We start from the raw sequence: 112,973 nt of genomic DNA, 5'->3' as shown, positions 1-112,973 counted from the left end.
GGAGCCGGCCGAGGAGGTGGACGCATGATGCAGCAGCTCGGTCAACTCGCCGCCGCCGGAAACACGCTGGCGCAGGAAGACCTGTCGATGTTCGGCCGCGACCCGTGGTGGCTGGTCGTCGTCAAGGCGGTCTTCTGCTTCGCGTTCCTGATGCTGACGGTGCTGTTCTCGATCGTCTGGGAACGCAAGGTCGTCGCCTGGATGCAGCTGCGTATCGGCCCCAACCGGCACGGCCCCTGGGGGATGCTGCAGTCCCTCGCCGACGGCATCAAGCTGATGCTGAAGGAGGACCTGGTCGTCAAGCGGGCCGACAAGGCGGTCTACATCCTCGCGCCGGTCGTGGCGGCCATCCCGGCCTTCATGGCGATCGCGGTGATCCCCTTCGGCCCGGCCGGCAACGAGATCTCGATCTTCGGGGTCCGCACCCCGATGCAACTGACCGACCTGCCGATCGGCATCCTCTACATCCTGGCCACGGCCTCGGTCGGCATCTACGGCATCGTGCTGGCCGGCTGGTCGTCCGGTTCGACCTATCCGCTGCTCGGCGGGCTGCGCTCGTGCGCGCAGATGATCTCGTACGAGATCGCGATGGGGATGTCGTTCGCGGCGGTGTTCCTCTACTCCGGGTCGATGTCGACGTCGACCATCGTGGAGTCGCAGCAGAACAGGTGGTACGTCCTGCTGCTGCCGGTGTCCTTCATCATCTACATCGTCGCGATGGTGGGCGAGACCAACCGTGCGCCCTTCGACATGCCGGAGTCCGAAGGCGACCTCGTCGGCGGCTTCAACACCGAGTACTCGTCCATCAAGTTCGCGATGTTCATGCTCGCCGAGTACATCAACATGGTCACCGTCTCGGCGGTCGCGATCACGCTCTTCCTGGGCGGCTGGCGGGCCCCCTGGCCGATCTCCACGTTCTGGGAGGGCGCGAACCACGGCTGGTGGCCGCTGCTCTGGTTCACGGTCAAGGTGCAGCTGCTGCTGTTCTTCTTCATCTGGCTGCGCGGCACCCTTCCCCGGGTGCGCTACGACCAGTTCATGAAGCTGGGCTGGAAGGTCCTCATCCCGGTCTCGCTGGTCTGGCTGATGCTGGTCGCCACCGTCCGGGCGCTGAAGAACGAGGGCTACAACTTCTCCCAGATCGTGCTCTATGTCGCCGGCGGCGCCGTCGTGCTGCTGCTGCTCTCCCTCCTCGTGGACTTCTTCCGGCGCGCCGAGAAGGAGGAGACGGACGGCGACGGGGCCTTCGACCCGATGGCCGGCGGTTTCCCCGTGCCGCCGCTGCCCGGACAGAGCCTGCCGCCCGTGCCGCGACGCCGGCCGCGCCGTGAGCGTGAGCTGATTGTCAGTGGCGGGACGGACACTGTCAGTGACGGAATCGGAAACGATGGAAAGGGGGGCGACGGTGCCTGAGTTCCAGAACCCCGTGGCCGGCTTCGGCGTGACCTTCAAGGCCATGTTCAAGAAGCGGCTGACCGAGCAGTACCCGGAGGAGAAGAAGCCGACGGCGCCGCGTTTCCACGGTCGGCACCAGCTCAACCGCCATCCCGACGGGCTGGAGAAGTGCATCGGCTGCGAGCTGTGCGCATGGGCCTGCCCGGCGGACGCGATCTACGTCGAGGGCGCGGACAACACCGAGGAGGAGCGCTACTCCCCGGGCGAGCGCTACGGCCGCGTCTACCAGATCAACTACCTGCGCTGCATCCTGTGCGGCCTGTGTGTGGAGGCCTGCCCGACCCGCGCCCTGACCATGACCAACGAGTACGAACTCGCCGACCGGTCCCGCGAATCGCTCATCTACACCAAGGAGGAGCTGCTCGCGGGCCTGTCGGAAACCATGGTCGACTCGCCGCACGCGATCTACCCCGGGATGACGGAGAAGGACTACTACCAGGGCCTGGTGACCGAGGCCGCCCCGGGGACCGTCCGTCAGGTCGCGGTCTCCAAGGGCGAGACGGCCGACGGGAACGCCCAGGAGAAGGAGGCGAACGCATGACCGGTCTCGCCGCCGCGGCCTCCACGACCTCCACCGGAGAGGCCGTGCAGTTCTGGATCCTGGGCATCGTCGCCGTCAGCGGCGCGCTGTGCACGATCCTGATGAAGCGGGCCGTGCACAGCGCCCTGTCGCTCGCCGGGACCATGATCGTCCTGGCGGTCTTCTACCTCGCCAACGGCGCGTACTTCCTCGGCGTCGTCCAGATCGTCGTCTATACGGGCGCGATCATGATGCTGTTCCTGTTCGTCGTGATGCTGGTCGGTGTCACCGCCGCGGACTCCCTCAAGGAGACGCTCAAGGGGCAGCGCTGGCTCGCCGCCGGACTGGGCATCGGCTTCGGCGTCCTGCTGATCGCCGGGATCGGCAACGCCTCGCTCAAGGGGTTCAACGGCCTGGGCGAGGCCAACGCCGGCGGCAATGTGCAGGGCCTGGCCGCGCTCATCTTCACCAAGTACGTCTTCGCCTTCGAAATCACCGGCGCGCTGCTGATCACGGCGGCCGTCGGCGCGATGGTGCTCACCCACCGGGAGCGTACGGAGCGCGCCAAGACACAACGCGAGCAGTCCGAGGCGCGCATCCGCGAGGGCAAGCAGGTGCCGCCGCTGCCCGCCCCGGGCGTCTACGCCCGGCACAACGCCGTCGACATCCCGGGCCTGCTGCCCGACGGCACCACGTCCGAGCTCAGCGTCAGCCCGACGCTGCGGGAGCGCGGCCAGATCCGCGATGTCTCCGGTGAGTCGCTCGCCGAGCTGAAGGCGCTGGAGGAGCGCTCCGAGAACTGGCTGGGCCGGGGTTCCGAGGAGCCCCGGCCCTCGTCGTCCGGTGGCGTGGCGCCGAAGGAGCACAAGGAGGGGGCCAAGAAATGAACCCGGTCTACTACCTCTATCTCGCCGCCCTGTTGTTCACCATCGGTGCGGCCGGGGTGCTGATCAGGCGGAACGCCATCGTGGTGTTCATGTGCATCGAGCTGATGCTCAACGCCTGCAATCTCGCCTTCGTCACCTTCTCGCGGATGCACGGGAATCTGGACGGCCAGATCATCGCCTTCTTCACGATGGTCGTCGCCGCGGCCGAGGTCGTGGTCGGCCTGGCGATCATCGTGTCGATCTTCCGCACCCGTCATACGGCCTCGGTCGACGACGCCAGCCTGATGAAGCTGTAAGGGGTCGCACAAAGTGGAGAACTTGATCGCGCTGCTCGTCGCGGCACCGCTGGTCGGTGCGGCCCTGCTGTTGTGCGGCGGCACCCGACTCGACCGCACCGGCCACCTGATCGGCACGCTGTTCTCGGTGGCGTCGTTCGCCGTCGGGGTGGTGCTCTTCGCCGACATGCTCGGCAAGGGCGCCGAGGACCGTGCCCTGCACCAGCACCTGTTCAGCTGGATTCCGGTCGGCGGCTTCCGGGCCGATATCGCCTTCCAGCTCGACCAGCTGTCGATGACCTTCGTCCTGCTGATCACCGGTGTCGGATCGCTGATCCACATCTACTCGATCGGCTATATGGAGCACGACGAGCGGCGCCGCCGCTTCTTCGGCTACCTCAATCTCTTCCTCGCGGCGATGCTGCTGCTCGTCCTCGCCGACAACTACCTTCTGCTGTACGTCGGCTGGGAGGGCGTCGGCCTCGCCTCGTACCTCCTCATCGGCTTCTGGCAGCACAAGCCGAGCGCGGCCACCGCCGCCAAGAAGGCGTTCCTGGTCAACCGGGTCGGCGATATGGGCCTGTCCATCGCGATCATGCTGATGTTCACGACGTTCGGGACCTTCGCCTTCGGCCCGGTGCTCGCCGCCACCGGTGACACGTCCGAGGGCAAGCTGACCGCCATCGGGCTGATGCTGCTGCTGGCCGCCTGCGGCAAGTCGGCGCAGGTACCGCTGCAGTCCTGGCTCGGTGACGCGATGGAGGGCCCGACCCCGGTCTCGGCCCTGATCCACGCCGCCACCATGGTCACCGCCGGGGTGTATCTGATCACCCGCTCCGGAGCGGTCTTCAATGCCGCACCGACCGCCCAGCTGGCGGTCGTCGTGGTCGGTGCGGTCACCCTTCTCTTCGGTGCGATCGTCGGTTGCGCCAAGGACGACATCAAGAAGGCGCTGGCCGGCTCGACGATGTCGCAGATCGGCTACATGATCCTGGCCGCCGGCCTCGGCCCGATCGGCTACGCCTTCGCGATCATGCATCTGGTCACCCACGGCTTCTTCAAGGCGGGCCTCTTCCTCGGCGCCGGCTCCGTGATGCACGGCATGAACGATGAGGTGGACATGCGCCGTTACGGCGGCCTGCGGAAGTACATGCCGGTCACCTTCGTCACCTTCGGCCTCGGCTATCTGGCCATCATCGGCTTCCCCGGCCTCTCCGGCTTCTTCTCCAAGGACAAGATCATCGAAGCGGCGTTCGCGAAGGGCGGCACCGAGGGCTGGATCCTCGGCGGCGCGGCCCTGCTGGGCGCGGCGATCACCGCGTTCTATATGACCCGGGTGATGCTGATGACGTTCTTCGGCGAGAAGCGCTGGGCCGAGACCGCAGCCGATGCCGCGCCGGGGCAGCAGGTGCAGCATCCGCACGAGTCGCCGAAGGTCATGACGTTCCCGATGATCGTGCTGGCCTTCGGATCGGTCTTCGCGGGCGGGCTGTTCAGCATCAACGAGGCCTTTGTGAAGTGGCTGGAGCCGGTCACCTCGTTCGCGCACGGCAACTCCCCGGTCAGTGCCACCACCGTCACCGCCGCGACGATCGTGGTGCTGCTCATCGGCGTCGGCATCGCCTGGCTGATGTACGGCCGCAAGCCCGTTCCGGCGCTCGCCCCGCGTGGCTCGCTGCTGACCCGGGCCGCCCGCCGCGATCTGCTCCAGGACGACTTCAACCACGTCGTGTTCGTGCGCGGTGGCGAAGAACTCACCGGCACGCTCGTCCAACTCGACCGCTCCCTGGTGGACGGCGCGGTCAACGGCACGGCGGCCTCGATGGGCGGACTCTCCGGCCTGCTGCGCCGGTTGCAGACCGGATTCGTCCGTTCGTACGCGGTCCAGATGCTGGGCGGGGCCGCCGTTCTCGTCGCCGCGACCCTGCTGATGAGGGGTGTCTGAGCCATGTCGTTTCCCCTGCTGACGGCGGTGGCCGTGGTGCCGGCGATCGGTGCGATCGCCACCGCCGCGCTGCCCGCCACCAAGCGCACCGCGGCCAAATGGCTCGCGCTGCTGTTCTCGCTGGCCACCTTCGCGCTGGCGCTGGTGGTCGCGTTCCGCTTCGACCCCGGCGCCAAGGGCCCCTTCCAGCTCACCGAATCGCACGCCTGGATCAGCGACTTCGGCGTCCGCTACGAACTCGGCGTGGACGGCATCGCGGTCGCCCTGATCGCGCTGACCACCCTGCTGATCCCCTTCGTCATCCTGGCCGGCTGGCATGACGCCGACCCCTTGGAAGAGGCCGTGCCCAACCGGCGCTGGCGGCCCACCCAGGGCTTCTTCGCGCTGATCCTGGCCGTCGAGGCGATGGTGGTCCTCTCCTTCGAGGCCACCGACGTCTTCCTCTTCTACCTCTTCTTCGAAGCCATGCTGATCCCGATGTACTTCCTCATCGGCGGCTTCGGGGACCGGGCGGGCGGGGACGGCGAGGAGCAGGACGCGGGCCGGCGGTCGTCCGCCGCGGTGAAGTTCCTGCTCTACAACCTCGCCGGCGGGCTGATCATGCTGGCCGCGGTGATCGGGCTGTATGCGGTCACCGCCGACCAGCTCGGCACCGGCACGTTCTCGCTGCAGCAGATCGTCGAGGCACGGGCGGCCGGCAAGCTGGAGATCTCCACCGGCACCGAACGGCTGCTCTTCCTCGGGTTCTTCTTCGCCTTCGCGGTGAAGGCGCCGCTGTGGCCGCTGCATACCTGGCTGCCCGGTGCCATGGGCGAGTCGACGTCGCCGGTCGCGGTGCTGATCACCGCGGTCGTCGACAAGGTCGGCACCTTCGCGATGCTCCGCTTCTGCCTCCAGCTCTTCCCCGGGGCCAGCAGCTGGGCCACCCCGGTCATCCTCGTCCTCGCGCTGATCAGCGTGCTGTACGGCGCGCTGCTGGCGGTCGCCCAGCGGGACATCAAGCGTCTGATCGCCTACGCCTCGATCTCCCACTTCGGGTTCATCATCATGGGCATCTTCGCGATGACGTCCCAGGGCCAGAGCGGCGCGACGCTCTACATGGTCAACCACGGCATCTCGACCGCCGCGCTGATGCTGGTGGCCGGCTTCCTGATCGGCCGCCGCGGCTCCCGGCTGATCGCGGACTTCGGGGGTGTCCAGAAGGTCGCCCCGGTCCTCGCCGGTACGTTCCTCATCGGCGGCCTGGCCACCCTGTCGCTGCCGGGCCTGGCCCCGTTCGTCAGCGAATTCCTGGTCCTGGTCGGCACGTTCAGCCGCTATCCGGTGATCGGCATCATCGCCACCCTCGGCATCGTCCTCGCCGCGCTGTACGTCCTCGTCCTCTACCAGCGGACGATGACCGGGCCGGTGAAGGCCGAGGTGAAGACCATGCCGGACCTGCGGGTGCGGGAGCTGGTGGTGGTGGCGCCGCTGATCGCGCTGCTGCTCTTCCTCGGGGTGTATCCCAAGCCGCTCACCGACCTCGTCGATCCGGCGGTCGGCCACACCCTGTCCGTCGTGGACAAGAAGGACCCCAAGCCCCCTGTGCAGGTGGACGCCGTGCCCGGTGGAGGCCGGGCCGGCCATACCGTGCGCCCTCAAGACGTGGAGGCCGCGAAGTGAGTTCCGTGGCAAGCGTCCACAGCCTGTGGACAGTGGCGGCCGGTGCACCGGGCAAGATCCCGGCGCCGCATATCGAGTACGCCCAGCTGTCGCCGACGCTGATCGTCCTCGGCGCGGCCGTGCTCGGCATCCTCGTCGAGGGGTTCGTACCGCGCCGTAACCGCTACTTCTCCCAACTGCTGCTGACGGTGGTGGCGCTGGCCGCCGCGTTCGCCGCGGTGATCGGGTTGGCGGCCGGCGGCTTCGGCTCGTCCAAGGCGCACATCGCGGCCATGGGTGCCCTCGCCGTCGACGGGCCGGCCCTGTTCCTGCAGGGCACGATCCTGCTGGTGTCGCTGGTTGCGGTCTTCACCTTCGCCGAGCGCCGGCTCGATCCGGCGGCGCATGGCAAGCGCGTGGACTCCTTCGCCGCGCAGGCCGCGGCCGTTCCCGGCGGCGCTGCCGAACAGGCCGCGGTGAAGGCCGGGTTCACCACCACCGAGGTCTTCCCGATCCTGCTCTTCGCGGTCGGCGGCATGCTGGTCTTCCCGGCGGCCAACGACCTGCTGACGCTCTTCATCGCGCTGGAGGTCTTCTCCCTCCCGCTGTACATCCTGTGCGCGCTGGCCCGCCGCCAGCGGCTGCTGTCGCAGGAGGCCGCGGTGAAGTACTTCCTCCTCGGCGCCTTCTCGTCGGCCTTCCTGCTGTTCGGCGTGGCCCTGCTGTACGGCTATGCGGGCACGGTCACCTACGCGGGGATCGCCGAGGTGGTGTCGGACGGCGCCAAGCAGATCGATCCGGCGCTGGCCGGCACGATGGGAAATGACGCCCTGCTCCTGATCGGTGCGGCGCTGGTGCTGATGGGGCTGCTGTTCAAGGTCGGCGCGGTCCCCTTCCATATGTGGACCCCGGACGTCTACCAGGGCGCCCCGACCCCGGTCACCGGCTTCATGGCGGCCGCCACCAAGGTCGCGGCGTTCGGTGCGCTGCTGCGGCTGCTGTATGTCGCCCTGCCGGGTCTGCGCTGGGACTGGCAGCCGGTGATGTGGGGCGTCGCGATCCTCACGATGCTGGGCGGAGCGATCGTCGCCATCACCCAGACCGACATCAAGCGGCTGCTGGCCTACTCCTCCATCGCCCACGCCGGCTTCATCCTCGCCGGTGTCATTGCCACCAGCAAGGACGGCATCTCCTCGGTGCTCTTCTACCTCGGCGCCTACTCCTTTGTGACGCTCGGCGCCTTCGCCGTGGTCACCCTGGTGCGGGACGCGGGCGGTGAGGCCACCGCGCTGTCCAAGTGGGCCGGGCTGGGCCGGCGTTCACCGCTGGTGGCCGCGGTCTTCGCGGTCTTTCTGCTGGCCTTCGCCGGTATCCCGCTGACCTCCGGCTTCGCCGGAAAGTTCGCGGTGTTCAAGGCGGCGGCGCAAAGCGGCGCGGGCTGGCTGGTGGTCGTCGGCGTGATCTCGTCGGCCATCGCGGCGTTCTTCTACATCCGCGTCATCGTGCTGATGTTCTTCAACGAGCCCAAGGCGGACGGCCCGACCGTCGCGGTGCCCAGCCCGCTGACGACCACGGCCATCGCGGTCGGCGTCACGGCCACACTGGTGCTCGGCCTGGCGCCGCAGTACTTCCTCGACCTGGCCGGCCAGGCCGGGGTCTTCGTGCGCTGAGCCCCGGCGGCGCGCCACGGCGACGGCCGCCGCCCGGAGCCCTCGGGGGGTTCCGGGCGGCGGCCGTCGGCCGTGCGGCGGGTGGTCCGTCGTGCGGCGGAGCGGTCAGCTCTTGGGCATACCGCTCGGCAGCTGCGGCATGTCGGGGACCTTCACGCTGCCGTCGCCGGACTTGGTGTACTTCTCGGTGGGCCCGTTCTTCCAGTCGACGGTCAGGGTCTTGCCGTCGGCGGCGGGCTTGAGGGTGCCCATGGTGCGGGTGGTGTCCTTGTCGGTGCACTTGACCGCGGCCATGGTCATCCCGGCCATCTCCTGGACCTTGCCCAGGCAGGCGGCCTTGTGCCCGTTGCTGAAGGCGACGGTGCCCTTGCTGATCACCAGGACCAGCGGGCTGCTCTTCGAGCCGGCCTTCCAGGCACCCTCGACCGAGCCCGCGCCCGCGGGCTTGTCGGCGCCTCCCGGAGTCGACGGCGCGGCCTGCGGCGTCTTGTCCGGCTTGCTGTCGCTGCCGTTGTCGCCGCTGCTTCCGCAACCGCTGAGCAGCGTCGCGGCGATGGCTGCCGCCCCGGCGATCTGCGCTGCCTTGCGCACGTACGTCTCCTCCGTTGTGGGTCAGGGACACGTGAGGCTAGCAGCGGTCCGGGACGCCGCCCGGACCGCAGCAACGCCGGTACGGACTTGGTGTGGGGCTGTGACGCGGCAGCCGGCGCACCGGACGGGACGGGGGCCGGTGCATTCACCCCATACCGACTGGTCTCCGTCGGTCTCGGCCGGTTTCACCCGGAGGCCGCATTGGACGTCGTCTCCTTGTCCTGCCGTACCGCGCGCTCCACCGCATGCACCGTCCAGCTCTCCCGCGCCCAGCGCTTCATCTCGCGGCGCACCGTGCGGTGCTCGCGGCCCGGCAGGAGCCTGCGGTCGAGGTCGGTCGCCGAGGCCAGCGCGGCGAGCAGCCGGCTGCGGTGGTCCGGGAACCCGGCGCCGAGCGCCGCGGCGAAGCGTTCCCGGGCCGGTCCGCCCAGATCCACCGCCCCGGCCGGGAAGCGTTCGTGAGGGAAGAGGCCCAGGGCACGCCGGGTCTCCCTGCGCAGCGCGCCGCGCTCCTCCAGCCGGCGCAGACACAGCTCCTGAACGGGCCGTCCGGCACTGCGCACCCAGCGCCGCGCCGTGCCGCCCCGGCGCTGCTTGGCCGGGCCGGGCAGCGCGGCCAGCGCACCGTCCAGCACCGGATCGCCCAGCGGCAGCGGGTTGGTCACCACGATCCGGTCCCGGCCCTCGACGGTGATCCGCCCGGCCCCCTCCAGGTCGGCCAGCGCCGCGCCGGCCAGCCCGTACCGCAGGTACGTGCGGTGGTTCAGCGACCGGCCGCGGACCGGGTCGAGGGCGAGCAGCAGCAGCTCCTCCGGGAGGGTGAGCGGCGCGCCGGTCATCCCGCGGGCAGGATGCGGCCGGTGACCTCGCCCAGGCCGATCCGGGCGCCCCCGGGACCGGGTGCCCAGGCGGTGAGGGTGACCTCGTCACCGTCCTGGAGGTAGGGGCCCTTGCCCTGGGTGAGCTCCAGCAGGCAGCCGAGCTGGTCGGGCTCGGGCCCGGAGACGGTGCCGGAGGCGAACAGATCGCCGGTACGCAGCGAGGCGCCGTTGACGGTCATATGGGCGAGCTGCTGGGCGGCCGTCCAGTACATGGCGGAGAACGGCGGCCGGGAGACGGTCTCACCGTTGATGCGCACCTCGATGCGCAGATCGATGCCGCCCGGCTCCGCGCCCGCGTCGTCGAGGTAGGGCAGCAGCGGGACGTCCCGGGCGGGCGGCGGCGTACGGGCCTCGTCGAGGGCGTCGAGCGGGGTGATCCAGGCGGAGACGGAGGTGGCGAAGGACTTGCCCAGGAAGGGGCCGAGCGGCACGTACTCCCAGGCCTGGATGTCGCGCGCGGACCAGTCGTTGAGGAGGCAGACGCCGAAGACGTGGTCGCGGAAGGCTTCCTGCGGGACGGGTTCGTGCAGCGTCGAGGGCCTGCCGACGACGAAGCCGACCTCGGCCTCGATGTCGAGGCGGAGGGAGGGGCCGAAGGTGGGCGCCTCGTCCGCGGTGGCCTTGCGCTGGCCGTGCGGCCGGACGACCGGAGTGCCACTGACGACGACGGTGCCCGCCCGGCCGTGGTAACCGATCGGCAGATGCTTCCAGTTGGGGGTCAGCGCCGCACCGTCCGGGCGGAAGATCCGGCCGACGTTGGTGGCGTGGTGCTCGCTGGCGTAGAAGTCGACGTAGTCGGCGACCTCGAAGGGGAGGTGCAGCGTGACCCCGGTGAGCGGATGGAACAGCGGTGCCACTTCGTCGCGGTGCGCCGGGTCGGTCACGGCGCTGCGGACGGCCGCCCGGATCTGCTGCCAGACGGGACGGCCGGCCGCCAGCAGCGGGTTGAGGGTCGGGGCCGCGAGCAGCTCGGCGTGCGGATGGATGGCGGCGGGCAGTGCGCTCGGCAGTGCACTGAGATCGAGGACCCGGTCGCCGTAGCGGACGCCGATGCGCCGCTGACCGGGCGCGTCGGCGGTGCTGAACACGCCGTAGGGCAGGTTGTGCGGGCCGAAGGGGTCGCCTTCCGCCAGGTCGAACGGGCTCTGCTCGGGCATGGACAGCTCCTCGCGTTCGTCGTCGCCGGTGGGCGGCCGGGCCGGGCCTGGTGGCCCGCGGGCCGGCGGTGCCGACGATCAGCGTACGGCCGGGCGGTGGCCGACGGGACGGTCATGGGGCGCGAGGGCGTGGAGGCGTACGAATTTGGACGGCTGGTGCGCCGTGTGATGCGCCCCCAAGCATCGGTAATGTCCGGAAAAGCCTTGCTGCACTGCGCAATTCGGGCCTAGCTTCCTTTCCTGGCGCGGGCCGGGGAGGGACCGCGCCGTTGGGGGGACACGTGGCTCGAAGTGGCGCACGGCTCGCGGTCGACCGGAGCGTTCCGGGCCTGATCGTGAAGATCGGGGCTTACCCCCTGCACCACGGAGGTGTGGGGGCGATCCGCAGCCTGGGGCGGCTCGGTGTGCCCATGTACGCCGTGACGGAGGACCGCTTCACACCGGCGGCCCTCTCCCGCTATCTCCGTGGCCGCTTCGTCTGGCCGACCACCGGGCGGGAGGAGCCGGACCGGCTGGTGACGGGGCTGCTGCGGATCGGCCGGCGGATCGGCCGGCCGACGCTGCTGCTCCCCACCGACGAAGAGGCGGCCGTGCTGATAGCCGAGCACGCCGAGGCGCTCGCCGGAGCGTTCCTCTTCCCCCGGGTCGCTCCCGGACTGCCGCGGCGGCTGGCCAGCAAACAGGGCCTGCACGAGCTGTGCGTGGCCCACCACGTGCCCTCGCCGGCCGCCGTCTTCCCCGGTTCGTACGCGGACATCGAGGCGTACGCCGGGCGGGCGCGCTTCCCGGTGGTGGCCAAGAACCGCGAGGCGTTCGTCCGGCGCAAACGGCCCGCCGTCGCGGGGACGACCCGGATAGGGGGGCCGGAGCAGTTGCTGGACCTGGCCCGTGACTGGGGCCCGCGGCCGGGCGTGATCCTGCAGGAGTACCTGCCGCGGGAGCAGGCCGAGGACTGGATCGTGCACGCCTGCTTCGGTGCGGACCGTGCACCGCTGGCGCTGTTCACCGGGGTCAAGGTGCGCTCCTGGCCGCCGCACGCCGGCATGACGGCCTGCGCGTATGTCGTCGACAACCCGGAACTCGCCACCATGACGGCGGAGTTCATCCGCCGCATCGGGTTCACCGGCATCGCCGATCTGGACTGGCGGTTCGACCGCCGCGACGGCCGGTACAAACTGCTGGACTTCAATCCGCGGCTGGGCGCGCAGTTCCGGCTCTTCGAGAACGCGGCCGGGGTGGATGTCGTGCGCGCCCAGCATCTGGAGCTCACCGGGCGCACCGTCCCCGAGGGGGCGCAGCGGGCCGGGCGCCGTTTCGTCGTCGAGAACGTCGACCTGCCCGCCCTGCTCGCGTACCGGCGCAGCGGCTCCCGCCCACCGCACGCTCCGGCGCGCGCCTCGGGCACCGAGCTGGCGTGGTTCGCGGGCGACGACCCGCTGCCGTTCTTCACGATGCTGGCGCGGTCCGTCGGGCCGGGCGCCCGGCATCTGATGCAGCTGCGGCGGGCGGGCCGCCGGGCGGGTACCGAGGCACCACTCAGGCAAGGGGAGGGACCGAAGTGAGCACTCCGGTAGCGGTCATCGGGGCCGGCCCGTACGGCGTGTCGACGGCCGCGCATCTACGGGCGCGCGGCCTGCCGGTGCGGGTCTTCGGGCAGCCGATGGCGAGCTGGCGCACGCAGATGCCCGCGGGCATGCTGCTCAAGTCGACGCCGGCGGCGTCCACCATCGATGTCCCGCAGCCCGGCCACACCCTTGCTGACTTCTGTGCACAGACGGGGGAGGGGCCCTACGCCTCGGACTGGGACATCGTCCCCATCGAGGTGTTCATCCGGTACGGGCAGTGGGTGCAGCAGCGGTCGGTGCCCGATCCGGAGCAGGTCAGGGTGGTCTCGGTCGACCGGCGGGGCGACGGCTTCGAGCTGAAGCTGGACAGCGGGGAGCAGGTCGGCGCGCGGGCGGTGGTCGTGGCCACCGGCCTGAGCGGGCTGGCGCAGCTGCCGCCGGAGCTGGCCGCCGCGATCCCGGACGGGCCGTCCGCCACGGGTCCGGTCTCGCACAGTTCCCAGCACCACGACCTGTCCGCGTTGGCCGGCCGCGAGGTGGTGGTGATCGGGGCCGGGCAGTCGGCGCTGGAGAGCGCGGTGCTGCTGGCCGAGGCGGGCGCGGCGTCCGTACGGGTGGTGGCGCGCGGCCAGGCCGCGGTGGGCTTCGGCGCGCCGCCGGACCGCCAGCCCCGCCTGCGGCCGCCCTCGCCGTTCGGCAACGCCTGGTCGCTGCATGCGCTGACGTACTACGCCGGCGGCTTTCGCCGGCTGCCGGTGCCCGCCCGGCGGTATCTGGTGCGGCGGGTGCTCGGCCCGCTGGGGGCGTGGTGGCTGCGGGACCGTTTCGCCGGCCGGGTGCAGGTGACACAGGGGCGGCGGATCGTACGGGCCACGGTCCGCGACGGCCGTCCCGTGCTGGCGCTGCGCGGGGCCGACGGGCAGGGCGGGGAACTCGCCGCCGACCATGTGCTGGCCGCGACGGGCTACCGGATGGACCTGGCGGCACTGGATTTCCTGGGCCAGGGGCTGCGCACCGGGATCGTGACGCGGGCCGGCGGGCCGCTGCTGGACGCCGGCTTCGGCTCGTCCGTACCGGGGTTGTATTTCACGGGGTTGCCGGCGGCCGCCTCGTTCGGGCCGGTGATGCGCTTCGTGTGCGGCACGGAGTTCGCCTCGCCGCGGCTGGCACGGGCGGTGGCGCAGGCCCACGGGTGAGGTGAGGCGGTACCGCTGCTTCCGGTGGGGCCCGCGGTTGCTTCCGGTGGGGCCCGCGGTCCCTCTCCCGCGGGGGAAGTCATCCTGCGCTGCGGCGCTTTCGCGGGAGGCTGCGGTGATTTCGGAGGGGGCGGCGGACGGTACGTCTCCAGCGGAGGGGGCGGCGGACGGTACGTCTCCTGCGGAGGGCTGCTGCCCGTGGCGAGCGGGGCCGCCGTGCCCGGGCCGGGCGGGAGGCGGCCTTGACGGACAGGAACGGGGGGCCTTGACGGACAGGAACGGGGGCCTTGCCGGACAAGAAGCAGGCCGGAAATACTCCTCTCGTTGCCGGACCCCGTGCTCCCGCGTCACACTCGCGTCAACAGGTGATCCAGAACCTGTCGGCCGGGTCGCCCTGCTTCCCGGGCGGTTCGGGGGGCGGGCGCTCACGGTGATCGAACTGCGACCGGATACGCTGGCCAATGGTGGAGACAGCGACAGATCGACATTCAGTTTGATCGTCAGCAGACAGGAGTACCCCTCGTGACCGTCGTCGGGCCCTTCGGGCTGAGCGTGCGGGACCAGGCTCTTGAGGCCGATGTCCAGGCCGGGTTGGCGGCTGTCGAGGAGGGCCTGCTGGAGGCCACCAAGAGCGACGTGCCGTTCATCACCGACGCCGCGCAGCACCTCGTGCGCGCGGGCGGTAAGCGGTTCCGGCCGCTGCTGGTGACGCTGGCCGCCCAATTCGGTGACCCCTACAGCCCGGGTGTGGTGCCCTCCGCGGTCGTCGTGGAGCTGACGCATCTCGCGACGCTGTATCACGACGACGTGATGGACGAGGCGGATGTGCGCCGCGGCGTGGCCAGCGCCAACGCCCGCTGGGGCAACTCCGTCGCGGTGCTGACCGGCGACTTCCTGTTCGCCCGCGCCTCCCACATCCTCGCCGACCTCGGGCCGGAGGCGGTCCGGATCCAGGCCGAGGCGTTCGAACGCCTGGTGACCGGCCAGATCCTGGAGACCGCGGGCCCGCGCGACGGCCGCGACCCCATCAGCCACTATCTGGACGTCCTCGCCGGCAAGACCGGCTCGCTGGTCGCCGTCGCGTGCCGGTTCGGCGCGATGATGTCGGGCGCCGAGGAGTCGACGGTCAACATCCTCACCCAGTACGGCGAGCGGCTGGGCACCGCCTTCCAGCTGGCCGACGACGTGCTGGACATCGCCAGCGATTCGCATGAATCGGGCAAGACGCCCGGCACGGACCTGCGGGAGGGCATCCCGACGCTGCCCGTGCTGCACCTGCGGGCACGCGCCGAGAGCGACTCCGGTACACCCGAGGACCGCGCTCTTGCCGAGCTGCTGTCCGGTGACCTCACGGACGACGCCCGGCACGCCGAGGCACTGGCCGGCCTGCGCGCCCACCCGGCGCTCGAAGAGGCCCGCCGCGACACCGTGCGCTATGCACAGGAGGCCCGAGCGATGCTGGCGCCGCTGCGGTCCTGCATGGCCAAGTCGGCCCTGGAAGGGCTCTGCGACGCGGTGGTGCACCGGGCGGGCTGAGGTCTTCCTGCGGGGCCGGTGTTCCGCATCCCTCCGCTGCCTGTGGCCTGTACGTTTCCGGTGCCTTTGCCCTGCGCCTCTCCGGTGCCCGTGCCCCGCATCCCTTAGAGCCTGACCCCGCATCCCCTAGGGAACGGTCAGACTCCTGTGGTACGGAGTCCGACCTCGGGTGACCATGCGTCATACCTCAGCAGTAGGACGAGTTGCTCCCGCCGGGTGACGTTATCCGCCAGGCGATTTGGTGAGATGGAAAGCACCAGAGCGCGGCGGACGGCCACAATGAGCCCCAGGGGTGACGAGTGGACAGCGCAGCAACCGCCGCACATGACGGAGGTAGGGCAGATGCCACGGAACGAACCGACACAGGTCACCGACGGATGGGACGAGGGGCGCTCCCCGAGGCGCCGTAAGGCGGTGCGGTACGGCGTGCCGGTCGCCGTGGCGGGAGTGGCGGCGGCCACGATCGGGCTGGTCCCGGCGTTCGCCGGCTCCGGTTCTCCGGACCTGCCGAAGATCTCCGCACAGGATCTGATAGCCAAGGTCGCCAAGTCGGACGTCCAGCAGCTCTCCGGGACGGTCCGGGTCTCCACGGACCTCGGTCTGCCGTCCCTGCCGGGCGCCGGTGGCGGAGCGGGCGGCTTCGGTGGTGGCCAGGGCGGCGGGAAGGGCGAGGGCGGCGCCTCCGCCGCGCCCCAGAACAAGCTGATGGAGCTGGCGTCCGGCGCGCACACGCTGCGTGTCGCGGCCGACGGCCCCGAAAAGCAGCGGGTGTCGATCGTCGACAAGGCCGCCGAGTACAGCCTGGTCCACAACGGCAACGAGGTCTGGGCCTACGACAGCGGCAGCAACACCGCCGTGCACAGCACCGCACCCGACGCCGGCCGGCACGGCAAGCAGCACCGGGCGCCCGAGGACCTCCCCGGGGGCCTGAAGAATGCCACCCCGCAGGACCTCGCGAAGCAGGCCCTGAAGGCGGCCGGCGACACGACCTCGGTCACCGTCGACGGCACCGCCACGGTTGCCGGGCGGGACGCCTACCAGCTGCTGATCAAGCCCAAGCAGGCCGCCTCGACGGTCGGCTCGATCCGGGTCGCGGTGGACGCCGCCAACGGCGTGCCGCTGAAGTTCACCCTGACCCCCAAGAGCGGTGGCGCGGCCGCCATCGACGTCGGCTACACGAACGTCGACTTCGCCAAGCCCGCCGCGGGCACGTTCTCCTTCACCCCGCCCAAGGGCGCCAAGGTCGTCGACGGCGACAAGGCGCGGGCGAAGGGGCAGCGCGAGCACGGCAAGAACCTCCCGTCCCACAAGGACGCGAAGGACTTCCAGAAGGACATGGGCGGGCTGAACGTCATCGGCAAGGGCTGGACGTCCATCGCCACGATCAAGGGCGCCGGCTCCGGCCTGCCCTCGGGCAAGGAGCAGGGCCCCGGCGGTGACGCCGGCAAGTTCCTGGACAGCCTCGGCGAGAAGGTGCACGGCTCCTTCGGTTCCGGCCGGGTCTTCAGCACCCGCCTGGTCAACGCCCTGATCACGGACCACGGCACGGTCTATGCCGGCGCCGTCGACAAGCAGGCCCTGATCGACGCGGCCAACGCCGCCAAGTAACGGGCCACGCAGCAGCGCGGGACGCCGCGCCACCCCTCCGCGGGTGGCGCGGCGCAGCCCGTGAGCCATCCGTACGACGTTGGGGGAGCCGATGCCACAGCCGCCCGCCGCAGGGCACGACGGCCCCCGCCCGACCGCGGACGGGCCCGGCCCCCGGCCGGCCGACGACGGGTCCGCCCCCCGGCCGGCCGACGACGGGTCCGCCCGCCGCCCGGCCGCGGACCTGGCGATCGAGACGCGCGGGCTGACCAAGGCCTACCGTGGCGGCCAGCTCGCCGTCGACGGCCTTGATCTGGCCGTACCGCGGGGCAGTGTCTTCGGCTTCCTCGGACCCAACGGCTCCGGCAAGACCACCACCATCCGCATGCTGATGGGCCTGATCGAACCGAGCGCCGGCAGCGTCCGGGTGCTCGGGCAGCCGATGCCCGCCGCGGTCCGCCGGGTGCTCCCCGAGGTCGGCGCGCTCATCGAGGGCCCGGCGCACTACGGCTTCCTCAGCGGGCGGGACAATCTCCGCCGGTTCGACGCCGCCGACCCGCTCGCCGATCCCCGTACCCGTGCCGAGCGGGTCGGGCATGCACTGGAGCGGGTGGGCCTGGCCGCCGCGGCCGGCAAGAAGGCGCGCGCCTACTCCCTCGGCATGAAGCAGCGCCTCGGCCTGGCCGCGGCCCTGCTCCAGCCCCGTGAGCTGCTGGTCCTCGACGAACCGACCAACGGCCTGGACCCCCAGGGCATGCGGGAGATCCGCGCCCTGATCCGCGAACTTGCGGCGGACGGCACCACCGTCTTCCTCTCCTCCCATCTCCTCGACGAGATCGAGCAGGTCTGCACCCATGCCGCGGTGATGGCCCGCGGCCGGCTGATCACCCAGGGCACGGTGGCCGACCTCTCCGCGACGGTCCTCGACTCGCACGGCGACGGCCGGCTGACGGTGACCACCCCCGACCCGGCCGACGCGGCCCGGGTCCTGAAGGAGCACGGTCTGACCGGCCTGGAGGTCACCGGCGACCGGGTGACCGGCGAACTCCCGGACACACACGCGCCCATGGGAACCCCGGACGGCGGGGCGCCGCCGGACCTGGCGGAGCTCAACGCCGCGCTGGTGCACGCCGGTGTACGGGTCCGTGGCTTCGGCAGGGAGCGGGCGTCGCTGGAGGATGTCTTCGTACAGCTGACCGGGGAGGGCTTCGATGTCGCAGGCTGAGGCCGCGGTGCGCACGCCCCGACCGCTCTGGTCGCTGGGTCTGCTGCGCAGCGAGATCGCTACGACGTTCCGGCGCTGGCGCACCCTCGCGCTGCTGGCGGTGCTCGCGGGCGTACCGGTCCTGGTCGGTATCGCCGTCAAAATCGAGACGGGCGACGGCGGGCCGGGCGGTGGCGGTGGCCCGGGCGGCCCCGCGTTCCTCTCGCAGGTCACCCACAACGGCCTCTTCCTGGTCTTCACCTCGCTCGCGGTGACGCTGCCGTTCTTCCTGCCGATGTCCATCGGAGTGATAGCGGGCGACTCCCTCGCCGGTGAGGCCCACGGCGGGACGCTGCGCTATCTCCTGGTGGCTCCCGCGGGCCGCACCCGCCTGCTGCTGGTCAAATACGCCACGATCCTGACGTTCTGCCTGGTGGGCACCCTGGTCGTGGCGCTCTCCGCTTTGGCGACCGGCGCACTGCTCTTCCCCCTGGGCGAGGTCACCCTGCTCTCGGGTACGTCCGTGTCCTTCGGCGAGGGACTGCTGCGGGCGCTGGCCATCGCGGTCGCGGTGGCGCTGTCCCTCATCGGAGTGGCGGCCGTCGGCCTGTTCATCTCGGCACTCACCACCAGCGGTATCGCCGCCATGGCGACCACGGTCGGCCTGCTGATCACCGTGCAGATCCTGGACACCCTCCCGCAGCTGCACGCCATCCAGCCCTATCTCTTCCCGCACTACTGGCTGTCGTTCGCGGATCTGCTCCGCGACCCCGTCTACTGGGACCCGTTGCAGAAGAACCTCGGCCTGCAGGCGCTGTACGCCCTGGTGTTCGGCTCGGCCGCCTGGGCGCGCTTCACCACCCGGGACATCACCGGGTGAGGCCGTCGGACCGCGGTGTCGCGGTCGGTCCTCCGGCGTGCCGTGCCGCCGCTGCTGCCGCTGCTCGCTCCGCTTCCGCTGCCTTATCTTTTTCCGCCGCCGCTGCCCGGTCCGCTTCCACCGCCTGCACGGCTCCGGCCGCGGCCGCCCCGCCCGCACGGGCCGCGGCGTCGGCCAGTGCCGTCCGCGCCCGCCGTGCGGTCCGCAGCGCGTCCCAGGTCAGTACCGTCAGGGCCGCCCACACCAGAGCGAACCCGGCCCAGCGCTCCGGCGGCATCCGCTCGTGGAAAACGGTGAGCCCCAGCACGAACTGAAAGCTCGGCGCCAGATACTGCATCATCCCGATCGTCGTCAGCGGCAGCCGCACGGCCGAGGCGCCGAAGCAGATCAGCGGTACCGCCGTCGCGATACCGCAACCCGAGAGCAGCAGTGCCCGGCCCACCCCGCCGGTGGTGAAGCTCGACTCGCCGTGGAGTGCGAGGAAGACCAGGAACCCCAGCGCGGGCAGCAGCTGGAGGGCCGTCTCGGCGCTGAAGCCCTCGATCCCGTCGAGCTTGATGCCCTTCTTGACCAGCCCGTATGTCGCGAACGAGAAGGCCAGCCCGAGCGCGATCCAGGGCACCTTGCCGTAGGCGGCGGTCATCACGACGACGGCGAGGAAGCCGACTCCCACCGCCGTCCACTGCAGCGGCCGCAGCCGCTCGCGCAGCACCAGTACGCCGAAGGCGATGCTGACCAGCGGGTTGATGAAATAGCCGAGCGAGGCCTCCAGGACGTGCCCGGCGTTGACCGACCAGATGTAGAGGAACCAGTTCGCCGAGATGACCAGGGCGCAGACCAGGATCAGTCCGAGCCTCCTGGGCTGCCGCAGCAACGGGCCGATCCAGGACCAGCGGCGCAGCACGGCCAGGAGGAGGACGGCGACGGGCAGCGACCACACCATGCGATGGGCCAGGATCTCGGACGGCGAGGCGGCGCCCAGCAGATGCCAGTAGAGCGGCAGCAGGCCCCACATGGTGTAGGCGGCGAAACCGTAGGCGAGTCCGACCCGCTGATCGCTTCGAGGCTGCAAGGGGGACCTCCGCAGGGTGCTTCGCCGCCTCTGCGAACGTAGCGCCGCCCTGTCCGGCTGTCATACCCGTCTTGCCATCCGGTCGTGGCAGGCCGGCGGCCCACGGGGCCGGGGCCGGGGAGCGCACACGGGTACCCGGACGCGCACACGGGTGCCTGGGAAGCGCACACGAGTGTCGGGGAGCGCACTCGGGTGCCCGTGGAACGCAACGGTGCCCGTGCAGGACGCCGTAAGACGTTCCCGTACGGGCACCCGTTGGACCGGCCGTCAGCCGACGACGGTCCAGGTGTCGTTGCCGGTCAGCAGAGTGGCGAGGTCGCCCTTGCCCTTCTGCTCGATGGCGTCGTCGAGCTGGTCGGACATCAGGGTGTCGTAGACCGGCCGGTTGACGTTGCGCAGGACCCCGATGGGCGTGTGGTGGAGCGTGTCCGGGTCGGCGAGCCGGGAGAGGGCGAACGCCGTGGTGGGCGAGGGGTTGTGCGCGTCGTGCACCAGCACGCCTCCGGTGCCCTCCTCCCGTACGTCGATGACCCTGAGGTCGCCGGTGGCCGGGTCGCGGATCACGCCCTTGGAGCCGAAGCCGTCGGGGGCCAGGGCACCGAAGCGGATCGGCTGCCCGTGCTCCAGGCGGATGACGGCCTCCTCGGCCTGCTCCTTGTCCTTGAGGACCTCGAAGGCGCCGTCGTTGAAGATGTTGCAGTTCTGGTAGATCTCCACCAGCGCCGTGCCGGGGTGGGCGGCGGCCTCGCGCAGCACCGAGGTGAGGTGCTTGCGGTCGGAGTCGACGGTGCGTGCGACGAAGGACGCCTCGGCGCCGAGCGCCAGCGAGACCGGGTTGAACGGTGCGTCCAGCGACCCCATCGGCGTCGACTTGGTGATCTTGCCGACCTCGGAGGTGGGGCTGTACTGCCCCTTGGTCAGACCGTAGATCCGGTTGTTGAACAGCAGGATCTTGAGGTTGACGTTGCGGCGCAGGGCGTGGATGAGGTGGTTGCCGCCGATGGAGAGGGCGTCGCCGTCGCCGGTGACGACCCACACGGACAGGTCGCGCCGGGAGGAGGCGAGGCCGGTGGCGATGGCGGGGGCGCGGCCGTGGATGGAGTGCATCCCGTAGGTGTTCATGTAGTACGGGAAGCGGGAGGAGCAGCCGATGCCGGAGACGAAGACGATGTTCTCCTTGGCCAGGCCGAGCTCGGGCATAAAGCCCTGCACGGCGGCAAGGACGGCGTAGTCACCGCAGCCGGGGCACCAGCGCACTTCCTGATCGGACTTGAAGTCCTTCATGGACTGCTTGGCGTCGGCCTTGGGCACCAGGGAGAGCGCCTCGATCTGCGAGGAACCCTCCGCGATCGTCTCAGTCATTGATGGCCTCCTTAAAGACCTCCGCGAGTTGCTCGGCCTTGAACGGCATTCCGCTGACCTGGGTGTGCGACTGCGCATCGACGAGGTATTTGGCGCGCAGGAGAGTGGCGAGCTGTCCGAGGTTCATCTCCGGCACGATCACCTTGTCGTAACGTGCCAGGACCTCGCCGAGATTCCCCGGGAAGGGGTTGAGGTGGCGCAGATGGGCCTGCGCGATGCGCTCGCCGGCGCGCCGCACGCGCCGTACCGCCGCGGTGATCGGTCCGTAGGTCGACCCCCAGCCCAGTACGAGGGTCGTGGCGCCCCGGCCGCTGTCGTCGGTGGGGTCGTCGACCTCGACATCGGGGACGTCGACGCCGTCGACCTTCGCCTGGCGGGTGCGCACCATGAAGTCGTGGTTGGCCGGGTCGTAGGAGATGTTGCCCGTGCCGTCCTGCTTCTCGATACCGCCGATACGGTGCTCCAGGCCCGGTGTGCCCGGCACCGCCCAGGGCCGGGCCAGCGTCTGCTCATCCCGCTTGTACGGCCAGAACACCTCGGTGCCGTCCGCCTGCTGATGGTTGGGTCCCGAGGCGAACTGGACCCGGAGGTCCGGCAGTTCGTCGACGTCGGGGATCCGCCACGGCTCCGAACCGTTGGCCAGATAGCCGTCGGAGAGGAGGAAGACCGGCGTGCGGTAGGCCAGTGCGATCCGGGCCGCTTCCAGGGCGGCGTCGAAGCAGTCCGCGGGCGTCTTCGGCGCCACGATCGGCACCGGCGCCTCACCGTTGCGCCCGTACATCGCCTGCAGCAGGTCGGCCTGCTCGGTCTTCGTCGGCAGACCCGTCGACGGTCCGCCGCGCTGGATGTCCACGATCAGCAGCGGCAGTTCCAGACTGACCGCCAGGCCGATCGTCTCGGACTTCAGCGCCACACCGGGACCCGACGTGGTCGTCACCGCCAGCGCACCACCGAACGCGGCGCCCAGCGCCGCGCCGATACCGGCGATCTCATCCTCCGCCTGGAAGGTGCGCACGCCGAAGTTCTTGTGCTTGGACAGCTCGTGCAGGATGTCGGAGGCCGGGGTGATCGGGTACGAGCCCAGATACAGCGGCAGATCCGCCTGCCGGCCGGCCGCAATCAGCCCGTAGGACAGCGCGAGGTTCCCGGAGATGTTGCGGTAGGTGCCGGTAGGGAAGGCCGTGGTCGCCGGCGCGACCTCGTAGGAGACGGCGAAATCCTCCGTCGTCTCACCGAAGTTCCAGCCCGCCCGGAACGCCGCGACGTTCGCCTCCGCGATCTCCGGCTTCTTCGCGAACTTCGCCCGCAGGAACTTCTCGGTGCTCTCGGTCGGCCGGTGGTACATCCACGACAGCAGCCCCAGCGCGAACATGTTCTTGCTGCGCTCGGCCTCCTTGCGGGAGAGCCCGAACTCCTTGAGCGCCTCGACCGTCAGGGTCGTCAGCGGCACCGGGTGGACGTTGTAGGCCTCCAGCGACCCGTCCTCCAGCGGGTTGGTCGCGTATCCGACCTTCGCCATCGGGCGCTTGGTGAACTCATCGGTGTTGACGATGATGTCCGCGCCCCGCGGCACATCCGCGAGGTTCGCCTTCAACGCCGCGGGGTTCATCGCCACCAGCACATTCGGCGCGTCACCGGGCGTGAGGATGTCATGGTCGGCGAAGTGCAGCTGGAAGCTGGAGACACCCGGCAGGGTCCCGGCAGGGGCACGGATCTCGGCGGGGAAATTCGGCAGCGTCGACAGGTCGTTTCCGAACGACGCGGTCTCGGAGGTGAACCGGTCGCCGGTGAGCTGCATACCGTCACCGGAGTCACCGGCAAACCGGATGATCACCCGGTCGAGGCGTCGGACTTCTTTGCCTTCGCCGCCGTTACCGGAAGCGCGCTCTTCCCCGACAAGCGCTGCGTCGGTCTGCTCGGCTGTGCTACTGACCTGGCTGGTCACTGCTTCGGACCTCCCTCGAGGGGTGCGGCGTCCCCGCCGGAGGCAGGGGCTCGGGACGTGTCATATCGACCGGTTGTCCCATAACCATCGTACGTGGGTAAGGGTGGCCTTCCCTGGGGCGCTCGCATGTTGGACGTCAACATGAGACACCGATCTGGTGTGTTTAGTCATGAAATCACCACCCCCGTGACCCCTTACTCATGACGCTCCGGGCTCCTCCATTGGTTCTACGACCAAAGTCCTGGACCTCGGCGGATACGCCTCGGGGCGCCTGCCTGACAGATTGTCAGACGGCTAGGAATTGAGGTAGGTGAGCACCGCGAGCACCCGGCGGTGATCCCCGTCACTCGGCGACAGGCCCAGTTTCAGGAAGATATTGCTGACGTGCTTCTCGACCGCGCCGTCGCTGACCACCAGCTGCCGGGCGACCGCGGAGTTCGTCCGGCCCTCGGCCATCAGCCCCAGGACCTCCCGTTCCCGGGGTGTCAGCTGTGCCAGCACGTCCTGCTTCCGGCTGCGGCCCAGCAGCTGCGCCACCACCTCCGGGTCCAGGGCGGTCCCGCCCCCGGCGACCCGCACCACCGCGTCGACGAACTCCCGCACCTCGGCCACCCGGTCCTTGAGCAGATAGCCGATGCCCCGGCTCGATCCGGCCAGCAGCTCCGTCGCGTACTGCTCCTCGACGTACTGCGAGAGCACCAGCACCCCGAGGCCGGGGTGGTCCCGGCGCAGCCGGATGGCGGCCCGGACCCCTTCGTCGGTGTGCGTGGGCGGCATCCGTACGTCCGCCACGACCACGTCCGGCAGCGCCCGCTCGTCCGCCAGCTCCCCGATCGTCTTGATCAGTGCTTCGGCGTCCCCCACACCTGCCACGACCTCGTGCCCCCGGTCGGTGAGCAGCCGGGTCAGGCCCTCACGGAGCAGCACCGAGTCCTCGGCGATGACCACCCGCACCTTGTCCTCCACGGCTCAGATTCCCCCATGCCTCATCGCATCCCACCCCCGCCGGCCTCCAGCATCCCAGCATTCGGACGGCGGCGAGGCGGATGAGGGGGATCAGGGGCGGAGAAGGGGGCGAGAGCAGCCGATACGGGGCCGATACGGGGCCGGGACGGGCGGGACGGGGGCGGGGCAGGGCCGGTACGGGGGCGGGGCGGGCTGGGCACCTGGCGACCGCGGCGTATCGGGAGAGACCGGCCTGGCCGGACCCCCGTCCCGGCCCGGCGGTGACCGGGCGCCCACGGGCCGGAGGCCCCTCCGCGCACCGGTGGCCTGGTGCCCTGGCGGTCGGCCTGCGCCCCGGAGGGCGGCCGCACTGCGGCAGCTCGACGGTCACCCGCACGGCAGCTCCGCCGTCACCCGCGCCACGGCAGCTCCGCGGTGATGCAGGTCGGGCCGCCGACCGGGGAGTCCACGATCAGCAGGCCGTCGACGGCCTCCAGCCGCTCGGCGAGGCCGGCCAGGCCCGTGCCCGACCCGGTGTGCGCCCCGCCGCGGCCGTTGTCCGCGACCAGCACCATGATCCGGTCCGCGGTGTGCCAGACGTCCAGCGTCGCGCTGTGGGCCCCGGAGTGCCGGGAGACGTTCTGCAGCAGCTCGGAGGCGGTGAAGTAGGCGATGCCCTCGATCGCCGCGGCCGGCCGCTGATCCAGGTCCACGGTCACCGTCACCGGAACCGTGCACCGCGCGGACAGCGCCGACAGCGCCGGGCCGAGACCCCGGTCGGTGAGGATCGCCGGGTGGATCCCGCGGGCCAGGTTCCGCAGCTCCTGGAGCGCGATCTTCACCTCGCCGTGCGCCTCGTCCACCATCTTCGCGGCGGCCTCCGGATCCTCGGCCAGCTTCTCCTTGGCCAGGCCCAGGTCCAGGGCGAGCGAGGCCAGCCGGGCCTGTGCGCCGTCGTGCAGGTCACGCTCGATGCGCCGCAGATCCGCCGCCGCGGTGTCCACCACCACCCCGCGGTCCGACTCCAGCCGGGAGACCCGGGTGGCGAGGGAGGAGGGTCCCAGCAGGCCGTGGACCATGACCCGGTCCACCTGCGTCAGCCCGTGGATCACCCACGGTCCGGCCAGCACCAACAGCAGCCCTGCCCCGCTGGTGACCGCGGTCTCGGTCGGGGTGTCGAGATAGGCGCCGTGGCCGCTGCCGTCGCCCCACAACTGGATGCCCGACTGGCCGAGGTAGGCGGGGAACGTCCACCGCCACAGCGGGTAGGCCAGCAGCCCCCAGCCGAGGGTCCAGAAGGTCACCGAGAAGATGAAGGAGAAGAGCGCCCACGGGAAGTGCAGCAGGGAGTAGAGAAGGTGCCGCCAGGACACCCCGCTCTTCAGTACGGCCCCGACCCATCCCATCAGGCTCGGTTTGGAGGGCCGGACGGGCTCGGGATCGGCGACGTCCAGCCCCAGCAGCCCGCGGGCCCGCGCACGCTCCAGGCCGCCCAGCGCACGGGCGCCGGCCAGGCCGCCCGCCAGCAGCGGGATGCCGAGGAACGTGACCAGCAGACCGGCGCCCGTGGTGATCACCACCATGGCGTAGACGAACATCACGATGGACAGGGGGAGGCTGAGGAAGAGGTACAGGAACTCCCGCCAGGCGCGCCCGGAGAACGGGGCGCGCAGCCCCTCGGGCACCCGGGAGCCGTGGGGCTGCGGTGCGTATGCGGTTTCCATCGTCTCGTCGTCCGTTCTGCCGGATGCGGCCCTTGCCCGGTCGGATCCGCCGCCTGAACTGCAGGCCGTGCGGCTCTCTCCGCTATGACAAGGGTCCGCGGCCGGCGTCCCGCGCACCATGAGGCTCTTTGCAGTCTTCGCCTGGGGTTTTCCCCACCCCTGGAACTGCGGCCGCCACCACCCGCCCCGGCCGGCCGGCCGGGGCGGGTGGGCGGGTGGCCGACCGGCTCCGTCTGACGGGGACGTCAGACGGCACGCCAGGCGGCCCGTCAGCGGGCCCGTCAGGCGGGGCCGGTCAGGGCCCCTTCGCCCCGTCAGCGCCCCTTCGCCCCCGCTTCCGCAGCCTTCGTCCCCGCCTTCGACGGCTTCGACGCCTTCGACGCCGCCCGCGGCTCCGTCCGCGCCCGCCACGGCAGCTCCGCCGTCACCCGCGTGGGCCCGCCCACCGGCGAATCCAGCACGAACAGCCCGTCCACCGACCCCAGCCGCTCGGCGAGCCCGGCCATCCCGCTGCCGCCGTCCAGCCGCGCCCCGCCCTTCCCGTCGTCCGTCACCTGGATCAGCAGCCGGTCGTCCGTCCGTCGCCCACCACCGCCCCTGTCCGAGGGCCCGGCGCTGCCACGCTCCTTGGCTCGCCACACCTCGACGGACGCCGTTCGCGCCGCGCTGTGCTTGGAGACGTTCTGCAGCAGCTCCGAGACCGTGAAATAGACGATGCCCTCGATGGCGGGCGCGGGCCGCTCGTCCAGGTCCACGGCCGTGGTGGCGGGCACCGTGCAGCGCCCGGCCAACGAGGCCAGGGCGGGCCCCAGCCCGCGGTCGGTGAGGATCGCCGGGTGGATGCCCCGGGCCAGATCCCGCAGCTCCTGCAGCGCCAGCTTCACCTCGCCGTGCGCCTCGTCCACCATCGCCGCCACGCTGTCGTCGGCCCGGCCCTCCAGCAGCTTCTCCTTCGCCAGGCCGAGCCCCATGGCGAGCGCCACCAGCCGGGCCTGTGCGCCGTCGTGCAGATCCCGTTCGATGCGCCGCAGATCGGCGGCCGCGGTGTCGGTGACCGTCACCCGGTCCGTCTCCAGCTCGGCGATCCGCCGCTCCAGTTCGTCGGAGGGCGAGAGCAGGCCGCGCACCATGGCCCGGTCCACGTTGGTCAGCCAGCGCGCCAGCCACGGGAGCGCCGGCCACGCCACGACGAGCGAGAGCAGGGCGACCACGAAGGTGAGCACGGCCCAGGGCAGCCGGAGGAACGCGAACAGCGCATGCCGCCAGGCGACCGGGTCCTTCAAGCACGTCCACAGCCAGGGCAGGAACCCCCGCTCCCGGGACCGCAGCGGACTCGGCTCCGGCACCCGCAGCCCGAGCAGCGCCCGCGCCCGCGCCCGTTCCAGCTTCCCGTACTTCCGGCAGGTCACCAGGCCGCCGGCCAGCAGGGGCAGCCCGATCACGGTGACGGACAGCCCGATCCCGAGGGTCAGCCAGACCAACAGCACCATGAACGCGACGAGATCCAGCGGGAAATTGGACAGCAGGTACGCGACCTCCCGCCACGTCACGCCGCTGAGCGGCCCCGCGGGCGGCGGCAATGACACACCGTCAGGGGTGGTCTCGCCAACATCAGCAGCACTGGGCCGGGATCTCTCCGTCATGCGCCCAGCCTGCCCGGTCGCCGATCCGTGTGCCATGGGGTGGCTGGGGTGGCGGGGGTGGGGTTTTCCCCACCCGCCGCTGCCGACCGTGCTGGACACCGTGTTGGAGGGGGGCCGTATCGTGTCGCGGTACGGAACGGGAGGGGGAGCGGGCGATGGCGCGGCAGTTGGTGACGGCGGACGGGTCGGCGCTTTCGCAGGACGATGCGCTCGCTTCGGCGCGGGTGCCCGACGGCTCGGTGCCGCGGCTCGTAGGGGAGCAAGGGGCGCCGCCGGCGGCGACGGTGGTGCCGTCGGCGCAGGACGCCACGAAAGAGGCCTCCGACGAGGCAGCCGATGAGGCCACCGGTGAGGCCACCGACGGTCTGGCGGTGAGCGGCCGAGGCTGGGACGAGCGGAGCCGGACGTGGACGGCCGGTGCGGCGAGCGTGCTGTTGGCGCTGGTCGCCGGGGTTGCGGCGGCGAGTTGGTACGGGCCGGGCCCGGCCGCGCGCTGGCTCGGTGTCGCCGCTGTGCTCGCCGCGGTCGGCGGAGCTGCCGCCGGCTGGCTCGGTCGGCGTCCGCTGGGCACCGCACTGCTGGTGTGGGGCGGCGCGCTCGGCGCGCTCGCCTCCTGGCAGGCCGCCCCGGCCGGCGCGGTGCGACTGGCCGCCGTCGGACTGACCGTTGCGGTCGCGCTCGCGCTGCTCGGCGTCTGTACGGAGCTGGGGCGCGGCGGACTCGTCGGTGCGGCGGCGGTCGCGCTCGCGGTGGGAGCGTGGGAGGCCGCGCTGGCGCTGACCGGTGTGGCGCGTACGGGAGTCGTACTGGGTGTGGTCTCGGTGCTCGTGCTGGGGTACCTGCCCCGACTGGCCTTGACGGCGGCCGGGTTGACCCGGCTCGATGACCGGCGTTCCGGTGGCGCGCCGGTGAGCCGGCACCAGGTGGCGACCGCCCTCGGCGCGACCCATCGCGGTCTCGCGCCGGCCACCGCTGCCATGGCGGTCTCCGCGGGTGCGGGGGGAGTACTTGCCGCCGGTTCGGGGGACGGCTGGTCGGTCGCTGCCGCGGCCCTTCTGTGCGTGGTGACGCTTTCGCGTGCGCGTGCCTATCCCCTGGTGGTCGAGGTCGTCGCCCTGTTGGCCGCCGGGACGGCAGTGGGGGTCGGCCTGGTGTGGCAGGGGGCGGCGGACGGGGCCGGGCCATCGGGCGCGCTCGCCGCGCTGGGTGTGCTGGCGGTGCTGCCGTTGGTGGTGCTCGCGGTGCGGGTGCCGGAACACGTTCAGCTCCGGCTGCGCCGGCTGATGAACCTCGTCGAGTCGGTCAGCGTGGTGGCGCTGATCCCGGTGGCCCTCGGGGCGCTCGGGGTCTACAGCCGGCTGCTGCACACGTTCTGAACCGGAAAGGCGGCCGCGGGACCATGTCAGCAGAGGGAACCAAGGGATCGAGCGGGCCGGGTGGACCTGTGCCACCAGGCGGACCCGTGCAACCAGGCGGGCTTGTACAACCCGCTGGACCCGTGCCACCAGGCGGACCTGTGCAAGGAGACCGGCAGCACGATCTGCCGCGGGACCTTGGCGGGACGGCGATGACGCCGGGGACGCCCGCGGGAACGGGCGGCACAGGAGCCGGCACGGGGGGTGACCCGGGGGGTGACCCGGGTGCGCCCATCCTCGGGAAGCGCGGCCCCGGCGCGGTCACCCTTGAGAAGACGGCTGAGGCGGCCACGCCCGTCCCCGGGGAAGCGCCCGAGGCGGTCACCACGTCCGCACCCTCGGCGGCGACCGTATGGGACACACCGGTGACGGTGCGAGCGGAGCCGAGCGCGCCGGACGCCGGTGCGGCCGCGCCCGGCGTCATGCCTCCTGCCATGCCTCCTGCCGCGCCTCCTGCCATGCCCTCCGTCATGCCTCCTGCCATGCCTCCTGCCGCGCCTCCTGCCATGCCCTCCGTCATGCCTCCTGCCATGCCCTCCACCGGCCCGCTGCCGGCTGCCGCTCCGCCGCCGCAGCCCGTACCGGAACCAGCACCAGCGCAGGCCACCTACGGCGCACCGGCCACCTACGGCGCACCGGCCACCTACGGCGCATCAGCCCCTTATGCCGCCGTGGACCCTCATGCCGCGCCGCCCCCGTCCATCACGCCGCCCCCGTCCATCACGCCGCCCCTGCCCATCACGCCGGCCCCGTCCACCACGCCGGCCCCGTACGCCCCTGTTCACACGCCCACCCCCGTGCGCAGGTCCCAGCCCACACCCGTCTCCCTACCGCTGCTGCCGCCCGAGCTGGACGCCGTGCGGTCCAAGCCGCGGCACGGAGAGTCCGTCGCGCAGCGTGCGGGGCGGGCCGTACGGCGGGCGATCGCCTCGTCGCCCGCCGCGGAGACCGCCGCCGTCACCCAGACCGCGTACGCCATCCAGCAGCCGGTGGCCACCGGCCGGCAGATCTCCGTGACGAGCATCCGGGGCGGTGCGGGCAAGTCCACCGTCGCCGCCCTGCTGGCCCTCACCTATGCGCACTACCGCGCCGATCCGGTGCTGGCGATGGAGGCCGATCCGGCGCTCGGCACGCTGCCGCACCGGCTGGGCGCGCGGGAAGTGCGCTGGTCGGGCACCGACCTGGCGCAGATAGTGGATCCGTCGATGCTGATCACGGACCTGACCGGCTATCTGATTCCGTTCCCCGGCGGCGGCTGGCTGCTGCCGGGCAGCCAGGGCGCCATCGGGACGAGGCTGGACATCGACACCTACCGGGTGGTGATGACATCCCTGCGCCGGTACTTCGCGACCACCGTCGTGGACTGCGAGACGCTGCCCGCCGAGGTGGCGCGTACCGCGCTGGTGACGACGCAGGCGCGGGTGCTGGTATCCCCGGCGACCCCGGAGGGAGTGGCGGCCACCCGCTCGGTACTGGACTGGGTCGGAGGGCTCCACCCCGGCATGCTGCCGACGACGGTGGTGGTGCTCAGCCATGTATCCCCCGATTCCGGGCTGGAGCTGCGCAGGGCCACCGAGCATCTGAGCGTCGGCGGCGCGACGGTGCTCCCGCTTCCCTACGACCGCCATCTCGCGGCCGGCGGCGCGATCCGTACGGAGCTGCTCGGCGAGCGGACGCTGCAGGCGGCGGCGCGGATCGCGGCCGAGGCGATGGACCGGGCCGTCTCGCGCGGACCGGGCCGGCAGCGTACGGGCCCGAGCGCACCGGCGGCCCCCGATGGAGGCCACTCCGGTCCCGCCCACTCCGGCCCTGCTTACCCCCACGCCGGGCCGCCCCGGTGACGTGGGACAAGGCGCTCCGCCCCGCCCCCGACCCCCCGTCCCCGACCCCCCGTCCCCGACCCCCCGCGCCCGTCCGCTCCGTGAGACACCTTCTGGGACAACCGTCCGCGCCGTCTACGCTGCCGGCCGCCCAGGTAGGGCGAAGTAGGGATAACCCCACAGTCCGCGACGATCCGGCTGCTCACTGCGGCCGGGGCAGGGCCTAGACTCCCGTCCGTACAGATCGTCGAAGTCGTTGAACAAGCGCAGTCAGGGAGCGAGGGGCGGACGTGCCGGACGCGACCGTGGGCACCACCGTCGCCGCGGACTATTTCCAGGGCTATTCGGTCGTCGGCATCATCGCCGTGATCGGGGTGCTCTTCGTGGCCGTGGCCTTCGGTGCCGGGCGGCTGCTGCGGCCCGTGGTGCCGACGCCCGAGAAGCTGTTGACGTACGAGTGCGGGGTGGACCCCGTCGGCGAGGGCTGGGCACACACCCAGGTCCGCTACTACGTGTACGCCTTCCTCTACGTCATCTTCGCCGTCGACTCGATCTTCCTTTTCCCTTGGGCGACGATCTTCGCCGCCCCCGGTTTCGGTGGTGTGACGCTGGTGGAGATGTTTATCTTCCTCGGCTTCCTCACCATCGGCCTGCTCTACGCATGGAAGAAGGGCGTCCTGGAATGGACGTGACCCCCGCCTCCCACAGCTCCGCAGCCGCGTCCGAGGGCGCCGCCCCGCAGTTCCTGCCGGAGCCGCGGCGCCTGGGCACCCTGGCCCGGCTCGCGCCCGAACCGATGAAGGTGGTCCTCAACTGGGGCCGCCGCTACAGCCTCTGGGTCTTCAACTTCGGCCTCGCCTGCTGCGCCATCGAGTTCATCGCCGCGTCCATGGCACGGCACGACTTCATCCGGCTCGGCGTGATCCCGTTCGCCCCCGGCCCGCGCCAGGCCGACCTGATGGTCGTCTCCGGCACGGTCACCGACAAGATGGCGCCCGCGGTCAAGCGGCTCTACGAGCAGATGCCCGAGCCGAAGTACGTCATCTCCTTCGGGGCCTGCTCCAACTGCGGCGGCCCCTACTGGGATTCGTACTCGGTCACCAAGGGCGTCGACCAGATCATTCCGGTGGATGTGTACGTACCGGGCTGCCCGCCGCGTCCGGAGGCGCTGCTCCAAGGCATCCTCAAGCTCCAGGAGAAGATCGCCCGCGAGTCGCTGGGGGAGCGGTACGCGAAGGGCGGCGCGGCGCGGCCCTCCGCCGCCGCGCTGCGCAGCGGGCTGGTCACGCCGCCCGCGCCGAAGCCGGATGGGCCGACGGGAACGGCGACGGCGACGGATGCGGCGAAGGCACCGGGGGATGAGCCGAAGGCGGCGGGGGAGGAGCCCCGATGAGCGAGCAGCCGGAGCAGCAGCCGGAGACCAGCGCGTCGGCCGAGCAGCCCGAGCAGCCCGAGCAGCCTGTCGCCGAGCCCGTTGTCGGCTGGCTGTCGCGGCCCGCGAGCGAGATCTTCGGTACGGGGGCCACGGCGGAGCTGGCGTACGACGTGCTGACCATCGACGTTCCCGTGGACGGCTGGCTCACCGCGCTGACGGCTGCCCGCGACGACCTGGGCTGCAGCTACTTCGACTGGCTGAGCGCCGTCGACGAGCCCGGCACCGGCTTCCGGATCTGTGCGCACCTCGTCGATGTGGCGCGGCCCGGTACCGTCCACCGGCTGATCGTGCGCACGACCGTGCCGCACGAGGCGGCCGCGCTGCCCACCGCCGTCGGTGTCTACGCGGGCGCGGGCTGGCACGAGCGGGAGACCCACGAGATGTTCGGCGTGGACTTCACCGGCCATCCGCACCTCGTACCGCTGCTGCTCCCGGACAACTTCGAGGGGCACCCGCTGCGCAAGGACTTCGTGCTGGCGGCGCGGGTCGCCAAGGCATGGCCGGGGGCCAAGGAACCGGGGGAGTCCGAGCACGGCGGGCCCAAGCGCCGCCAGATGCTGCCCCCTGGCGTTCCGGACCCGAACGAGTGGGGCCCGTTGAAGGGCCAGCTGCCGCCTGCCCCCGCGCGTCCGGCACGGGGTGCGCGGGCGGCCGGTGGTGCCGCGGGTGAGCGGCCGGCGCGGCGTACGCGGACCGCGGGCGAGGGCTCGGCCGGTCAGCAGCAGGCGGCGGGGGAGGCGACCGGGACCCCAGCGGCCGAAGCACGTCCCGAGCGGCCTGAGCGCCCGGCGCGGCGTACCCGGTCGGCGAGCGAGGGTTCGGCCGCCCAGCGACGGGCGGCGGAGACCCCCGCGACCGAGGCCGCCGCGACCGAGGCCGCCGCGACCGAGGAGACCTCTGAGGCGACCTCGCCCAAGGGGACCTCTGAGGCGACCTCGCCCAAGGAGGCCGCGTCGGCCGAGACCCCGCCGACGGAGACCTCGGCCCGGGAGGCCGCGGCACCTCCCTCGAAGGAGGCGGCTCCCTTGAAGGAGGTGGCCCCCTCCAAGGAGGCGGCCCCGCGCTCCTCGGACGCGCCCTGGCACCACGCCCGTCCGGCCTTCGACGAGCCGGAGAAGAAGGCGGAGCCGGAGCCGGAGAAGAAGCCGGACCCGGAGTCGGAGAAGAAGCCGGACCCGGAGCCGGAGAAGAAGCCGGAGCCGGAGCAAAAGGCGGAAGCCGGTCCGGCCGTGGAGCCCGCGCCCGAGCCGGAGCCCGCGCCCGAGCCGAAGCCGGACCCGGACCCTGCCCCCGACCCGGACCCCGCCCCCCGCCCCCCACAGGGCACCCCCCCAGACCCGGCAGGAGGCGACACCCCATGAGCGACGCCCTCGACATCGCGCTGCGCCTCGCCGCCGTCTTCGTCGTCTTTCTGGTCTTCCCCCTGGTCATCGGGCAGACCGAGCACAAGGTCATGGCCCATATGCAGGGCCGGCTGGGCCCCATGTACGCAGGTGGGTTCCACGGCTGGGCGCAGCTCGTGGCCGACGGTGTGAAGTTCGCGCAGAAGGAGGACATCGTTCCGGCCGGCGCCGACCGGCGGATCTTCCAGCTCGCACCCGCCGTCGCCCTGCTGCCGTACCTCCTGGTTCTGGTCGCCATCCCGATAGGCCCGCACAACGCCGTGGGACAGGACCTGGACGCGGGCATCTTCTTCGTGCTCGCCGTCATGGGCGTCGGTGTGCTCGGCTCGCTGATGGCGGGCTGGGCGTCGGCGAACAAGTTCTCGCTGCTCGGCGGTCTGCGGACGGCCGCGCAGCTGCTCGCGTACGAGCTGCCGATGCTGCTCGCCGCGGCCTCCGTCGCGATGGCGGCCGGCACGCTCTCGCTGCCCGGCATCATCGAGGCCTTCCACTGGTGGTGGGTGCCGTGGCAGATCGTCGGCGGGGTGGTCTTCTTCACCGCGGGGCTCGCCGAGCTGCAGCGGCCGCCGTTCGATATGCCGGTTGCCGACTCGGAGATCATCTTCGGTGCCTACACCGAGTACACGGGACTGCGCTTCGCGCTCTTCCTGCTCGCCGAGTACGCCGGCATCGTCGTCCTCTGCGCCCTGACCTCCGTCCTCTTCCTCGGCGGCTGGCACGGCCCGTTCGGCGCCGACGGCCTGGGCTGGCTGTGGACGCTGCTGAAGACCGTGATCCTCGCCTTCGGCGTCATCTGGCTGCGGGTCACCTATCCGCGGCTGCGCGAGGACCAGCTGCAAAAGCTCGCCTGGACGGTCCTCATCCCGCTCTCGCTCGCCCAGATCGCCCTCACCGGCGTCGTCAAGGTGGTGATCTCGTCATGAGCTTCCCCGGTTCCGGCCTCGCCAAGGGGCTGGCCGTCACCCTGCGGACGATGACGAAACGATCGGTCACCGCGCAGTACCCGGACGTCCAGCCCGACCTCGCGCCCCGTACGCGTGGCGTCATCGGGCTGTTCGAGGAGAACTGCACGGTCTGCATGCTGTGCGCCCGGGAGTGCCCGGACTGGTGCATCTACATCGACTCCCACAAGGAGACGGTGCCGCCGGCCGCCCCCGGAGGCCGGGAGCGCAGCCGCAATGTGCTGGACCGCTTCGCGATCGACTTCGCGCTGTGCATGTACTGCGGTATCTGCATCGAGGTCTGCCCCTTCGACGCGCTCTTCTGGTCACCGGAGTTCGAGTACGCCGAGACGGACATCCGTGATCTGACCCATGAGCGCGACAAGCTCCGCGAGTGGATGTGGACGGTGCCCGAACCGCCGGCGCTCGACCCGGCGGCCGAGGAGCCCAAGGAGCTCGCCGCCGCCCGCAAGGCCGCGGACAAGCTCGCCGCCCAGCAGCAGGCCGAAGCCGAAGCCGAAGCCGAGGCCGCCCAGGCCCAGGCCCAGGCCCCGACCACGGATCAGGCCACGGACCGGACCGCGGACCAGGCCGCCGACCGGACAGCGGACCAGAACCGACCGGACACCCCAGGGGAGGGACAGTGACGCTCGCCGCCGCCACCGCAGCCGGCCACGGCTTCCTCTCGACCACCGGTGTCGAGATCGCTTTCCTCCTCGTGGGGATCGCCACCCTCGGCGCGGCCGTCATCACCGTCACCACCCGGCAGCTGGTGCACGCCGCCCTCTGGCTGGTCGTCGCCCTGGGCGGGATCGCCGTCGAGTACCTGCTGCTGACGGCCGAGTTCATCGCCTGGGTGCAGGTGCTGATCTATGTCGGTTCCGTCGTCGTCCTCCTGCTCTTCGGGCTGATGCTCACCAAGGCGCCCATCGGCCGCTCCCCGGACGCCGATTCGGGCAACCGCTGGGCCGCGCTCGCGGTGGCCCTCGCCTCGGCCGCCGCTCTGGTCTGGGTCGTCGTGGATGCCTTCCGCACCACCTGGATCAGCTTCGAGGGCGCCGCCCAGGGCTCCACCGAGGCCTCCGGGCGCAGCCTCTTCCAGTACTGGGTGCTGCCCTTCGAGGCGCTGTCCGTGCTGCTGCTGGCCGCGCTCGTCGGGGCGATCGTGCTCTCCCGCAGGACGGGGGAGGAACGGTCCGCCGTGGCGGGCCTCGAGAACACCGCCTCCCGGGCCCCCGCCGCCCCCGCCCCGCGAGAGGAGCAGCGCTGATGCATCTCGTCTACCCGGCCGTCCTCGCCGTCCTCCTCTTCTGCACCGGGCTGTACGGCGTGCTCGCGCGCCGCAACGCGATCCTGGTGCTGATGTCCGTCGAGCTGATGCTCAACGCCGTCAACCTCAACCTCGTCGCCTTCGACGTCTGGCTGCGCGACACCCTGCACACCGGCCAGGCGCTCACCCTCTTCACCATCGCGATCGCCGCCGCCGAGATCGGCATCGGCCTGGCGATCGTGCTGCTCGTCTACCGCAACCGCGGCAGCTCCGACATCGACCGGCTCCGTGACCTCGCCGAGGAGACGGGCGCCGCGGACGGGGACCCGCAGCCGGACACCACGGCGGAGGCCGCCGCGTGACGCTCACGACCACCGCCGTTCTCGTTCCCCTCCTGCCCTTCCTCGGGGCCGTCGCCGGCCTTCTCCTGGGACGCCGTGCGCCCGGCTTCGTCCGGCCGCTGGCCGTGCTGCCGACGCTGGCCGCGGCCGCGCTCACCGTGACCGTCGCCATCGGACAGGGCACCGGCCCGGCCACCGACGTCGCCACCGAACTCACCCCGACCGGCTCGATCCCCATCGATCTGGCCCTGCACATCGACGGCTTCGCCGCGCTGATCGCCGTCCTGGTCGGTGTCGTGGCGACCTGTGTGCAGCTCTACTCCACCGGCTATCTGCGCGACGACCCGCGCTACCCCTCCTACGCCGCGCTGGTCTCGCTCTTCACCGCCGCGATGCTGCTGGTCGTCTACACCGGCGACCTGATGCTGCTGCTGGTCGGCTGGGAAGTCATGGGCATCTGCTCCTACTTCCTCGTCGGCCACTACTGGGAGACCGAGGCCGCCCGCGCCGCCTCCCTCAAGGCCTTCCTCGTCACCAAGCTCGGTGACGTCCCCTTCCTCTTCGGCATCTTCGCGCTGGCCGCGGATGCCGGAACCTTCCGCATCACCGGCATCCTCGGTTCCGTCGCCGCCGGCGGCCTGGACCATCCGACGCTGATCGCGCTGCTGCTGCTGGCCGGTGTCGCGGGCAAGTCGGCGCAGTTCCCGCTGCACACCTGGCTGCCGGACGCGATGGCCGGCCCGACGCCCGTCTCGGCACTGATCCACGCCGCGACGATGGTGGCGGCCGGTGTCTATCTCGTGGCCCGCCTCCTCCCGGTCTTCGCCGCCTCCGCGGCCGCGCTGGTCGTGCTCGCCGTCATGGCCGCGATCACCATGGTCGGCTCGGGGCTGGCCGCGCTGGCCCAGGACGACATCAAGCGCGTCCTGGCCTATTCGACGGTCGGTCAGCTCGGCTACATGCTCGGCGCCCTGGCCGTCGGTGACCGCGGTGCCGCCGTCTTCCACCTCATCTCGCACGGTGCGTTCAAGGCCCTCCTCTTCCTCGGCGCCGGCGTGATCATCCACGCCGCCGGCACCAACTCGCTGGCCGCCATGTCCCGGATGAGCGGCCTGGCCCGGCGCATCCCGGACGCCTACTGGACGGTCACCGTGGCGCTGCTCGCGCTCGCCGCGATCCCGCCGTTCGCCGGCTTCTTCTCCAAGGAAGCCGTCCTGGGCGCCGCCGAACACGCGGCCACCGGCGACGCGCACGGCATCCCCGGCGCGGCCGGCTGGACCGTGCTGGTCTCCGGACTGCTGACCGCCCTCCTCACCGCGGCCTACGCCACCCGCCTGTGGCTGCTCGCCTTCAAGGGCAAGGGCGCCGAAGCCCCCGACCACGGCCCGCAGCCGGTCGCCATGAACGCCGTCCTGTGGGTGCTCTTCATCCCGACCGTCGCACTCGGCCTCGCCGCCCCCTTCCTGCCCGGCTGGTTCGACGGGCGTTCGCTCGCGCCGACCCTGACCACCTCCGTCCTGGGCACCGGTATCGCCCTCGTCGGCGGCCTGGTCACCTATGCGGCCTGGCGGCACACCACCGCGCTCGCCGCCCGCATCCCCCTCGGCGCGGTCGTCGCCGCTCCGGACGCCACCCCCGCGCTCGCCGAGGAGGTGGCCATCGACACCCACGCCCCGGCCTACGGCGACAACGCCGGCGCCCCGGACCCGGCCGACCCCGGCCGTCTCCTCCTGGGCCCGCTGCAGCGTCATGCGGCGGTCGGCTTCCACCTCGACGCCGTCTACTCCGCCCTCTTCGTCCGGCCCGTACGCGCCGCCGCCACGCTCGTGCGCTTCCTCGACCGCGAGGTCGTCGACACCTACGTCCGCGGCGCGGGCGCCGCTCCCCGCCTGCTGGGCGCCGCGGTCCGCCGCGCCCAGACCGGAAACGTGCAGACCTACCTCGCTGCGCTGCTCGCGGGCTCGCTCGTCCTGGCCGTCGCCGCCGTCCTCGTCGCCATGGGCACGGGAGCCTGACCGATGCCGATGCCGATGCCGATGCCGATGCCGATCCCGACCCCGATGCCGCACACCCCTGGTGCACGTACGCCTGACGGCCGCACCCCTGGTGCACGCACCCCGCACCCCCAGCCGACGCCCCTCGTGGCCGGGCTCGCCGGAGCCGAAACCCTGAGGAGGGCCTGACCCGTGAACCCCACCGCTCTGCAGTACCTCCTCGCGGCGGTCGTCGTCCTCCCCCTGCTGGGTGCGGTCGGCGCCCTGCTCCCGGCGCCCCCCGGCCTCAAGGGCCGCAACCCCGACCAGGCCGTACTGCGCCACGGCGTGACCGCCACCGGCGTCGTGCTCGCCGCCGCCCTCGCGCTGGCCGCCGGCTTCGACCACGACCACCCGGCCCGTATGCAGGCCACCACCGACATCAGCTGGATCCCGGCGCTGGACATCCGCATCCACCTCGGCATCGACGGCATCTCGCTCCCCCTTGTCGTACTGACCGCGCTGCTGACCTTCCTCTGCGCGCTCTACAGCTACTTCCACATGCCAACGGGCCCGTCTCCCAAGGCATTCGTGGCCCTGCTGCTCACTCTCGAAGCCGGCACCCTCGCCAGCTTCGCCGTCCTCGACTTGATGCTGTTCTTCCTCGCTTTCGAGATGGTCCTCATCCCGATGTACTTCCTCATCGCCCGCTGGGGCGGTGCGGAAAAGCAGGCGGCGGCGTGGAAGTTCATCCTCTACACACTGCTCGGCTCCGTCGTGATGCTGCTCGGCCTCCTTCTGATCGGCGTGAAATCCGGCACCTTCGACATGGTGGCACTCGCCACTGACAACGGCCCGAAAGCCCAGCTCAGCCACACCGTTCAGCTCCTCGCGGTGCTCGCGATCGGCATCGGACTGGCCGTCAAGTCCCCGCTGTGGCCGCTGCACAGCTGGCTGCCGGACGCCCACACCGCCGCCCCCACCGTCGGCTCGGTGCTGCTGGCCGGCGTCCTGCTGAAGATGGGCACCTACGGCTTCGTACGGATCGCGCTGCCCATCACGCCCGAGGGCATGCACACCGTCGCGCCGTACCTCGGCGCGCTGGCCGCCATCGGCATCATCTACGGCTCGCTCGCCTGCCTCGCCCTCGTCCGCAAGGGCGCGGGGGGCGACCTCAAACGCCTGATCGCCTACAGCTCCGTCGGCCACATGGGCTTCGTGCTGCTCGGCATCGCCAGCATGACCCCCACCGGCGTCAACGGCGCGCTGTTCGCCAACATCGCCCACGGCCTGATCACCGGCCTGCTCTTCTTCCTCGTCGGCGCGCTCAAGGACCGCTACGGCAGCACCGACCTCGACACCCTGTCGGGGAGCACCGGCGCCGCCCTCTACGGCAAGGCCCCCCGTTTCGGCGGCCTGCTCGCCTTCGGGGCGGTCGCCTCGCTGGGCATCCCCGGGCTGGCAGGCTTCTGGGGCGAGATGCTGGCGATGTTCGGTGCCTTCCGGCCCGCTGCCGGCCTCAGCCGCCCCGCCTTCCTGACGTTCATGGCGCTGGCCGGCCTGGGCACCCTGCTGACCGCCGCCTACCTGCTGCTCGTCGTCCGCCGTGTCTGCATGGGCGGCACCCCGGCGGCCGTGGAAGCCGTCCCGGCCGTCGAGGAGGGCACCGCGACAGCGGCCGAAGCGGCGACCGTGGCCCCGGCCGCGCCGGCCCCCGTCATCCCCGACCTCGCGCGCTACGAGTACGCGGCCTGGACCCCCCTCGCCGTCCTCACCGTCCTCGCCGGACTGTGGCCCGCGGCCCTCCTCGGCCTCACCGACCCGGCCGTCCAGCAGCTCCTCGGAGGCGGTAAGTGATGAGCACGGTGACCTCTCTGGTCCAGTCAGTCGACTGGCTCGCCCTCGCGCCGCCCACGATCGCCGCGGCCGTCGCCCTGGTGATCCTCGTCGCCGACCTCTTCCTCCCGGCGGCCCGCAAGCCACTGCTGGGGTGGATCGCCACGGCGGGCCTCGCGCTCGCCGCGCTGTCCCTGCTGCCCCTCCTGAACGGCGACCGCCGCACCTTCTGCCTGCCCGCCCACCCGGACGTGTGCAGCTATGCGGCCGACCCGTTCGCCCTGGTCATCCAGTTCCTGGTGCTCGGCGGGGCGCTGCTGACCGCCCTGCTGTCCATCGACGTGATCAAGGACCAGGATCTGCCCGCGGGCGAGTACTGGTTCCTGCTGCTCTCCTCGGCGGCCGGTGCCGCCCTGCTGCCCGCCTCCCGGGATCTCGCCACCCTGGTCATCGCCCTCGAAGTCGCCTCGCTGCCCGCCTTCGCGCTGGTCGGACTGCGGCGCGGCGACCGGCTCTCCTCCGAGGCCGCGCTCAAATTCTTCCTGTCCTCGGTGGCCGCCACCGCCGTGATGCTGCTCGGCGTGAGCTTCCTGTACGCGGCCACCGGCAGCCTGCACCTCTCCCGGGTGGCACACACCCTCACCGCCCTCCCCGACCCGCGGCTGGCCACTCTGGCCAGCGCCGGCGTCGCCCTCACCCTGGTCGGCTTCGCCTTCAAGACCGCCGCCGCCCCGTTCCACTTCTGGGTGCCGGACACCTACGTCGGCGCGCCGCTCCCCATCGCCGGCTACCTCTCCGTGGTGGGCAAGGCCGTCGGCTTCTCCGGCCTGATCCTCGTCACCGTCCAGGGCTTCCCCTCCTACGCGAACGTCTGGGGCCCGGCACTGGCCGTCCTCGCCGCGCTCACCATGACCGTCGGCAATGTCGCGGCCCTGCGCCAGGACCCCCGCCGCGCGCACAGCGCCGTACGCCTGCTCGCCTGGTCCTCGGTGGGCCAGGCCGGCTACCTCCTGGTCCCGATCGCGTCGGCGGGCTACGCCCACGACCCGGCGCACGCCATCGGCTCCACCGTGGCCTACGCCCTGATGTACGCGGCCGTGAACCTCGGCGCCTTCGCCGTCGCCGCCCTGGTGGCCCGTACGCGCCCCGCCAACCGCATCACCGACTACCGGGGCCTGTACCACCAGCGGCCCGTCGTGGCGCTCGCCCTCGGCTTCTTCCTGCTCTGCCTCGCCGGACTGCCGCCCGGCATCATCGGCCTGTTCGCCAAGGTCACGGTCTTCTCCGCGGCCGTCGACGCGGGGCTGGCCTGGCTCGCCGTGATCATGGCCGTCAATGTCGTGATCGCGCTCTACTACTACCTGCAGTGGACCACGGTCCTCTTCCGGGGAGCCGGGGAAACGGAGGGCGCCGAGGCCCCCGAGGCCCCCGAGGCCGCGCCCGCCGGCCACCCGGCCCGCACCGCGATCCCGGCCCCCCTGGCCACCGCCATCGCGCTCGCCGCCGTCCTCGGCATCGCCCTCTCCGGCGCTCCGCAGCTCGTCCTGCGCTTCGCCTCCGGGACGCTGCTCTAAGAGACTCCAGGAGAGCTCCAGGAGAGCTCCAGGCGGGCTCTGGGCAGATCCCCCCTAACGGCCGACCCGCCCGCAGGAGTCCCCATCGGGCGCGCCCCGCCGGGGCCCACACCGGCCTCCACCCCACCCGTACGGCGCTGCGCCCCGGCGGGCGCGCCCGCGTGCCCCGCCCGGTGCGCCGCCGGTGCACAAGGGAACCTGGCTCGTTCATCTCGCGTTGACCAGTGAGTAAGGATCCACTGGTCAGTGGAGAAACGCAGCACAGGGTTCCCCTGCCGCACCGCTTGGAGGGCGTACCGTGCACCGCCGGCACAACGGGCTCAGGACCGCCGTACTCCTCGGGGGACTGTCCGCCCTCATCATCGTCATCGGCAGCCTCTTCGGCCGTACGGGCCTGATCATCGCCGTCGTCGTGGCCCTGGGCACCAACGCCTACGCCTACTGGAACAGCGACAAACTGGCCCTGCGGGCGATGCGCGCCCGCCCGGTCAGCGAGTTCGAGGCGCCACAGCTCTACCGCATGGTCCGTGACCTCTCCACCGCGGCCCGCCAGCCCATGCCGCGCCTGTACATCTCCCCGACCCAGGCGCCCAACGCCTTCGCCACCGGCCGCAACCCCCGCAACGCCGCGGTCTGCTGCACCGACGGCATCCTCCAGCTGCTCGACGAGCGCGAGCTGCGCGGCGTGCTCGGCCATGAGCTCAGCCATGTCTACAACCGCGACATCCTGATCTCCTCCGTCGCCGGCGCGCTGGCCTCCGTCGTGATGTTCCTCGTCAACTTCGCCTGGCTGATTCCGATAGGCCGCTCCGACGACGACGAGGGCCCCGGACTCCTCGGCATGCTGCTGATCATGATTCTCGGACCGGTCGCGGCCTCGCTGATCCAGCTCGCCGTCAGCCGCTCCCGCGAGTACGAAGCCGATGCCGCGGGCGCCCAGCTCACCGGCGACCCGCTGGCCCTGGCCTCCGCGCTGCGCAAGCTGGAGGCCGGAACCCGGCAGCTCCCGCTCCCGCCCGAGCCGCGCCTGGAAACCGCCGGCCACATGATGATCGCCAACCCGTTCCGGGGCGGCGGCCTGTCCCGGCTGTTCTCCACCCACCCCCCGATGGACGAACGGATCGCCCGCCTCGAACAAATGGCGGGCCACCGCCCCTGACGTCCCTGGTGCCCCTGGCGTCCCTGACATCCCCGAGGCCGCCGGGACCGGTGGCCGTCACCAGGCACCCGGCGCATCATGAACGCAACGATTCACCGGGCTCAGCGCGTCTAGCACGGCAGATACATTCTCCGCCGTGCCCGTGGAAGGCTGCTGATCATGAAGTTCATCCTCAACGTCCTCTGGCTGGTCCTCAGCGGCTTCTGGCTGGCGCTCGGCTACGTCTTCGCGGGCATCATCTGCTGCATCCTGATCATCACCATTCCGTTCGGCATCGCGTCCTTCCGGATCGCGGGCTACGCCCTGTGGCCCTTCGGCCGGACGACCGTCGTACGCGACGACGCCGGCGCCGGCTCGGCGATCGGCAATGTCATCTGGATCATCTTCGCGGGCTGGTGGCTGGCCCTGGGCCACATCATCACCGGCCTCGCCCTGTGCGTGACGATCATCGGGATCCCCTTCGGCATCGCCAACTTCAAGATGATCCCGGTCTCCCTGATGCCCCTGGGCCGCGACATCGTCCCCACCGACGAGCCGTTCGCCGCCCGCTGACCGCCCGCTGACCGCCCGCCCGGGGCCCGCCGGGGCCCTGCCGCACCTCGTGGTGCCGCCCCGACACACCGGTGGGGCGGCACGCCGAAGCGCGCCGCCCCATCCCGTGGCACCCGAAAGCCGGGCTGCTACCGGTAGTTCACGAACTGCAGGGCGAAGTCCAGGTCCTTGCCCTTGAGCAGCTGCTGTACGGCCTGCAGGTCGTCCCGGCTCTTCGAGCTGACCCGCAACTCGTCGCCCTGCACCTGCGCCTTGACGCCCTTCGGGCCCTCATCGCGGATGATCTTGGCGACCTTCTTGGCGTTGTCCTGCGAGATCCCCTCCTCGATCGAGGCGAAGATCTTGTACTCCTTGCCCGAGGCCTGCGGCTCACCGGCGTCCAGCGCCTTCAGCGAGATCCCGCGCTTGACCAGCTTGGACTGGAAGATATCGAGCACGGCCTTCACCCGCTCCTCGGCGTTGGCCCGCATCTCGATCTTCTCGCCCGACCACTCGATCGACGCGCCCACGCCCTTGAAGTCGTAGCGCTGCGAGATCTCCTTGGCGGCCTGGTTGAGGGCGTTGTCGACCTCCTGCCGCTCTACCTTCGAGACGATGTCGAAACTGGAGTCGGCCATGTTGAGTTGGCTCCTCGTACGTAGATCCGTCAGGGGTGCGGCCCTTCCCGGGCCGCCTGCCAAGCCTAGCCACCCGGCCAAGATCCAGCGCTCCCGAATCGAGTGGCGAAGCACCCCCAGCCATCGGGTATGGTTTACGTCGTTGCCACGGAGCACCGCCCCACAGCGGGTCTCCCGGCAGCAAACCCTGGCGGTGTGCCCGAGCGGCCAAAGGGAGCAGACTGTAAATCTGCCGGCTCAGCCTTCCCAGGTTCGAATCCTGGCGCCGCCACAGGAAAGCAAAAGGCCCTTGGCCTGCGATTACCGCAGGCCAAGGGCCTTTTGTCATCCGTCCTCGGGTGCAGCCGCCCCTCTCGCTCTTTCCCGTCCTGTCGCGCTCCGTCTCGGGGCATGGCCGGCCTTCCGGATGCCGCCCCTCGGCTACGGCCGTCGTCGGACGGAGATCCTGGCGTTGGCCGCCTCGTCGTCGTCATTGAGGAACGTGGCGTACGCGCGCAAGAGTGCCGCCACGCTGCGGCCCGCCCGCTTCGGCGAGGAGCGGTGGCCCGTCGCCGGAACCGAGCAAGGCCGATGGGGCGGCGTGACGTAGACCACGCCATCCCGACCGAGGAGCAACAGGTCAGGCCCGGCTTCCGGCAACGGGAACCGGGCCTGCTGCGTTCTCTGAGCAGCCTCGGGAGCGAGCGGGGAGCGGATCTCGAGTTCCCGCCCGCCCGGTCAGCTGCCGTAGGGCGGGAACAAGAGGAGCCGTACTGCCGGCGCCGCGAGCATGGCGAGGGGCGGCGCGTACCACCGGTGCCGCAGCCTTCGCGTTTTCACGAAGGGAAGGGTAAGGACAAGGCAGAGGACGGCTCAGGCCATGCCCATCTCGCTGATGAGCCCGAACTTCGAAGCCGCGTCGAACTCGACAGCATCATCGCCGCGGGGCATGAGCTGGACGAGGGTGACGAAGGCCGGCGGCGCCTCGATCGTGACCAGGAGGCATGCCCCCACAAGCGTGCCGATGAGCAGTCGGTCGGCCGAGCTTCCGGGGCGGGTGGGCGTGGTCACGATCCGAGTGCTTCCTTCGCTTGGCCGACATGGCACCGCAACTGCTGAGGACAGCGCCCGCGATGCCGGCCGGTCAGCAGCGCACAACCGGCCCCCGGTCCCCGGCTCCCGGCCCGCGCCCGCGGCCCGGGGCCCGGTACGGCCTTCGTGCTCCCGGCGAACGCCCTACCCCCGCTGCGCCGCCGACACCGCCCGCACCGCGTCCACCACCGGTACGTCCCCGCCGATCAGCTCCAACGTCTTGCCGATCGTGCCCGGTTCGTCGAGCAGCGCCATCAGGGTGGCCGCGACATCGTCGCGCGGGACCGGGCCGCGGCCGGTCGCGTCGGCCAGTGTCACCCGGCCCGGCCCGGGGTCGTTCGTCAGCCGGCCGGGCCGCAGGATCGTCCAGTCCAGGCCGGCGCGGGACCGGATGTCCGCGTCGGCTGCGGCCTTGGCCCGCAGGTAGGCGGCGAACACCGGGTCGGTGCCCTCGGGGGGCTCGCGGTCCGCGCCCATGGAGGAGATGACGAGGAAGCGCCGTACGCCCGCGGCCTCGGCCGCGTCCGCGAAGAGCCGCGCCGCGCCGCGGTCCACCGTCTCCTTGCGTTCACTGCCGCTGCCCGGCCCCGCACCCGCCGCGAAGACGGCCGCGTCGGCGCCTTCCATGTGCCGGGCGACGTCCTCCACCGACGCCGACTCCAGGTCGCAGACCACCGGCTCGGCGCCCGCGGCCAGCAAATCGCCGGCCTGCTCCGGCCGACGGACGATGCCCGCGACCTCGTCCCCGCGCCCGGCGAGCAACCGCTCCAGCCGCAGCGCGATCTGACCATGTCCACCTGCGATGACAATGCGCATGATCCCGACCGTACGCCGAAGGCCCGCCGCGGGGTGCGGGACCGGCCGGGGGCCGGGGGCTTCTCGCCGCCGTGGCGCAGCGCTGCGAGCTCAGCGCTGCGACTGCCGCGGCAGCTCCAGCGCCACCTCCGCCGCCGAGTCGCAGTACTCCCGCACCGCGCTGGTTCGGGCGACCACCCGCCCCCGGTGGATCACGATCCGGCTGTAGGCCAGTGAGAGCACCCCGGCGATCCGCTCGCCGCGCACCGCCAGCAGCTCTGCGGGGAAGCCCGCCTCGACCCGCACCTCGGGCAGGCCCAGCGTCGCCCGCGCCGCCGCGCTCACGGTCTCGTACGCGGCATCCGGGGTGGCCTCCCCCAGGGAAGCCAGGAGATAGGCCGCCTCCAGGGGGTCGCCCCGTCCGACCGGGTTCGCCACGTCCCGCAGCGCCCCGCTGCCCGCCGCCACCCGCACCCCGGCCGCCCGCAGCAGCCGTACCGGCGCCGGCCGCGACACCCGCGAGCCGTACCGCTCCAGCCCCGTGCAGTCGCCCTGCGGCAGACAGACGACGGCGACCCCGGCGGCCGCCAGCTGCTCGGCGACCCGCGCCGCCACGCTCCGTGGCATCCGCGCCATGCCCGCACACGGCCCGAGCGCGACGCCCGGCCGCAGCCCGCCCGCCATCGCCGCGAACCGCGCCAGCCGCGCCGGATCGTCGCCGTCGGTGTGCAGGTCCACCGGGCAGCCGTGCTCCCCGGCCAGCTCCAGGACCGTTTCGACATACCCGGCCGGGTCGGGGTCGAGGTCCGGACAGCCGCCGATGACCGAGGCGCCCATCTTCACGGCGTCCCGCAGCATCGCCAGCCCGTCCGCCCCGGCCACCCCGGTCAGCACCCGCGGTACCGCCACCGCCGCCAGGTCGGCCAGTCCGCGCAGCGACCGGCGGGCCTGCAGCACCGCCTCCAGCGAACGCAGGCCCTGTACGTCGCCGATCCGGACGTGACTGCGCGAAGCGGTGGCGCCGTGCCCCAGCTGCAGCAGCGCGGCCTCGGTCGTCCGCCGCTGGACGTCCTCCGGAGAGCCGGAGGCGGGGCCGTCGGCGTCCGCCGTCAGAGCGGTGTCGCAGTGCGCATGCGGTTCGGCGGGGGCGGGGAGCAGGAGGTAGCCGGCGAGGTCGACGCGGGCGCCCTGGGGGGCGAGGCTGCCGGCCGTCCCGACGGCCTCGATGGAGCCGCCGCCGAGCCGTACGTCCACCGTCCGGCCGTCGGCGAGCCGGGCGCCGCACAGCACCAGCGCACCGCTGTCCGGCCCGGCGTAGCGGCCGGCGCCGCCGGGCTTTCCCGGCTGGGGCTGCGGCGAACTGCTGTCGGACATCGCGCTCCTCGAAGCCACCGGCGTGCAAGATCACGCAGCGTTCTTCCGAGCCTAGGACGCTGCCGGGAGAGCTTCGCGCAGGCGCGAAATAGTCGTACCGGTGTGGTGCGCGGGGCCGTTGGGGCACGGCCCGGATACGGATTTCACGTTTGGCGGCGGGCCGTGTAATGTCTTCATCGCTCGCCCCAATAGCTCAGTCGGCAGAGCGTCTCCATGGTAAGGAGAAGGTCTACGGTTCGATTCCGTATTGGGGCTCTGATGTGTGAGGTACCTCGCCTTCGGGCGAGGGACTCTTGCATCACAGCGGTGTAGCTCAGTCGGTAGAGCAAGCGGCTCATAATCGCTGTGTCACCGGTTCAAGTCCGGTCACCGCTACTGACAGTAGCCGATTGTGGGGTCGGTCCTCCGATCGGCTACTCTTTTATGCGTTAATCCGACCACCCGTCCGTCCAAGGAGCACTCACGTGGCTGCCACCGACGTCCGCCCGAAGATCACGCTGGCCTGCGTGGAGTGCAAGGAGCGGAACTACATCACCAAGAAGAACCGGCGTAACGACCCGGACCGTCTTGAGATGAAGAAGCACTGCCCTCGTTGCAACTCGCACACCGCGCACCGCGAGACGCGATAACACAGGCTCGTCCGTGAGGCCGTCCCCATTCGTGGGGGCGGCCTCACGGCGTTATCACCATCAGTACAGGGAGGTTGCGAGCCCATGGCGCTCGACCAGTCTTTTGTCGGACGCACGTACCCGCCCACCGACCCGTACGAGGTCGGCCGGGAAAAGATCCGCGAATTCGCCGAGGCGATCGGTGACACCAACCCCGCTTACACGGACGCCGAAGCGGCCAAGGCGCTCGGGCACTGCGAGGTGATCGCGCCGCCGACCTTTGTGTTTGCGATCACATTCAAGGCCGCGGGGCAGGTCATCGAGGATCCGCAACTGGGGCTGGACTACAGCCGGGTGGTGCACGGCGACCAGAAGTTCGCCTACACCCGACCGGTGCGCAGCGGGGACCGGCTGAGCGTCACCTCCACCATCGAGGCCATCAAGTCCATGGCGGGCAACGACATCATCGATATTCGCGGTGAGGTGCACGACGCGGCGGGCGACCATGTCGTGACCGCCTTCACCAAGCTGGTGGCCCGCGCCGCGAAGGAGGCCTGAGATGACCGCCACGATTTCTTACGACGAGGTCGAGGTCGGCACCGAACTCCCGGCGCAGACCTTCCCCGTGAGCCGCGCGACACTCGTCCGGTACGCGGGCGCCTCCGGTGACTTCAACCCGATCCACTGGAACGAGAAGTTCGCCAAGGAGGTCGGACTGCCGGACGTCATCGCCCACGGCATGTTCACCATGGCCGAGGCGATCCGTGTGGTCACCGACTGGGCCGGTGACCCGGGCGCGGTCGCCGAGTACGGCGTGCGCTTCACCAAGCCCGTCGTCGTCCCCAACGACGAGACCGGTGCCCTGATCGAGGTCAGCGCCAAGGTCGCCGCCAAGCTGGACGACGACGACCGTACGGTCCGGGTCGACCTCACCGCGGTGAGCGCGGGCCAGAAGGTGCTGGGCATGTCCCGCGCCGTGGTCCGTCTCGCCTGAGCGGCGCCTTGCGGGGGCGGTCGGCCGAGCAGCGCCGGGCCGTCCCCGTACCCTTGGGCGCGTGCAGGAACTCCACGACGCGCCCCTCGCCCCGCTGACCACCTTCCGCCTCGGCGGACCGGCCACCCGCCTCGTCACGGCCACCACCGACGACGAGGTGATCGAGACGGTCCGTGCGGCCGACGAAGCCGGGACTCCGCTGCTGATCATCGGCGGCGGCAGCAATCTCGTGATCGGCGACAAGGGCTTCGACGGCACGGCCCTGCGCATCGCCACCCGCGGCTTCGCGCTCGACGGCACGGCCCTCACGCTCGCCGCCGGCGAGAACTGGTCCGATGCGGTCGCCCGTACGGTCGGGGCCGGACTGGCCGGTGTGGAGTGCCTGGCCGGTATCCCCGGCTCGGCGGGCGCCACCCCGATCCAGAACGTGGGCGCGTACGGCCAGGAGGTCTCCGCCACGATCACCGAGGTCGTCGCCTACGACCGCCGGGCCGGCGAGACCGTCACGATCCCGAACGAGGAGTGCGGCTTCTCGTACCGCCACAGCCGCTTCAAGGAGCACCCCGACCGGTTCGTGGTGCTGCGGGTCCGCTTCGCCCTGGAGGACGCCGGGGGCCTCTCCGCGCCCCTGAAGTACGCCGAGACGGCCCGCGCCCTCGGCGTCGAGGCCGGAGACCGGGTCCCGGCCGCCGTCGCCCGGGAGACCGTTCTGGCGCTGCGTGCCGGCAAGGGCATGGTGCTGGACGCCGACGACCACGACACCTGGTCGGCCGGCTCCTTCTTCACCAACCCGATCCTCACCGAGGCCGAGCACGCGGCCTTCCTCCGGCGCGTCCAGGACCGCCTCGGCCCCGACGTCGCCCCGCCCGCCTTCCCGGCCGGCGAGGGCCTGGTGAAGACCTCCGCCGCCTGGCTCATCGACCGGGCAGGCTTCACCAAGGGCTACGGCAGCGGCCCGGCCCGTATCTCCACCAAGCACACCCTCGCGCTCACCAACCGCGGCGGGGCCGCCACCGAGGACCTGCTCGCCCTGGCCCGCGAGGTCCGCGACGGCGTCCACGCGGCCTTCGGCGTCATGCTCGTCAACGAGCCGGTCACGGTCGGCGTCAGCCTCTAGAAGAGTGCCGACGGGCCCCGGGGCGGTCCGAGCCGCCCCGGGGACGCTACGCGCCCAGCCAGCCGTCGATCTCGGCCAGCAGCCGCTGCTGCTCGTCCTGCGGGGCGCGCGACCCGCGGATCGACTGCCGGGCGAGTTCGGCCAGTTCGGCGTCCGTGAAGCCGTGTGAGGTGCGGGCGATCTCGTACTGCGCGGCCAGCCGCGCGCCGAACAGCAGCGGATCGTCCGCGCCCAGCGCCATCGGCACCCCGGCTTCGAAGAGCGTCCGCAGCGGCACGTCCTCCGGCTTCTCGTAGACCCCCAGCGCCACATTCGACGCCGGGCACACCTCGCAGGTCACCCCGCGCGAGGCCAGCCGGCGCAGCAGCACGGGGTCCTCCGCGGCACGTACGCCGTGCCCCACCCGGCCGGCGTGCAGATCGTCCAGGCAGTCCCGGACGCTCGCCGGCCCCGACAGCTCGCCGCCGTGCGGCGCCGCCAGCAGACCGCCCTCCCGGGCGATGGCGAAGGCGCGGTCGAAGTCCCGGGCGAAACCCCGGCGTTCGTCGTTGGACAGCCCGAAACCGATCACACCCCGGTCGGCGTAGCGCACCGCGAGACGCGCCAGCGTGCGGGCGTCCAAGGGGTGCTTCATACGGTTCGCGGCGACCACGACGCGGATGCCGAGCCCGGTGTCACGGGAGGCGCCGTGCACCGCGTCCAGGATGATCTCCAGGGCCGGGATCAGCCCGCCCAGTCGCGGTGCGTACGAGGTCGGATCGACCTGGATCTCCAGCCAGCGCGACCCGTCGCGGACATCCTCCTCGGCGGCCTCGCGGACCAGCCGCTGGATGTCCTCGGGTTCCCGCAGACACGACCGCGCGATGTCGTAGAGCCGCTGGAAGCGGAACCAGCCGCGCTCGTCCGTGGCTCTCAGCCGGGGCGGCTCACCGCTCCGCAGCGCCTCGGGCAGATGGACGCCGTACTTGTCGGCGAGTTCCAGCAGGGTCGCGGACCGCATCGAACCGGTGAAGTGCAGGTGCAGATGGGCCTTCGGCAATCGGCGCAGGTCTCGAAGTGCGGCTCCGCCGCGGGCACGAACGCTCTCCATCCCAAGATCTTGCCGCATGGGGGCGGTGCGCCGGTAGGGCCTTTCCCGAAGGGGTGTCCGGGGGAACGCGCGAACGGGCCCCGGAACATCGGGGCCCGTTCGCCAACGGCCGGTGGCTGGTGTCCTACTTGGCCTCGGCCAGCAGCTTCTGCAGGCGCGACACGCCCTCGACCAGGTCCTCGTCGCCCAGCGCGTAGGAAAGCCGCAGGTAGCCGGGGGTGCCGAAGGCCTCACCCGGGACGACGGCGACCTCCGCCTCCTCCAGGATCAGCTCGGCCAGCTCGACGCTGGTCTGCGGGCGCTTGCCGCGGATCTCCTTGCCCAGGAGCTCCTTGACCGACGGGTACGCGTAGAACGCGCCCTCCGGCTCCGGGCACAGCACGCCGTCGATCTCGTTGAGCATCCGCACGATCGTGCGACGGCGGCGGTCGAAGGCGACCTTCATCTCCTCGACGGCCGTCAGATCGCCGGAGACCGCCGCGATGGCGGCCGCCTGCGCGACGTTGGAGACGTTGGACGTGGCGTGCGACTGGAGGTTCGCGGCGGCCTTGATGACGTCCTTGGGGCCGATCGCCCAGCCCACCCGCCAGCCGGTCATCGCGTACGTCTTCGCCACGCCGTTGACGACGATGCACTTGTCGCGCAGCTCCGGGACGACCACGGGCAGCGAGGAGAACTCGGCGTCGCCGTAGACCAGGTGCTCGTAGATCTCGTCGGTCAGCACCCACAGGCCGTGCTCGGCGGCCCAGCGGCCCACCGCCTCGACCTGCTCGCGGGTGTAGACCGCACCGGTCGGGTTCGAGGGAGACACGAAGAGCAGCACCTTGGTGCGGTCCGTACGGGCCGCCTCCAGCTGCTCGACGGTCACGCGGTAGCCGGTGGTCTCGTCGGCGACCACATCGACCGGCACACCGCCCGCGAGCCGGATCGACTCGGGGTAGGTGGTCCAGTACGGAGCGGGCACGATGACCTCGTCGCCCGGGTCGAGGATCGCGGCGAACGCCTCGTAGATGGCCTGCTTGCCGCCGTTCGTCACCAGGACGTTCGCGGCCTCGATCTCGTAGCCGGAGTCCCGCAGTGTCTTCGCGGCGATCGCGGTCTTGAGCTCGGGGAGGCCGCCGGCCGGGGTGTAGCGGTGGTACTTCGGGTTGCGGCAGGCCTCGATCGCCGCCTCGACGATGTAGTCGGGCGTGGGGAAGTCGGGCTCACCGGCGCCGAAGCCGATCACCGGGCGTCCGGCCGCCTTGAGGGCCTTCGCCTTGGCGTCGACGGCGAGGGTGGCGGACTCGGAGATCGAACCGACACGGGCCGAGACCCGGCGGTCGGTGGGGGACGATGCGGAAGGGGTTGCAGCGCTCATATATGCATCGTTGCAGACCTCTGAGGAGCCCGGCACACGGGTTTGCGGGCACCACCCGGGAGGATCCTGTTCGACGCCCGGCTCCGAACCACGTACACTCGCTGACCGTTGGCTCCGAACAGGCCGCCGCGGCGCACGCACCTAGTGCAGTCGACCGCATGCGGTAGGTTGGGGGAACCACAAAGGGTCGTAGCTCAATTGGTAGAGCACTGGTCTCCAAAACCAGCGGTTGGGGGTTCAAGTCCCTCCGGCCCTGCTACACGCACTCTCCACCGCAGTGCGTGCACGCGTACGTATGAAATGCACCGCCGTGCGGCTCAACCGGGCGCGGCACGGCCACGACCCGGATTCAGGTGAGGACGAGTGACGGACGCCCTGGGCTCCATCGACATGCCTGAGCGCGGTCGTTCCGAGGACGACACCGCGGAATCCCAGAAGAAGCCCCGCCGTGGCGGTAAGCGCGGCAAGAAGGGCCCCTTCGCGCGCCTCGCGCTCTTTTACCGCCAGGTAGTGGCGGAACTCCGCAAGGTCGTCTGGCCCACGCGTAGCCAGCTGTCGACGTACACCAGCGTGGTGATCGTCTTCGTTGTCATCATCATCGGTCTCGTAACCGTGATTGACTTGGGAATCAACCGAGTCGTCGGGTACGTCTTCGGCTGATCCCGCGGAGGGCGCCTCAGCGGGCGCCCCTTTCGCATGTTCAACCCCTTGAAGCCAGGAAGAAGCAGCCACCGTGTCTGACCCGAACCTGAACGACGCCGCCGACTCCGCAGAGCCGGCAGCGGCCGACGTTGACGCGGCTGCCTCGGCCGAGGTCGAGGGCGACGACACCGCGCTTGAGATCGTCGAGGCCGCCGACGAGGTCGACGAGCTCGACTCCGAGGACGCCGCCGCCGGCGAGCCCGCCGAAGAGGCTGCGGTGCACGTCGAAGAGGACGCCGAGGCTCTCGCCGAGGTCGCCGAGGACGAGGAGCAGGAGCCGGTCGACCCGGTGGCCGCCCTCCGTGACGAGCTCCGTGGCCTGCCCGGTGAGTGGTACGTCATCCACACCTACGCCGGTTACGAGAACCGCGTGAAGACCAACCTCGAACAGCGTGCCGTCTCGCTGAACGTCGAGGACTTCATCTTCCAGGCCGAGGTGCCGCAGGAAGAGGTCGCGCAGATCAAGAACGGCGAGCGCAAGACCATCCGCCAGAACAAGCTCCCCGGCTACGTTCTCGTGCGCATGGACCTGACGAACGAGTCCTGGGGCGTCGTCCGCAACACCCCGGGTGTCACCGGCTTCGTCGGCAACGCCTACGACCCCTACCCGCTGACGCTGGACGAGATCGTCAAGATGCTCGCCCCGGAGGCCGAGGAGAAGGCCGCCAAGGAGGCCGCCGCGGCCGAGGGCAAGCCGGCGCCGTCCCGCAAGGTCGAGGTCCAGGTGCTGGACTTCGAGGTGGGCGACTCCGTCACCGTCACCGACGGCCCGTTCGCGACGCTGCAGGCGACGATCAACGAGATCAACGCCGACTCGAAGAAGGTCAAGGGCCTCGTCGAGATCTTCGGCCGCGAGACCCCGGTCGAGCTGAGCTTCGACCAGATCCAGAAGAACTAGGTTCTTCCGGAACACCAGCCAAACCGATCAGGTCAGACGGGCTCACAGCCGGTCTGACCTGCTCGGTTTTTGGCCGCGCGACTATACCCGTTATCGTTGTGCGGTATGCCTCCATCCGGATGACCGGGTGGAATGGCGAAACACCTCTCACTAGGACCCGGAGAGAGCATGCCTCCCAAGAAGAAGAAGGTCACGGGGCTTATCAAGCTCCAGATCAGCGCCGGCGCCGCAAACCCGGCCCCGCCGGTCGGCCCCGCGCTGGGCCAGCACGGCGTCAACATCATGGAGTTCTGCAAGGCCTACAACGCCGCGACCGAGTCGCAGCGTGGCATGGTCGTGCCGGTGGAGATCACGGTCTACGAAGACCGTTCCTTCACCTTCATCACCAAGACCCCGCCGGCCGCGAAGCTCATCCTGAAGGCCGCGGGCGTGGAGAAGGGCTCCGGCGAGCCGCACAAGACCAAGGTCGCCAAGATCACGCGCGACCAGGTCCGTGACATCGCCACCACCAAGATGCCCGACCTGAACGCCAACGACCTGGACGCCGCCGAGAAGATCATCGCCGGCACCGCCCGTTCCATGGGCATCACGGTCGAGGGCTGATCTCAGCCCCTCTGGCACCACCCGTGGCAGGACCAGGCGCTGGTCCGCACCACGACTCCACCCCACTGCATCAGGAGCAGAAGTGAAGCGCAGCAAGACTCTTCGCAATGCGGACGCGAAGATCGACCGGGAGCGCGTGTACGCCCCCCTCGAGGCCGTCCGTCTCGCCAAGGACACCGCGTCCGTCAAGTTCGACGCGACCGTCGAGGTCGCCATGCGTCTGGGTGTCGACCCGCGCAAGGCCGACCAGATGGTCCGTGGCACCGTGAACCTCCCGCACGGCACCGGTAAGACCGCCCGGGTCCTGGTCTTCGCGACCGGTGACCGTGCTGCGGCCGCGGAAGCCGCCGGCGCCGACATCGTCGGCTCGGACGAACTGATCGACGAGGTCTCCAAGGGCCGTCTGGACTTCGACGCCGTCGTCGCCACCCCGGACCTCATGGGCAAGGTCGGCCGCCTCGGCCGCGTGCTCGGTCCGCGTGGTCTGATGCCGAACCCGAAGACCGGCACCGTCACCCCGGATGTCGCCAAGGCTGTCACCGACATCAAGGGCGGCAAGATCGAGTTCCGCGTGGACAAGCACGCGAACCTCCACTTCATCATCGGCAAGGTCTCCTTCGACGAGACCAAGCTGGTGGAGAACTACGCCGCGGCGCTCGAGGAGATCAACCGCCTCAAGCCGTCCGCCGCCAAGGGCCGCTACATCAAGAAGGCGACCGTCACCACCACGATGGGCCCCGGCATCCCGCTGGACGCCAACCGCACCCGCAACCTCCTCGTCGAGGACGAGGCCGTCTGATCTTCCTGATCGACGCCTTGTAGCGCGTGATTCGTGCGTCAGGCCCCGTTTCTCCCTGTGGAGAGACGGGGCCTGACACATGTGTGGCCAGTGGCCTCCACTACAGTCGCCCCGAGGTCCGTAAAGATGATCCAAGGGGGAGCCTCCAGTGCGTAGCACGCGTATAGCCGCCGCCGTGGCGGGTGCAGTGATTCTGGTGGGCGGCCTGAGCGCCTGCAACAACGACGGCGGCAAGGCGTCCGGAGGCGGGAGCAGCAGCACCGGCGGCAGCGACGCGGGCGGGAAGCAGGACCCGGCGCAGAATCCGGTGGACGCGCTGAAGGCGGCCCAGCAGGCGACCAAGGGCAAGAAGACCGCGAAGATCGACGCCTCCACGACCTCGACCCTGCTCGGCAAGCAGCTGAAGCAGTCCACCAAGGGCGAGCTGGACTGGTCGCAGGGCATGCGGATGAACGTGGAAAACACCATGGACGTCGGCGGGAGCTCCGGTAAGCCGAGCAAGCCGAGCAAGGCGATCTACGCCGAGGACGCCGTGTACATGAACCTGGGCGCCGCCATGCCGGGTGACGGCGGCAAGCCCTGGACGAAGTACCCGTACTCCCTCCTGTCGAAGAAGCTGGGCGGCTCGGGCGCCCTGCTCCAGGAAGCGCTGCAGAACGCCGACCCGAGTCAGCCGATCGAGCTGCTGGCCGCCTCCGGCTCGGCCAAGGCCGTCGGCAAGGAGGACGTCAACGGTGTCCAGGCGACGCATTACACCGGCACCATCACGCCGGACCAGCTGCGCGGCAAGCTCGGCAAGGACCTCGGCGACATGATCCGCAAGCAGTTCGAGAAGAGCGGCGCAAAGAGCGAGCAGCTCGACGTCTGGATCGACTCGAACGACCTGCTGGTCAAGAAGCGGGAGAAGCTCGGCGGCAAGCAGCCCAGCGACTCCACCGCGCTCTACACGGGCTACGGCACCAAGGTCGACGTGGCCCCGCCGCCGGCGAGCCAGACGACGACCGCGCCCGGCGCCTGACCGGTACCGCGCACGCGTGACGGCGTGGGCGGGGGCTCTGCGATGTCCCCGCCCACGCCGATTTGCCTGACCGCATCCCGCTCCCGTATCTTTTCCCGGAAGCCAAAGACCGCTGGTTGTCTCTGCGCGTCCGGTCCCGGACGTGTGGTGGCCGAAGGATCCGCTAGCTGCGGACGGCCTGCGCAGGTGTGTATGGATGAACTCCCGGACGGATTTCCTTCCGGTCGAGTACGCCCCGTGCGCCTGCGCCGGGGCGTTTGTTTTGCCCAGCCCCTTCTGCGCGGTCCTCATCACCCGGAAGGAGGCCGAGGCTCATGGCGACGTCTGACAAGAACGCAGCTGTTGCGGAGATCACTGAGAAGCTCCGTGACTCCAACGCAGCTGTTGTGACTTCTTACACCGGACTGACTGTGGCGCAGCTCAAGGAGCTGCGTCGTTCTCTCGGCGAGAACGCTCAGTACCGTGTGGTGAAGAACACGCTGACCAAGATCGCGGCCAAGGAGGCCGGGATTCAGCTGGACGAGCACCTCAAGGGCTCGACCGCTGTTGCCTTCGTGACCGGTGACCCGGTCACGGCGGCGAAGGGTCTTCGTGACTTCGCCAAGGAAAACCCCGCTCTCGTCATCAAGGGCGGTGTCCTTGACGGCAAGGCGCTGTCCGCCGACGAGATCAAGAAGCTTGCGGACCTCGAGTCCCGTGAGGTTCTGCTCGCCAAGCTGGCGGGTGGCATGAAGGCGTCCATGGTCAAGGCCGCGGCGACCTTCCAGGCCCCCCTCACGAAGTTCGCCCGCACCGCGGACGCGCTTCGCAGCAAGGTCGAGCAGGGCGGTGCCGGTACGCCGGCTCCCGCCGAGGCTGCCGAGTAACCACTCGGACGCCCAGCGGGCCCGTAGTACGCCCGCCAGACATGTACATCCGGCACCAGCCGAATTAGTGGAAGGACCGCCACCATGGCGAAGCTCAGCCAGGAAGACCTGCTCGCGCAGTTCGAGGGCATGACCCTCATCGAGCTCTCCGAGTTCGTGAAGGCGTTCGAGGACAAGTTCGACGTCGAGGCTGCTGCCCCGGTCGCCGTTGCCGCCGCCGGCGTTCCCGGCGCCCCGGCCGCCGAGGTCGAGGAGCAGGACGAGTTCGACGTCATCCTCACCGGTGCGGGCGACAAGAAGATCCAGGTCATCAAGGTCGTGCGTGAGCTGACCTCCCTGGGCCTGAAGGAGGCCAAGGACCTCGTCGACGGCACCCCGAAGCCGGTCCTCGAGAAGGTCGCCAAGGACGCCGCGGAGAAGGCTGCCGAGTCCCTCAAGGGCGCCGGCGCCTCCGTCGAGGTCAAGTGACCCCACGGAGTCTCTGACTCTCGTCCACGGCGCCTGAGGCGCTCCGGACACCAGCCAAGGGCGATCACCCATGCGGGTGGTCGCCCTTCGGCGTGCTCGCCACGGCTGCATTCTCTCGTGCCTGCGTGCGAGTATGGTGATCATCGTTGCCCGGACGTGCCCCCATGTGACGATCTCCCAGAGGTGGGGGGCCTTGACGAACCGGACGCGGCGCGCAATTCTCGGGACGCGACGCAGAAGCGATCCAGGGTCCGAGGCATGGATCGCCGACGAAGAGGGAAGCATCGGTGTGCGCCACTGGCGCAGGGCTTTCGGCAGGCGCAGGGCAATGGGCGTAGAGAAGAACAACGAGGAGTTCCTCCGGTGTGGAGGACACGACCTCCCGGAGGGAGAAGATCGGTATCACGGCGTTGAACCGGTCTCCGGAAACTCGCTCTGGACATCAGTGTGCCAAGTGGCTACACTGACCCTTTGCGCTGCCTGTTAGCTGCTCCCTGCCCGTCACCAGGGGCATACCCGAGCCCGAGCAAAGCTGAATGATCTGCCCTGATCTGGGCTTTCCCTCAGTCTGTTCGGTTCGGGACCGGTACGCGCGTAGTGAGTCCGAGCCCTCGGAAGGACCCCCTCTTGGCCGCCTCGCGCAACGCCTCGACTGCCAATACGAACAACGGCGACAGCACCGCCCCGCTGCGCATCTCTTTTGCGAAGATCAAGGAGCCCCTCGGGGTTCCGAACCTCCTTGCGCTGCAGACCGAAAGCTTCGACTGGCTGCTCGGCAATGCCGCATGGAAGGGTCGCGTCGAGGCTGCGCTGGAGAGTGGGCAGGAAGTCCCCACCAAGTCCGGTCTGGAAGAGATCTTCGAAGAGATCTCCCCGATCGAGGACTTCTCCGGGTCGATGTCGCTGACGTTCCGCGACCACCGCTTCGAGCCCCCGAAGAACTCCATCGACGAGTGCAAGGAGCGCGACTTCACGTACGCGGCTCCGCTCTTCGTCACCGCTGAGTTCACGAACAACGAGACCGGCGAGATCAAGTCCCAGACGGTCTTCATGGGCGACTTCCCGCTCATGACGAACAAGGGCACCTTCTGCATCAACGGCACCGAGCGTGTCGTCGTCTCGCAGCTGGTGCGCTCGCCGGGCGTGTACTTCGACAGCTCCATCGACAAGACGTCCGACAAGGACATCTTCTCCGCCAAGATCATCCCGTCCCGGGGTGCCTGGCTGGAGATGGAGATCGACAAGCGCGACATGGTCGGTGTGCGCATCGACCGCAAGCGCAAGCAGTCCGTGACCGTCCTGCTCAAGGCTCTCGGTTGGACGACCGAGCAGATCCTCGAGGAGTTCGGCGAGTACGAGTCCATGCGCGCCACCCTGGAGAAGGACCACACCCAGGGCCAGGACGATGCGCTGCTCGACATCTACCGCAAGCTGCGTCCGGGCGAGCCGCCGACCCGCGAGGCCGCTCAGACGCTGCTCGAGAACCTCTACTTCAACCCCAAGCGCTACGACCTCGCGAAGGTCGGCCGCTACAAGGTCAACAAGAAGCTCGGTGGCGACGAGCCGCTGGACGCCGGTGTGCTGACCACCGATGACGTCATCGCGACGATCAAGTACCTGGTCAAGCTGCACGCCGGCGAGACCGAGACGATCGGCGAGAACGGCACGGAGATCGTCGTCGAGACCGACGACATCGACCACTTCGGCAACCGTCGTCTGCGCAACGTCGGCGAGCTCATCCAGAACCAGGTCCGCACGGGTCTGGCGCGGATGGAGCGCGTCGTGCGGGAGCGCATGACGACCCAGGACGTCGAGGCGATCACGCCGCAGACCCTGATCAACATCCGGCCGGTCGTTGCCTCCATCAAGGAGTTCTTCGGCACCAGCCAGCTGTCCCAGTTCATGGACCAGACCAACCCGCTGTCGGGTCTGACCCACAAGCGTCGACTCTCGGCGCTGGGCCCGGGTGGTCTCTCCCGTGAGCGGGCCGGCCTGGACGTCCGTGACGTGCACCCCTCGCACTACGGCCGTATGTGCCCGATTGAGACCCCTGAAGGTCCCAACATCGGTCTGATCGGCTCGCTGGCCTCCTACGGCCGGGTCAACGTCTTCGGCTTCATCGAGACGCCCTACCGCAAGGTCGTCGACGGTCAGGTCACGGAGGAGGTGGACTACCTCACCGCTGATGAGGAGGACCGCTTCCTGATCGCCCAGGCCAACGCGAAGCTCGGCGAGGACATGCGCTTCTCCGAGCAGCGTGTCCTGGTCCGCCGCCGTGGCGGCGAGGTCGACCTCGTCCCCGCCGACGAGGTGGACTTCATGGACGTCTCGCCGCGCCAGATGGTGTCGGCCGCGACCGCCATGATCCCGTTCCTCGAGCACGACGACGCCAACCGTGCGCTCATGGGATCGAACATGATGCGCCAGGCCGTTCCGCTGATCAAGGCGGAGTCGCCGCTGGTCGGCACCGGCATGGAGTACCGCTGTGCGGTCGACGCCGGTGACGTCATCAAGGCGGAGAAGGACGGTGTGGTCCAGGAGGTCTCCGCGGACTACATCACCGTCGCCAACGACGACGGCACGTACACCACGTACCGCGTCGCCAAGTTCACCCGCTCCAACCAGGGCACCTCCTTCAACCAGAAGGTCGTCGTGGACGAGGGCGCGCGGGTCATCGAGGGCCAGGTCCTCGCCGACGGTCCGTCCACGGACGAAGGCGAGATGGCGCTCGGCAAGAACCTGCTCGTGGCGTTCATGCCGTGGGAGGGCCACAACTACGAGGACGCGATCATCCTGTCGCAGCGCCTCGTGCAGGACGACGTCCTCTCCTCGATCCACATCGAGGAGCACGAGGTCGACGCCCGTGACACCAAGCTGGGCCCCGAGGAGATCACCCGGGACATCCCGAACGTCTCCGAGGAGGTCCTCTCCGACCTCGACGAGCGCGGCATCATCCGTATCGGTGCCGAGGTCGTCGCCGGCGACATCCTCGTCGGCAAGGTCACGCCCAAGGGTGAGACCGAGCTGACCCCCGAGGAGCGCCTGCTCCGCGCGATCTTCGGTGAGAAGGCGCGCGAGGTGCGCGACACCTCGCTGAAGGTGCCGCACGGTGAGATCGGCAAGGTCATCGGCGTCCGCGTCTTCGACCGCGAAGAGGGCGACGAGCTGCCCCCGGGCGTGAACCAGCTGGTCCGCGTCTACGTTGCCCAGAAGCGCAAGATCACCGACGGTGACAAGCTCGCCGGCCGGCACGGCAACAAGGGCGTCATCTCGAAGATCCTGCCGGTCGAGGACATGCCGTTCCTGGAGGACGGCACCCCGGTCGACATCATCCTCAACCCGCTGGGTGTCCCGTCCCGAATGAACCCGGGACAGGTCCTGGAGATCCACCTCGGCTGGCTCGCCAGCCAGGGCTGGAAGGTCGAGGGTGTCGAGGAGGAGTGGAAGAAGCGTCTCCACTCGATCTCCGCCGACGAGGTCGCCGCCGGCTCCAACGTCGCCACCCCGGTGTTCGACGGTGCCCGCGAGGACGAGATCTCCGGTCTCTTCGAGTCGACGATCCCCAACCGCGACGGCGAGCGGATGGTCAAGGGCTCCGGCAAGGCCCGGCTGTTCGACGGCCGCTCCGGTGAGCCGTTCCCGGACCCGATCTCGATCGGGTACATGTACATCCTCAAGCTGCACCACCTGGTCGACGACAAGCTCCACGCGCGTTCGACCGGTCCGTACTCCATGATCACCCAGCAGCCGCTGGGTGGTAAGGCTCAGTTCGGTGGCCAGCGGTTCGGTGAGATGGAGGTGTGGGCGCTGGAGGCTTACGGCGCCGCCTACGCCCTCCAGGAGCTGCTGACGATCAAGTCCGACGACGTGACCGGCCGCGTGAAGGTCTACGAGGCCATCGTCAAGGGCGAGAACATCCCCGAGCCCGGCATTCCCGAGTCCTTCAAGGTGCTCATCAAGGAAATGCAGTCCCTGTGCCTCAACGTGGAGGTGCTGTCCTCGGACGGTATGTCCATCGAGATGCGCGACACCGACGAGGACGTCTTCCGCGCAGCGGAGGAGCTCGGCATCGACCTGTCCCGGCGCGAGCCGAGCAGCGTCGAAGAGGTCTGACGGGAGTCCGGCCGGGGAGCCAGTGATGGTTCCCCCGGCCGGCCCCAGGACCCCCGTTTCAGACCCCAAGACTTACAACCCTGAGAGGGATTGACGCATAGTGCTCGACGTCAACTTCTTCGATGAGCTCCGGATCGGTCTGGCTACCGCTGACGACATCCGTCAGTGGAGCCACGGCGAGGTCAAGAAGCCCGAGACCATCAACTACCGCACGCTCAAGCCCGAAAAGGACGGACTCTTCTGCGAGAAGATCTTCGGTCCGACCCGGGACTGGGAGTGCTACTGCGGTAAGTACAAGCGCGTCCGCTTCAAGGGCATCATCTGCGAGCGCTGTGGCGTCGAGGTCACTCGCGCCAAGGTGCGTCGTGAGCGGATGGGCCACATCGAGCTTGCCGCTCCCGTGACCCACATCTGGTACTTCAAGGGCGTGCCGAGCCGGCTGGGCTACCTGCTGGACCTCGCGCCCAAGGACCTCGAAAAGGTCATCTACTTCGCCGCCTACATGATCACGTGGGTGGACGAGGAGCGCCGTACGCGCGACCTGCCCTCGCTGGAGGCGCACGTCTCCGTCGAGCGTCAGCAGATCGAGCAGCGCCGCGACTCCGACCTGGAGGCCCGCGCCAAGAAGCTCGAAACCGACCTGGCCGAGCTGGAGGCCGAGGGCGCCAAGGCGGACGTGCGCCGCAAGGTGCGCGAGGGCGCCGAGCGTGAGATGAAGCAGCTGCGCGACCGTGCGCAGCGCGAGATCGACCGTCTCGACGAGGTCTGGAACCGCTTCAAGAACCTCAAGGTCCAGGACCTGGAGGGCGACGAGCTGCTCTACCGCGAGCTGCGGGACCGCTTCGGCACGTACTTCGACGGCTCCATGGGTGCCGCTGCCCTGCAGAAGCGCCTGGAGACCTTCGACCTCGACGAGGAGGCCGAGCGCCTCCGCGAGATCATCCGTACCGGCAAGGGCCAGAAGAAGACCCGTGCGCTCAAGCGCCTCAAGGTCGTCTCCGCCTTCCTGCAGACCCGCAACAGCCCCAAGGGCATGGTGCTGGACTGCATCCCGGTGATCCCGCCGGACCTGCGTCCGATGGTGCAGCTGGACGGTGGCCGCTTCGCGACCTCCGACCTGAACGACCTGTACCGCCGTGTGATCAACCGCAACAACCGCCTCAAGCGTCTCCTTGACCTCGGCGCCCCCGAGATCATCGTGAACAACGAGAAGCGGATGCTGCAGGAGGCCGTCGACGCGCTGTTCGACAACGGTCGTCGCGGTCGCCCGGTCACCGGTCCCGGTAACCGCCCGCTGAAGTCCCTCAGCGACATGCTGAAGGGCAAGCAGGGCCGCTTCCGTCAGAACCTGCTCGGTAAGCGAGTCGACTACTCGGCGCGTTCCGTCATCGTCGTCGGCCCGCAGCTCAAGCTGCACCAGTGCGGTCTGCCCAAGGCCATGGCGCTGGAGCTCTTCAAGCCGTTCGTGATGAAGCGCCTGGTGGACCTCAACCACGCGCAGAACATCAAGAGCGCCAAGCGCATGGTCGAGCGCGGCCGCACGGTCGTCTACGACGTGCTCGAAGAGGTCATCGCCGAGCACCCGGTGCTGCTGAACCGTGCACCCACCCTGCACCGTCTGGGCATCCAGGCCTTCGAGCCGCAGCTGGTCGAGGGCAAGGCCATTCAGATTCACCCGCTCGTCTGCACCGCGTTCAACGCGGACTTCGACGGTGACCAGATGGCCGTCCACCTCCCGCTGTCCGCGGAGGCCCAGGCCGAGGCCCGCATCCTGATGCTGTCCTCGAACAACATCCTCAAGCCGGCCGACGGCCGTCCGGTCACCATGCCGACCCAGGACATGGTGCTCGGCCTCTTCTTCCTCACCACGGATGAAGAGGAGCGCGAGGTCAAGGGCGAGGGCCGGGCCTTCGGCTCGGTCGCCGAGGCCATCATGGCCTTCGACGCCCGTGAGCTCTCGCTGCAGGCGAAGGTCGACATCCGCTTCCCGATCGGCACCGTCCCGCCCCGTGGCTGGACCCCGCCGGTTCCGGAGGAGGGCGAGCCCGAGTGGCAGCAGGGTGACAGCTTCCGGCTGCGGACGACCCTGGGCCGTGCGCTCTTCAACGAGCTACTGCCCGAGGACTACCCGTTCGTCGACTACTCGGTGGGCAAGAAGCAGCTCTCCGCGATCGTCAACGACCTGGCCGAGCGCTACCCCAAGGTCATCGTGGCGGCGACGCTCGACAACCTGAAGGCGTCCGGCTTCCACTGGGCGACCCGGTCCGGCGTCACCGTCGCCGTCTCGGACATCGTCGTGCCGGAGGCCAAGAAGGCCATCGTCGCGGGCTACGAGGCCCAGGACGAGAAGGTCCAGAAGCAGTACGAGCGCGGTCTGATCACCAAGGACGAGCGCACGCAGGAACTCATCAACATCTGGACCAAGGCGACCAACGAGGTCTCCGAGGCGATGAATGAGAACTTCCCCAAGACGAACCCCATCTTCATGATGGTTGACTCGGGTGCCCGAGGAAACATGATGCAGATGCGGCAGATCGCCGGTATGCGTGGTCTGGTGTCGAACGCGAAGAACGAGACCATTCCGCGTCCGATCAAGGCGTCGTTCCGCGAGGGTCTGTCCGTGCTGGAGTACTTCATCTCCACGCACGGTGCCCGTAAGGGTCTGGCGGACACCGCCCTTCGTACCGCCGACTCCGGTTACCTCACCCGTCGTCTGGTCGACGTCTCCCAGGACGTCATCATTCGCGAGGAGGACTGCGGCACGGAGCGTGGCCTCAAGCTGCGGATCGCCTCGAAGGACGCCGCGGGTGTCCTGCGCAAGGCGGACGACGTCGAGTCCAGCGTCTACGCACGGATGCTGGCCGAGGACGTCGTCGTCGACGGCAAGGTCGTCGCGCCGGCCAACGTCGACCTCGGTGACGTGCTCATCGACGCGCTGGTCAACGCGGGCGTCGAGGAGGTCAAGACCCGCTCGGTCCTGACCTGTGAGTCCGCGGTCGGCACCTGTGCCTTCTGCTACGGCCGTTCGCTGGCCACCGGCAAGCTGGTCGACATCGGTGAGGCGGTCGGCATCATCGCCGCCCAGTCCATCGGTGAGCCCGGCACCCAGCTGACGATGCGTACCTTCCACACCGGTGGTGTGGCCGGTGACGACATCACCCTGGGTCTGCCGCGTGTCGTCGAGCTCTTCGAGGCCCGTACGCCCAAGGGCGTCGCCCCGATCTCGGAGGCGGCCGGCCGCGTCCGGATCGAGGAGACCGAGAAGACCAAGAAGGTCGTCGTCACCCCGGACGACGGCAGCGACGAGATGGCCTACGGCGTCTCCAAGCGTGCCCGTCTCCTGGTGGGCGAGGGCGACCACGTCACGGTCGGCCAGCCGATGACCGTGGGTGCCGTGAACCCGCACGACGTGCTGCGGATCCTCGGCCAGCGTGCCGTCCAGGTCCACCTGGTCGGCGAGGTCCAGAAGGTCTACAACAGCCAGGGCGTGGCGATCCACGACAAGCACATCGAGATCATCATCCGGCAGATGCTGCGCCGCGTGACGATCATCGAGTCCGGCGACGCGGAGCTGCTGCCGGGCGAGCTCGTGGAGCGCACGAAGTTCGAGGGTGAGAACCGTCGGGTCGTGGCGGAGGGTGGCCACCCGGCCTCCGGCCGTCCGCAGCTGATGGGTATCACCAAGGCCTCGCTGGCCACCGAGTCGTGGCTGTCGGCGGCGTCCTTCCAGGAGACGACCAGGGTCCTGACCGACGCGGCGATCAACGCCAAGTCGGACTCCCTGATCGGCCTCAAGGAGAACGTCATCATCGGTAAGCTCATCCCGGCCGGTACGGGCCTGTCCCGCTACCGCAACATCCGGGTCGAGCCCACCGAGGAGGCGAAGGCCGCGATGTACTCGGCCGTCGGTTACGACGACATCGACTACTCGCCCTTCGGCACCGGCTCCGGCCAGGCAGTCCCGCTGGAGGACTACGACTACGGTCCGTACAACCAGTAAGCCTGGTCCGTACGACAGCAACAGGGCGGCCATCCCTCGCGGGGTGGCCGCCCTGCGGCGTTGTCCGGCCTTCCTGCAGGGTTGGGGGCCGCGCGGGGGAACTTGTCCTCCCATTGCTGCGTCTCTGATGAGAAGATGGGGATAACTGTCGAGCGGGGGAGGTTCGCGAAGTGGCATTCCAGCCGTGGCAGGGCGGGCAGCCGGCTCAGCCGTCGCATCAGGTGCCTGCGATGCGCGCCTCGCACGCTGATCGTGAGCGGGCGGTCGATGTGCTCAAGGCGGGTTTCGCCGAGGGGCGGCTGCAGCAGCCGGAGTACGAGCAGCGGATAGGGCGGGCCTACAAGGCGCAGACCCATGCGGAGCTGCAGATGCTGGTCTCGGATCTTCCGCAGGGGCCGGTGCCGCAGGCGCAGTTCCAGCCGCAACGGCCGATGGTGCCGGCGACGTTCATGCCGATGCCCATGCCGATGCAGATGCCGGTGCCGGTGCACACCAATTCCTCGGCGACGGGCGCGCTGGTGTGCGGGATCATGACGCCGGTGACCTGGGGGCTGACGGCGATTCCGGCGGTGATCCTGGGGCACAAGGCGCGCGCCGAGATCCGCCGCACGGGGGAGCGCGGGGACGGCCAGGCCATCACGGGGCTGGTGCTGGGCTGGCTGGCGATCGGCGGCTGGGCGCTGTTTCTGCTGGTCTTCGTCCTGTCGGCGGCGGTCAACCTCTGACCGGTCCGCGGCCCTGGCGGTAGGCGGCCGCGGCGTGTGGCAGCGGGGTGGTGCCTTCTTCCGTACGGTCACCGATCGCACTACGGTGGCCGCAACGCCGTGAGGAGTCCGGCGTGTCCTTCGCGTGTGCATTTGTTTTGACCGCAGCCCATGCGGTAGGTACGCTCTGACCTTGTGCCTGGGGTGTCCCTGGGCTGCCGTGCGCGCAATCTCCACAGCCTCTGGCCGGGAGAGCCACAGCACGGAAGCCGGGTTTTGACACCGCAATCTGCCGCCTCACTCGTTCCAGCGAGGGACCGGACTGCAGTATTCGACACACCCGACCGCGTGGGTCGGGGAATGTTCCAGGTTAGCTTTACCGAGACTGGCACACAGAAACCGGAGAAACGGTGCCTACGATCCAGCAGCTGGTCCGCAAGGGCCGGCAGGACAAGGTCGAGAAGAACAAGACGCCCGCGCTTGAGGGTTCCCCCCAGCGCCGTGGCGTCTGCACGCGTGTTTTCACGACCACCCCGAAGAAGCCGAACTCGGCCCTGCGTAAGGTCGCGCGTGTGCGTCTGACCAGCGGGATCGAGGTCACCGCTTACATTCCGGGTGAGGGCCACAACCTGCAGGAGCACTCGATCGTGCTCGTGCGTGGTGGTCGTGTGAAGGACCTGCCGGGTGTTCGGTACAAGATCATCCGAGGCTCCCTCGACACGCAGGGCGTCAAGAACCGCAAGCAGGCTCGCAGCCGCTACGGCGCCAAGAAGGAGAAGTAAGAATGCCTCGTAAGGGCCCCGCCCCGAAGCGCCCGGTCATCATCGACCCGGTCTACGGCTCTCCTCTGGTGACCTCCCTCATCAACAAGGTGCTGCTGAACGGAAAGCGCTCCACCGCCGAGCGCATCGTTTACGGCGCCATGGAGGGTCTGCGCGAGAAGACCGGTAACGACCCGGTCATCACGCTCAAGCGCGCGCTCGAGAACATCAAGCCGACCCTCGAGGTCAAGTCCCGCCGTGTCGGTGGCGCGACCTACCAGGTCCCGGTCGAGGTCAAGCCCGGCCGTGCCGGCACCCTCTCGCTGCGCTGGCTCGTGGGCTACTCCCGCGCCCGCCGCGAGAAGACCATGACCGAGCGCCTCATGAACGAACTGCTCGACGCCTCCAACGGCCTCGGCGCTTCGGTCAAGAAGCGTGAGGACACGCACAAGATGGCCGAGTCCAACAAGGCCTTCGCGCACTACCGCTGGTAGTCGCAACCCACATCGAGACCGAGAGAAGATTGAGCCACTATGGCCACCACTTCGCTTGACCTGGCCAAGGTCCGCAATATCGGGATCATGGCCCACATCGACGCGGGCAAGACGACCACCACCGAGCGGATCCTGTTCTACACCGGTGTTTCGTACAAGATCGGTGAGGTCCACGACGGCGCTGCCACGATGGACTGGATGGAGCAGGAGCAGGAGCGCGGCATCACCATCACGTCTGCCGCGACGACCTGCCACTGGCCGCTGGAAGACGTCGACAACACCATCAACATCATCGACACCCCGGGCCACGTCGACTTCACGGTCGAGGTGGAGCGCTCGCTGCGCGTCCTGGACGGCGCGGTGACGGTGTTCGACGGCGTTGCCGGTGTCGAGCCCCAGTCCGAGACCGTCTGGCGTCAGGCGGACCGCTACGGCGTTCCGCGTATCTGCTTCGTCAACAAGCTCGACCGCACGGGCGCCGAGTTCCACCGCTGCGTCGACATGATCGTGGACCGCCTCGGCGCGACCCCGATCGTGATGCAGCTGCCGATCGGCACCGAGGCGGACTTCAAGGGTGTCGTCGACCTCGTCACCATGAAGGCCCTGGTCTGGTCGGCCGAGGCCGCCAAGGGCGAGATGTACGACACCGTCGACATCCCGGACACGCACATCGAGGCTGCCGACGAGTGGCGCGGCAAGCTGCTCGAGGCCGTTGCCGAGAACGATGAAGAGGTCATGGAGCTGTACCTGGAGGGCCAGGAGCCCACCGTGGAGCAGCTCTACGCGGCGATCCGCCGGATCACCATCGCTTCGGGCAAGGCCGAGAACACCACCGTCACCCCGGTGTTCTGCGGTACCGCGTTCAAGAACAAGGGCGTCCAGCCCCTGCTCGACGCGGTCGTGCGCTACCTCCCCTCCCCCCTGGACGTCGAGGCCATCGAAGGCCACTCCGTCAAGGACCCGGAAGAGGTCATCAAGCGCCAGCCGTCCGAGAGTGAGCCGCTGGCCGCTCTGGCGTTCAAGATTGCGAGCGACCCCCACCTGGGCAAGCTCACCTTCATCCGCATCTACTCGGGCCGCCTCGAGGCCGGCTCGCAGGTGCAGAACTCGGTGAAGGGCAAGAAGGAGCGCATCGGCAAGATCTACCGGATGCACGCGAACAAGCGTGAGGAGATCGAGTCGGTGGGTGCCGGTGACATCGTCGCCGTCATGGGTCTGAAGCAGACCACCACCGGTGAGACCCTCTGCGACGCCGGCAACCCGGTCATCCTGGAATCGATGGAGTTCCCGGCCCCGGTCATCCAGGTCGCCATCGAGCCCAAGTCCAAGGGCGACCAGGAGAAGCTGGGTGTCGCCATCCAGCGGCTCGCCGAAGAGGACCCCTCGTTCCAGGTGCACACCGACGAGGAGACCGGCCAGACCATCATCGCGGGTATGGGCGAGCTGCACCTCGACGTGCTGGTCGACCGTATGAAGCGTGAGTTCCGGGTCGAGGCCAACGTCGGCAAGCCGCAGGTCGCGTACCGCGAGACCCTGCGCAAGCCGGTCGAGCGTCTCGACTACACGCACAAGAAGCAGACTGGTGGTTCCGGCCAGTTCGCGAAGGTGCAGATCGCGATCGCGCCGCTCGAGGGCGACGGGTACGAGTTCGAGAACAAGGTCACCGGTGGCCGTATCCCGCGGGAGTACATCCCGTCCGTGGACGCGGGCTGCCAGGAGGCCATGGAGTTCGGTGTTCTCGCCGGCTACCCGCTGACCGGTGTCAAGGTCACCCTCCTCGACGGTGCCTTCCACGAGGTCGACTCGTCGGAAATGGCCTTCAAGATCGCCGGTTCGATGGCCTTCAAGGAGGCCGCGCGCAAGGCCTCCCCGGCCCTGCTCGAGCCGATGATGAAGGTCGAGGTCACCACGCCCGAGGACTACATGGGTGACGTGATCGGCGACATCAACTCCCGCCGTGGACAGATCCAGTCCATGGAGGAGCGCAGCGGCGCCAAGCTCGTCACGGGCCTGGTTCCCCTCTCGGAGATGTTCGGCTACGTCGGCGATCTCCGCAGCAAGACCTCGGGTCGCGCAAGCTACTCGATGCAGTTCGACTCCTACGCCGAGGTTCCCCGGAACGTCGCCGAGGAGATCATCGCGAAGGCCAAGGGCGAATAGCTCCGTCTCCCGAGAGCCGGAACACGCTTTAGGCTTGACACCGTCTGATGGGGCAATCCCCGCAAACCGTGAGGATTGCCCCGTCAGCCGGCATCCCAGCAAAGATCACCTGGCGCCGATGAGTAAGGCGTACAGAACCACTTCAGGAGGAACCAGTGGCGAAGGCGAAGTTCGAGCGGACTAAGCCGCACGTCAACATCGGCACCATCGGTCACATTGACCACGGTAAGACGACCCTCACGGCCGCCATTACCAAGGTGCTGCACGACGCGTACCCGGACCTGAACGAGGCCTCGGCCTTCGACCAGATCGACAAGGCTCCTGAGGAGCGCCAGCGCGGTATCACGATCTCGATCGCGCACGTCGAGTACCAGACGGAGAACCGTCACTACGCCCACGTCGACTGCCCCGGTCACGCGGACTACATCAAGAACATGATCACGGGTGCGGCGCAGATGGACGGCGCCATCCTCGTGGTTGCCGCCACCGACGGCCCGATGCCGCAGACCAAGGAGCACGTGCTCCTGGCCCGCCAGGTCGGCGTTCCGTACATCGTCGTCGCCCTGAACAAGGCCGACATGGTGGACGACGAGGAGATCCTGGAGCTCGTCGAGCTCGAGGTCCGTGAGCTCCTCTCCGAGTACGAGTTCCCCGGCGACGACGTTCCGGTCGTCAAGGTCTCGGCGCTCAAGGCGCTCGAGGGCGACAAGGAGTGGGGCGACTCCGTCCTCAAGCTCATGGCCGCCGTCGACGAGTCGATCCCGCAGCCCGAGCGCGACGTCGACAAGCCGTTCCTGATGCCGATCGAGGACGTCTTCACGATCACCGGCCGTGGCACCGTTGTCACCGGTCGTATCGAGCGTGGTGTCCTCAAGGTCAACGAGACCGTCGACATCATCGGCATCAAGACCGAGAAGACCACCACCACGGTCACCGGTATCGAGATGTTCCGGAAGCTCCTCGACGAGGGCCAGGCCGGTGAGAACGTCGGTCTGCTGCTTCGCGGTATCAAGCGCGAGGACGTCGAGCGCGGCCAGGTCATCATCAAGCCGGGTTCGGTCACGCCGCACACCTCGTTCGAGGCCCAGGCGTACATCCTGTCGAAGGACGAGGGTGGCCGCCACACCCCGTTCTTCAACAACTACCGCCCGCAGTTCTACTTCCGTACCACGGACGTGACCGGCGTGGTGACCCTCCCCGAGGGCACCGAGATGGTCATGCCGGGCGACAACACCGAGATGTCGGTCGAGCTGATCCAGCCGGTCGCCATGGAGGAGGGCCTGAAGTTCGCCATCCGTGAGGGTGGCCGGACCGTCGGCGCCGGCCAGGTCACCAAGATCAACAAGTAATTCCGTTGATCCGGTTGATCCGGTCGTAGCTCCCCGGAGCTCACAAGGAGCCCCGTCCACCGTCAGGTGGGCGGGGCTCCTTGACGTCCGGGCGGGTGTCTTCGGCGGGTCGGGCAAGGTAATCGTCGATGGGCTGAAGGTGCACCGTATACAGGCTGGAAAATGCTTCGTGAATTCCTGATCCTGCGTAGTAGGTGCCGGAATGGTGCAGGTAAAACATCCGCTCATGGGGGTCCATTACCACGAGCCCGTTCTCCATTCTTTCCCACCCGATGAGGAATACGGACTGTTGCGTATCGTCCATGAGCTCGGAGATGTGCTCGGATCGATTGCTGCAGAATTTGGCGCAGGTGTTGAAGCGATCTGTGCGTTCGGTCGCGTGGGGGAACGGCACGTCCAGGAACCCGTACGAGCGCAAGAAGGCCTCCGCTTCCGGGAAGAGCCCGACCTGGCAGTCATGTGCTGCCAGGTCGGCAATGACGAACTCCGCCAATTCCCGGACTCTTTCGGATACGTCGCGAGCGGGGTGCCATCCCGCGTCGGTAAAGAGTTGATCGACCTCTGCCCGGGTCGGCGCGATCGCCATGTTCAAGCCCCTTCATGCTTCAGATCCGTGATGCCGGTGAGGCCTTACGTCCGGGCTGGAAAGCAACGGTCCGCAGGTACGGCAAGAGGCTTTCTCGGCGTGCCCATATTTCGTTTCGCCGATATCGCGGCCGACTCCGCTACGAGGGGAAGAGTCACCGGACTGCGGCAAACGGAAGCATCATTGCCGGCGCGCTGAGCCACCAGCTGCTGCGCAGCCAATGGGCCGCCAGCGTGAAGAGGGTCAGGGCGGCTTCCCCGCGGCTTCGGCGGTGGGGGAGGCGGCGCCCTGTCCGCGGGCGGGGGCGCGGTCCGGATGGCTGCACTGGTCCCCGCCGACCCCCTTGGTTCGCCGCGGCCGTTCTGTGGCCTTCGGTATCGGGGAAGCGTGGGGGAGCGCGCCCGGTCGCCCGGCCGGCTTCGGGCAGGTTGCCAGGGGGTTCTCGTAGCACGGGGCCGGAGGGGCCGGCGATTCCGCGACGCGCGCTGCGGCCGAGGGGCACCGTTCTGCCCGGCGGTCGGGTAGTGTCTCCCGCTTCAGTTGGCCAGTCGTGTCGCCTGTATGGCACACTGTCCAGGTTGCTCGGTTGAGTGCCAATGCTGCGCGCCTCCCGCCGGGAGGACTGGAAGCGAGTCCCAGGTATTCGTCGTCCCTTTTCAGGGCCGGAAATACGGGAATCTTCCGGGAAGCGTCAGCGGGGTGCCTCGGCCAGGCGCCCGGTGGGTGTCCTACCCCCACGCATTCCTTCTAGAAGGATCCCCCTCGTGGGGATTTACCGGAAGGCGCGCGACACGCCCGACCGCGGGGGTCGGAGGTGGGACGGTGTTCCTCACGGAGCACAGCGCATCGGGTCCCAGAGCGTTTACGAGAGACAGGACTACGAAGTAGCCATGGCGGGACAGAAGATCCGCATCCGGCTCAAGGCCTACGACCACGAGGTCATCGACTCCTCGGCGAAGAAGATCGTCGAGACGGTGACCCGTACTGGTGCGTCGGTCGCGGGCCCGGTGCCGCTGCCCACTGAAAAGAACGTGTACTGCGTCATCAAGTCGCCGCACAAGTACAAGGACGCGCGCGAGCACTTCGAGATGCGCACGCACAAGCGCCTGATCGACATCCTCGACCCGACGCCCAAGACCGTTGACTCGCTGATGCGCCTGGACCTTCCGGCCGGCGTTGACATCGAGATCAAGCTCTGAGAGGCGCGGAAGAGATGGCTAAGCAGATCAAGGGCATCCTGGGCGAGAAGCTCGGCATGACCCAGGTCTGGGACGAGAACAACCGTGTCGTCCCGGTCACTGTGGTCAAGGCCGGCCCCTGTGTCGTTACCCAGGTGCGCACCAATGACCAGGACGGTTACGACTCCGTCCAGATCGCCTTCGGCGAGATCGACCCGCGCAAGGTGAACAAGCCCCTCAAGGGCCACTTCGCGAAGGCCGACGTCACCCCCCGTCGCCACCTCGTCGAGGTCCGTACCACCGATGCCGGTGAGTACACCCTCGGCCAGGAAGTGACCGCTGAGACCTTCGAGTCCGGCGTCAAGGTGGACGTGACCGGCAAGAGCAAGGGCAAGGGCTTCGCCGGTGTCATGAAGCGTCACGGCTTCCATGGCGGCAAGGCCTCCCACGGTGCCCACCGTGTGCACCGTAAGCCTGGCTCCATCGGTGGCTGCGCCACCCCGGGCCGCGTGTTCAAGGGCATGCGGATGGCCGGCCGTATGGGCAATGAGCGGGTCACCACCCAGAACCTGACCGTCCACGCCGTTGACGCGGAGAAGGGTCTGCTGCTCATCAAGGGCGCAGTTCCTGGTCCGAACGGCGGCCTCGTCCTGGTCCGTACCGCGGCCAAGGGGGCCTGAGGTAACCGATGAGCACCATTGACATCCTTTCGCCGGCAGGCGACAAGGCCGGTACCGTCGAGCTCCCCACGGAGATCTTCGACGCCAAGGTCAGCGTTCCGCTGATCCACCAGGTCGTTGTCGCACAGCTGGCCGCTGCCCGTCAGGGCACGCACAAGACCAAGACTCGCGGCGAGGTCCGCGGCGGTGGCAAGAAGCCGTACCGCCAGAAGGGCACCGGCCGTGCGCGCCAGGGTTCGACCCGCGCGCCGCAGTTCGCCGGCGGTGGCATCGTCCACGGCCCCGTGCCGCGTGACTACAGCCAGCGGACCCCGAAGAAGATGAAGGTTGCCGCCCTGCGCGGTGCCCTCACCGACCGGGCCCGCAACAGCCGCATCCACGTCGTTGCCGGCGTGGTCGAGGGCGACATCTCCACCAAGGCCGCCAAGACTCTTCTCGGCAAGGTCAGCGAGCGCAAGAACGTGCTCCTGGTCGTCGAGCGCAGCGACGAGGCCGCGTGGCTGTCCGCCCGCAACCTGCCCCAGGTTCACATCCTGGAGCCGGGCCAGCTGAACACGTACGACGTGCTCGTCTCCGACGACGTGGTCTTCACCAAGGCCGCCTTCGAGTCCTTCGTGTCTGGCCCCAAGGCCGCTGAGACCGAAGGGAGCGACGCCTGATGACTGAGGCCGTCGTCACCAGCAAGAACTTCTCGGACCCGCGTGACGTGCTCGTCAAGCCGGTTGTCTCGGAGAAGAGCTACGCCCTGCTGGACGAGAACAAGTACACGTTCATCGTCGCGCCGGGCTCGAACAAGACCCAGATCAAGCAGGCCGTCGAGGCGGTCTTCTCGGTCAAGGTCACCGGGGTCAACACGATCAACCGGCAGGGCAAGCGCAAGCGCACCCGCACCGGTTACGGCAAGCGTGCGAACACGAAGCGCGCCATCGTGACCCTCGCCGAGGGCGACCGTATCGACATCTTCGGCGGCCCGGTCTCCTAACGGAGTCCGAGTCGTCCGGAATCGGACGAGGACTGAGAAATGGGTATCCGCAAGTACAAGCCGACGACCCCGGGCCGTCGTGGCTCCAGCGTCGCCGACTTTGTCGAGATCACGCGGTCCACGCCGGAGAAGTCGCTGGTCCGCCCGCTGCACAGCAAGGGCGGCCGTAACAACGCCGGTCGTGTGACCGTTCGCCACCAGGGCGGTGGCCACAAGCGCGCCTACCGAGTGATCGACTTCCGTCGTCACGACAAGGACGGCGTGCCGGCCAAGGTCGCGCACATCGAGTACGACCCGAACCGCACCGCGCGCATCGCGCTCCTGCACTACGCAGACGGCGAGAAGCGCTACATCATCGCGCCCCGTGGCCTGGTCCAGGGTGCTCGGATTGAGAACGGCGCTGGCGCCGACATCAAGCCGGGCAACAACCTGCCGCTGCGTCACATCCCCGTGGGTACGACGATCCACGCGATCGAGCTGCGTCCGGGCGGCGGTGCGAAGTTCGCCCGCTCGGCCGGTGCCTCCGTGCAGCTGCTGGCGAAGGAGGGCCGCATGGCCCACCTTCGTATGCCGTCCGGCGAGATCCGCCTGGTCGACGTGCGCTGCCGCGCCACCGTCGGCGAGGTCGGCAACGCCGAGCAGTCGAACATCAACTGGGGTAAGGCCGGCCGCATGCGCTGGAAGGGCGTCCGCCCGACCGTGCGTGGTGTCGTGATGAACCCCGTCGACCACCCGCACGGTGGTGGTGAGGGCAAGACCTCCGGTGGTCGCCACCCGGTCTCGCCGTGGGGTCAGAAGGAGGGTCGTACTCGTTCGCCGAAGAAGGCGAGCAACAAGTACATCGTCCGCCGCCGCAAGACGAACAAGAAGCGCTAGGAGCGGGTTTAGATGCCGCGCAGTCTCAAGAAGGGGCCCTTCGTCGACGACCACCTTTCCAAGAAGGTGGATGTTCAGAACGATGCCGGCACCAAGAACGTCATCAAGACCTGGTCCCGCCGCTCCATGATCGTCCCGGCCATGCTCGGCCACACGATCGCGGTGCACGACGGCCGCAAGCACGTCCCGGTGTTCGTCACCGAGTCGATGGTCGGCCACAAGCTCGGCGAGTTTGCGCCGACCCGCACCTTCCGCGGCCACGAGAAGGACGACCGCAAGTCGCGGCGTCGTTGATCGGCGGAGTGCGAAGACTATGACTGACACCGAAGGGACAACCATGGAAGCCAGGGCCCAGGCGCGGTACATCCGCGTCACGCCCATGAAGGCCCGCCGCGTGGTGGACCTTATCCGTGGCATGAATGCCACGGAGGCTCAGGCGGTCCTGCGTTTCGCCCCGCAGGCCGCGAGCGTGCCGGTGGGCAAGGTGCTGGACAGCGCCATTGCCAACGCCGCGCACAACTACGACCACACCGACGCCGGCAGCCTCGTCATCTCCGAGGCGTATGTCGACGAGGGCCCGACCCTGAAGCGGTTCCGTCCGCGTGCCCAGGGCCGTGCCTACCGGATCCGCAAGCGGACCAGCCACATCACCGTGGTCGTCAGCAGCAAGGAAGGAACCCGGTAATGGGCCAGAAGGTTAACCCGCACGGGTTCCGGCTCGGCATCACCACCGACTTCAAGTCGCGTTGGTACGCCGACAAGCTGTACAAGGACTACGTCAAGGAAGACGTCGCCATTCGTCGCATGATGACGAAGGGCATGGAGCGCGCCGGTATCTCCAAGGTGGAGATCGAGCGCACCCGTGAGCGCGTCCGCGTTGACATCCACACCGCTCGTCCGGGCATCGTCATCGGCCGCCGCGGCGCCGAGGCCGACCGCATCCGCGGCGAGCTGGAGAAGCTGACCGGCAAGCAGGTCCAGCTGAACATCCTCGAGGTCAAGAACCCCGAGACCGATGCTCAGCTGGTGGCCCAGGCCGTCGCCGAGCAGCTGTCCTCCCGCGTCTCCTTCCGTCGCGCCATGCGTAAGAGCATGCAGTCGACGATGAAGGCCGGCGCCAAGGGCATCAAGATCCAGTGCGGTGGCCGTCTCGGCGGCGCCGAGATGTCCCGCTCGGAGTTCTACCGCGAGGGCCGTGTGCCCCTGCACACGCTCCGTGCGAACGTCGACTACGGCTTCTTCGAGGCCAAGACCACCTTCGGCCGTATCGGTGTGAAGGTCTGGATCTACAAGGGCGACGTCAAGAACATCGCCGAGGTGCGTGCCGAGAACGCTGCCGCCCGTGCGGGTAACCGCCCGGCCCGCGGTGGCGGCAACGACCGCCCGCGCCGCGGTGGCGAGCGTGGCGGCCGCGGTGGCCGCAAGCCGCAGCAGCAGACCGCCGCTGCCGAGGCCCCCAAGGCCGAGGCCGCTGCCGCTGCTCCGGCGGAGACCCCCGGAACGGAGGCCTGACCGACATGCTGATCCCTCGCAGGGTCAAGCACCGCAAGCAGCACCACCCGAAGCGCAGCGGTATGGCCAAGGGTGGCACCGAGCTGGCCTTCGGTGAGTACGGCATTCAGGCCGTCACCCCGGCTTACGTGACGAACCGTCAGATCGAGTCCGCTCGTATCGCGATGACCCGTCACATCAAGCGTGGCGGCAAGGTCTGGATCAACATTTACCCGGACCGCCCGCTCACGAAGAAGCCGGCCGAAACCCGCATGGGTTCCGGTAAGGGTTCTCCGGAGTGGTGGGTCGCGAACGTCAAGCCCGGTCGGGTGATGTTCGAGCTGTCCTTCCCGAACGAAAAGGTTGCCAAGGAGGCGCTGACCCGCGCCGCCCACAAGCTTCCGATGAAGTGCCGCATTGTGCGGCGCGAGGCAGGTGAGTCGTGATGGCGGCCGGTATCAAGGCGACCGAGCTGCGCGAGCTGAATGACGAGGACCTCGTCGGCAAGCTTCGTGAGGCCAAGGAGGAGCTGTTCAACCTCCGCTTCCAGGCGGCGACCGGACAGCTCGAGAACCACGGTCGGCTCAAGTCCGTCCGTAAGGACATCGCCCGGATCTACACCCTGATGCGTGAGCGCGAGCTGGGCATCGAGACGGTGGAGAGCGCCTGATGAGCGAGAAGAATGTGACTGAGACGAACGAGCGCGGTTTCCGCAAGACCCGTGAGGGTCTCGTCGTCAGCGACAAGATGGACAAGACCGTCGTCGTCGCTGTCGAGGACCGCGTCAAGCACGCGCTGTACGGCAAGGTCATCCGCCGTACCAACAAGCTCAAGGCGCACGACGAGCAGAACGCTGCCGGCGTCGGCGACCGCGTCCTCCTGATGGAGACCCGGCCGCTGTCCGCCACCAAGCGCTGGCGCATCGTCGAGATCCTCGAGAAGGCCAAGTAATCCCTCCTAGGGGGACCCCCTAGGAACAGTTCCGCCAGGCTCGGCAGGGGCTCCGTCTCGTATGAGGCAGCCCCTGCCGGGAACCGGCAGACAAACAGGAGATAGACGTGATCCAGCAGGAGTCGCGACTGCGTGTCGCCGACAACACTGGTGCGAAGGAGATCCTTTGCATCCGTGTTCTCGGTGGTTCCGGTCGCCGCTACGCGGGCATCGGTGACGTCATCGTCGCCACCGTGAAGGACGCGATCCCCGGTGGCAACGTGAAGAAGGGTGACGTCATCAAGGCGGTCATCGTTCGCACCGTCAAGGAGCGCCGCCGTCCGGACGGCTCGTACATCCGCTTCGACGAGAACGCGGCCGTCATCCTCAAGAACGATGGCGACCCCCGCGGCACCCGCATCTTCGGCCCGGTGGGCCGGGAGCTGCGCGAGAAGAAGTTCATGAAGATCATCTCGCTCGCGCCGGAGGTGCTGTAACCGATGAAGATCAAGAAGGGCGACCTGGTCCAGGTCATCACCGGTAAGGACAAGGGCAAGCAGGGCAAGGTCATCCAGGCCTTCCCCCGCGAGGACCGTGTCCTGGTCGAGGGTGTCAACCGGGTCAAGAAGCACACCAAGGCCGGACAGACCGCTCGTGGTTCGAAGACCGGCGGCATCGTGACGACCGAGGCCCCTGTCCACGTGAGCAACGTTCAGCTCGTCGTGGAGAAGGACGGGAACAAGGTCGTCACCCGCGTCGGATACCGCTTCGACGACGAGGGCAACAAGATCCGCGTTGCCAAGCGGACCGGTGAGGACATCTGATGACTGCCACCACCAACGCGCCGCGTCTCAAGACGCGCTACCGCGAAGAGATCGCCGGGAAGCTGAAGGACGAGTTCTCGCTCGAGAACGTCATGCAGATCCCCGGTCTGACCAAGATCGTGGTCAACATGGGTGTGGGCGACGCCGCCCGCGACTCCAAGCTGATCGAGGGCGCCATCCGCGACCTCACCACGATCACCGGACAGAAGCCGGCCGTCACGAAGGCCCGTAAGTCCATCGCGCAGTTCAAGCTGCGCGAGGGCCAGCCGATCGGTGCCCACGTCACCCTCCGCGGTGACCGCATGTGGGAGTTCCTGGACCGCCTGCTGTCGCTGGCGCTGCCGCGCATCCGCGACTTCCGTGGTCTGTCCCCGAAGCAGTTCGACGGTCGGGGCAACTACACCTTCGGTCTCACGGAGCAGGTCATGTTCCACGAGATCGACCAGGACAAGATCGACCGGACGCGGGGCATGGACATCACCGTGGTCACCACGGCGTCCAACGACGATGAGGGCCGCGCCCTGCTTCGTCACCTCGGCTTCCCGTTCAAGGAGAACTGACCGTGGCGAAGAAGGCTCTGATCGCTAAGGCGGCTCGTAAGCCGAAGTTTGCTGTCCGCGCGTACACGCGTTGCCAGCGCTGCGGCCGTCCGCACTCCGTCTACCGCAAGTTCGGCCTGTGCCGCGTGTGCCTTCGTGAGATGGCTCACCGTGGCGAGCTGCCGGGCGTGACCAAGAGCTCCTGGTAATCCCTTAGTTGGGATGACCAGAAGCTCTCGGTAAGCATTCGGCCGGCGGGCGCCCACCCCTCTTTTCCCGTAGGGTAGAAGGGTTTGGGCGTCTCGCCGCCCGAGACCGACCGCGGGCCGAGCCCGCATAACGTCGCTTACTACGCCGTAGGTCCCCGCGCCGCACCCGTCCCGACTCTGATCGGGGAGAGGGATGGCGCACATAGGAAACCCCGGCGAGAGAGGCCGAAGGCCAATTCATGACCATGACTGATCCCATCGCAGACATGCTGACCCGTCTGCGGAACGCGAACTCGGCATACCACGACGACGTCGTGATGCCGCACAGCAAGATCAAGTCGCACATCGCGGAGATCCTCCAGCAGGAGGGTTACATCACCGGCTGGCGCGTCGAGGACGCCGAGGTTGGCAAGAACCTCGTCCTCGAGCTGAAGTTCGGCCCGAACCGCGAGCGCTCGATCGCCGGCATCAAGCGAATCTCGAAGCCGGGCCTGCGGGTCTACGCAAAGTCCACAAGTCTGCCGAAGGTTCTCGGCGGCCTGGGCGTGGCGATCATCTCCACGTCCCACGGTCTCCTGACCGGCCAGCAGGCCAGCAAGAAGGGCGTGGGTGGGGAAGTCCTCGCCTACGTCTGGTAACCAGGGAACGGAGGAATAGCTAATGTCGCGTATTGGCAAGCTGCCCATCCAGGTTCCCGCTGGTGTGGACGTCACCATCGATGGCCGCACGGTCGCGGTGAAGGGTCCCAAGGGCTCCCTTTCGCACACCGTCGCCGCGCCCATCGAGGTCGCCAAGGGTGAGGACGGCGTCATCGCCGTCACCCGCCCGAACGACGAGCGTCAGAACAAGGCCCTGCACGGCCTGTCCCGCACGCTGGTGGCGAACATGATCACCGGCGTGACCCAGGGCTTCAGCAAGGCGCTCGAGATCAGCGGTGTCGGTTACCGCGTCCAGGCGAAGGGCTCCAACCTGGAGTTCTCCCTGGGCTACAGCCACCCGATCCTGATCGAGGCGCCCGAGGGCATCTCCTTCAAGGTCGAGTCCCCGACCAAGCTCAGCGTCGAGGGCATCGACAAGCAGAAGGTCGGCGAGGTTGCGGCGAACATCCGCAAGCTGCGCAAGCCTGACCCGTACAAGGCCAAGGGCGTCAAGTACGCCGGCGAGGTCATCCGCCGCAAGGTCGGAAAGGCTGGTAAGTAAGCCATGGCATACGGTGTGAAGATCGCCAAGGGCGACGCTTACAAGCGTGCCGCCGCCAAGCGGCGCCACATCCGCATCCGTAAGCGGATTTCGGGTACCCCGGAGCGTCCGCGTCTGGTGGTGACGCGGTCCAACCGTGGCATCACCGCGCAGGTCATCGACGACATTGCGGGCCACACGCTGGCCTCGGCGTCGACCCTGGACGCGTCGATCCGTGGTGGCGAGGGCGACAAGAGCGCTCAGGCCAAGCAGGTCGGTTCCCTGGTTGCCGAGCGTGCCAAGGCCGCCGGTGTCGAGGCCGTCGTGTTCGACCGTGGTGGCAAGCAGTACGCCGGGCGGATTGCCGCTCTGGCCGACGCCGCCCGCGAAGCCGGGCTGAAGTTCTAAGCCCCGGTTCCGGAGCTAGCGGACGTAACAGAGAGAGGTAAATCCAATGGCTGGACCCCAGCGCCGCGGGAGCGGTGCCGGTGGCGGCGAGCGGCGGGACCGGAAGGGTCGCGACGGTGGCGCTGCCGCCGAGAAGACCGCATACGTTGAGCGCGTTGTCGCGATCAACCGTGTCGCCAAGGTTGTCAAGGGTGGCCGTCGCTTCAGCTTCACCGCGCTGGTCGTGGTGGGCGATGGTGACGGCACCGTAGGTGTCGGTTACGGCAAGGCCAAGGAAGTTCCGGCTGCCATCGCCAAGGGCGTGGAAGAGGCCAAGAAGAACTTCTTCAAGGTCCCCCGTATCCAGGGCACCATCCCTCACCCCATCCAGGGCGAGAAGGCTGCGGGCGTCGTCCTGCTCAAGCCGGCTTCCCCCGGTACCGGTGTGATCGCCGGTGGCCCCGTGCGTGCCGTTCTGGAGTGCGCGGGCATCCACGACGTGCTGAGCAAGTCGCTCGGCTCGTCGAACCCGATCAACATCGTGCACGCCACGGTGACCGCGCTTCAGGGCCTGCAGCGCCCCGAGGAGATCGCGGCCCGTCGTGGCCTGCCGCTGGAGGACGTTGCTCCCGCCGCTCTGCTGCGGGCGCGTGCCGGGGTGACCGCGTAATGGCGCACCTCAAGATCACGCAGACGAAGTCCTTCATCGGTAGCAAGCAGAACCACCGCGACACCCTCCGTTCGCTGGGCCTCAAGCGGCTCAACGACGTGGTTGTCAAGGAGGACCGTCCCGAGTTCCGCGGCATGGTGCACACCGTCCGCCACCTCGTGACGGTTGAGGAGGTCGACTGACATGGCGGAGAACAACCCGCTGAAGGTCCACAACCTCCGGCCCGCCCCGGGCGCCAAGACCGCCAAGACCCGTGTCGGTCGTGGTGAGGCGTCCAAGGGTAAGACCGCTGGTCGTGGTACCAAGGGCACGAAGGCCCGTTACCAGGTTCCGGAGCGCTTCGAGGGCGGGCAGATGCCCCTCCACATGCGCCTCCCGAAGCTGAAGGGCTTCAAGAACCCCGCCCACAAGCAGTTCCAGGTCGTGAACCTGGACAAGCTGACCGCGCTCTACCCGCAGGGTGGCGAGGTCACGGTGACCGACCTGGTCGCCAAGGGCGCGGTGCGCAAGAACGAGCTCGTCAAGGTGCTCGGCACCGGCGAGGTCTCCGTGGCGCTGCAGGTGACGGTTGACGCCGTTTCCGGCTCCGCCAAGGAGAAGATCGCCGCTGCCGGCGGCACCGTCACCGAACTCATCTGAGTTCGCTGACTCAACTGACCGGGGATGCCCATCGTTTGGGGCATCCCCGGTTGGTCGTTCCACGGGGGTATGGTCGCCGGTAAGGTGGGATGGACTGCTGTTTTCCGGGCTCCGTCCCGGACCCCCGCCGCGCGGGCCGTGTCTGCGCGGTTTTTGCCCGCTACGTATTCGTCGATCCTCAAGACCGTCACCTCTCGCATTCAAGGCGGGAGGCGCAGGAGGCACCGTGCTCACCGCGTTCGCCCGAGCGTTCAAGACGCCCGACCTGCGCAAGAAGCTGCTGTTCACATTGGGCATCATCGTGCTCTACCGGATCGGCGCACACGTCCCGGTCCCCGGGGTCAACTATGCGAACGTCGAGACCTGCATGAAGCAGGCCGGCGGGAGCAGCGGGTTGTTCGCCCTGGTGAACATGTTCAGCGGTGGTGCGCTGCTGCAGATCACGATCTTCGCGCTGGGGATCATGCCGTACATCACGGCGAGCATCATCCTCCAGCTGCTGACTGTGGTGATTCCCCGGCTGGAAGCCCTCAAGAAGGAGGGGCAGTCCGGGCAGGCGAAGATCACGCAGTACACCCGCTATCTGACCGTGGCGCTCGCCATCCTGCAGGGCACCGGCCTGGTGGCCACCGCCCGCAGTGGTTCGCTCTTCCAGAGCTGCCCGGTCGCCAGCGAGATCGTGCCCAGCGACTCGATCTTCACCACCATCACCATGGTCATCACGATGACCGCCGGCACCGGCCTGATCATGTGGCTCGGTGAGTTGGTCACCGACCGCGGTATCGGCAACGGCATGTCGATCCTGATGTTCATCTCGATCGCCGCCGGCTTCCCGGGCGCGCTGTGGCAGATCAAGCTCCAGGGCAAGCTGGCCGACGGCTGGATCGAGTTCTTCGCCGTCATCGCGGTGGGCCTCGCCATGGTCGCCCTGGTGGTCTTCGTCGAGCAGGCCCAGCGGCGCATTCCGGTGCAGTATGCGAAGCGGATGATCGGCCGCCGGTCCTATGGCGGTACGTCCACCTACATCCCGCTCAAGGTGAACCAGGCGGGTGTGATTCCCGTCATCTTCGCGTCATCGCTGCTCTACATTCCAGCCCTCATTGCACAGTTCAGCGGGTCGAAGGCGGCATGGGCGACGTGGATCGCCACCAACTTCACCAAGGGAAATCACCCGGTTTACATCGTTACGTACTTCCTGCTGATCGTGTTTTTCGCCTTCTTCTACGTCGCCATCAGCTTCAACCCCGAAGAAGTTGCCGACAACATGAAGAAGTATGGTGGCTTCATCCCGGGTATCCGGGCTGGTCGCCCGACGGCCGAGTACCTCAGCTACGTGCTCAACCGGATCACGTGGCCGGGCTCGCTGTACCTGGGGCTGATCGCGCTCGTACCAACAGTGGCGTTGGTGCTTTTCAACGCGAACCAGAACTTCCCGTTCGGCGGGACGAGCATCCTGATCATCGTGGGTGTGGGTCTGGAGACCGTGAAGCAGATCGAGAGCCAGCTTCAGCAGCGCAACTACGAAGGGTTCCTCCGCTGATGCGAATCGTCCTCGTCGGACCCCCGGGGGCCGGCAAGGGTACGCAGGCTGCGTACCTTGCCAAGAACCTCGAGATCCCGCACATCTCCACGGGGGACCTGTTCCGCGCCAACATCAGCCAGGGCACGCCCCTCGGCCGCGAGGCGAAGTCGTACATGGACGCCGGCAACCTGGTGCCCGACTCGGTCACCATTGCGATGGCCGAGGACCGTATGGAGCAGCCCGACGCGGCAGGCGGTTTCCTCCTGGACGGCTTCCCGCGCAACCTTGGCCAGGCCAAGGCGCTGGACGAGTACCTCAAGGACAAGAACCTCACGCTGGACGCCGTCCTGGACCTGGAGGTCCCGGAGGACGAGGTCGTCAAGCGGATCGCCGGCCGGCGGATCTGCCGCAACGACTCCAGCCACGTCTTCCACGCGGAGTACAACAAGCCGAAGGCCGAGGGCGTCTGCGACGTCTGCGGCGGCGAGCTGTACCAGCGGGACGACGACCGCGAGGAGACCGTCCGCAAGCGGCTGGAGGTCTACCACACGGAGACCGAGCCGATCATCGACTACTACAAGGACCAGGACCTGGTCGTCACCATCCCCGCGATGGGGAAGGTCGACGAGGTGACCCGGCGGGCCATGGCGGCCCTGCCGTCCCGGGACGCGTAGCAGCACACGGCTTCCGATACGGCCGCGGTGCCCGCAAGGGCGCCGCGGCCGTATCGTGTACGGGGCGGTCGTGACGGCCGCCGGATATGCGTTGTAGTCGGTTCAGGAAGGCGCCAGCCGTCATGGTGGAGATCAAGACCCCCGAGCAGATCGCGAAGATGCGCGAGGCGGGGCTGGTGGTCGCCGCCATTCACGCGGCGACCCGGGAGGTCGCGGTGCCCGGCGCCACGACCAAGGATCTGGACGACGCGGCACGCAAGGTGCTCGCCGAGCACGGGGCGAAGTCGAACTTCCTCGGTTACGGCGGCTTCCCCGCAACGATCTGCACCTCCGTCAACGATGTCGTGGTCCACGGCATCCCCGACACGGAGACGGTGCTGCAGAACGGCGACATCATCTCCATCGACTGCGGCGCGATCATCGACGGCTGGCACGGCGACGCGGCGTACACCGCCTTCGTCGGGTCCGGTCACCCGGCGGAGCTGGTCGAGCTGAGCCGGGTCACCGAGGAGTCGATGTGGGCCGGGATCGCGGCGGTCGCCAAGGGCAACCGGCTGGTCGACATCTCCAAGGCGATCGAGGGCTACATCCGCCGCCAGCCGCGGCCGGCGAACGGTAAGTACGGCATCGTCGAGGACTACGGCGGCCACGGCATCGGCTCGCAGATGCACATGGACCCGCATCTGCTGAACTACGTCGACCGCAAGCGCGGCCGGGGCCCGAAGCTGGTGCCCGGCTTCTGCATCGCCATCGAGCCGATGGTCAATCTCGGCACGGCCAAGACCCACGTCCTCGACGACGACTGGACGGTCAAGTCGAACGACGGCAGCTGGTCCTCGCACTGGGAGCACTCGGTCGCGCTGACCGAGGACGGCCCGCTGGTGCTGACCGCGCCGGACGGCGGCAAGGCCAAGCTCGCCGAGCTGGGGATCACGGCTGCGCCCGACCCTTCCGCTAAGGCATAGGGGCCAGGGGGAGATCCTCCTCAGCTGATCCGCCGGGCGGCCCGACCCACCCGGCCGACCGGCCCCGGGCATAAGGATCTCCCCGGGTGGGCAATAATCCTGGATTCGTCTTTTGCTGGGCGCTGACGTAGACTAACGCGTCGGCTCTCGTGCATCCGTATGCCCTCTTGGTCGAGGGTGTGGTGCGGGATAGTCGATCAAGGTAGCCGATTCGAAGGGCGAAGCGTGGCCAAGAAGCAAGGTGCCATCGAGATCGAGGGCACCGTGATCGAGTCCCTCCCGAACGCCATGTTCAAGGTGGAGCTCCAGAACGGTCACAAGGTCCTCGCGCACATCAGCGGAAAGATGCGGATGCACTACATCCGTATCCTCCCGGATGACCGGGTCGTCGTGGAGCTCTCTCCCTACGACCTGACGCGTGGCCGGATCGTCTACCGCTACAAGTAGATCTTGTCGCCGCCCCGCTCCCGTGGGGTGACGGCACTGACCCGGAGAACCTCACATCCCATGAAGGTCAAGCCGAGCGTCAAGAAGATCTGCGACAAGTGCAAGGTGATCCGCCGTCACGGCCGGGTCATGGTCATCTGCGACAACCTGCGCCACAAGCAGCGCCAGGGCTGACGCACGCCGACCACCTGCATTTCGCAGTTTTCGCGCGACGCAAGCACATACGTACATACGCAGTCACCCGACCCCCGCATCACTCGCGTGGGGACGACACCCTCGGCTCGGAGGCCGGGGACCCGGCTCGTAATTCTGCAGAGTCTTACGGGAACGGTGCTGCGGAAGACCTCCGAATAGCCATCAGGAGCCACATCAATGGCACGCCTCGCAGGCGTTGATCTCCCGCGCGAAAAGCGTGTGGAGGTCGCCCTCACCTACGTCTTCGGTATCGGGCGGACGCTGTCGCAGCAGACCCTCGCCGCCACCGACGTGGACCCGAACACCCGTGTTCGCGATCTTGCCGAGGAAGACCTCATCAAGATCCGCGAGTACGTGGACAACAACCTCAAGACCGAGGGTGACCTCCGTCGCGAGATCCAGGCCGACATCCGCCGCAAGGTCGAGATCGGCTGCTACCAGGGTCTGCGTCACCGTCGCGGTCTGCCGGTGCACGGTCAGCGCACCAGCACGAACGCCCGTACCCGCAAGGGTCCGCGTCGCGCGATCGCCGGCAAGAAGAAGCCGGGCAAGAAGTAGTCCTCAGCAGGACGCACTGTGTGCCCTGGGGGAGACCCCCCAGGCCCCTGCAAGCGGTCTTCGCTGTAGGACCGACCACCTCCACGGGAGTAATGAATGCCTCCGAAGGGCCGTACGGCCGGCGCCAAGAAGGTGCGCCGCAAGGAGAAGAAGAACGTTGCCCACGGGCACGCTCACATCAAGAGCACGTTCAACAACACGATCGTTTCGATCACCGACCCCACGGGCAACGTGATTTCTTGGGCCTCTGCCGGCCACGTCGGCTTCAAGGGCTCGCGCAAGTCCACCCCCTTCGCCGCGCAGATGGCCGCCGAGTCGGCCGCCCGCCGCGCGCAGGAGCACGGCATGCGCAAGGTTGACGTCTTCGTCAAGGGTCCCGGCTCCGGCCGTGAGACCGCGATCCGCTCCCTCCAGGCCACCGGCCTCGAGGTGGGTTCGATCCAGGACGTCACCCCCACCCCGCACAACGGATGCCGCCCGCCCAAGCGCCGCCGCGTCTGACCAGCTGAAGTAGGAGACAAAACAATATGGCGCGTTACACCGGGGCCGACTGCAAGCGTTGCCGTCGGGAGAAGCAGAAGCTCTTCCTCAAGGGGAGCAAGTGCGAGAGCGCAAAGTGCCCGATCGAGATCCGTCCTTACCCCCCGGGTGAGCACGGTCGCGGGCGCACCAAGGACAGCGAGTACCTGCTCCAGCTTCGTGAGAAGCAGAAGTGCAGCCGTATCTACGGTGTCCTTGAGAAGCAGTTCGTGAACTACTACAAGGAAGCGAACCAGAAGACCGGCAAGACCGGTGAGAACCTTCTGCGCATCCTTGAGACTCGTCTCGACAACGTGGTCTACCGGGCCGGCTTCGCCAAGTCCCGCGACCACGCCCGTCAGCTGGTCCGTCACGGACACATCACGGTGAACGGCCGCAAGACCGACATTCCGTCGGCTCGCGTGGCCGTGAACGACATCGTCGAGGTCCGCCAGGGCTCTCGGAACCTGACCCCGTTCGCGGTGGCGCAGGCCGAGGCCGGCGAGAGGACCGTTCCGGCCTGGCTGGAAGCGATTCCCTCGAACCTGCGGATCCTCGTGCACAGCATGCCCGAGCGCCAGGTGATCGACACCCAGGTGCAGGAGCAGCTGATCGTTGAGCTCTACTCCAAGTAAGAGCTGACCGGTGGGGGCGGTACGGAGCTGTATGCGCCGTGCCGCCCGTACCCTTGTCAGTACAGCGGGCGTCAAATAGCGGGCGTCCACGACTGAAGGATCGAACACCATGCTGATTGCTCAGCGTCCCTCGTTGACCGAAGAGGTCGTCGACGAATACCGCTCCCGGTTCGTGATCGAGCCGCTGGAGCCGGGCTTCGGCTACACCCTCGGCAACTCCCTGCGTCGGACCCTCCTGTCCTCGATTCCGGGTGCGGCGGTCACGTCCATCCGCATCGACGGTGTCCTGCACGAGTTCACCACCGTGCCGGGCGTCAAGGAGGACGTCACCGACCTCATCCTCAACATCAAGCAGCTGGTGGTCTCCAGCGAGCACGACGAGCCCGTCGTGATGTACCTGCGCAAGCAGGGCCCCGGGCTGGTCACCGCTGCGGACATCGCCCCGCCGGCCGGTGTCGAGGTGCACAACCCGGACCTGGTCCTCGCCACGCTCAACGGCAAGGGCAAGCTGGAGATGGAGCTGACCGTCGAGCGCGGTCGCGGCTATGTCTCCGCCGTCCAGAACAAGCAGGTGGGCCAGGAGATCGGCCGTATCCCGGTCGACTCCATCTACTCGCCGGTGCTCAAGGTCACGTACAAGGTCGAGGCGACCCGTGTCGAGCAGCGCACCGACTTCGACAAGCTGATCGTCGACGTCGAGACCAAGCAGGCCATGCGCCCGCGGGACGCCATGGCGTCCGCCGGCAAGACCCTGGTCGAGCTGTTCGGTCTGGCGCGCGAGCTCAACATCGACGCCGAGGGCATCGACATGGGCCCGTCCCCGACGGATGCCGCCCTGGCCGCCGACCTGGCGCTGCCGATCGAGGAGCTGGAGCTCACGGTCCGCTCGTACAACTGCCTCAAGCGTGAGGGCATCCACTCCGTGGGTGAGCTCGTGGCGCGCTCCGAGGCCGACCTGCTCGACATCCGCAACTTCGGTGCGAAGTCGATCGACGAGGTCAAGGCGAAGCTGGCCGGCATGGGCCTGGCCCTCAAGGACAGCCCGCCCGGATTCGACCCGACCGCTGCTGCCGACGCCTTCGGCGCGGACGACGACGCGGACGCCGGGTTCGTGGAGACCGAGCAGTACTGAGTTTGTCCGGCTGGGGCCCGGGAGCGATTCCCGGGCCCCTGTCGTGCCGGCCACCGGCTTGTGTTTCCGGCTGGGGGCCCGGGGGTTGTCCCCCGGAAAATGCAGAATCTTCCGCGGGGCGGCCGCCTCGTGGGAACTGACACCGGTACCTGATACGGCCGGTGCAGCGATGAAGGAGATACACCATGCCGAAGCCCGCCAAGGGTGCCCGTCTGGGCGGCAGCGCTGCGCACGAGCGTCTGATGCTGCGCAACCTGGCCACGTCGCTCTTCGAGCACGGCCGCATCACGACGACCGAGGCCAAGGCCCGTCGTCTGCGTCCGTACGCGGAGCGTCTGGTGACCAAGGCGAAGAAGGGCGACCTTCACAACCGCCGTCAGGTCATGCAGCTGATCTCGGACAAGAGCGTCGTGCACACGCTCTTCACGGAGATCGCCCCGCGGTTCGAGAACCGCCCGGGTGGCTACACCCGTATCACCAAGATCGGTAACCGCCGTGGCGACAACGCGCCCATGGCCGTCATCGAGCTGGTGGAGGCGCTGACCGTGGCCCAGCAGGCCACCGGTGAGGCCGAGGCCGCGACGAAGCGTGCGGCCAAGGACGCGGAGGCGGCCGAGGCCGTCGAGGCGACCGAGGAGTCGAAGGACGCCTGAGTCCTGACGGACGTGTGAGCGGGTCCGCCCTTGGGGGCGGGCCCGCTTTCGCATGTGCGGGCGGGCGGTGGCGGGGCCGGTCCGCCGTGGCCGGGGGAGGCGCCCGTGCGGAACGACTGCCCGCGGCGTGAGGGAGGATTGCTGTCGTGAGTGACGAAGTGGAGCCCGGGTTCGTCCGGGTGCGGATGGACCTTTCCTACGACGGAAAGGACTTCTCCGGGTGGGCGAAGCAGGCCGGTGGCCGGCGGACCGTGCAGGGGGAGATCGAGGACGCGCTGCGGACGGTGACGCGGTCCGGGGAGACCTATGAGCTCACCGTGGCCGGGCGGACGGATGCGGGGGTGCATGCGCGGGGGCAGGTGGCGCAGGTGGATCTGCCCGGGGCGGTGTGGGCCGAGCACCGGGACAAGCTGCTGCGGCGGCTGGCCGGGCGGCTCCCGAAGGATGTGCGGGTGTGGCGGCTGGCCGAGGCGCCGTACGGGTTCAATGCGCGGTTCTCGGCGATCTGGCGGCGGTATGCGTACCGGGTGACCGATCACCACGGGGGCGTGGATCCGCTGCTGCGGGGCCATGTGCTGTGGCACGACTGGGAGCTGGACGTCGAGGCGATGAACGAGGCCTCGCGGCCGCTGCTGGGGGAGCACGACTTCGCGGCGTACTGCAAGCGGCGGGAAGGCGCGACGACGATCCGTACGCTGCAGGAGCTGAGCTGGTCGCGCGGGTCGGACGGGATCATCACGGCGACCGTGCGGGCGGACGCCTTCTGCCACAACATGGTGCGGTCGCTGGTGGGGGCGATGCTGTTCGTCGGCGACGGGCACCGGCCGGTGGAGTGGCCCGGGAAGGTGCTGGCCGCCGGGGTGCGGGACTCCGCCGTCCATGTCGTACGGCCGCACGGGCTGACGCTGGAGGAGGTCGGCTATCCGGCCGACGAGCTGCTGATGGCGCGCAACCAGGAGGCGCGCAACAAGCGGACGCTGCCCGGGGGCGGCGGCGGGGGCGGCTGCTGCTGAGCGGTGGCCCGTGGAGCCTTCGGGGCGCCGCCGGGAAGGGCGGCGCCACCGGAAGCGGTCAGGACTTGCCGGCCTTCTTCCGGGCGTCCCTGAGCTGCTGTTCGGCAGCCTTGGCGGCCTGGTCCTTGCCGCGCTGGGTGATCTGGCTGAACGCGTAGGCGCCGCCGTCCCGGGCGATCTGCCGGGCCTTGGTCTCCGTGTTGGTGACGTCCTTGCCGTTGAGGTAGCCGGCGATCGTGAAGTAGGCGTAGCGGCCGGTGGCGTTGGTGGCCATCCGGCACTTCGTGCCCTGGCAGAAGTCCCCGGGGACCCCGCCGCCGGGCAGCGGCATGAGGTTGGCCTTGTTCTCGTTCACGACCTTGGCGGCCTGGGCGGGCGAGTCGAAGACCGCGACGCCGAGGGTGACCGCGACGCCGCCCTTGGCGTAGGTGGCGCGCAGCAACTGCTTGCAGCCGTTGTGGGACAGCGAGGAGACGAGCGGTCCCTGGGCGGCCGCGGTGCAGTCCTTGGTGGTGGCGGTCTTGGTGCGCGGGTAGGTGTGCGCGCCGACCACCATGCTCTTCTGCCCGAAGAGGGTGGCCGGGGTGAGCGGCGCCTTGTCCTTCTTGGGGTCGGAGATGAAGTCCCGCGGGTTGGGCGGGGGCGGCACGGAGACGTCGGGGAAGGACGGCTGGTCGTCCGGCGCCGCGGCCTGGTCGGATGCCGTGGGCGACGCCGTCGGATTGCCGCTCGGCGAGCCACTGCCGCCGGCTATGACGGCGAAGGTGACGATGCCGGCCACTGCGAGGGCCGCCAGCGCTCCGCCTCCGATCCACAGCCGGCGTTTGCGCCGGGCCTGTACCTCGCTCTCCGCGGCGAGTGCGCCCCAGTCGGGAGTGGACGACGGAGAACCCCCGGGGCCGTCGAACGGCCCCCCTTGCCCAAAGCTCATGCCGCGCATCCTAATGGGGTTGGTGGAACGCCCGGAGGCCGGTCACAATCCCGCTCATGGGACATCTTGAGGCCGGACATCTGGAGTACTACCTGCCGGACGGGAGGGTCCTGCTGGGAGACGTGTCCTTCCGGGTGGGGGAGGGCGCGTCGGTCGCGCTGGTGGGAGCCAACGGCGCCGGCAAGACAACGCTGCTGCGGCTGATCGCGGGGGAGCTCCAGCCGCACGGCGGAGCGGTGACGGTCAGTGGCGGGCTGGGCGTGATGCCGCAGTTCGTGGGCTCCGTACGGGACGAGCGCACGGTGCGTGACCTGCTGGTGTCCGTGGCCCAGCCACGGATCAGGGCGGCGGCAGCGGCGGTGGACGCCGCGGAGCTGGCGATGATGACCGCCGAGGGCGACGACGAGGCCGCGCAGATGGCCTATGCCCAGGCGCTCAGCGACTGGGCCGAGGCGCGCGGCTACGAGGCCGAGACGGCCTGGGACATCTGCACGACGGCGGCCCTGGGGATGCCGTACGAGAAGGCGCAGTGGCGGCAGGTGCGCACGCTGTCCGGGGGCGAGCAGAAGCGGCTGGTGCTGGAGTCGCTGCTGCGCGGCACGGACGAGGTGCTGCTGCTGGACGAGCCGGACAACTATCTGGACGTGCCCGGCAAGCGCTGGCTGGAGGAGCAGCTCCGGCAGACCCGTAAGACGGTGCTGTTCGTCTCGCACGACCGGGAGCTGCTGGCCCGTTCCGCGGAGAAGATCGTCAGCGTCGAGCCGGGGCCCGCGGGCTCCGACGTATGGGTGCACGGCGGCGGCTTCGACACCTACCACGAGGCGCGCAAGGAGCGCTTCGCCCGCTTCGAGGAGCTGCGGCGGCGCTGGGACGAGAAGCATGCGCAGCTCAAGAAGCTGGTGGTCTCGCTGCGGCAGGCGGCCTCGGTCAGCCACGAGCTGGCCTCGCGCTATGCGGCGGCGCAGACCCGGCTGAAGAAGTTCGAGGAGGCCGGGCCGCCGCCGGAGCCGCCGCGCGAGCAGGACATCACCATGCGGCTGCGCGGGGGGCGCACCGGCGTACGGGCGGTCACCTGCGAGCGCCTGGAGCTGACCGGTCTGATGAAGCCGTTCGACCTGGAGATCTTCTACGGCGAGCGGGTCGCGGTCCTCGGTTCCAACGGGTCGGGCAAGTCCCACTTCCTGCGGCTGCTGGCCGGGGACGACCAGAACCCCGTCGCGCACACCGGCAGCTGGAAGCTGGGCGCCCGGGTGGTCCCCGGCCACTTCGCGCAGACGCACGCACACCCCGAGCTGATGGGCCGCACCCTGCTCGACATCCTGTGGACCGAGCACGCCAAGAACAAGGGCCAGGCCATGTCGGCGCTGCGCCGCTACGAACTGGAGCAGCAGGCCGAGCAGCGCTTCGAGCGGCTCTCCGGCGGCCAGCAGGCGCGCTTCCAGATCCTGCTGCTGGAGCTGTCCGGCACCACCGCGCTGCTGCTCGACGAGCCGACGGACAACCTGGACCTGGAGTCGGCTCAGGCGCTGCAGGAGGGGCTGGAGGCGTATGAGGGGACGGTGGTGGCGGTGACACACGACCGGTGGTTCGCGCGGTCCTTCGACCGGTTCCTGGTGTTCGGCTCGGACGGGCTGGTACGGGAGACGGCGGAGCCGGTGTGGGACGAGCGGCGGGTGGTGCGCGAGCGGTAGGGGCGTCGGTGGGCGTGTCGGGCCGGGCCCGGGGTGTCCGCGGCGCGCCGGCGGCTTGCGCCGGTGACGGTGCGGATGGGTACCGTGTGGCGGCCGGTACTCACGGTGACCGGGGAGACGGCGGAGGCCGGTACCGCACGCCGGTTCGGGGGGCGTTTTGACCCCACCGGGGCCGGGCCGGTATTCTGCCTGTTCGTTATGCGTATTGGCTTGCTCTATCTCACGTGAGGGGGCCCTTACGCGGTCCACCGGGCCGATGACCAGCGACGGACGATCGGGTTGCGTCACCCGTAGTGCCGCTCCTGCTGGTGTGATCGGTAGTGGTGACCAGTACAGGACCCGTCCCCGAGGCCTCAGGCTCTGGGGACACCCCACCTCTGAAGAAGCGAAGGCTAACCGTGCGTACGTTCAGCCCCAAGCCCGGCGATGTCCAGCGCCAGTGGCACATCATTGACGCGCAGGACGTTGTCCTGGGCCGTCTGGCCACCCAGGCCGCGTCCCTCCTGCGGGGTAAGCACAAGCCCGTTTACGCGCCGCACGTTGACATGGGCGACTTCGTCATCATCGTCAACGCCGACAAGGTGCACCTGTCCGGCAACAAGCGGACCCAGAAGATGGCCTACCGCCACTCGGGTTTCCCGGGTGGTCTGCGCTCCGTCCGCTACGACGAGCTGCTCGACAAGAACCCCGAGAAGGCCGTCGAGAAGGCCATCAAGGGCATGCTCCCCAAGAACACCCTCGGCCGTCAGATGCTCTCGAAGCTGAAGGTCTACGCGGGCGCCGAGCACCCGCACGCTGCGCAGCAGCCGGTCCCGTTCGAGATCACCCAGGTCGCGCAGTAAGTCCGGCCACCCCCTAAGACGACAGAGAATTCTGAGGAGCATCGTGGCCGAGACCACTCCCGAGACCGTCATCGAGAACGACGACGCCGTCGAGGAATACACCACTGAGACCGAGGTCGTGGAGTCGGAGTACACCTCCGAGTCCCTCGCCTCCCGCTTCGGCGACCCGCAGCCGGCCGCCGGCCTGGGCCGTCGCAAGAACGCCATCGCCCGCGTCCGGATCGTTCCGGGCACCGGCCAGTGGAAGATCAACGGTCGCACCCTTGAGGGTTACTTCCCCAACAAGGTGCACCAGCAGGAAGTCAACGAGCCCTTCAAGGTGCTCGAGCTCGACAACCGCTACGACGTTGTCGCCCGCATCTCCGGCGGCGGCATCTCCGGCCAGGCCGGTGCGCTGCGCCTGGGCGTGGCCCGTGCGCTGAACGAGGCGGACGTCGACAACAACCGCGGCGCGCTGAAGAAGGCCGGGTTCCTCAAGCGTGACGACCGTGCGGTCGAGCGCAAGAAGGCCGGTCTGAAGAAGGCCCGTAAGGCGCCGCAGTACAGCAAGCGCTAATCCGCGCTCGCTGCGACATGCAGCACTTGGCGAACGCCCCGGTGGCACGGATCCGTGCTGCCGGGGCGTTCGGCTATCCAGGACCTGGGGCGTATACCTGGACTTAATGCTCTGGTCCAAGCTCATCTACTCGGAGGACACCAGTGGGACGACTCTTCGGCACGGACGGTGTGCGCGGCGTCGCCAATGCGGATCTGACGGCGGAGCTGGCGCTCGGTCTGTCGGTCGCTGCGGCGCATGTGCTCGCGGAAGCGGGCACGTTCGAAGGTCACCGGCCGGTGGCGGTGGTCGGACGCGATCCACGCGCGTCCGGGGAGTTCCTGGAGGCCGCGGTCGTCGCGGGCCTGGCCAGCGCCGGCGTGGACGTGCTGCGGGTGGGGGTGCTCCCGACCCCGGCGGTCGCCTATCTGACCGGCTCGCTCGGTGCGGACCTCGGCGTGATGCTCTCCGCCAGTCACAACCCGATGCCCGACAACGGCATCAAGTTCTTCGCCCGCGGCGGCCACAAGCTCGCCGACGAGCTGGAGGACCGGATCGAGAAGACCTACCGGGCACACAGCTCCGGTGAGCCCTGGGAGCGGCCGACCGGCGCCGGTGTGGGCCGGGTCACCGTCTATGACGAGGGCTTCGACAACTATGTCGCGCATCTCGTCGGCGTGCTGCCCAACCGCCTGGACGGGCTGAAGATCGTCATCGACGGTGCGCACGGTGCGGCGGCGCGGGTCTCGCCCGAGGCCTTTGCGCGGGCCGGCGCCGATGTCATCACGATCGGCACCGACCCCGACGGCCTGAACATCAACGAAGGCTGTGGCTCCACCCACCTCCAGCTGCTGCGTGCGGCCGTCGTCGAGCACGGCGCCGACCTGGGTGTCGCCCACGACGGCGACGCGGACCGCTGCCTGGCCGTGGACCGCGAGGGCAACGAGGTCGACGGCGACCAGATCCTGGCCGTGCTGGCGCTCGGGATGCGCGAGGCGGGGATGCTGCGCAAGAACACCGTCGTCGCCACCGTGATGTCCAACCTGGGCTTCAAGCTGGCCATGGAGCGCGAGGGCATCGACCTCGTCCAGACCGCGGTCGGCGACCGCTACGTCCTGGAAGAGATGAAGGCGCACGGCCTCGCGCTGGGCGGTGAGCAGTCCGGCCATGTGATCGTGCTGGATCATGCGACGACCGGCGACGGCACGCTGACCGGTCTGATGCTGGGTGCCCGGGTCGCCGTGACGGGCCGGCCGCTGGCCGACCTGGTGGGCGTCATGGAGCGGCTGCCGCAGATCCTCGTCAACGTCCCCGACGTCGACAAGTCGCGGGTGACCACCTCCCCCGAGCTGACCGCGGCGGTTGCCGAGGCGGAGCGGGAGCTGGGTGCCACCGGCCGGGTGCTGCTGCGGTCGTCCGGCACGGAACCGCTGGTGCGGGTGATGGTGGAGGCCGCGGACATCGAGCAGGCGCGGGCGGTGGCCGAGCGGCTGGCCGACGCGGTCAAGTCCGCCTTGGGCTGAGCGCTTTCGCCGCTCTCCGGGCCTGTCCTCCTAGCGGAGGGCGGGCCCGGTGTCATGCCGGGCCCACAGCAGCTTCTGTGCCACCAGGGTGAGCGTGCCGGCGAGGACGATGCCGGCCAGGTTGAGCAGGAGCTGTTCCATGGAGTGCCAGGCCTGGCCGTACTCCTGGTAGCCGAGGGCCACCGCGGCGTTGGCGGCGGCCGGGACCGTGGTCACGGAGATCGCCACCCCGACCAGGGCGCCGGACTTCGCCGATGTCAGCGAGAGCACCCCGGCGGTGCCGGCGAGCACGGCGACGACGAACGAGAACCAGTCGGGCCGGTAGATGAAGTTGGTGTTCGGGCGCGCGGCTCCCAGGTCCTCGATGTGGAAGAGGCCCACCGCGTCCATGAAGAGGCTGAAGCCCACGGTGACCGCCATCGCCAGCGCGAAACCGACGAGCAGCGCCTGGAGAGAGCGCCAGGCCAGGCGCGGTGCCCGCTGGACGAGCGCGGTGCAGATACCGGCCAGCGGGCCGAACTCCGGGCCGACCGCCATCGCGCCGACGATCAGAATGGCGTTGTCCAGGACCACACCACAGGCCGCGATCATCGTGGCGACCGTCAGGAACGCCAGGTAGGTCGCGGAGAGTGTGGACTCCTCGTGGGTGGCGTCGGTCAGTGACTCCCACAGCACGGCGTCGGCGCCCTCGCCGGGGGCGTCGTCCGCCGCCCGGTCGGCCCGCCGGGACAGCGACAGATCGATGTGCTCCAGCGCGATGGAACCGGTCCGTTCCAGCTCCCTCGCCCGGAGCCCGGCCAGCAGCCCGTCGGCGGCCTCCCGGGCGACATCGCACATCACCACATCGCCCTGCGGATCGCGGGCCGCCCCGGGCAATACCACCAGATGGGTCACTCCGACGGTCGTCTCCAGCAGCCGGAGCACGTCGTCCGTGCGGTTCCCGGGGACGATCAGGCGTAGATGCAGCACGGCGTGCGACTCCCTAGAGCTTGCGCAACGACAGCCGCTGCACCTTGTGGTCAGGACCCTTGCGCAGCACCAGGTTCGCGCGGCCGCGGGTCGGGGCCACGTTCTGCTGCAGGTTGGGCTTGTTGACGGTGCGCCAGATCATCCGTGCGTAGTCGAGGGCCTCGTCCTCGGAGACCTGGGTGTACTTGCGGAAGTACGAGAACGGGTTCTGGAAGGCCGTCTCGCGCAGCTTGCGGAAGCGGCCGAGATACCACTTCTCGATGTCCTCGGTGCGGGCGTCGACGTAGACGGAGAAGTCGAAGAAGTCGGCGAGTCCGAGGCGGGTGCGGCCGTCCTTGCCGGGCAGCGCCGGCTGCAGGACGTTCAGGCCCTCGACGATGAGGATGTCCGGGCGGTGCACGGTCAGCCGCTCGCCGGGCACGATGTCGTAGACGAGGTGGGAGTAGACGGGTGCGGTGACCTCGGCCTTGCCGGACTTCACATCCGCGACGAAGCGGGTCAGCGCCCGCCGGTCGTAGGACTCCGGGAAACCCTTGCGGGACATCAGGCCGCGGCGGTGCAGCTCGGCATTGGGAAACAGGAAGCCGTCGGTGGTGACCAGTTCGACCCGCGGATGCTCGGGCCAGCGGGCCAGCAGCGCCTGCAGCAGCCGGGCGGTGGTGGACTTCCCGACGGCCACGCTGCCCGCGACCCCGATGACGAACGGGGTGCCGGGCTGGGGGCCGCTGCCCACGTCGCCGAGGAAGGTGTTCAGCGCGCCGCGCAGATTGCTGGTGGCGCCGACATAGAGGTTGAGGAGCCGGGACAGCGGGAGATAGACGTCGCGCACCTCGTCGAGGTCGATGACATCACCCAGGCCCCGCAGCCGTTCGACCTCGTCGGCCGTCAGGGGCAGTGGGGTCTTCTCCCGTAGGGCGCTCCACTGTGCGCGCGTCAGGTCGACGTACGGAGAGCCGTCGGCGCGGCGTCGTTGCTGCGGATCGGTCGTCAGGGGCACGCGCCCATTGTGCGCAGCCGCCACACGCCGTTCATATCGGGGTGCCCGGCCGAGCCCCCCGATATGCCCAGGGGGCAGCCCGGAGGCCGGTCTTGTGGACGTCGGGGCGGGCTTGGGGCTTCTCTGCCTGCGTGTCTGTACCCGAGGGATTTTGCCCGGTACGGTCGGCAGCGGGGAGCGGCCTGTCCACGGGCCGAGGACGGCCCGGCTTCGGGCCGAGGACGATTCAGGGGGTGCGTGTGGGAGCGCGTAGGGCCGGCCTGCTGGGACAGTGGCCGTGGGGGAGGACCATAAGCGCGACCGGGGGCCGGGCGGCGGATGCCGCATCGGACGGGTTCGCCGCGCGGGTGTACGCCGAGCTTGCGGAAGAGCTGCCGGACGAGGATCTGGGCGAGGATTTAGGTGATTTCCTGGAGCGCCACGAGCCGGGCAGCGAGCTCGGGGCGGACGCGGAGGCGGACGAGGAGTTCCTGGAGACGGTGCGGGAGGCGCACGGCCGGATAGCGCGGGGGTATTGAGGGCGGTGGGCACCCGCTGGAGAGCCGTGGGAGCGTCACCGAGGTCGTCAGGCCAGAGCCTCACAGGGGATCAATCAGGAGTGCGTGGAGGTCGCCCGCACCGCCGACGGTGGTCGGGCCGTCCGGGACAGCAAGGACCGTGAGGGCGGGACGCCGTTTCACACGCCTGGTGCGTGGGCCGCGTTTGTCGGGGCCGTGCGGGCCGGGCTTTTCGATCGGTGACTCGCCGGTACATGCCGCCGCCGGTGGCTCAGGGCCCCGGCGTACCCTGCCCCCATGTGCGGAATCGTGGGATATGTGGGCGGGCAGAGCGCCCTTGACGTCGTCCTGGCCGGTCTGAAGCGGCTGGAGTACCGCGGCTATGACTCGGCGGGTATCGCCGTGCTGGCCGATGGCGGGCTGGCAGCGGCCAAGAAGGCCGGCAAACTCGCCAATCTGGAGAAGGAGCTGGCCGACCGTCCGTTGCCGGCCGGCTCGACCGGTATCGGGCACACCCGGTGGGCCACCCACGGCGGGCCCACCGACGGGAACGCCCACCCCCATATGGACAACGCCGGCCGGGTCTCCGTCGTGCACAACGGCATCATCGAGAACTTCGCCGGGCTGCGCGCGGAACTCACCGACCGCGGGCACGAGTTGGCGTCCGAGACGGATACCGAGGTCGTGGCGCATCTGCTGGCCGAGGCCTACTCGTCCTGCGGGGAGCTGGCCGAGGCGATGCGGCAGGTCTGCCGGCGGCTGGAGGGTGCGTTCACGCTGGTCGCGGTGCATGCCGATGAGCCGGACGTGGTGGTCGGGGCGCGCCGGAACTCGCCGCTGGTGGTGGGGGTCGGGGACGGTGAGGCCTTCCTCGCGTCGGATGTGGCGGCGTTCATCGCGCACACCCGTGAGGCGATCGAGCTGGGGCAGGACCAGGTGGTGGAGCTGCGCCGGGAGGCGGTGACGGTCACCGGCTTCGACGGGGCGCCCGCCGAGGTGCGCGAGTACCACATCGACTGGGACGCCTCGGCCGCCGAGAAGGGCGGCTACGACTACTTCATGCTGAAGGAGATCGCGGAGCAGCCGAAGGCTGTTGCCGACACGCTGCTGGGGCGGATCGACGCTTCGGGGGAGCTGTCCCTGGACGAGGTGCGGATCCCGCCCGCCGAGCTGCGCGAGGTCGACAAGGTCGTCATCGTGGCCTGCGGGACGGCGTACCACGCGGGGATGATCGCCAAGTACGCGATCGAGCACTGGACGCGGATTCCGTGCGAGACCGAGCTGGCGAGTGAATTCCGCTATCGCGACCCGATCCTGGACCGGCGGACGCTGGTCATCGCGATCAGCCAGTCCGGCGAGACCATGGACACCCTGATGGCGCTGCGTCATGCGCGCGAGCAGGGCGCGAAGGTGCTCGCCATCTGCAACACGAACGGCTCGACCATTCCGCGGGAGTCGGACGCGGTGCTGTACACGCACGCCGGGCCCGAGGTCGCGGTGGCGTCGACAAAGGCGTTCCTGACGCAGTTGGTGGCCTGCTACCTGGTGGCGCTGTACGTCGCGCAGGTGCGGGGCACGAAGTGGGGCGACGAGATCCGGGACGTGGTGCGCGAACTGGCGGCCATCGGCACCCAGGTCGACCAGGTGCTCGGGACGATGGAGCCGGTCCGGGAGCTGGCGCGCTCCCTCGCCGACAAGAACACCGTGCTGTTCCTCGGCCGGCACGTGGGCTATCCGGTGGCGCTGGAAGGTGCGCTCAAGCTCAAGGAACTCGCGTATATGCACGCGGAGGGCTTTGCGGCCGGGGAGCTCAAGCACGGGCCGATCGCGTTGATCGAGGACGATCTGCCGGTGGTCGTCGTGGTGCCGTCGCCGCGCGGGCGGTCCGTGCTGCACGACAAGATCGTGTCGAATATCCAGGAGATCCGGGCCCGCGGGGCGCGGACGATCGTGATCGCGGAGGAGGGGGACGAGACGGTGGTGCCCTACGCCGACCACCTGGTGCGGATCCCGCGGACGCCGGTGCTGCTGCAGCCGCTGGTGTCCACGATCCCGCTGCAGGTGTTCGCCTGCGAGCTGGCCACCGCCCGCGGGAACGAGGTCGACCAGCCGCGCAACCTCGCCAAGTCGGTGACGGTCGAGTGATCATCGGGGTCGGGATCGACGTCGCCGAGATCGAGCGCTTCGGCGCGGCGCTGGAGCGTACGCCGGAGCTGGCGCAGCGGCTGTTCATCGAGGAGGAGCTGATACTGCCCAGCGGTGAGCGCCGCGGCATCGCCTCGCTGGCGGCGCGGTTCGCCGCCAAGGAGGCGCTGGCCAAGGCGCTCGGGGCGCCGGGCGGGCTGCACTGGAGCGATGCCGAGGTGTACGTCGAGGACAGCGGGCAGCCGCGGTTGCGCGTACGGGGCACCGTCGAGGCCCGGGCGAAGGAGCTCGGGGTCCGGTCGTGGCATGTGTCGCTGAGCCATGACGCGGGGGTCGCCTCGGCGGTGGTGATCGCCGAGGGATGAGGCCGTTGCGGCGCCCGCCCCCCGTTCGTCGGTGGGCGGGCGCCGTCTTTGCGGGGCGGGACCCCGCGCGGGGAATCCCTCGCGAGCGGAAATCCCCCCGGGGGCCCGTGAGAGAAATGCCGCGCACCCCGTGGGCGAGGGGCGAGACTTGTCGGCATGAGGACTGCCTACAGCGTGGAGACCGTGCGGGCCGCGGAGCGAGAGCTCATGGCCCGGTTGCCCGAAGGGGCCCTGATGCAGCGGGCGGCGGCCGGACTGGCCGCGGCCTGCGCGGAGTTGCTGGGGCGGGTGTACGGGGCCCGGGTGGTGCTGCTGGTGGGCAGCGGCGACAACGGCGGGGACGCGCTGTACGCCGGTGCCCGGCTGGCGCGGCGGGGGGCCGGGGTGGCGGCGGTGCTGCTCTCGCCCGAACGGGCGCACCAGGGCGGGCTGGCCGCGCTGCGGGCCGCCGGGGGGCGCGTCTCGGCCGATGCGCGGCGGGACATCGCACGGGCGGGTCTGGTCGTGGACGGGATCGTCGGGATCGGGGGACGGGGCGGGCTGCGTCCGGAGGCCGCCCAACTCGCGCAGGCCGCCTGGGAGTCGGCGCCGGTGGTGGCGGTGGACCTGCCCAGTGGTGTGGACGCGGACAGCGGTGAGGTCGCCGGGGACGCCGTACGGGCCGACGCCACGGTGACGTTCGGCGCGTACAAACCGGGGCTGCTGATCGACCCGGCGCGGGAGCGGGCGGGGGCGCTGCGACTGGTGGACATCGGGCTCGCGCTGCCGCAGGAGGCCGACGCCGAGGCGTTGCAGCATGCGGACGTGGCGGAGCTGCTGCCGCGTCCGGCGCCCGAGAGCGACAAGTACCGGCGGGGCGTGGTCGGGGTGGTCGCCGGGTCCGCGCGGTATCCGGGGGCGGCGGTGCTCGCGGTGGCGGGCGCGTTGCGGGGCGGCGCGGGGGCCGTGCGCTATGTCGGGCCGGCCGCCGACGCGGTGGTGGCGCACTTCCCCGAGACGCTGGTGCACGCCGGGCCGCCGGACAAGGCGGGCCGGGTGCAGTCGTGGGTGATCGGCCCCGGCATCGGCGAGGAATCGGACGCGCTGGACGATGTGCTGGCGGCGGAGGTGCCGGTGCTGGTGGACGCGGACGGGCTGCGGTTCCTGACGCCGCAGCGGGTCGCCGAGCGCACCGCCCCGACCTTGCTGACGCCGCATGCGGGGGAGGCCGCCGCACTGCTCGGACGCGGGCGCGAGGAGGTCGAGGCGGCCCGGCTGGCCTCCGTACGGGAGCTGGCGGCGCGGTACGGCGCCACGGTGCTGCTCAAGGGCTCGACGACGCTGGTGGCGGAGGCGGACGGGCCGGTGCGGGTCAATCCCACGGGTACCAGCTGGCTGGCGACGGCCGGGAGCGGGGATGTGCTGTCGGGGGTGACGGGGGCGTTGCTCGCCGCGGGACTCACGGCGCGGGACGCGGGATCGGTCGGTGCGTATCTGCACGGGCTGGCGGCCCGCCGGGCGGCCGGGCCGGCCGGCGCACCGATCCTGGCCTCGGAGGTCGCGGGCCATCTGGCGGCGGCCTGGCGGGATGTGACGGACTGACAGCAGCCGACGACGGGCGGCGGATGACGGGCCGACAGCGGGCCATGGGCCGGCCGCCGACGACGGGCCGGCCGCAGGCGACCGGCTGACGGCAGGCGACGGACCGGCGTTACGCCCCGCGGGGGAATGGGGCGGGCACCAGGGCGAACCTGGCGCCCGGCGGGCCGCGCGGCCGCCGCGCCACGGCATGCGTGAGGGCATGAAACGCACTCTTCCGGCGCTGCTGGTCTGCGCCTCGTTGCTCGTTGTCGCCGGGCCGCCCGCGGTGGCCGTGGCACCGTCGCCCGCAGCGGCCGTGACGCAGCCGTCCGCGAGGGCCGTGACACAGCCGTCGGCGAGGGCCGTGAGGCAGCCGTTCGCCGCGTACGGACCGTCCGACCTGGTCCCCGGTTTGCCGCGCACGGTGCGGGCGCCGGGGCGGCAGCTGCACATCGAGTACGTGCCGCGGTCCGAGGCACGGCGCCCCGGCACGAGGGCGCTGCGCTGCAGTGCCGCCACCGGGCCCTACCAGCGGCAGGCGGAGCGTTATCTGCGGCGCGAGGTGGACGGGCGGCAGAGTGCGGGGGACTGCCGGGCGATCCGGCGGTTCCAGCAGGCGCACCGCATTGCGCCGGCGTCCGGATTCGCGGGGCCGGTCACCGGGGCGATGGTGCGGGTGATGCGGGCCAAGAAGGACCCCAACCGGGCCGGTCACTGTCCCGACCGGGCCGAGCGGACCGTGTGTGTCGATCTGAACCGGCAGCTGATGTGGGTGCAGCAGGACGGGCGGGTGATCTTCGACCCGGTGGCGATCCGCTCCGGTGCGCCGACGATGGAGACCCGTACCGGCACGTACCGGATCTATCTGCGGCACCGACAGCACATTTCCAACCTGTACGGCACCTCCATGCCGTACGCCCAGTTCTTCGACCGCGGGGAGGCGCTGCACGGCGTCCACGAGGACATCTTCTCCGGGGCCGGCTCGCACGGCTGCGTCAACCTCACCATGACGGACGCGCGAAGGGCGTGGGAAGTGCTCAATAGGGGCGACATCGTGCACGTCTGGGGGCGGAAACCCGGCGTGTGAGCACGGTTTCCCCGCCCGTCCCCCGGGGATCCGCAAGGTCGCCTGCGACACTGAGGGGGATGAACGAGACAGCGAAGCGTGCCCGTGCCGCCATCGACGTCGCCGCCGTGCGGTCGAACGTCCGTGCGCTGCGGGCCCGTGCACCCCGGGCAGAGCTGATGGCCGTGGTCAAGTCCGACGGCTACGGGCACGGGGCGGTGCGCTGCGCGCGCGCCGCCCGTGAGGCCGGTGCGGGCTGGCTGGGCACGGCACTGCCCGAGGAGGCGTTCGCGCTGCGGGCGGCCGGTGACACCGGGCGGCTGCTGTGCTGGCTGTGGACGCCGGGCGGCCCCTGGCAGCGGGCCGTCGAGCAGGACATCGACGTCGCGGTGAGCGGGCTGTGGGCGCTCGACGAGGTGCGGGCGGCGGCGCGGGCGTGCCGCCGCACCGCCCGCGTCCAGCTCAAGGTCGACACCGGTCTCGGCCGCAACGGCTGCCCGCCCGCCGACTGGCCGGAACTGACCGCCGCGGCCCGGGCCGCCGAGGCCGAGGGCACGGTGACCGTCACCGGCGTCTGGTCGCACTTCGCCTGCGCCGATGAGCCCGGACACCCCTCGATCGCCGCCCAGCTGGACGTCTTCCATGCGGCGCTGAAGACCGCCGAGACGGCCGGGCTGCACCCCGAGGTGCGGCATATCGCCAACACCCCGGCGCTGCTGACGCTGCCCGAGGCGCACTTCGACCTGGTCCGCACCGGCATCGGCATCTACGGCCTCTCGCCCAGCCCCGAGGTCGGCACCTCCCAGGACTTCGGGCTGCGCCCGGCGATGACCCTGGAGGCCTCGCTCGCGTCGGTCAAGCGCGTCCCGGGCGGCCACGGCGTGTCGTACGGGCACCACTACACGACGTCCGGCGAGACCACCCTGGCGCTGGTCCCGCTCGGCTACGCCGACGGCATCCCGCGGCATGCCTCCGGCGTCGGCCCCGTGCTGGTCGCCGGCGAGTGGCGGACGGTCGCCGGGCGGATCGCGATGGACCAGTTCGTGGTCGACCTGCACGGCGCGCACGCCGAGCCGGGCGATCCGGCCGTGCTGTTCGGCCCCGGGGACCGCGGTGAGCCGACCGCCGAGGACTGGGCCCGCGTGGCCGGAACCATCGGGTATGAAATCGTCACCCGGATCGGATCCCGGGTGCCACGCGTCTATGTGGACAGCGGCACGGGGAGCGAAGCCGAAGGAGACAGCGCGCTCACGGGGGGTACGGCATGACCGAGGGACAGGAAGCCGCCGCGCAGGCGGTCGAGACCGCGGCCGAGGTGGCCGGCAACTGGGCGCGGGCGGGCCGGCACGCCGGTGTCGCCGGCGCCGCGATCGGCGTGGTCGCGGCGGGTGCCGCGGCCGGTGTGGCGATAGAGCGGATGACGGTCGGCCGCGGGATGCGGCGCCGCGCACGGCTCGCGCTGGACGCCGCGGGCCCGTACGGCACGCTGCGCGGCACCCCGGGTGCCGCGATCGCCGAGGACGGCACCGAGCTGTACTACGAGGTCGACGAGCCGGGCCCGCCGGAGAAGGACGACGGGGCGGCCAAGGGCGCGGTGAACGGCAAGCCCGGCAAGCACGGCAAGAACGACCGGTCCGCCAAGCCGGTCCGCGGCAAGGAGGCCCGCGCCGCGCAGGAGGCCCACGGCGGTCTGCGCAAGCGGCTGACGGCGGTGCTGGGGCGGCGCTCCGCGGCTCCCACGGTCGTCTTCAGCCACGGCTACTGCCTGAGCCAGGACTCCTGGCACTTCCAGCGCTCCGCGCTGCGCGGCACGGTGCGCACCGTCCACTGGGACCAGCGCAGCCACGGCCGCTCCTCACGCGGCCACGGCCAGATCGACGGCACGGAACCGGTCACCATCGACCTGCTGGGCCGGGACCTGAAGGCGGTGCTGGACGCCGCGGTCCCCGAGGGACCGATCGTGCTGGTCGGGCACTCCATGGGCGGGATGACGGTGATGGCGCTGGCCGACCAGTTCCCCGAGTACGTCGCGGAGCGGGTGGTCGGGGTGGCCCTGATCGGCACCTCCGCAGGACGGCTCAGCGAGGTCGGCTTCGGGCTGCCGTCCATGGGCGTCAAGGCCTTCCACTGGCTCGCGCCGGGCGTCCTCAAGGCGCTGGGCTGGCAGCACGAGATCGTCGAGCGCGGGCGGCGGGCCACCGCCGATCTCTTCGCGGGGCTGATCAAGCGGTACTCGTTCGGGACGCCGGAGAAGGTGGACCCGGGGATCGCCCGGTTCGGCGAGCGGCTGATCGAGGCGACCCCGATCGATGTGGTCGCCGAGTTCTTCCCGGCGTTCGCGGTGCACGACAAGACCGAGGCGCTGGTGGCGTACGACGCGGTGCCCGCACTGGTGCTCGCCGGGGAGAGCGATCTGATCACGCCCGCCGACCACAGCCGGACGATCGCCGAGGTGCTGCCGCACGCGGACCTGGTGTGTGTGCCCGGCGCCGGGCATCTGGTGATGCTGGAGCGGCCCGAGCTGGTCAATGAGCAGCTGGTGTCGCTGGTGGAGCGGGCGAGCGTGGCGGCCCGCAGCTCGCGGCACGCCCGCGCCTGAGGCGCCGGGCGGCAGGCTGTGCCCGGCCGGGCGGGGCACAGCCTGCCGCCCCGCGGCGGCACCGCCGAGGGGCGGCGGCCGGGCGCCGGGCGGGACGTACCATTTGCGGCATGAGCACCACCGGAGCGATTGCGCACGTCACCGTCAAGTCTCCCGAACAGATGCAGGAGTTGGGCCGCCGGCTGGCCCCGCTGCTGCGCCCCGGCGACCTGGTACTGCTCACCGGTGAGCTGGGCGCCGGCAAGACGACGCTGACCCGTGGCCTGGGCGAGGGGCTGGGCGTACGCGGCGCCGTGACCTCGCCGACCTTCGTCATCGCCCGGGTACACCCCTCGCTGACCGGCGGTCCCGCGCTGGTGCATGTCGACGCGTACCGGCTCGGCGGCGGGCTGGACGAGATGGAGGACCTGGACCTCGATGTCTCGCTGCCGGAGTCGGTGGTGGTCGTGGAGTGGGGCGACGGCAAGGTCGAGGAGCTTTCCGAGGACCGGCTGCACGTGGTCATCGGGCGCGCCGTGGGTGCGGATGCACCCGGTGGTGCGGGCGGGCATCCCGAGGACGACGTGGACGATGTGCGCGAGGTGACGGTCACCGGTCTCGGCGCCCGCTGGGCGGACGCCGGCCTGCTCGCGCTGGAGACCTGCTGACGGCTTCCCCCAGGCCTGACGGCGGTTGTGGCGGCGGTTGTGGCGGGGGCCGTGGCAGCGGACCGGCGGGCGCCGATCCGGCCGGCACCGCCCGGTAGTTTCCGACAAGCCGTCGGTAAGATGTTGCGCACCTGGTGCCGGGCGTGGTGACATGGGTGGAGACCCCAGTTAGGTCAGCCTAAGTAGCAAGCCTAGCTTCTGTCGCTCGTCCCAGGAGCCCCGGGAGGCGTCCATGTCGGCCCACCAGCCCCCCACTACGCCTGAAAGGCGCGGGGGCACCCCCGTCGCGGCGGCCGGGTGCGCCGCGCGCGAGACGCCGACCATGAATGAACTGCTGGCGGCGGGTGCCGCGGCCAGCGCCGTTTCCACGCCCCCGGACGCCGCCGAGGAAGCCGACCGGGGCAAGCCCGCGAAGCCGGCGGGCGAGCCGGAAGCGGAGGGCGAGGAGCAGGACGGGCCCGGGGTGGCGTCCACCACAGGCCGCGACGCGGCGTAGCCCGTAGGGGCGAATGCGGCGCATGCAGAACCGGCCGGGGTCGCCACCGGCCGGGCCGCGCGGTCAGGAGACCACGACGACCTTGGTGCCGTGCAGGGCGAAGTCCCACATCGCCTTGCCGTCGTCCCGCGACTCACGGATGCCGCCGGTCCGCTTCGACGAGCCCGGGGCGGGCATGGAGCCGTCGACGGCCGCGCTGAAGCCGATGGTGACGCCTTCCACACTCGCGAACCGCACCACATGCTCGATCGCGATGCCGTCGGAGCCCGTGACGCTCACCGAACGCGAGCCGACGGCGTACGCGCCCAGCGGCGGGCCGACCGGGCTCGGCGTGACCGGGTACGTACGCACCGCCTTGCCGTCCGCGCCGACCAGCCAGACCCGCTTGGCGTCCAGCGAATAGACGATCCGGCGGCCCTTGCCGGACGACGGCGGGACCGCGGCCGCGGCGGGGGCCTTGTCCTTCTTGCCGCCGCGCTCCGGCGGGCTCTTGGGCACGCTGTGGCGGGTGTCCTTGCGGGTCTGGGTGAGGGTGTCCGGAGCGGACGCCGCGGCCTGGTAGCCGAGCACACCGACCACCACCACGGCAGCCGTGGTCAGCGCGGTGACGATCGTGCTGCTCTTAGCGGGCACCGCTGTGCCACCTTCCTCCCTCTCCCTGCCTTTGGCGGGGAGCCCCGGACCTGGGAATGCCGGGCTGCTTGCTGCTGGGCTACGGGGGCGACGGTAGCACCGCGACAGGTACCACCGGCCGAGCCGTAGTCTTAAGGACGTGCTGCTGCTAGCTCTTGACACCGCCACCCCCGCCGTCACCGTCGCGCTCCACGACGGCACCCGGGTCCTCGCCGAGTCCCGCCAGGTGGATGCGCGCCGCCACGGCGAGCTGCTGCTGCCCGCCGTCGACCGGGTGCTGGCCGAGGCGGGTCTGAAACTCGATGCCGTCAGCGACATCGTGGTCGGCGTGGGCCCGGGGCCGTACACCGGTCTGCGGGTCGGCCTGGTGACCGCCGCGACCTTCGGGGCGGCCCTCGGCGTACCCGTCCACGGCCTGTGCACGCTGGACGGCCTCGCCTATGCCTCCGGGCTCACCGAGCCCTTCGTCGTGGCCACCGACGCCCGCCGCAAGGAGGTCTACTGGGCGCGCTACGAGGCCGGCCCCTCGTCCGGCCACGGCCCTTCGGCGAGCGGCTCCGCCGCGCCCCGCTCGATCACCCGCCTGAGCGAGCCCTCCGTCGACCGTCCCGCGGACATCGCCGACCAGGTGGCCGGCGTCCCCGCCGTGGGCGCGGGCGCCGTGCTCTACGACACGGTCTTCACCGGCCTGCGGCGCGAGGCCCCCGAGCACCAGTCCGCCGGGGCGCTGGCCGCCCTGGCCGCGGGCAAGCTGGCCGCGGGCGAGGAGCTGCCGCCCCCGCAGCCGCTGTATCTGCGCCGCCCGGACGCCCAGGTGCCCGCCAACTACAAGGTGGTCACTCCCCGGTGACCACCCGCCCGTCGCCCGACCGGCGCCCCGCGGCGCCCCCGCCGCCCGGCGGGGCCCCTCGGCCCGGTGCGGTGCTGCGCGAGATGCGCTGGTGGGACATTGCGCCGGTGCTGGAGCTGGAACGGGAGCTGTTCCCCGAGGACGCCTGGTCGCCGGGCATGTTCTGGTCCGAGCTGGCCCATGCGCGCGGCCCGTACGCCACCCGCCGCTACCTCGTCGCCGAACTGGAGGTGCCGCCGCGCCGGGGGTCCCCCCGGACAGCGTCTGGGGGAGGCGCCGATGAGGGGCTTGGGGTCTCCCCTGCTCGAACGGAGCCGAGAGCCGGGGGAAGGCCGGGTGCCGGGCGGGACGGCCGGCTGGTCGGCTACGGCGGGCTGGCCGCCGTCGACGGCACCGGCGACATCCAGACCATCGCCACCGCCCGCGACCAGTGGGGCACCGGCCTCGGCGCCCGGCTGCTGACCGAACTCCTCGGCGCCGCGACGGACTTCGAATGCCACGAGGTGCTGCTGGAGGTACGGGTCGACAACGTACGCGCGCAGCGCCTCTACGAGCGCTTCGGCTTCGAGCCGATCGGCTTCCGCCGCGGCTACTACCAGCCCGGCAACGTCGACGCCCTGGTCATGCGGCGCACCACCCAGACCTCCTCCGAAGCACCCTCCGTACAAGGAACTTGACACTCATGGCTGACTCACGCGGCGGACCGCTCGTCCTCGGCATCGAGACCTCCTGCGACGAGACCGGTGTCGGCATCGTCCGCGGCCACACCCTCCTCGCCGACGCGGTCGCCTCCAGCGTCGACGAGCACGCCCGCTTCGGAGGTGTGGTGCCGGAGGTGGCCTCGCGCGCCCACCTGGAGGCGATGGTCCCCACCATCCAGCGCGCCCTGAAGGACGCCGGCGTCGCCGCCTCCGACCTGGACGGCATCGCGGTCACCGCCGGACCGGGCCTGGCCGGCGCGCTGCTGGTCGGCGTCTCGGCCGCCAAGGCGTACGCCTACGCCCTGGGCAAGCCGCTCTACGGCGTCAACCACCTCGCCTCGCACATCTGCGTCGACCAGCTGGAGCACGGCCCGCTGCCGGAGCCGACGATGGCCCTGCTGGTGTCCGGCGGCCACTCCTCCCTCCTGCTGGCGCCCGACATCACCTCCGACGTACGCCCCCTGGGCTCGACCATCGACGACGCGGCGGGCGAGGCCTTCGACAAGATCGCGCGGGTGCTGCACCTCGGCTTCCCGGGCGGCCCGGTCATCGACCGTTACGCACGCGAGGGCAACCCCGACGCGATCCGCTTCCCGCGCGGACTGACCGGCCCCCGCGACCCGGTCTACGACTTCTCCTTCTCCGGTCTGAAGACGGCCGTAGCCCGCTGGATCGAGGCCAAGCGGGCGGCCGGCGAAGAGGTGCCGGTGGCGGATGTCTCGGCGTCCTTCCAGGAGGCCGTGGTGGATGTGCTGACCCGGAAGGCCGTCCGGGCCTGCAAGGACAACGGCGTGGACCACCTGATGATCGGCGGCGGGGTCGCGGCCAACACCCGGCTGCGGGCGATGGCCCAGCGCCGCTGCGAGGACGCCGGGATCACCCTGCGGGTGCCGCGGCCCAAGCTGTGCACCGACAACGGTGCGATGGTCGCCGCCCTGGGCGCGGAAATGGTGACACGGGGCCGGGCGGCGTCCGCCTGGGACCTCTCCGCCGACTCGTCCCTGCCGGTCACCGAACCGCATGTGCCCGGGGAGACGGACGAAGAGCCGTCCGCCTCCCAACACCATCACCACGGCCACGGCCACGGCCACGGCCACGACCACGAGATGAGCAAGCACAACCTCTACTCCTGAGGCCGGCCGAGGGCTTGTTCTGTCGTTCTGTGAGTCCTCACGCCTCCCCTGGCCCGAGGTCCGGCCCGAGGTCTTACCCTGGCAGGCAGCACCGGGCGCGCGTGGGGAGGCGGCAGGCTGTGGACTGGTTCTGGTGGGTCTTCGTCTTCTTCATGGCGGGCGGCTTCGCGAAGGTCGCCGACACCGCCCGTACGGCACTGCGGACGCGGCACGAACGCAAGATCGAGCGGCTGGAGACCGCCCGTCAGGAGCGGCAGGAGCTGGCCGCCGCACAGCAGCCGCCGCAGCCGGTGTGCGGCTGTACCCACCACCTCGCCAAGCATGACAAAAAGGGCAAGTGTCATGAGCTGGTGGAGGTCGCGGTCGCCTGGGACGCCGACCACAAGCCGGTGCAGTACGAGGCGGGCCAGTGCACCTGCCAGCAGTACATCGGCCCGCAGCCGCTCTCCCAGATCTACGCCGAGGACCTCACCGACCTGGCGTGAGCACCGGTAGGGACCTGGCGTGAGCGCCGGTCAACGGGCGTCCGCCGCCGGGTGCCCCAGCAGCATCGTGGGGGCGCCGGCGACCCGGGTCAGGAAGATCGTGCAGGAGTTGCGGCCGCCGCCGAGCTTCAGCTTCTTGCGCAGCTCCTCCGGCTCCACCGCCGAGCCGCGCTTTTTGATCACCGCGACGCCGACCTCGCGCTCCCGCAGCAGCGCCTTGAGCCTCTTCACGTGGAACGGCAGCACATCGGTGATCGCGTAGGCGGTCGCGTACGGCGTCTCGGCCAGCCGGTCCGCGGTCAGGTACGCGATCGTCGGATCGATCAGCCGCCCGCCGATCCGCCGGGCGACATCCGCGACCAGATGGGCACGGATCACCGCCCCGTCCGGCTCGTACAGCCAGTCCCCGACCGGCCCCGGTTCGGGGTCCGGCAGCCCCGCGCCCAGCAGCGAGTCCCCGGCCGGGAGCAGGGTGGCGCGGCGGCCGCCGGGCGTGGGGCGGGCCGTCCCGTCCTCCGCCGTGCCGAACCACACCACGGCCTCCTTGACGTCACCCCCGTCCGAGATCCACTCCGTCTCGGCGTCCTCGGGCAGCGCATCGTGCGGCACCCCCGGCGCGATCTTCAACGCCGCGACGGGTGCCCTGCGGGCCGCCTCGACGGCCCATGACAGCGGCGGCGAGTACGCCTCGGGGTCGAAGATCCGCCCGCCCCTGGCTTTGCTGCGCCGTGCCGGATCGACGAACACCGCGTCATATCCTGCCGTGTCGACGTCTGTCACGTCCGCACAGCGCACCTTGATCAGCTCCGCGAGCCCCAGCGCTTCGGCGTTGGCCCGGGCCGCGGCGCAGGCCAGCGGGTCACGGTCCACGGCCAGCACCCGGATCCCGGCCCGGGCCAGCGCGATCGCGTCGCCGCCGATACCGCAGCACAGATCGGCCAGCGTACGGACGCCCTGCGCGGCGAACCGGGCGGCGCGGTGGGCGGCGACCGTGGCGCGGGTGGACTGCTCGACACCGTTCGGCGTGAAGTACATCAGCCACGCATCCGCGCCGAACTTCGCCGCCGCGCGCTGCCGCAGCCGGGCCTGGCCGAGCGCGGCCGAAACCAGCGGCGCGGGGTGGTCGCGGCGCAGCCGGGTGGCTGCCGCGAGCTCGTCCGCCGGGTCGTGGTCGCGCAGCTCGGCCAGCAGCGATTGCCCCTCCGGGGCGATGAGGCCGACGAAAGCGTCTAGGTCGTTCACGGGTGCCATTGTCCTCCCGCGTTTTCGGCTGTCCCGCCGTGGGGGCTGCTCGCCGCTGCGCCTGGCGGCGGGCCGGTCCGCTGCGCTTTGCCTCGGCCCGTTTTTGGCTTTCCCGCCATTGCGCCTGGCGGCGGGCGGGTCCGCTGCGCGGGGCTGTGGGTGCGGTGACGGGCCTCCGGGGCAGGGGTGTGGGACTGCTTCGCTTTACGTCCCACACCCCTG

The 112,973-nt window shown here is 69.9% G+C and carries 116 protein-coding genes, 4 tRNA genes and 1 pseudogene (1 of these 121 running past the window's edge); 100 read left to right on the top strand and 21 right to left on the bottom strand.

Features of this window, described 5'->3' with window-relative positions; genetic code table 11:
- The 8 genes in view from ACF088_RS34480 to nuoN are tightly spaced (at most 13 nt apart) and all read left to right on the top strand, a layout consistent with a single transcriptional unit that may run on beyond the window.
- A protein-coding gene (locus tag ACF088_RS34480) for an NADH-quinone oxidoreductase subunit G (protein WP_392379811.1) crosses the window boundary here: on the top strand, positions 1-28 show its 3' portion. It extends 2,531 nt beyond the left edge of the window; 28 of the gene's 2,559 nt are visible here — the last part of the coding sequence; its start codon lies off the left edge, out of view; it ends in the stop codon at positions 26-28.
- Positions 28-1,413: an NADH-quinone oxidoreductase subunit NuoH gene (nuoH, locus tag ACF088_RS34475; RefSeq protein ID WP_392379848.1), complete on the top strand. Its 1,386-nt coding sequence runs from the start codon at positions 28-30 to the stop codon at positions 1,411-1,413. Before ACF088_RS34480 ends, nuoH begins: the two co-directional genes overlap by 1 nt.
- A complete protein-coding gene (gene nuoI, locus ACF088_RS34470) occupies positions 1,406-1,996 on the top strand; it encodes an NADH-quinone oxidoreductase subunit NuoI (RefSeq protein WP_392379810.1) in 591 nt (196 codons plus the stop codon). Before nuoH ends, nuoI begins: the two co-directional genes overlap by 8 nt.
- The gene (locus ACF088_RS34465; RefSeq protein ID WP_392379809.1) at positions 1,993-2,862 is read left to right on the top strand and encodes an NADH-quinone oxidoreductase subunit J; all 870 of its coding nucleotides are present in this window, start codon (positions 1,993-1,995) and stop codon (positions 2,860-2,862) included. Before nuoI ends, ACF088_RS34465 begins: the two co-directional genes overlap by 4 nt.
- A complete protein-coding gene (nuoK, locus tag ACF088_RS34460) occupies positions 2,859-3,158 on the top strand; it encodes an NADH-quinone oxidoreductase subunit NuoK (protein WP_018090964.1) in 300 nt (99 codons plus the stop codon). The genes ACF088_RS34465 and nuoK (ACF088_RS34460) overlap by 4 nt, the downstream gene beginning before the upstream one ends.
- Before the next feature lie 13 nt (positions 3,159-3,171).
- Positions 3,172-5,082 (top strand): NADH-quinone oxidoreductase subunit L, encoded by a 1,911-nt coding sequence (gene nuoL / locus ACF088_RS34455; protein ID WP_392379808.1) that lies wholly within the window; start codon positions 3,172-3,174, stop codon positions 5,080-5,082.
- A gap of 3 nt (positions 5,083-5,085) precedes the next feature.
- Positions 5,086-6,744, top strand: coding sequence for an NADH-quinone oxidoreductase subunit M (locus ACF088_RS34450; RefSeq protein WP_392379807.1), 1,659 nt, complete (start codon positions 5,086-5,088; stop codon positions 6,742-6,744).
- Positions 6,741-8,393, top strand: a complete 1,653-nt coding sequence (gene nuoN, locus ACF088_RS34445) for an NADH-quinone oxidoreductase subunit NuoN (RefSeq protein ID WP_392379806.1) — start codon at positions 6,741-6,743, stop codon at positions 8,391-8,393. Before ACF088_RS34450 ends, nuoN begins: the two co-directional genes overlap by 4 nt.
- Before the next feature lie 105 nt (positions 8,394-8,498).
- Here nuoN and ACF088_RS34440 read toward each other — a convergent pair whose 3' ends face one another.
- The 3 genes from ACF088_RS34440 to fahA form a co-directional block, all read right to left on the bottom strand.
- On the bottom strand, positions 8,499-8,984 hold the full coding sequence (locus tag ACF088_RS34440) for a hypothetical protein (protein WP_392379805.1): 486 nt from the start codon (positions 8,982-8,984) through the stop codon (positions 8,499-8,501).
- 185 nt (positions 8,985-9,169) lie between these two features.
- Positions 9,170-9,823 carry a GPP34 family phosphoprotein gene (locus ACF088_RS34435; protein WP_392379804.1) on the bottom strand — a complete coding sequence of 218 codons (654 nt, stop codon included), beginning with the start codon at positions 9,821-9,823 and terminating at the stop codon, positions 9,170-9,172.
- Positions 9,820-11,022, bottom strand: a complete 1,203-nt coding sequence (gene fahA, locus ACF088_RS34430; RefSeq protein WP_392379803.1) for a fumarylacetoacetase — start codon at positions 11,020-11,022, stop codon at positions 9,820-9,822. Before fahA ends, ACF088_RS34435 begins: the two co-directional genes overlap by 4 nt.
- Before the next feature lie 281 nt (positions 11,023-11,303).
- On the opposite strand from fahA, the gene ACF088_RS34425 reads away from it, so the two are divergent.
- From ACF088_RS34425 to ACF088_RS34400, 6 genes are all read left to right on the top strand, one after another.
- Positions 11,304-12,584, top strand: a complete 1,281-nt coding sequence (locus tag ACF088_RS34425; protein ID WP_392379802.1) for an ATP-grasp domain-containing protein — start codon at positions 11,304-11,306, stop codon at positions 12,582-12,584.
- A complete protein-coding gene (locus ACF088_RS34420; RefSeq protein WP_392379801.1) occupies positions 12,581-13,783 on the top strand; it encodes an FAD-dependent oxidoreductase in 1,203 nt (400 codons plus the stop codon). Before ACF088_RS34425 ends, ACF088_RS34420 begins: the two co-directional genes overlap by 4 nt.
- Before the next feature lie 522 nt (positions 13,784-14,305).
- Positions 14,306-15,319, top strand: a complete 1,014-nt coding sequence (locus ACF088_RS34415) for a polyprenyl synthetase family protein (RefSeq protein ID WP_392379800.1) — start codon at positions 14,306-14,308, stop codon at positions 15,317-15,319.
- 342 nt (positions 15,320-15,661) lie between these two features.
- Positions 15,662-16,927 (top strand): outer membrane lipoprotein carrier protein LolA, encoded by a 1,266-nt coding sequence (locus ACF088_RS34410; protein WP_392379799.1) that lies wholly within the window; start codon positions 15,662-15,664, stop codon positions 16,925-16,927.
- A 91-nt stretch (positions 16,928-17,018) separates the two neighbouring features.
- On the top strand, positions 17,019-18,131 hold the full coding sequence (locus tag ACF088_RS34405; protein ID WP_392379798.1) for an ATP-binding cassette domain-containing protein: 1,113 nt from the start codon (positions 17,019-17,021) through the stop codon (positions 18,129-18,131).
- Positions 18,118-18,990 carry an ABC transporter permease gene (locus ACF088_RS34400; protein WP_392379797.1) on the top strand — a complete coding sequence of 291 codons (873 nt, stop codon included), beginning with the start codon at positions 18,118-18,120 and terminating at the stop codon, positions 18,988-18,990. The genes ACF088_RS34405 and ACF088_RS34400 overlap by 14 nt, the downstream gene beginning before the upstream one ends.
- Here ACF088_RS34400 and rarD read toward each other — a convergent pair.
- The 6 genes from rarD to ACF088_RS34370 form a co-directional block, all read right to left on the bottom strand.
- The gene (rarD, locus tag ACF088_RS34395; RefSeq protein ID WP_392379796.1) at positions 18,980-20,062 is read right to left on the bottom strand and encodes an EamA family transporter RarD; all 1,083 of its coding nucleotides are present in this window, start codon (positions 20,060-20,062) and stop codon (positions 18,980-18,982) included. The two genes, ACF088_RS34400 and rarD, sit on opposite strands and share 11 nt — an antisense overlap.
- Before the next feature lie 267 nt (positions 20,063-20,329).
- Entirely contained in the window at positions 20,330-21,424 is a 1,095-nt protein-coding gene (locus ACF088_RS34390) for a 2-oxoacid:ferredoxin oxidoreductase subunit beta (protein WP_392379795.1), read from the bottom strand.
- A complete protein-coding gene (locus ACF088_RS34385; RefSeq protein WP_392379794.1) occupies positions 21,417-23,369 on the bottom strand; it encodes a 2-oxoacid:acceptor oxidoreductase subunit alpha in 1,953 nt (650 codons plus the stop codon). The genes ACF088_RS34390 and ACF088_RS34385 overlap by 8 nt, the downstream gene beginning before the upstream one ends.
- A gap of 294 nt (positions 23,370-23,663) precedes the next feature.
- A complete protein-coding gene (locus ACF088_RS34380) occupies positions 23,664-24,323 on the bottom strand; it encodes a LuxR C-terminal-related transcriptional regulator (RefSeq protein ID WP_392379847.1) in 660 nt (219 codons plus the stop codon).
- Positions 24,324-24,724: 401 nt separating this feature from the next.
- Entirely contained in the window at positions 24,725-26,038 is a 1,314-nt protein-coding gene (locus ACF088_RS34375; protein ID WP_392379793.1) for a sensor histidine kinase, read from the bottom strand.
- Positions 26,039-26,352: 314 nt separating this feature from the next.
- Positions 26,353-27,681, bottom strand: a complete 1,329-nt coding sequence (locus ACF088_RS34370) for a sensor histidine kinase (RefSeq protein ID WP_392379792.1) — start codon at positions 27,679-27,681, stop codon at positions 26,353-26,355.
- A gap of 155 nt (positions 27,682-27,836) precedes the next feature.
- Here ACF088_RS34370 and ACF088_RS34365 point away from each other — a divergent pair, with 155 nt between their 5' ends.
- The 14 genes from ACF088_RS34365 (at position 27,837) to ACF088_RS34300 (ending at position 43,400) form a co-directional block, all read left to right on the top strand.
- Positions 27,837-29,057 (top strand): secretion protein snm4, encoded by a 1,221-nt coding sequence (locus ACF088_RS34365; protein ID WP_392379790.1) that lies wholly within the window; start codon positions 27,837-27,839, stop codon positions 29,055-29,057.
- A 569-nt stretch (positions 29,058-29,626) separates the two neighbouring features.
- The gene (locus ACF088_RS34360) at positions 29,627-30,937 is read left to right on the top strand and encodes a hypothetical protein (RefSeq protein ID WP_392379788.1); all 1,311 of its coding nucleotides are present in this window, start codon (positions 29,627-29,629) and stop codon (positions 30,935-30,937) included.
- 269 nt (positions 30,938-31,206) lie between these two features.
- Positions 31,207-31,608, top strand: a complete 402-nt coding sequence (locus tag ACF088_RS34355; protein WP_328386124.1) for an NADH-quinone oxidoreductase subunit A — start codon at positions 31,207-31,209, stop codon at positions 31,606-31,608.
- A complete protein-coding gene (locus ACF088_RS34350) occupies positions 31,599-32,309 on the top strand; it encodes an NADH-quinone oxidoreductase subunit B (protein ID WP_392379786.1) in 711 nt (236 codons plus the stop codon). Before ACF088_RS34355 ends, ACF088_RS34350 begins: the two co-directional genes overlap by 10 nt.
- A complete protein-coding gene (locus tag ACF088_RS34345) occupies positions 32,306-33,712 on the top strand; it encodes an NADH-quinone oxidoreductase subunit C (protein WP_392379784.1) in 1,407 nt (468 codons plus the stop codon). The genes ACF088_RS34350 and ACF088_RS34345 overlap by 4 nt, the downstream gene beginning before the upstream one ends.
- On the top strand, positions 33,709-34,677 hold the full coding sequence (locus ACF088_RS34340; RefSeq protein WP_392379783.1) for an NADH-quinone oxidoreductase subunit H: 969 nt from the start codon (positions 33,709-33,711) through the stop codon (positions 34,675-34,677). The genes ACF088_RS34345 and ACF088_RS34340 overlap by 4 nt, the downstream gene beginning before the upstream one ends.
- Positions 34,674-35,342 carry a NuoI/complex I 23 kDa subunit family protein gene (locus ACF088_RS34335; protein ID WP_392379781.1) on the top strand — a complete coding sequence of 223 codons (669 nt, stop codon included), beginning with the start codon at positions 34,674-34,676 and terminating at the stop codon, positions 35,340-35,342. The genes ACF088_RS34340 and ACF088_RS34335 overlap by 4 nt, the downstream gene beginning before the upstream one ends.
- Positions 35,339-35,965, top strand: a complete 627-nt coding sequence (locus ACF088_RS34330) for an NADH-quinone oxidoreductase subunit J (protein WP_392379780.1) — start codon at positions 35,339-35,341, stop codon at positions 35,963-35,965. Before ACF088_RS34335 ends, ACF088_RS34330 begins: the two co-directional genes overlap by 4 nt.
- Positions 35,965-36,327, top strand: coding sequence for an NADH-quinone oxidoreductase subunit NuoK (gene nuoK / locus ACF088_RS34325; protein ID WP_392379779.1), 363 nt, complete (start codon positions 35,965-35,967; stop codon positions 36,325-36,327). The genes ACF088_RS34330 and nuoK (ACF088_RS34325) overlap by 1 nt, the downstream gene beginning before the upstream one ends.
- On the top strand, positions 36,324-38,321 hold the full coding sequence (locus ACF088_RS34320; RefSeq protein ID WP_392379777.1) for an NADH-quinone oxidoreductase subunit L: 1,998 nt from the start codon (positions 36,324-36,326) through the stop codon (positions 38,319-38,321). The genes nuoK (ACF088_RS34325) and ACF088_RS34320 overlap by 4 nt, the downstream gene beginning before the upstream one ends.
- A 171-nt stretch (positions 38,322-38,492) precedes the next feature.
- A complete protein-coding gene (locus ACF088_RS34315; RefSeq protein ID WP_392379775.1) occupies positions 38,493-40,136 on the top strand; it encodes a NuoM family protein in 1,644 nt (547 codons plus the stop codon).
- Positions 40,136-41,689, top strand: coding sequence for an NADH-quinone oxidoreductase subunit N (locus ACF088_RS34310; protein ID WP_392379774.1), 1,554 nt, complete (start codon positions 40,136-40,138; stop codon positions 41,687-41,689). Before ACF088_RS34315 ends, ACF088_RS34310 begins: the two co-directional genes overlap by 1 nt.
- Before the next feature lie 298 nt (positions 41,690-41,987).
- The gene (htpX, locus tag ACF088_RS34305) at positions 41,988-42,848 is read left to right on the top strand and encodes a zinc metalloprotease HtpX (RefSeq protein WP_392379773.1); all 861 of its coding nucleotides are present in this window, start codon (positions 41,988-41,990) and stop codon (positions 42,846-42,848) included.
- 159 nt (positions 42,849-43,007) lie between these two features.
- Positions 43,008-43,400 (top strand): YccF domain-containing protein, encoded by a 393-nt coding sequence (locus ACF088_RS34300; RefSeq protein WP_392379772.1) that lies wholly within the window; start codon positions 43,008-43,010, stop codon positions 43,398-43,400.
- Between the two features lie 128 nt (positions 43,401-43,528).
- On the opposite strand, the gene ACF088_RS34295 is transcribed toward ACF088_RS34300, so the two are convergent.
- Entirely contained in the window at positions 43,529-44,017 is a 489-nt protein-coding gene (locus ACF088_RS34295) for a YajQ family cyclic di-GMP-binding protein (protein WP_018090929.1), read from the bottom strand.
- Positions 44,018-44,206: 189 nt separating this feature from the next.
- Between ACF088_RS34295 and ACF088_RS34290 the strand changes: the two genes are divergently transcribed.
- Positions 44,207-44,288: transfer RNA gene (locus tag ACF088_RS34290), tRNA-Tyr, on the top strand.
- A gap of 581 nt (positions 44,289-44,869) precedes the next feature.
- Here the strand turns inward: ACF088_RS34290 and ACF088_RS34285 are convergent.
- The 3 genes from ACF088_RS34285 to ACF088_RS34275 form a co-directional block, all read right to left on the bottom strand.
- Positions 44,870-45,067 carry a hypothetical protein gene (locus ACF088_RS34285; protein WP_392379770.1) on the bottom strand — a complete coding sequence of 66 codons (198 nt, stop codon included), beginning with the start codon at positions 45,065-45,067 and terminating at the stop codon, positions 44,870-44,872.
- A gap of 165 nt (positions 45,068-45,232) precedes the next feature.
- Entirely contained in the window at positions 45,233-45,904 is a 672-nt protein-coding gene (locus ACF088_RS34280; RefSeq protein ID WP_392379769.1) for an NAD(P)H-binding protein, read from the bottom strand.
- A gap of 90 nt (positions 45,905-45,994) precedes the next feature.
- Positions 45,995-47,257, bottom strand: coding sequence for an amidohydrolase family protein (locus ACF088_RS34275; RefSeq protein ID WP_392379767.1), 1,263 nt, complete (start codon positions 47,255-47,257; stop codon positions 45,995-45,997).
- 182 nt (positions 47,258-47,439) lie between these two features.
- Here ACF088_RS34275 and ACF088_RS34270 point away from each other — a divergent pair.
- From ACF088_RS34270 to ACF088_RS34245, 6 genes are all read left to right on the top strand, one after another.
- Positions 47,440-47,512, top strand: a tRNA-Thr gene (locus ACF088_RS34270).
- A gap of 47 nt (positions 47,513-47,559) precedes the next feature.
- Positions 47,560-47,632 (top strand) — tRNA-Met (locus ACF088_RS34265).
- A gap of 89 nt (positions 47,633-47,721) precedes the next feature.
- On the top strand, positions 47,722-47,886 hold the full coding sequence (gene rpmG, locus ACF088_RS34260) for a 50S ribosomal protein L33 (RefSeq protein WP_006604855.1): 165 nt from the start codon (positions 47,722-47,724) through the stop codon (positions 47,884-47,886).
- Between the two features lie 84 nt (positions 47,887-47,970).
- Positions 47,971-48,423 carry a MaoC family dehydratase N-terminal domain-containing protein gene (locus tag ACF088_RS34255; RefSeq protein WP_392379766.1) on the top strand — a complete coding sequence of 151 codons (453 nt, stop codon included), beginning with the start codon at positions 47,971-47,973 and terminating at the stop codon, positions 48,421-48,423.
- 1 nt (position 48,424) lies between these two features.
- Complete coding sequence (locus ACF088_RS34250; RefSeq protein ID WP_392379765.1) at positions 48,425-48,859, top strand: MaoC family dehydratase; 435 nt, start codon at positions 48,425-48,427, stop codon at positions 48,857-48,859.
- A 61-nt stretch (positions 48,860-48,920) separates the two neighbouring features.
- Positions 48,921-49,976 carry a UDP-N-acetylmuramate dehydrogenase gene (locus tag ACF088_RS34245; RefSeq protein ID WP_392379764.1) on the top strand — a complete coding sequence of 352 codons (1,056 nt, stop codon included), beginning with the start codon at positions 48,921-48,923 and terminating at the stop codon, positions 49,974-49,976.
- Between the two features lie 46 nt (positions 49,977-50,022).
- Here the strand turns inward: ACF088_RS34245 and ACF088_RS34240 are convergent, their stop codons facing one another.
- The gene (locus ACF088_RS34240; protein ID WP_392379763.1) at positions 50,023-51,066 is read right to left on the bottom strand and encodes an adenosine deaminase; all 1,044 of its coding nucleotides are present in this window, start codon (positions 51,064-51,066) and stop codon (positions 50,023-50,025) included.
- A gap of 124 nt (positions 51,067-51,190) precedes the next feature.
- Entirely contained in the window at positions 51,191-52,426 is a 1,236-nt protein-coding gene (locus tag ACF088_RS34235; protein WP_392379762.1) for a pyridoxal phosphate-dependent aminotransferase, read from the bottom strand.
- A gap of 183 nt (positions 52,427-52,609) precedes the next feature.
- Between ACF088_RS34235 and ACF088_RS34230 the strand changes: the two genes are divergently transcribed.
- The 15 genes from ACF088_RS34230 (at position 52,610) to tuf (ending at position 71,361) form a co-directional block, all read left to right on the top strand.
- Positions 52,610-52,682: transfer RNA gene (locus tag ACF088_RS34230), tRNA-Trp, on the top strand.
- A gap of 107 nt (positions 52,683-52,789) precedes the next feature.
- Complete coding sequence (gene secE, locus ACF088_RS34225) at positions 52,790-53,086, top strand: preprotein translocase subunit SecE (RefSeq protein ID WP_042155825.1); 297 nt, start codon at positions 52,790-52,792, stop codon at positions 53,084-53,086.
- Between the two features lie 73 nt (positions 53,087-53,159).
- Positions 53,160-54,026, top strand: coding sequence for a transcription termination/antitermination protein NusG (gene nusG / locus ACF088_RS34220; protein WP_350251621.1), 867 nt, complete (start codon positions 53,160-53,162; stop codon positions 54,024-54,026).
- Between the two features lie 168 nt (positions 54,027-54,194).
- Positions 54,195-54,629, top strand: coding sequence for a 50S ribosomal protein L11 (rplK, locus tag ACF088_RS34215; RefSeq protein ID WP_030074757.1), 435 nt, complete (start codon positions 54,195-54,197; stop codon positions 54,627-54,629).
- An 82-nt stretch (positions 54,630-54,711) separates the two neighbouring features.
- Complete coding sequence (gene rplA / locus ACF088_RS34210) at positions 54,712-55,428, top strand: 50S ribosomal protein L1 (RefSeq protein ID WP_088798416.1); 717 nt, start codon at positions 54,712-54,714, stop codon at positions 55,426-55,428.
- Between the two features lie 148 nt (positions 55,429-55,576).
- Positions 55,577-56,446, top strand: coding sequence for a hypothetical protein (locus ACF088_RS34205; RefSeq protein WP_392379761.1), 870 nt, complete (start codon positions 55,577-55,579; stop codon positions 56,444-56,446).
- 314 nt (positions 56,447-56,760) lie between these two features.
- Positions 56,761-57,312, top strand: coding sequence for a 50S ribosomal protein L10 (rplJ, locus tag ACF088_RS34200; protein WP_328386139.1), 552 nt, complete (start codon positions 56,761-56,763; stop codon positions 57,310-57,312).
- An 84-nt stretch (positions 57,313-57,396) separates the two neighbouring features.
- Positions 57,397-57,780 carry a 50S ribosomal protein L7/L12 gene (rplL, locus tag ACF088_RS34195; RefSeq protein WP_030986128.1) on the top strand — a complete coding sequence of 128 codons (384 nt, stop codon included), beginning with the start codon at positions 57,397-57,399 and terminating at the stop codon, positions 57,778-57,780.
- Between the two features lie 627 nt (positions 57,781-58,407).
- Positions 58,408-61,893 carry a DNA-directed RNA polymerase subunit beta gene (gene rpoB / locus ACF088_RS34190; RefSeq protein WP_392379759.1) on the top strand — a complete coding sequence of 1,162 codons (3,486 nt, stop codon included), beginning with the start codon at positions 58,408-58,410 and terminating at the stop codon, positions 61,891-61,893.
- A gap of 100 nt (positions 61,894-61,993) precedes the next feature.
- A complete protein-coding gene (locus tag ACF088_RS34185) occupies positions 61,994-65,893 on the top strand; it encodes a DNA-directed RNA polymerase subunit beta' (RefSeq protein ID WP_392379758.1) in 3,900 nt (1,299 codons plus the stop codon).
- Between the two features lie 230 nt (positions 65,894-66,123).
- Positions 66,124-66,618 carry a DUF1707 and DUF4190 domain-containing protein gene (locus ACF088_RS34180; RefSeq protein ID WP_392379756.1) on the top strand — a complete coding sequence of 165 codons (495 nt, stop codon included), beginning with the start codon at positions 66,124-66,126 and terminating at the stop codon, positions 66,616-66,618.
- Between the two features lie 389 nt (positions 66,619-67,007).
- Complete coding sequence (gene rpsL / locus ACF088_RS34175; protein WP_003948652.1) at positions 67,008-67,379, top strand: 30S ribosomal protein S12; 372 nt, start codon at positions 67,008-67,010, stop codon at positions 67,377-67,379.
- A 2-nt stretch (positions 67,380-67,381) separates the two neighbouring features.
- A complete protein-coding gene (rpsG, locus tag ACF088_RS34170; protein ID WP_085925683.1) occupies positions 67,382-67,852 on the top strand; it encodes a 30S ribosomal protein S7 in 471 nt (156 codons plus the stop codon).
- A gap of 39 nt (positions 67,853-67,891) precedes the next feature.
- Positions 67,892-70,012, top strand: a complete 2,121-nt coding sequence (fusA, locus tag ACF088_RS34165) for an elongation factor G (RefSeq protein WP_392379755.1) — start codon at positions 67,892-67,894, stop codon at positions 70,010-70,012.
- Positions 70,013-70,167: 155 nt separating this feature from the next.
- Positions 70,168-71,361 carry an elongation factor Tu gene (gene tuf / locus ACF088_RS34160; protein WP_159481495.1) on the top strand — a complete coding sequence of 398 codons (1,194 nt, stop codon included), beginning with the start codon at positions 70,168-70,170 and terminating at the stop codon, positions 71,359-71,361.
- A gap of 40 nt (positions 71,362-71,401) precedes the next feature.
- On the opposite strand, the gene ACF088_RS34155 is transcribed toward tuf, so the two are convergent.
- Positions 71,402-71,947: an SUKH-3 domain-containing protein gene (locus tag ACF088_RS34155; RefSeq protein ID WP_392379754.1), complete on the bottom strand. Its 546-nt coding sequence runs from the start codon at positions 71,945-71,947 to the stop codon at positions 71,402-71,404.
- Between the two features lie 890 nt (positions 71,948-72,837).
- Here ACF088_RS34155 and rpsJ point away from each other — a divergent pair.
- The 32 genes from rpsJ to truA all read left to right on the top strand — a co-directional run bounded on the left by rpsJ (position 72,838) and on the right by truA (position 90,844).
- Positions 72,838-73,146: a 30S ribosomal protein S10 gene (rpsJ, locus tag ACF088_RS34150; RefSeq protein ID WP_014054162.1), complete on the top strand. Its 309-nt coding sequence runs from the start codon at positions 72,838-72,840 to the stop codon at positions 73,144-73,146.
- A 14-nt stretch (positions 73,147-73,160) separates the two neighbouring features.
- On the top strand, positions 73,161-73,805 hold the full coding sequence (rplC, locus tag ACF088_RS34145; RefSeq protein ID WP_030986140.1) for a 50S ribosomal protein L3: 645 nt from the start codon (positions 73,161-73,163) through the stop codon (positions 73,803-73,805).
- Between the two features lie 8 nt (positions 73,806-73,813).
- Complete coding sequence (gene rplD / locus ACF088_RS34140) at positions 73,814-74,464, top strand: 50S ribosomal protein L4 (protein WP_392379753.1); 651 nt, start codon at positions 73,814-73,816, stop codon at positions 74,462-74,464.
- Entirely contained in the window at positions 74,464-74,787 is a 324-nt protein-coding gene (gene rplW / locus ACF088_RS34135; protein WP_129295745.1) for a 50S ribosomal protein L23, read from the top strand. The genes rplD and rplW overlap by 1 nt, the downstream gene beginning before the upstream one ends.
- 39 nt (positions 74,788-74,826) lie before the next feature.
- Complete coding sequence (rplB, locus tag ACF088_RS34130) at positions 74,827-75,663, top strand: 50S ribosomal protein L2 (RefSeq protein ID WP_088798407.1); 837 nt, start codon at positions 74,827-74,829, stop codon at positions 75,661-75,663.
- A gap of 12 nt (positions 75,664-75,675) precedes the next feature.
- Positions 75,676-75,957, top strand: a complete 282-nt coding sequence (gene rpsS / locus ACF088_RS34125) for a 30S ribosomal protein S19 (protein WP_018090899.1) — start codon at positions 75,676-75,678, stop codon at positions 75,955-75,957.
- A gap of 43 nt (positions 75,958-76,000) precedes the next feature.
- The gene (rplV, locus tag ACF088_RS34120) at positions 76,001-76,348 is read left to right on the top strand and encodes a 50S ribosomal protein L22 (RefSeq protein WP_037839423.1); all 348 of its coding nucleotides are present in this window, start codon (positions 76,001-76,003) and stop codon (positions 76,346-76,348) included.
- Positions 76,348-77,175, top strand: coding sequence for a 30S ribosomal protein S3 (gene rpsC, locus ACF088_RS34115; RefSeq protein ID WP_030986147.1), 828 nt, complete (start codon positions 76,348-76,350; stop codon positions 77,173-77,175). Before rplV ends, rpsC begins: the two co-directional genes overlap by 1 nt.
- Before the next feature lie 5 nt (positions 77,176-77,180).
- Positions 77,181-77,600, top strand: a complete 420-nt coding sequence (gene rplP, locus ACF088_RS34110) for a 50S ribosomal protein L16 (RefSeq protein WP_006604880.1) — start codon at positions 77,181-77,183, stop codon at positions 77,598-77,600.
- Entirely contained in the window at positions 77,600-77,824 is a 225-nt protein-coding gene (rpmC, locus tag ACF088_RS34105) for a 50S ribosomal protein L29 (RefSeq protein WP_030074787.1), read from the top strand. The genes rplP and rpmC overlap by 1 nt, the downstream gene beginning before the upstream one ends.
- Positions 77,824-78,105 carry a 30S ribosomal protein S17 gene (gene rpsQ / locus ACF088_RS34100; RefSeq protein ID WP_006604882.1) on the top strand — a complete coding sequence of 94 codons (282 nt, stop codon included), beginning with the start codon at positions 77,824-77,826 and terminating at the stop codon, positions 78,103-78,105. The genes rpmC and rpsQ overlap by 1 nt, the downstream gene beginning before the upstream one ends.
- Positions 78,106-78,212: 107 nt before the next feature.
- On the top strand, positions 78,213-78,581 hold the full coding sequence (gene rplN / locus ACF088_RS34095) for a 50S ribosomal protein L14 (protein ID WP_003992364.1): 369 nt from the start codon (positions 78,213-78,215) through the stop codon (positions 78,579-78,581).
- A gap of 3 nt (positions 78,582-78,584) precedes the next feature.
- Positions 78,585-78,908 (top strand): 50S ribosomal protein L24, encoded by a 324-nt coding sequence (gene rplX, locus ACF088_RS34090; RefSeq protein WP_006604883.1) that lies wholly within the window; start codon positions 78,585-78,587, stop codon positions 78,906-78,908.
- On the top strand, positions 78,908-79,468 hold the full coding sequence (gene rplE, locus ACF088_RS34085) for a 50S ribosomal protein L5 (protein WP_086717611.1): 561 nt from the start codon (positions 78,908-78,910) through the stop codon (positions 79,466-79,468). Before rplX ends, rplE begins: the two co-directional genes overlap by 1 nt.
- A 2-nt stretch (positions 79,469-79,470) precedes the next feature.
- Positions 79,471-79,656, top strand: a complete 186-nt coding sequence (locus ACF088_RS34080; protein WP_004571834.1) for a type Z 30S ribosomal protein S14 — start codon at positions 79,471-79,473, stop codon at positions 79,654-79,656.
- A 239-nt stretch (positions 79,657-79,895) separates the two neighbouring features.
- The gene (gene rpsH / locus ACF088_RS34075; RefSeq protein WP_127151657.1) at positions 79,896-80,294 is read left to right on the top strand and encodes a 30S ribosomal protein S8; all 399 of its coding nucleotides are present in this window, start codon (positions 79,896-79,898) and stop codon (positions 80,292-80,294) included.
- A 22-nt stretch (positions 80,295-80,316) separates the two neighbouring features.
- Complete coding sequence (rplF, locus tag ACF088_RS34070; protein ID WP_350251609.1) at positions 80,317-80,856, top strand: 50S ribosomal protein L6; 540 nt, start codon at positions 80,317-80,319, stop codon at positions 80,854-80,856.
- Positions 80,857-80,859: 3 nt separating this feature from the next.
- Positions 80,860-81,243 (top strand): 50S ribosomal protein L18, encoded by a 384-nt coding sequence (rplR, locus tag ACF088_RS34065; protein ID WP_129295748.1) that lies wholly within the window; start codon positions 80,860-80,862, stop codon positions 81,241-81,243.
- Positions 81,244-81,289: 46 nt separating this feature from the next.
- Positions 81,290-81,892 carry a 30S ribosomal protein S5 gene (gene rpsE / locus ACF088_RS34060; protein ID WP_006604888.1) on the top strand — a complete coding sequence of 201 codons (603 nt, stop codon included), beginning with the start codon at positions 81,290-81,292 and terminating at the stop codon, positions 81,890-81,892.
- On the top strand, positions 81,892-82,074 hold the full coding sequence (gene rpmD / locus ACF088_RS34055; RefSeq protein WP_030074796.1) for a 50S ribosomal protein L30: 183 nt from the start codon (positions 81,892-81,894) through the stop codon (positions 82,072-82,074). The genes rpsE and rpmD overlap by 1 nt, the downstream gene beginning before the upstream one ends.
- 1 nt (position 82,075) lies before the next feature.
- A complete protein-coding gene (rplO, locus tag ACF088_RS34050) occupies positions 82,076-82,531 on the top strand; it encodes a 50S ribosomal protein L15 (RefSeq protein ID WP_392379748.1) in 456 nt (151 codons plus the stop codon).
- 226 nt (positions 82,532-82,757) lie between these two features.
- A complete protein-coding gene (gene secY, locus ACF088_RS34045; protein WP_392379747.1) occupies positions 82,758-84,071 on the top strand; it encodes a preprotein translocase subunit SecY in 1,314 nt (437 codons plus the stop codon).
- The gene (locus ACF088_RS34040; protein ID WP_392379745.1) at positions 84,071-84,727 is read left to right on the top strand and encodes an adenylate kinase; all 657 of its coding nucleotides are present in this window, start codon (positions 84,071-84,073) and stop codon (positions 84,725-84,727) included. Before secY ends, ACF088_RS34040 begins: the two co-directional genes overlap by 1 nt.
- A gap of 122 nt (positions 84,728-84,849) precedes the next feature.
- Positions 84,850-85,692, top strand: a complete 843-nt coding sequence (map, locus tag ACF088_RS34035) for a type I methionyl aminopeptidase (protein WP_392379744.1) — start codon at positions 84,850-84,852, stop codon at positions 85,690-85,692.
- A 225-nt stretch (positions 85,693-85,917) separates the two neighbouring features.
- Positions 85,918-86,139 (top strand): translation initiation factor IF-1, encoded by a 222-nt coding sequence (gene infA, locus ACF088_RS34030; protein WP_003956442.1) that lies wholly within the window; start codon positions 85,918-85,920, stop codon positions 86,137-86,139.
- Positions 86,140-86,199: 60 nt separating this feature from the next.
- On the top strand, positions 86,200-86,313 hold the full coding sequence (rpmJ, locus tag ACF088_RS34025) for a 50S ribosomal protein L36 (RefSeq protein WP_003956441.1): 114 nt from the start codon (positions 86,200-86,202) through the stop codon (positions 86,311-86,313).
- Between the two features lie 198 nt (positions 86,314-86,511).
- Positions 86,512-86,892: a 30S ribosomal protein S13 gene (gene rpsM, locus ACF088_RS34020; protein ID WP_392379743.1), complete on the top strand. Its 381-nt coding sequence runs from the start codon at positions 86,512-86,514 to the stop codon at positions 86,890-86,892.
- A 96-nt stretch (positions 86,893-86,988) separates the two neighbouring features.
- Complete coding sequence (rpsK, locus tag ACF088_RS34015) at positions 86,989-87,393, top strand: 30S ribosomal protein S11 (protein WP_004571845.1); 405 nt, start codon at positions 86,989-86,991, stop codon at positions 87,391-87,393.
- A 26-nt stretch (positions 87,394-87,419) separates the two neighbouring features.
- Entirely contained in the window at positions 87,420-88,046 is a 627-nt protein-coding gene (gene rpsD / locus ACF088_RS34010) for a 30S ribosomal protein S4 (RefSeq protein WP_311623450.1), read from the top strand.
- Between the two features lie 109 nt (positions 88,047-88,155).
- On the top strand, positions 88,156-89,178 hold the full coding sequence (locus tag ACF088_RS34005) for a DNA-directed RNA polymerase subunit alpha (RefSeq protein ID WP_003956430.1): 1,023 nt from the start codon (positions 88,156-88,158) through the stop codon (positions 89,176-89,178).
- A gap of 185 nt (positions 89,179-89,363) precedes the next feature.
- Positions 89,364-89,831, top strand: a complete 468-nt coding sequence (gene rplQ, locus ACF088_RS34000; protein WP_392379742.1) for a 50S ribosomal protein L17 — start codon at positions 89,364-89,366, stop codon at positions 89,829-89,831.
- Between the two features lie 146 nt (positions 89,832-89,977).
- Positions 89,978-90,844, top strand: coding sequence for a tRNA pseudouridine(38-40) synthase TruA (gene truA, locus ACF088_RS33995; RefSeq protein WP_392379741.1), 867 nt, complete (start codon positions 89,978-89,980; stop codon positions 90,842-90,844).
- A gap of 58 nt (positions 90,845-90,902) precedes the next feature.
- Here the strand turns inward: truA and ACF088_RS33990 are convergent, their stop codons facing one another.
- Positions 90,903-91,775 carry a hypothetical protein gene (locus tag ACF088_RS33990; RefSeq protein WP_392379740.1) on the bottom strand — a complete coding sequence of 291 codons (873 nt, stop codon included), beginning with the start codon at positions 91,773-91,775 and terminating at the stop codon, positions 90,903-90,905.
- Between the two features lie 56 nt (positions 91,776-91,831).
- Here ACF088_RS33990 and ACF088_RS33985 point away from each other — a divergent pair, with 56 nt between their 5' ends.
- From ACF088_RS33985 to glmM, 4 genes are all read left to right on the top strand, one after another.
- On the top strand, positions 91,832-93,466 hold the full coding sequence (locus ACF088_RS33985; RefSeq protein ID WP_392379739.1) for an ABC-F family ATP-binding cassette domain-containing protein: 1,635 nt from the start codon (positions 91,832-91,834) through the stop codon (positions 93,464-93,466).
- 398 nt (positions 93,467-93,864) lie between these two features.
- On the top strand, positions 93,865-94,308 hold the full coding sequence (rplM, locus tag ACF088_RS33980; RefSeq protein WP_006604900.1) for a 50S ribosomal protein L13: 444 nt from the start codon (positions 93,865-93,867) through the stop codon (positions 94,306-94,308).
- A gap of 43 nt (positions 94,309-94,351) precedes the next feature.
- Entirely contained in the window at positions 94,352-94,864 is a 513-nt protein-coding gene (gene rpsI, locus ACF088_RS33975; protein ID WP_018090882.1) for a 30S ribosomal protein S9, read from the top strand.
- A gap of 143 nt (positions 94,865-95,007) precedes the next feature.
- Positions 95,008-96,366, top strand: coding sequence for a phosphoglucosamine mutase (gene glmM, locus ACF088_RS33970; RefSeq protein WP_392379738.1), 1,359 nt, complete (start codon positions 95,008-95,010; stop codon positions 96,364-96,366).
- Positions 96,367-96,396: 30 nt separating this feature from the next.
- Here the strand turns inward: glmM and ACF088_RS33965 are convergent, their stop codons facing one another.
- Complete coding sequence (locus ACF088_RS33965) at positions 96,397-97,335, bottom strand: DUF389 domain-containing protein (protein ID WP_392379737.1); 939 nt, start codon at positions 97,333-97,335, stop codon at positions 96,397-96,399.
- A gap of 13 nt (positions 97,336-97,348) precedes the next feature.
- The gene (gene coaA / locus ACF088_RS33960) at positions 97,349-98,332 is read right to left on the bottom strand and encodes a type I pantothenate kinase (RefSeq protein WP_392379736.1); all 984 of its coding nucleotides are present in this window, start codon (positions 98,330-98,332) and stop codon (positions 97,349-97,351) included.
- Between the two features lie 239 nt (positions 98,333-98,571).
- Between coaA and ACF088_RS33955 the strand changes: the two genes are divergently transcribed.
- The 10 genes and pseudogenes from ACF088_RS33955 (at position 98,572) to ACF088_RS33910 (ending at position 107,707) form a co-directional block, all read left to right on the top strand.
- Positions 98,572-98,850 (top strand): hypothetical protein, encoded by a 279-nt coding sequence (locus ACF088_RS33955; protein WP_392379735.1) that lies wholly within the window; start codon positions 98,572-98,574, stop codon positions 98,848-98,850.
- A 63-nt stretch (positions 98,851-98,913) separates the two neighbouring features.
- A pseudogene (locus ACF088_RS33950) lies at positions 98,914-99,072 on the top strand (DUF397 domain-containing protein); the annotation flags it as partial.
- A gap of 54 nt (positions 99,073-99,126) precedes the next feature.
- A complete protein-coding gene (gene glmS / locus ACF088_RS33945; RefSeq protein ID WP_392379734.1) occupies positions 99,127-100,974 on the top strand; it encodes a glutamine--fructose-6-phosphate transaminase (isomerizing) in 1,848 nt (615 codons plus the stop codon).
- Positions 100,971-101,339 carry a holo-ACP synthase gene (locus tag ACF088_RS33940; protein WP_392379733.1) on the top strand — a complete coding sequence of 123 codons (369 nt, stop codon included), beginning with the start codon at positions 100,971-100,973 and terminating at the stop codon, positions 101,337-101,339. The genes glmS and ACF088_RS33940 overlap by 4 nt, the downstream gene beginning before the upstream one ends.
- 156 nt (positions 101,340-101,495) lie before the next feature.
- Positions 101,496-102,920: an NAD(P)H-hydrate dehydratase gene (locus ACF088_RS33935; protein WP_392379732.1), complete on the top strand. Its 1,425-nt coding sequence runs from the start codon at positions 101,496-101,498 to the stop codon at positions 102,918-102,920.
- Between the two features lie 199 nt (positions 102,921-103,119).
- Complete coding sequence (locus tag ACF088_RS33930; RefSeq protein WP_392379731.1) at positions 103,120-103,986, top strand: L,D-transpeptidase; 867 nt, start codon at positions 103,120-103,122, stop codon at positions 103,984-103,986.
- A 59-nt stretch (positions 103,987-104,045) separates the two neighbouring features.
- Positions 104,046-105,233, top strand: a complete 1,188-nt coding sequence (alr, locus tag ACF088_RS33925; RefSeq protein WP_392379730.1) for an alanine racemase — start codon at positions 104,046-104,048, stop codon at positions 105,231-105,233.
- Entirely contained in the window at positions 105,230-106,564 is a 1,335-nt protein-coding gene (locus ACF088_RS33920) for an alpha/beta fold hydrolase (RefSeq protein WP_392379729.1), read from the top strand. The genes alr and ACF088_RS33920 overlap by 4 nt, the downstream gene beginning before the upstream one ends.
- A 110-nt stretch (positions 106,565-106,674) precedes the next feature.
- Entirely contained in the window at positions 106,675-107,211 is a 537-nt protein-coding gene (gene tsaE / locus ACF088_RS33915; protein WP_392379728.1) for a tRNA (adenosine(37)-N6)-threonylcarbamoyltransferase complex ATPase subunit type 1 TsaE, read from the top strand.
- Between the two features lie 322 nt (positions 107,212-107,533).
- Positions 107,534-107,707: a hypothetical protein gene (locus ACF088_RS33910; RefSeq protein ID WP_392379727.1), complete on the top strand. Its 174-nt coding sequence runs from the start codon at positions 107,534-107,536 to the stop codon at positions 107,705-107,707.
- Between the two features lie 63 nt (positions 107,708-107,770).
- Here the strand turns inward: ACF088_RS33910 and ACF088_RS33905 are convergent, their stop codons facing one another.
- Positions 107,771-108,340: a L,D-transpeptidase gene (locus tag ACF088_RS33905; protein ID WP_392379726.1), complete on the bottom strand. Its 570-nt coding sequence runs from the start codon at positions 108,338-108,340 to the stop codon at positions 107,771-107,773.
- A 139-nt stretch (positions 108,341-108,479) separates the two neighbouring features.
- On the opposite strand from ACF088_RS33905, the gene tsaB reads away from it, so the two are divergent.
- From tsaB to ACF088_RS33885, 4 genes are all read left to right on the top strand, one after another.
- On the top strand, positions 108,480-109,190 hold the full coding sequence (gene tsaB, locus ACF088_RS33900; RefSeq protein ID WP_392379725.1) for a tRNA (adenosine(37)-N6)-threonylcarbamoyltransferase complex dimerization subunit type 1 TsaB: 711 nt from the start codon (positions 108,480-108,482) through the stop codon (positions 109,188-109,190).
- On the top strand, positions 109,187-109,867 hold the full coding sequence (locus tag ACF088_RS33895; protein WP_392379724.1) for a GNAT family N-acetyltransferase: 681 nt from the start codon (positions 109,187-109,189) through the stop codon (positions 109,865-109,867). The genes tsaB and ACF088_RS33895 overlap by 4 nt, the downstream gene beginning before the upstream one ends.
- A gap of 5 nt (positions 109,868-109,872) precedes the next feature.
- On the top strand, positions 109,873-111,024 hold the full coding sequence (tsaD, locus tag ACF088_RS33890) for a tRNA (adenosine(37)-N6)-threonylcarbamoyltransferase complex transferase subunit TsaD (protein WP_392379723.1): 1,152 nt from the start codon (positions 109,873-109,875) through the stop codon (positions 111,022-111,024).
- A gap of 119 nt (positions 111,025-111,143) precedes the next feature.
- Positions 111,144-111,509 carry a hypothetical protein gene (locus tag ACF088_RS33885; RefSeq protein WP_392379722.1) on the top strand — a complete coding sequence of 122 codons (366 nt, stop codon included), beginning with the start codon at positions 111,144-111,146 and terminating at the stop codon, positions 111,507-111,509.
- A 30-nt stretch (positions 111,510-111,539) separates the two neighbouring features.
- Here the strand turns inward: ACF088_RS33885 and ACF088_RS33880 are convergent, their stop codons facing one another.
- Positions 111,540-112,760, bottom strand: coding sequence for a methyltransferase domain-containing protein (locus tag ACF088_RS33880; RefSeq protein ID WP_392379721.1), 1,221 nt, complete (start codon positions 112,758-112,760; stop codon positions 111,540-111,542).
- Positions 112,761-112,973 lie beyond the last annotated feature (213 nt).

It is taken from the genome of Streptomyces sp. NPDC015125 (assembly GCF_043080045.1).
Taxonomy (GTDB): Bacteria; Actinomycetota; Actinomycetes; order Streptomycetales; family Streptomycetaceae; genus Streptomyces.
Note: the sequence above shows the minus strand (reverse complement) of the source record. Positions and strands in the feature narration are given on the sequence as shown.

Coding starts and splice junctions, on each gene's coding strand:
- rplF (WP_350251609.1), top strand. CDS start 80,317: ATGTCGCGTATTGGCAAGCTGCCCATCCAGGTTCCCGCTGGTGTGGAC.
- ACF088_RS34345 (WP_392379784.1), top strand. CDS start 32,306: ATGAGCGAGCAGCCGGAGCAGCAGCCGGAGACCAGCGCGTCGGCCGAG.
- ACF088_RS34295 (WP_018090929.1), bottom strand. CDS start 44,017: ATGGCCGACTCCAGTTTCGACATCGTCTCGAAGGTAGAGCGGCAGGAG.
- rpsS (WP_018090899.1), top strand. CDS start 75,676: ATGCCGCGCAGTCTCAAGAAGGGGCCCTTCGTCGACGACCACCTTTCC.
- ACF088_RS34400 (WP_392379797.1), top strand. CDS start 18,118: ATGTCGCAGGCTGAGGCCGCGGTGCGCACGCCCCGACCGCTCTGGTCG.
- ACF088_RS34370 (WP_392379792.1), bottom strand. CDS start 27,681: ATGACGGAGAGATCCCGGCCCAGTGCTGCTGATGTTGGCGAGACCACC.
- rpsQ (WP_006604882.1), top strand. CDS start 77,824: ATGAGCGAGAAGAATGTGACTGAGACGAACGAGCGCGGTTTCCGCAAG.
- rplV (WP_037839423.1), top strand. CDS start 76,001: ATGGAAGCCAGGGCCCAGGCGCGGTACATCCGCGTCACGCCCATGAAG.
- rplD (WP_392379753.1), top strand. CDS start 73,814: ATGAGCACCATTGACATCCTTTCGCCGGCAGGCGACAAGGCCGGTACC.
- rplR (WP_129295748.1), top strand. CDS start 80,860: ATGGCATACGGTGTGAAGATCGCCAAGGGCGACGCTTACAAGCGTGCC.
- ACF088_RS34340 (WP_392379783.1), top strand. CDS start 33,709: ATGAGCGACGCCCTCGACATCGCGCTGCGCCTCGCCGCCGTCTTCGTC.
- rpsD (WP_311623450.1), top strand. CDS start 87,420: ATGGCGCGTTACACCGGGGCCGACTGCAAGCGTTGCCGTCGGGAGAAG.
- ACF088_RS34275 (WP_392379767.1), bottom strand. CDS start 47,257: ATGTCCGACAGCAGTTCGCCGCAGCCCCAGCCGGGAAAGCCCGGCGGC.
- rplO (WP_392379748.1), top strand. CDS start 82,076: ATGGCGGAGAACAACCCGCTGAAGGTCCACAACCTCCGGCCCGCCCCG.
- ACF088_RS34365 (WP_392379790.1), top strand. CDS start 27,837: ATGGCGCGGCAGTTGGTGACGGCGGACGGGTCGGCGCTTTCGCAGGAC.
- ACF088_RS33935 (WP_392379732.1), top strand. CDS start 101,496: ATGAGGACTGCCTACAGCGTGGAGACCGTGCGGGCCGCGGAGCGAGAG.
- ACF088_RS34005 (WP_003956430.1), top strand. CDS start 88,156: ATGCTGATTGCTCAGCGTCCCTCGTTGACCGAAGAGGTCGTCGACGAA.
- ACF088_RS34310 (WP_392379774.1), top strand. CDS start 40,136: ATGAGCACGGTGACCTCTCTGGTCCAGTCAGTCGACTGGCTCGCCCTC.
- ACF088_RS34240 (WP_392379763.1), bottom strand. CDS start 51,066: ATGGAGAGCGTTCGTGCCCGCGGCGGAGCCGCACTTCGAGACCTGCGC.
- glmS (WP_392379734.1), top strand. CDS start 99,127: ATGTGCGGAATCGTGGGATATGTGGGCGGGCAGAGCGCCCTTGACGTC.
- ACF088_RS34280 (WP_392379769.1), bottom strand. CDS start 45,904: ATGCGCATTGTCATCGCAGGTGGACATGGTCAGATCGCGCTGCGGCTG.
- ACF088_RS34360 (WP_392379788.1), top strand. CDS start 29,627: ATGCCCTCCACCGGCCCGCTGCCGGCTGCCGCTCCGCCGCCGCAGCCC.
- rpsG (WP_085925683.1), top strand. CDS start 67,382: ATGCCTCGTAAGGGCCCCGCCCCGAAGCGCCCGGTCATCATCGACCCG.
- rplX (WP_006604883.1), top strand. CDS start 78,585: ATGAAGATCAAGAAGGGCGACCTGGTCCAGGTCATCACCGGTAAGGAC.
- ACF088_RS34180 (WP_392379756.1), top strand. CDS start 66,124: ATGCGCGCCTCGCACGCTGATCGTGAGCGGGCGGTCGATGTGCTCAAG.
- rpmD (WP_030074796.1), top strand. CDS start 81,892: ATGGCGCACCTCAAGATCACGCAGACGAAGTCCTTCATCGGTAGCAAG.
- map (WP_392379744.1), top strand. CDS start 84,850: ATGGTGGAGATCAAGACCCCCGAGCAGATCGCGAAGATGCGCGAGGCG.
- ACF088_RS33930 (WP_392379731.1), top strand. CDS start 103,120: ATGAAACGCACTCTTCCGGCGCTGCTGGTCTGCGCCTCGTTGCTCGTT.
- ACF088_RS34465 (WP_392379809.1), top strand. CDS start 1,993: ATGACCGGTCTCGCCGCCGCGGCCTCCACGACCTCCACCGGAGAGGCC.
- ACF088_RS34235 (WP_392379762.1), bottom strand. CDS start 52,426: ATGAGCGCTGCAACCCCTTCCGCATCGTCCCCCACCGACCGCCGGGTC.
- rpsC (WP_030986147.1), top strand. CDS start 76,348: ATGGGCCAGAAGGTTAACCCGCACGGGTTCCGGCTCGGCATCACCACC.
- ACF088_RS34390 (WP_392379795.1), bottom strand. CDS start 21,424: ATGACTGAGACGATCGCGGAGGGTTCCTCGCAGATCGAGGCGCTCTCC.
- ACF088_RS34040 (WP_392379745.1), top strand. CDS start 84,071: ATGCGAATCGTCCTCGTCGGACCCCCGGGGGCCGGCAAGGGTACGCAG.
- ACF088_RS34155 (WP_392379754.1), bottom strand. CDS start 71,947: ATGGCGATCGCGCCGACCCGGGCAGAGGTCGATCAACTCTTTACCGAC.
- ACF088_RS34435 (WP_392379804.1), bottom strand. CDS start 9,823: ATGACCGGCGCGCCGCTCACCCTCCCGGAGGAGCTGCTGCTGCTCGCC.
- rplQ (WP_392379742.1), top strand. CDS start 89,364: ATGCCGAAGCCCGCCAAGGGTGCCCGTCTGGGCGGCAGCGCTGCGCAC.
- ACF088_RS33910 (WP_392379727.1), top strand. CDS start 107,534: ATGAATGAACTGCTGGCGGCGGGTGCCGCGGCCAGCGCCGTTTCCACG.
- rpmC (WP_030074787.1), top strand. CDS start 77,600: ATGGCGGCCGGTATCAAGGCGACCGAGCTGCGCGAGCTGAATGACGAG.
- ACF088_RS33920 (WP_392379729.1), top strand. CDS start 105,230: ATGACCGAGGGACAGGAAGCCGCCGCGCAGGCGGTCGAGACCGCGGCC.
- ACF088_RS34405 (WP_392379798.1), top strand. CDS start 17,019: ATGCCACAGCCGCCCGCCGCAGGGCACGACGGCCCCCGCCCGACCGCG.
- nuoK (WP_392379779.1), top strand. CDS start 35,965: ATGCATCTCGTCTACCCGGCCGTCCTCGCCGTCCTCCTCTTCTGCACC.
- ACF088_RS34250 (WP_392379765.1), top strand. CDS start 48,425: ATGACCGCCACGATTTCTTACGACGAGGTCGAGGTCGGCACCGAACTC.
- rplL (WP_030986128.1), top strand. CDS start 57,397: ATGGCGAAGCTCAGCCAGGAAGACCTGCTCGCGCAGTTCGAGGGCATG.
- ACF088_RS34410 (WP_392379799.1), top strand. CDS start 15,662: ATGCCACGGAACGAACCGACACAGGTCACCGACGGATGGGACGAGGGG.
- rplW (WP_129295745.1), top strand. CDS start 74,464: ATGACTGAGGCCGTCGTCACCAGCAAGAACTTCTCGGACCCGCGTGAC.
- rplP (WP_006604880.1), top strand. CDS start 77,181: ATGCTGATCCCTCGCAGGGTCAAGCACCGCAAGCAGCACCACCCGAAG.
- rpsM (WP_392379743.1), top strand. CDS start 86,512: ATGGCACGCCTCGCAGGCGTTGATCTCCCGCGCGAAAAGCGTGTGGAG.
- rpsE (WP_006604888.1), top strand. CDS start 81,290: ATGGCTGGACCCCAGCGCCGCGGGAGCGGTGCCGGTGGCGGCGAGCGG.
- rplB (WP_088798407.1), top strand. CDS start 74,827: ATGGGTATCCGCAAGTACAAGCCGACGACCCCGGGCCGTCGTGGCTCC.
- ACF088_RS33880 (WP_392379721.1), bottom strand. CDS start 112,760: ATGGCACCCGTGAACGACCTAGACGCTTTCGTCGGCCTCATCGCCCCG.
- ACF088_RS34255 (WP_392379766.1), top strand. CDS start 47,971: ATGGCGCTCGACCAGTCTTTTGTCGGACGCACGTACCCGCCCACCGAC.
- nuoK (WP_018090964.1), top strand. CDS start 2,859: ATGAACCCGGTCTACTACCTCTATCTCGCCGCCCTGTTGTTCACCATC.
- rpsK (WP_004571845.1), top strand. CDS start 86,989: ATGCCTCCGAAGGGCCGTACGGCCGGCGCCAAGAAGGTGCGCCGCAAG.
- ACF088_RS34300 (WP_392379772.1), top strand. CDS start 43,008: ATGAAGTTCATCCTCAACGTCCTCTGGCTGGTCCTCAGCGGCTTCTGG.
- ACF088_RS33990 (WP_392379740.1), bottom strand. CDS start 91,775: ATGAGCTTTGGGCAAGGGGGGCCGTTCGACGGCCCCGGGGGTTCTCCG.
- tsaD (WP_392379723.1), top strand. CDS start 109,873: ATGGCTGACTCACGCGGCGGACCGCTCGTCCTCGGCATCGAGACCTCC.
- rpmJ (WP_003956441.1), top strand. CDS start 86,200: ATGAAGGTCAAGCCGAGCGTCAAGAAGATCTGCGACAAGTGCAAGGTG.
- rpsH (WP_127151657.1), top strand. CDS start 79,896: ATGACCATGACTGATCCCATCGCAGACATGCTGACCCGTCTGCGGAAC.
- ACF088_RS33985 (WP_392379739.1), top strand. CDS start 91,832: ATGGGACATCTTGAGGCCGGACATCTGGAGTACTACCTGCCGGACGGG.
- ACF088_RS34335 (WP_392379781.1), top strand. CDS start 34,674: ATGAGCTTCCCCGGTTCCGGCCTCGCCAAGGGGCTGGCCGTCACCCTG.
- rpsJ (WP_014054162.1), top strand. CDS start 72,838: ATGGCGGGACAGAAGATCCGCATCCGGCTCAAGGCCTACGACCACGAG.
- alr (WP_392379730.1), top strand. CDS start 104,046: ATGAACGAGACAGCGAAGCGTGCCCGTGCCGCCATCGACGTCGCCGCC.
- rplJ (WP_328386139.1), top strand. CDS start 56,761: ATGGCGACGTCTGACAAGAACGCAGCTGTTGCGGAGATCACTGAGAAG.
- rplK (WP_030074757.1), top strand. CDS start 54,195: ATGCCTCCCAAGAAGAAGAAGGTCACGGGGCTTATCAAGCTCCAGATC.
- ACF088_RS34450 (WP_392379807.1), top strand. CDS start 5,086: ATGTCGTTTCCCCTGCTGACGGCGGTGGCCGTGGTGCCGGCGATCGGT.
- ACF088_RS34350 (WP_392379786.1), top strand. CDS start 31,599: ATGGACGTGACCCCCGCCTCCCACAGCTCCGCAGCCGCGTCCGAGGGC.
- tsaE (WP_392379728.1), top strand. CDS start 106,675: ATGAGCACCACCGGAGCGATTGCGCACGTCACCGTCAAGTCTCCCGAA.
- nuoH (WP_392379848.1), top strand. CDS start 28: ATGCAGCAGCTCGGTCAACTCGCCGCCGCCGGAAACACGCTGGCGCAG.
- rplC (WP_030986140.1), top strand. CDS start 73,161: ATGGCTAAGCAGATCAAGGGCATCCTGGGCGAGAAGCTCGGCATGACC.
- fusA (WP_392379755.1), top strand. CDS start 67,892: ATGGCCACCACTTCGCTTGACCTGGCCAAGGTCCGCAATATCGGGATC.
- fahA (WP_392379803.1), bottom strand. CDS start 11,022: ATGCCCGAGCAGAGCCCGTTCGACCTGGCGGAAGGCGACCCCTTCGGC.
- rplE (WP_086717611.1), top strand. CDS start 78,908: ATGACTGCCACCACCAACGCGCCGCGTCTCAAGACGCGCTACCGCGAA.
- ACF088_RS34375 (WP_392379793.1), bottom strand. CDS start 26,038: ATGGAAACCGCATACGCACCGCAGCCCCACGGCTCCCGGGTGCCCGAG.